Source organism: Flavobacterium sinopsychrotolerans (assembly GCF_900110375.1).
Lineage (GTDB): Bacteria > Bacteroidota > Bacteroidia > Flavobacteriales > Flavobacteriaceae > Flavobacterium > Flavobacterium sinopsychrotolerans.
This window is the reverse complement of record NZ_FODN01000002.1, coordinates 385,086-500,428: the sequence shown is the minus strand read 5'-3', so window position 1 is coordinate 500,428 and position 115,343 is coordinate 385,086. Positions and strand designations below refer to the sequence as shown.

95 protein-coding genes, 2 other RNA genes and 1 pseudogene (1 of these 98 only partly in view) are annotated in these 115,343 nt (G+C 33.3%); 48 read left to right on the top strand and 50 right to left on the bottom strand.

The features are described from left to right. Both BMX64_RS06395 and BMX64_RS06390 read left to right on the top strand, forming a co-directional pair. A protein-coding gene (locus tag BMX64_RS06395) for a serine hydrolase domain-containing protein (protein ID WP_091168650.1) crosses the window boundary here: on the top strand, positions 1-981 show its final stretch. It extends 2,019 nt beyond the left edge of the window; 981 of the gene's 3,000 nt are visible here — the last part of the coding sequence; its start codon lies off the left edge, out of view; its stop codon occupies positions 979-981. Between the two features lie 80 nt (positions 982-1,061). Next, complete coding sequence (locus BMX64_RS06390) at positions 1,062-2,333, top strand: acyltransferase family protein (RefSeq protein WP_091168646.1); 1,272 nt, start codon at positions 1,062-1,064, stop codon at positions 2,331-2,333. A gap of 277 nt (positions 2,334-2,610) precedes the next feature. Here BMX64_RS06390 and BMX64_RS06385 read toward each other — a convergent pair whose 3' ends face one another. The 16 genes from BMX64_RS06385 to BMX64_RS06310 all read right to left on the bottom strand — a co-directional run bounded on the left by BMX64_RS06385 (position 2,611) and on the right by BMX64_RS06310 (position 18,890). Next, positions 2,611-3,150: a TetR/AcrR family transcriptional regulator gene (locus BMX64_RS06385; protein WP_091168642.1), complete on the bottom strand. Its 540-nt coding sequence runs from the start codon at positions 3,148-3,150 to the stop codon at positions 2,611-2,613. Between the two features lie 36 nt (positions 3,151-3,186). After that, a complete protein-coding gene (gene pcaF, locus BMX64_RS06380) occupies positions 3,187-4,395 on the bottom strand; it encodes a 3-oxoadipyl-CoA thiolase (protein ID WP_091168637.1) in 1,209 nt (402 codons plus the stop codon). Between the two features lie 16 nt (positions 4,396-4,411). Further along, entirely contained in the window at positions 4,412-4,930 is a 519-nt protein-coding gene (locus BMX64_RS06375) for an FUSC family protein (protein WP_091168633.1), read from the bottom strand. A gap of 61 nt (positions 4,931-4,991) precedes the next feature. Further along, entirely contained in the window at positions 4,992-6,338 is a 1,347-nt protein-coding gene (locus BMX64_RS06370) for a 3-oxoacid CoA-transferase (RefSeq protein WP_091168629.1), read from the bottom strand. Positions 6,339-6,341: 3 nt separating this feature from the next. Next, positions 6,342-7,121, bottom strand: a complete 780-nt coding sequence (pcaD, locus tag BMX64_RS06365; protein ID WP_091168626.1) for a 3-oxoadipate enol-lactonase — start codon at positions 7,119-7,121, stop codon at positions 6,342-6,344. A gap of 15 nt (positions 7,122-7,136) precedes the next feature. Further along, positions 7,137-7,925, bottom strand: a complete 789-nt coding sequence (gene benD / locus BMX64_RS06360) for a benzoate diol dehydrogenase BenD (RefSeq protein WP_091168623.1) — start codon at positions 7,923-7,925, stop codon at positions 7,137-7,139. 16 nt (positions 7,926-7,941) lie between these two features. After that, a complete protein-coding gene (gene benC / locus BMX64_RS06355) occupies positions 7,942-8,961 on the bottom strand; it encodes a benzoate 1,2-dioxygenase electron transfer component BenC (protein ID WP_091168619.1) in 1,020 nt (339 codons plus the stop codon). A 10-nt stretch (positions 8,962-8,971) separates the two neighbouring features. After that, a complete protein-coding gene (gene benB / locus BMX64_RS06350; protein WP_091168616.1) occupies positions 8,972-9,457 on the bottom strand; it encodes a benzoate 1,2-dioxygenase small subunit in 486 nt (161 codons plus the stop codon). 1 nt (position 9,458) lies between these two features. Beyond that, positions 9,459-10,808: a Rieske 2Fe-2S domain-containing protein gene (locus BMX64_RS06345; RefSeq protein ID WP_091168612.1), complete on the bottom strand. Its 1,350-nt coding sequence runs from the start codon at positions 10,806-10,808 to the stop codon at positions 9,459-9,461. A gap of 154 nt (positions 10,809-10,962) precedes the next feature. Further along, on the bottom strand, positions 10,963-11,889 hold the full coding sequence (catA, locus tag BMX64_RS06340) for a catechol 1,2-dioxygenase (protein ID WP_091168608.1): 927 nt from the start codon (positions 11,887-11,889) through the stop codon (positions 10,963-10,965). Between the two features lie 49 nt (positions 11,890-11,938). Beyond that, positions 11,939-12,229, bottom strand: coding sequence for a muconolactone Delta-isomerase (catC, locus tag BMX64_RS06335; RefSeq protein ID WP_091168603.1), 291 nt, complete (start codon positions 12,227-12,229; stop codon positions 11,939-11,941). Between the two features lie 11 nt (positions 12,230-12,240). Beyond that, positions 12,241-13,362: a muconate/chloromuconate family cycloisomerase gene (locus tag BMX64_RS06330; RefSeq protein WP_091168599.1), complete on the bottom strand. Its 1,122-nt coding sequence runs from the start codon at positions 13,360-13,362 to the stop codon at positions 12,241-12,243. Positions 13,363-13,724: 362 nt separating this feature from the next. After that, positions 13,725-14,594 (bottom strand): AraC family transcriptional regulator, encoded by an 870-nt coding sequence (locus BMX64_RS06325; RefSeq protein ID WP_091168594.1) that lies wholly within the window; start codon positions 14,592-14,594, stop codon positions 13,725-13,727. 116 nt (positions 14,595-14,710) lie between these two features. Then, entirely contained in the window at positions 14,711-16,096 is a 1,386-nt protein-coding gene (locus BMX64_RS06320; protein WP_091168590.1) for an MFS transporter, read from the bottom strand. 58 nt (positions 16,097-16,154) lie between these two features. Further along, positions 16,155-17,465: a hypothetical protein gene (locus BMX64_RS06315; RefSeq protein WP_091168587.1), complete on the bottom strand. Its 1,311-nt coding sequence runs from the start codon at positions 17,463-17,465 to the stop codon at positions 16,155-16,157. Between the two features lie 60 nt (positions 17,466-17,525). Beyond that, positions 17,526-18,890 carry an MFS transporter gene (locus tag BMX64_RS06310; RefSeq protein WP_091168584.1) on the bottom strand — a complete coding sequence of 455 codons (1,365 nt, stop codon included), beginning with the start codon at positions 18,888-18,890 and terminating at the stop codon, positions 17,526-17,528. Between the two features lie 772 nt (positions 18,891-19,662). Here BMX64_RS06310 and BMX64_RS06305 point away from each other — a divergent pair. Together BMX64_RS06305 and BMX64_RS06300 are read left to right on the top strand one after the other, a co-directional pair. Next, positions 19,663-20,814 (top strand): saccharopine dehydrogenase family protein, encoded by a 1,152-nt coding sequence (locus tag BMX64_RS06305; protein WP_091168579.1) that lies wholly within the window; start codon positions 19,663-19,665, stop codon positions 20,812-20,814. An 83-nt stretch (positions 20,815-20,897) separates the two neighbouring features. Next, complete coding sequence (locus BMX64_RS06300) at positions 20,898-21,458, top strand: 2'-5' RNA ligase family protein (protein ID WP_091168574.1); 561 nt, start codon at positions 20,898-20,900, stop codon at positions 21,456-21,458. A gap of 35 nt (positions 21,459-21,493) precedes the next feature. Here BMX64_RS06300 and BMX64_RS06295 read toward each other — a convergent pair whose 3' ends face one another. Beyond that, positions 21,494-22,348 carry a DMT family transporter gene (locus tag BMX64_RS06295; protein WP_091168570.1) on the bottom strand — a complete coding sequence of 285 codons (855 nt, stop codon included), beginning with the start codon at positions 22,346-22,348 and terminating at the stop codon, positions 21,494-21,496. Positions 22,349-22,469: 121 nt separating this feature from the next. On the opposite strand from BMX64_RS06295, the gene BMX64_RS06290 reads away from it, so the two are divergent. Next, positions 22,470-24,500 carry a beta-N-acetylhexosaminidase gene (locus BMX64_RS06290; protein WP_091168567.1) on the top strand — a complete coding sequence of 677 codons (2,031 nt, stop codon included), beginning with the start codon at positions 22,470-22,472 and terminating at the stop codon, positions 24,498-24,500. Between the two features lie 20 nt (positions 24,501-24,520). Here the strand turns inward: BMX64_RS06290 and BMX64_RS06285 are convergent, their stop codons facing one another. Beyond that, positions 24,521-25,453 (bottom strand): WG repeat-containing protein, encoded by a 933-nt coding sequence (locus BMX64_RS06285; protein ID WP_091168565.1) that lies wholly within the window; start codon positions 25,451-25,453, stop codon positions 24,521-24,523. Positions 25,454-25,712: 259 nt separating this feature from the next. On the opposite strand from BMX64_RS06285, the gene BMX64_RS06280 reads away from it, so the two are divergent. The 7 genes from BMX64_RS06280 to BMX64_RS06250 all read left to right on the top strand — a co-directional run bounded on the left by BMX64_RS06280 (position 25,713) and on the right by BMX64_RS06250 (position 33,506). After that, the gene (locus BMX64_RS06280; protein WP_091168562.1) at positions 25,713-27,332 is read left to right on the top strand and encodes an ABC-F family ATP-binding cassette domain-containing protein; all 1,620 of its coding nucleotides are present in this window, start codon (positions 25,713-25,715) and stop codon (positions 27,330-27,332) included. 477 nt (positions 27,333-27,809) lie between these two features. After that, entirely contained in the window at positions 27,810-28,349 is a 540-nt protein-coding gene (gene pyrR / locus BMX64_RS06275; protein ID WP_091168558.1) for a bifunctional pyr operon transcriptional regulator/uracil phosphoribosyltransferase PyrR, read from the top strand. Between the two features lie 46 nt (positions 28,350-28,395). Then, positions 28,396-29,322, top strand: a complete 927-nt coding sequence (locus BMX64_RS06270; RefSeq protein ID WP_091168554.1) for an aspartate carbamoyltransferase catalytic subunit — start codon at positions 28,396-28,398, stop codon at positions 29,320-29,322. A 73-nt stretch (positions 29,323-29,395) separates the two neighbouring features. Next, the gene (locus BMX64_RS06265) at positions 29,396-29,728 is read left to right on the top strand and encodes a ribonuclease Z (protein ID WP_091168551.1); all 333 of its coding nucleotides are present in this window, start codon (positions 29,396-29,398) and stop codon (positions 29,726-29,728) included. Positions 29,729-29,800: 72 nt separating this feature from the next. Further along, positions 29,801-30,706, top strand: coding sequence for a ribonuclease Z (locus BMX64_RS06260; protein WP_091168547.1), 906 nt, complete (start codon positions 29,801-29,803; stop codon positions 30,704-30,706). A gap of 95 nt (positions 30,707-30,801) precedes the next feature. Continuing rightward, complete coding sequence (gene pdxH, locus BMX64_RS06255; protein WP_091168544.1) at positions 30,802-31,446, top strand: pyridoxamine 5'-phosphate oxidase; 645 nt, start codon at positions 30,802-30,804, stop codon at positions 31,444-31,446. 398 nt (positions 31,447-31,844) lie between these two features. Continuing rightward, positions 31,845-33,506 carry an MFS transporter gene (locus BMX64_RS06250; protein ID WP_091168539.1) on the top strand — a complete coding sequence of 554 codons (1,662 nt, stop codon included), beginning with the start codon at positions 31,845-31,847 and terminating at the stop codon, positions 33,504-33,506. A gap of 107 nt (positions 33,507-33,613) precedes the next feature. Here the strand turns inward: BMX64_RS06250 and fsa are convergent, their stop codons facing one another. The 3 genes from fsa to ffs all read right to left on the bottom strand — a co-directional run bounded on the left by fsa (position 33,614) and on the right by ffs (position 35,452). Then, entirely contained in the window at positions 33,614-34,270 is a 657-nt protein-coding gene (gene fsa, locus BMX64_RS06245) for a fructose-6-phosphate aldolase (RefSeq protein ID WP_073353076.1), read from the bottom strand. Between the two features lie 166 nt (positions 34,271-34,436). Further along, a complete protein-coding gene (locus tag BMX64_RS06240; RefSeq protein ID WP_091168535.1) occupies positions 34,437-35,240 on the bottom strand; it encodes an SDR family oxidoreductase in 804 nt (267 codons plus the stop codon). 114 nt (positions 35,241-35,354) lie between these two features. Continuing rightward, an RNA gene (gene ffs / locus BMX64_RS06235) (signal recognition particle sRNA small type) lies at positions 35,355-35,452 on the bottom strand. 87 nt (positions 35,453-35,539) lie between these two features. Here ffs and BMX64_RS06230 point away from each other — a divergent pair. Continuing rightward, complete coding sequence (locus BMX64_RS06230) at positions 35,540-36,616, top strand: glutaminyl-peptide cyclotransferase (protein ID WP_091168532.1); 1,077 nt, start codon at positions 35,540-35,542, stop codon at positions 36,614-36,616. A 12-nt stretch (positions 36,617-36,628) separates the two neighbouring features. Further along, the gene (gene hutI / locus BMX64_RS06225) at positions 36,629-37,867 is read left to right on the top strand and encodes an imidazolonepropionase (protein ID WP_091168528.1); all 1,239 of its coding nucleotides are present in this window, start codon (positions 36,629-36,631) and stop codon (positions 37,865-37,867) included. A gap of 49 nt (positions 37,868-37,916) precedes the next feature. On the opposite strand, the gene BMX64_RS06220 is transcribed toward hutI, so the two are convergent. Then, entirely contained in the window at positions 37,917-38,801 is an 885-nt protein-coding gene (locus tag BMX64_RS06220; protein ID WP_091168522.1) for a hypothetical protein, read from the bottom strand. Positions 38,802-38,900: 99 nt separating this feature from the next. Between BMX64_RS06220 and BMX64_RS06215 the strand changes: the two genes are divergently transcribed. From BMX64_RS06215 to BMX64_RS06205, 3 genes are all read left to right on the top strand, one after another. Next, positions 38,901-39,932, top strand: a complete 1,032-nt coding sequence (locus BMX64_RS06215; protein ID WP_091168519.1) for a formimidoylglutamase — start codon at positions 38,901-38,903, stop codon at positions 39,930-39,932. Between the two features lie 140 nt (positions 39,933-40,072). Continuing rightward, positions 40,073-41,326: a DEAD/DEAH box helicase gene (locus BMX64_RS06210; protein WP_091168517.1), complete on the top strand. Its 1,254-nt coding sequence runs from the start codon at positions 40,073-40,075 to the stop codon at positions 41,324-41,326. A gap of 175 nt (positions 41,327-41,501) precedes the next feature. Beyond that, positions 41,502-41,960, top strand: a complete 459-nt coding sequence (locus tag BMX64_RS06205; RefSeq protein ID WP_091168514.1) for an Hsp20/alpha crystallin family protein — start codon at positions 41,502-41,504, stop codon at positions 41,958-41,960. 135 nt (positions 41,961-42,095) lie between these two features. Here BMX64_RS06205 and BMX64_RS06200 read toward each other — a convergent pair whose 3' ends face one another. The 3 genes from BMX64_RS06200 to aroC all read right to left on the bottom strand — a co-directional run bounded on the left by BMX64_RS06200 (position 42,096) and on the right by aroC (position 46,882). After that, positions 42,096-44,291: a response regulator gene (locus BMX64_RS06200; RefSeq protein WP_091168511.1), complete on the bottom strand. Its 2,196-nt coding sequence runs from the start codon at positions 44,289-44,291 to the stop codon at positions 42,096-42,098. 154 nt (positions 44,292-44,445) lie between these two features. Beyond that, a complete protein-coding gene (locus tag BMX64_RS06195) occupies positions 44,446-45,726 on the bottom strand; it encodes a dicarboxylate/amino acid:cation symporter (RefSeq protein WP_167543029.1) in 1,281 nt (426 codons plus the stop codon). Positions 45,727-45,823: 97 nt separating this feature from the next. Then, a complete protein-coding gene (gene aroC, locus BMX64_RS06190) occupies positions 45,824-46,882 on the bottom strand; it encodes a chorismate synthase (RefSeq protein ID WP_091168504.1) in 1,059 nt (352 codons plus the stop codon). A gap of 194 nt (positions 46,883-47,076) precedes the next feature. Here aroC and BMX64_RS06185 point away from each other — a divergent pair, with 194 nt between their 5' ends. Together BMX64_RS06185 and BMX64_RS06180 are read left to right on the top strand one after the other, a co-directional pair. Further along, positions 47,077-47,895 carry a UDP-2,3-diacylglucosamine diphosphatase gene (locus tag BMX64_RS06185; RefSeq protein WP_091168500.1) on the top strand — a complete coding sequence of 273 codons (819 nt, stop codon included), beginning with the start codon at positions 47,077-47,079 and terminating at the stop codon, positions 47,893-47,895. A 137-nt stretch (positions 47,896-48,032) separates the two neighbouring features. Continuing rightward, complete coding sequence (locus tag BMX64_RS06180) at positions 48,033-48,536, top strand: hypothetical protein (protein WP_091168496.1); 504 nt, start codon at positions 48,033-48,035, stop codon at positions 48,534-48,536. A 57-nt stretch (positions 48,537-48,593) separates the two neighbouring features. On the opposite strand, the gene BMX64_RS06175 is transcribed toward BMX64_RS06180, so the two are convergent. The 10 genes from BMX64_RS06175 to BMX64_RS06130 form a co-directional block, all read right to left on the bottom strand. Continuing rightward, the gene (locus BMX64_RS06175) at positions 48,594-49,022 is read right to left on the bottom strand and encodes a protease complex subunit PrcB family protein (RefSeq protein WP_091168493.1); all 429 of its coding nucleotides are present in this window, start codon (positions 49,020-49,022) and stop codon (positions 48,594-48,596) included. 73 nt (positions 49,023-49,095) lie between these two features. Beyond that, positions 49,096-50,229 carry an N-acetyl-alpha-D-glucosaminyl L-malate synthase BshA gene (gene bshA, locus BMX64_RS06170; protein ID WP_091168489.1) on the bottom strand — a complete coding sequence of 378 codons (1,134 nt, stop codon included), beginning with the start codon at positions 50,227-50,229 and terminating at the stop codon, positions 49,096-49,098. 76 nt (positions 50,230-50,305) lie between these two features. Then, positions 50,306-52,330 (bottom strand): heavy metal translocating P-type ATPase, encoded by a 2,025-nt coding sequence (locus tag BMX64_RS06165; protein WP_091168484.1) that lies wholly within the window; start codon positions 52,328-52,330, stop codon positions 50,306-50,308. Between the two features lie 102 nt (positions 52,331-52,432). Beyond that, complete coding sequence (locus BMX64_RS06160) at positions 52,433-55,426, bottom strand: serine hydrolase domain-containing protein (protein WP_091168480.1); 2,994 nt, start codon at positions 55,424-55,426, stop codon at positions 52,433-52,435. Positions 55,427-55,439: 13 nt separating this feature from the next. Then, positions 55,440-55,922, bottom strand: a complete 483-nt coding sequence (locus BMX64_RS06155; RefSeq protein WP_091168477.1) for an ABC transporter ATPase — start codon at positions 55,920-55,922, stop codon at positions 55,440-55,442. 59 nt (positions 55,923-55,981) lie between these two features. After that, positions 55,982-56,773 (bottom strand): (Fe-S)-binding protein, encoded by a 792-nt coding sequence (locus tag BMX64_RS06150; protein WP_091168474.1) that lies wholly within the window; start codon positions 56,771-56,773, stop codon positions 55,982-55,984. 110 nt (positions 56,774-56,883) lie between these two features. Next, complete coding sequence (locus BMX64_RS06145) at positions 56,884-58,215, bottom strand: 4Fe-4S dicluster domain-containing protein (RefSeq protein WP_091168470.1); 1,332 nt, start codon at positions 58,213-58,215, stop codon at positions 56,884-56,886. 5 nt (positions 58,216-58,220) lie between these two features. Continuing rightward, a complete protein-coding gene (locus BMX64_RS06140) occupies positions 58,221-59,186 on the bottom strand; it encodes an MlaD family protein (protein ID WP_091168467.1) in 966 nt (321 codons plus the stop codon). Between the two features lie 51 nt (positions 59,187-59,237). After that, complete coding sequence (locus BMX64_RS06135) at positions 59,238-60,392, bottom strand: N-acetylmuramoyl-L-alanine amidase family protein (RefSeq protein ID WP_091168463.1); 1,155 nt, start codon at positions 60,390-60,392, stop codon at positions 59,238-59,240. A 43-nt stretch (positions 60,393-60,435) separates the two neighbouring features. Further along, complete coding sequence (locus BMX64_RS06130) at positions 60,436-61,602, bottom strand: N-acetylmuramoyl-L-alanine amidase family protein (RefSeq protein WP_091168460.1); 1,167 nt, start codon at positions 61,600-61,602, stop codon at positions 60,436-60,438. Positions 61,603-61,685: 83 nt separating this feature from the next. Between BMX64_RS06130 and BMX64_RS06125 the strand changes: the two genes are divergently transcribed. Together BMX64_RS06125 and BMX64_RS06120 are read left to right on the top strand one after the other, a co-directional pair. Next, entirely contained in the window at positions 61,686-64,436 is a 2,751-nt protein-coding gene (locus tag BMX64_RS06125; protein ID WP_091168458.1) for a putative LPS assembly protein LptD, read from the top strand. Positions 64,437-64,541: 105 nt separating this feature from the next. Further along, positions 64,542-64,922 carry a RidA family protein gene (locus BMX64_RS06120; RefSeq protein WP_091169047.1) on the top strand — a complete coding sequence of 127 codons (381 nt, stop codon included), beginning with the start codon at positions 64,542-64,544 and terminating at the stop codon, positions 64,920-64,922. A 128-nt stretch (positions 64,923-65,050) separates the two neighbouring features. On the opposite strand, the gene BMX64_RS06115 is transcribed toward BMX64_RS06120, so the two are convergent. The 4 genes from BMX64_RS06115 to BMX64_RS06100 all read right to left on the bottom strand — a co-directional run bounded on the left by BMX64_RS06115 (position 65,051) and on the right by BMX64_RS06100 (position 72,897). Further along, complete coding sequence (locus BMX64_RS06115; protein WP_091168454.1) at positions 65,051-65,902, bottom strand: N-acetylglucosamine kinase; 852 nt, start codon at positions 65,900-65,902, stop codon at positions 65,051-65,053. A gap of 130 nt (positions 65,903-66,032) precedes the next feature. Next, a complete protein-coding gene (gap, locus tag BMX64_RS06110) occupies positions 66,033-67,037 on the bottom strand; it encodes a type I glyceraldehyde-3-phosphate dehydrogenase (RefSeq protein ID WP_091168451.1) in 1,005 nt (334 codons plus the stop codon). 79 nt (positions 67,038-67,116) lie between these two features. After that, on the bottom strand, positions 67,117-68,103 hold the full coding sequence (pfkA, locus tag BMX64_RS06105; RefSeq protein WP_091168449.1) for a 6-phosphofructokinase: 987 nt from the start codon (positions 68,101-68,103) through the stop codon (positions 67,117-67,119). A 387-nt stretch (positions 68,104-68,490) separates the two neighbouring features. Continuing rightward, positions 68,491-72,897 carry a translocation/assembly module TamB domain-containing protein gene (locus tag BMX64_RS06100; protein ID WP_091168445.1) on the bottom strand — a complete coding sequence of 1,469 codons (4,407 nt, stop codon included), beginning with the start codon at positions 72,895-72,897 and terminating at the stop codon, positions 68,491-68,493. Positions 72,898-73,121: 224 nt separating this feature from the next. Here BMX64_RS06100 and tsaD point away from each other — a divergent pair, with 224 nt between their 5' ends. From tsaD to BMX64_RS06060, 8 genes are all read left to right on the top strand, one after another. Continuing rightward, positions 73,122-74,144 (top strand): tRNA (adenosine(37)-N6)-threonylcarbamoyltransferase complex transferase subunit TsaD, encoded by a 1,023-nt coding sequence (gene tsaD / locus BMX64_RS06095; RefSeq protein WP_091168441.1) that lies wholly within the window; start codon positions 73,122-73,124, stop codon positions 74,142-74,144. A gap of 3 nt (positions 74,145-74,147) precedes the next feature. Next, positions 74,148-74,855 (top strand): 16S rRNA (uracil(1498)-N(3))-methyltransferase, encoded by a 708-nt coding sequence (locus BMX64_RS06090; protein ID WP_091168438.1) that lies wholly within the window; start codon positions 74,148-74,150, stop codon positions 74,853-74,855. 17 nt (positions 74,856-74,872) lie between these two features. Then, complete coding sequence (locus tag BMX64_RS06085) at positions 74,873-75,511, top strand: DUF4159 domain-containing protein (RefSeq protein ID WP_091168435.1); 639 nt, start codon at positions 74,873-74,875, stop codon at positions 75,509-75,511. Positions 75,512-76,078: 567 nt separating this feature from the next. Next, the gene (locus BMX64_RS06080) at positions 76,079-77,026 is read left to right on the top strand and encodes a zinc metalloprotease (protein WP_091168432.1); all 948 of its coding nucleotides are present in this window, start codon (positions 76,079-76,081) and stop codon (positions 77,024-77,026) included. Between the two features lie 352 nt (positions 77,027-77,378). After that, positions 77,379-78,326, top strand: a complete 948-nt coding sequence (locus BMX64_RS06075; protein ID WP_091168429.1) for a zinc metalloprotease — start codon at positions 77,379-77,381, stop codon at positions 78,324-78,326. Positions 78,327-78,405: 79 nt separating this feature from the next. Further along, on the top strand, positions 78,406-79,497 hold the full coding sequence (locus BMX64_RS06070) for an AI-2E family transporter (protein ID WP_091168426.1): 1,092 nt from the start codon (positions 78,406-78,408) through the stop codon (positions 79,495-79,497). A 2-nt stretch (positions 79,498-79,499) separates the two neighbouring features. Beyond that, on the top strand, positions 79,500-80,681 hold the full coding sequence (locus BMX64_RS06065) for a THUMP-like domain-containing protein (protein WP_091168422.1): 1,182 nt from the start codon (positions 79,500-79,502) through the stop codon (positions 80,679-80,681). Between the two features lies 1 nt (position 80,682). After that, complete coding sequence (locus BMX64_RS06060) at positions 80,683-81,249, top strand: hypothetical protein (RefSeq protein ID WP_091168418.1); 567 nt, start codon at positions 80,683-80,685, stop codon at positions 81,247-81,249. A 3-nt stretch (positions 81,250-81,252) separates the two neighbouring features. On the opposite strand, the gene BMX64_RS06055 is transcribed toward BMX64_RS06060, so the two are convergent. Together BMX64_RS06055 and ccsA are read right to left on the bottom strand one after the other, a co-directional pair. Further along, entirely contained in the window at positions 81,253-81,912 is a 660-nt protein-coding gene (locus tag BMX64_RS06055) for a M15 family metallopeptidase (RefSeq protein WP_091168415.1), read from the bottom strand. 103 nt (positions 81,913-82,015) lie between these two features. Then, positions 82,016-85,222, bottom strand: coding sequence for a cytochrome c biogenesis protein CcsA (gene ccsA / locus BMX64_RS06050; protein ID WP_091169044.1), 3,207 nt, complete (start codon positions 85,220-85,222; stop codon positions 82,016-82,018). 199 nt (positions 85,223-85,421) lie between these two features. Between ccsA and BMX64_RS06045 the strand changes: the two genes are divergently transcribed. From BMX64_RS06045 to BMX64_RS05990, 12 genes are all read left to right on the top strand, one after another. Next, on the top strand, positions 85,422-86,195 hold the full coding sequence (locus BMX64_RS06045; RefSeq protein WP_091168412.1) for a Rossmann-like and DUF2520 domain-containing protein: 774 nt from the start codon (positions 85,422-85,424) through the stop codon (positions 86,193-86,195). After that, on the top strand, positions 86,179-86,706 hold the full coding sequence (locus BMX64_RS06040; protein WP_091168409.1) for a KdsC family phosphatase: 528 nt from the start codon (positions 86,179-86,181) through the stop codon (positions 86,704-86,706). Before BMX64_RS06045 ends, BMX64_RS06040 begins: the two co-directional genes overlap by 17 nt. A gap of 81 nt (positions 86,707-86,787) precedes the next feature. Further along, positions 86,788-87,657, top strand: a complete 870-nt coding sequence (locus BMX64_RS06035) for a geranylgeranylglycerol-phosphate geranylgeranyltransferase (protein WP_244273238.1) — start codon at positions 86,788-86,790, stop codon at positions 87,655-87,657. Then, on the top strand, positions 87,650-88,234 hold the full coding sequence (locus tag BMX64_RS06030) for a Maf-like protein (protein ID WP_091168401.1): 585 nt from the start codon (positions 87,650-87,652) through the stop codon (positions 88,232-88,234). Before BMX64_RS06035 ends, BMX64_RS06030 begins: the two co-directional genes overlap by 8 nt. A gap of 13 nt (positions 88,235-88,247) precedes the next feature. Then, complete coding sequence (locus BMX64_RS06025) at positions 88,248-88,778, top strand: mechanosensitive ion channel domain-containing protein (RefSeq protein WP_091169041.1); 531 nt, start codon at positions 88,248-88,250, stop codon at positions 88,776-88,778. A 175-nt stretch (positions 88,779-88,953) separates the two neighbouring features. Next, positions 88,954-90,153: an AI-2E family transporter gene (locus BMX64_RS06020; RefSeq protein WP_091168397.1), complete on the top strand. Its 1,200-nt coding sequence runs from the start codon at positions 88,954-88,956 to the stop codon at positions 90,151-90,153. A 114-nt stretch (positions 90,154-90,267) separates the two neighbouring features. Beyond that, a complete protein-coding gene (locus tag BMX64_RS06015; RefSeq protein ID WP_091168395.1) occupies positions 90,268-92,088 on the top strand; it encodes a BamA/TamA family outer membrane protein in 1,821 nt (606 codons plus the stop codon). A 181-nt stretch (positions 92,089-92,269) separates the two neighbouring features. Beyond that, a complete protein-coding gene (locus BMX64_RS06010; protein WP_091168392.1) occupies positions 92,270-92,587 on the top strand; it encodes a hypothetical protein in 318 nt (105 codons plus the stop codon). 173 nt (positions 92,588-92,760) lie between these two features. Then, on the top strand, positions 92,761-93,237 hold the full coding sequence (locus BMX64_RS06005) for a hypothetical protein (protein WP_091168389.1): 477 nt from the start codon (positions 92,761-92,763) through the stop codon (positions 93,235-93,237). Between the two features lie 179 nt (positions 93,238-93,416). After that, positions 93,417-93,959: a hypothetical protein gene (locus BMX64_RS06000; RefSeq protein ID WP_091168386.1), complete on the top strand. Its 543-nt coding sequence runs from the start codon at positions 93,417-93,419 to the stop codon at positions 93,957-93,959. A 137-nt stretch (positions 93,960-94,096) separates the two neighbouring features. Continuing rightward, a complete protein-coding gene (locus BMX64_RS05995) occupies positions 94,097-96,628 on the top strand; it encodes a PIG-L family deacetylase (RefSeq protein WP_091168382.1) in 2,532 nt (843 codons plus the stop codon). A 122-nt stretch (positions 96,629-96,750) separates the two neighbouring features. Next, on the top strand, positions 96,751-98,475 hold the full coding sequence (locus tag BMX64_RS05990) for a sodium:solute symporter family protein (RefSeq protein WP_091168377.1): 1,725 nt from the start codon (positions 96,751-96,753) through the stop codon (positions 98,473-98,475). Between the two features lie 156 nt (positions 98,476-98,631). Here the strand turns inward: BMX64_RS05990 and BMX64_RS05985 are convergent, their stop codons facing one another. Beyond that, on the bottom strand, positions 98,632-99,834 hold the full coding sequence (locus BMX64_RS05985; RefSeq protein ID WP_091168373.1) for an NAD(P)-dependent oxidoreductase: 1,203 nt from the start codon (positions 99,832-99,834) through the stop codon (positions 98,632-98,634). A gap of 249 nt (positions 99,835-100,083) precedes the next feature. Here BMX64_RS05985 and BMX64_RS05980 point away from each other — a divergent pair, with 249 nt between their 5' ends. Beyond that, entirely contained in the window at positions 100,084-101,283 is a 1,200-nt protein-coding gene (locus BMX64_RS05980; RefSeq protein ID WP_091168369.1) for a serine hydrolase domain-containing protein, read from the top strand. A gap of 106 nt (positions 101,284-101,389) precedes the next feature. After that, positions 101,390-101,786: a transfer-messenger RNA gene (ssrA, locus tag BMX64_RS05975) on the top strand. A gap of 114 nt (positions 101,787-101,900) precedes the next feature. Here the strand turns inward: ssrA and BMX64_RS15670 are convergent. The 8 genes and pseudogenes from BMX64_RS15670 to BMX64_RS05940 form a co-directional block, all read right to left on the bottom strand. Further along, on the bottom strand, positions 101,901-102,047 hold the full coding sequence (locus BMX64_RS15670; RefSeq protein ID WP_167543028.1) for a hypothetical protein: 147 nt from the start codon (positions 102,045-102,047) through the stop codon (positions 101,901-101,903). 9 nt (positions 102,048-102,056) lie between these two features. Then, on the bottom strand, positions 102,057-103,697 hold the full coding sequence (locus tag BMX64_RS05970; protein WP_244273236.1) for a tetratricopeptide repeat protein: 1,641 nt from the start codon (positions 103,695-103,697) through the stop codon (positions 102,057-102,059). Between the two features lie 554 nt (positions 103,698-104,251). Then, positions 104,252-105,667, bottom strand: a pseudogene (locus BMX64_RS05965) (MBL fold metallo-hydrolase). Between the two features lie 401 nt (positions 105,668-106,068). Further along, on the bottom strand, positions 106,069-107,106 hold the full coding sequence (gene cydB, locus BMX64_RS05960; RefSeq protein WP_091168361.1) for a cytochrome d ubiquinol oxidase subunit II: 1,038 nt from the start codon (positions 107,104-107,106) through the stop codon (positions 106,069-106,071). Between the two features lie 21 nt (positions 107,107-107,127). Next, positions 107,128-108,480: a cytochrome ubiquinol oxidase subunit I gene (locus BMX64_RS05955; RefSeq protein ID WP_091168358.1), complete on the bottom strand. Its 1,353-nt coding sequence runs from the start codon at positions 108,478-108,480 to the stop codon at positions 107,128-107,130. A gap of 389 nt (positions 108,481-108,869) precedes the next feature. Further along, on the bottom strand, positions 108,870-109,754 hold the full coding sequence (locus BMX64_RS05950; RefSeq protein WP_091168355.1) for a helix-turn-helix domain-containing protein: 885 nt from the start codon (positions 109,752-109,754) through the stop codon (positions 108,870-108,872). A 562-nt stretch (positions 109,755-110,316) separates the two neighbouring features. Further along, positions 110,317-111,591, bottom strand: a complete 1,275-nt coding sequence (locus BMX64_RS05945; RefSeq protein WP_091168351.1) for an NAD(P)/FAD-dependent oxidoreductase — start codon at positions 111,589-111,591, stop codon at positions 110,317-110,319. Between the two features lie 65 nt (positions 111,592-111,656). Then, positions 111,657-112,454 carry a sulfite exporter TauE/SafE family protein gene (locus BMX64_RS05940; RefSeq protein WP_091168348.1) on the bottom strand — a complete coding sequence of 266 codons (798 nt, stop codon included), beginning with the start codon at positions 112,452-112,454 and terminating at the stop codon, positions 111,657-111,659. A 358-nt stretch (positions 112,455-112,812) separates the two neighbouring features. On the opposite strand from BMX64_RS05940, the gene BMX64_RS05935 reads away from it, so the two are divergent. The 5 genes from BMX64_RS05935 to BMX64_RS05915 form a co-directional block, all read left to right on the top strand. Beyond that, complete coding sequence (locus tag BMX64_RS05935) at positions 112,813-113,421, top strand: carbonic anhydrase (RefSeq protein WP_091168345.1); 609 nt, start codon at positions 112,813-112,815, stop codon at positions 113,419-113,421. Between the two features lie 342 nt (positions 113,422-113,763). After that, positions 113,764-113,979, top strand: coding sequence for a hypothetical protein (locus BMX64_RS05930; RefSeq protein ID WP_143056057.1), 216 nt, complete (start codon positions 113,764-113,766; stop codon positions 113,977-113,979). After that, positions 113,966-114,271, top strand: coding sequence for a thioredoxin (gene trxA, locus BMX64_RS05925; RefSeq protein ID WP_091168338.1), 306 nt, complete (start codon positions 113,966-113,968; stop codon positions 114,269-114,271). Before BMX64_RS05930 ends, trxA begins: the two co-directional genes overlap by 14 nt. 2 nt (positions 114,272-114,273) lie before the next feature. After that, the gene (locus BMX64_RS05920) at positions 114,274-114,468 is read left to right on the top strand and encodes a DUF6132 family protein (protein ID WP_091168334.1); all 195 of its coding nucleotides are present in this window, start codon (positions 114,274-114,276) and stop codon (positions 114,466-114,468) included. 426 nt (positions 114,469-114,894) lie between these two features. Continuing rightward, a partial coding sequence (locus BMX64_RS05915) for a YeeE/YedE family protein (protein ID WP_091168330.1) occupies positions 114,895-115,343 on the top strand: 449 nt, incomplete at its 3' end.

The following is a 115,343-nucleotide window of genomic DNA, read 5'->3' as shown; positions in this document are numbered from 1 at the left end:
ATGATTTCGACTCTGCCTAACGTGATGCAATTATACGATCAAAATAAAGTGAATCTGAATACCAAATTAAAAAAAATGGTTCCCCTTTTTTCAAAAACAAATAAAGCAAACATCAACTTCAAGGATTTACTGACACACTATGCTGGGCTTCAGGCTTGGATTCCATTTTACAAAGCAACTTTGGACACGGAAAACAAACCTTTGGAAAAATACTATCATAAAATAGCTGACTCCCAATTTTCCACAAAAGTAGCCGACGGTCTTTTTATTAGAAATGATTATCACGATACCATAATGAAAATCATTGCAAATAGTCCATTGTCAATTAAAAGAGAATACAAATACAGCGATTTCACCTTCATTATCCTGAAAGAATACCTCGAAAGAAAAACTAAAAAGAAATTAGAAGTTTTAAGCCAGAAAAAATTTTACAGCTCACTTGGAATGAATAATACGCTTTACAATCCCTTAGAAAAATTTGATAAAAATGGAATTGCACCGACTGAAGTTGATAATTATTTTAGACACCAGGTTGTTCAGGGATACGTTCATGATATGGCAGCGGCAATGGAAGGCGGAATAGCCGGTCATGCCGGAATTTTTTCTAACGCTATGGATGTTGCCAAAATGATGCAGCTGTTTTTACAAAAAGGAAATTACGGCAATAAGCAATATTTTTCCGAAAAAACATTCGATGCCTTCAATACTTCCTATTACAGTTCTGAAGGAGTTCATAGAGGTTTAGGTTTTGATAAAAGAATAGGGAAAGACGGATCTACCTGCGCATGCGTTTCTGAATCCAGTTTTGGTCATACCGGCTTCACGGGAAACATAGCTTGGGTCGATCCAGAAACAGAGATTGTTTATGTATTTTTATCCAATAGAACCTATCCGGAAGTTTCCGGTGACGGAAATAAATTGTCTAAAGAAAAAATTCGAGAAGACATTCAGCAAATAATTCAGGAAGCTATCGTCAAATAAAATTGTTAACACCATTTTAGTAAACCTGAATGAAGTAGGTTTCCAATAATTAAATTAACCAAATAATCTAAATTAAAAAAATGACAAAAGAGCGTTTAATTTCACTAGATGTATTTCGAGGATTTACCATTTTATTAATGACTATTGTCAACAACCCGGGAAGTTGGGCCGCTATTTATCCGCCTTTGGCTCACGCAGAATGGCATGGCTGTACTCCGACCGATTTAGTTTTTCCCTTTTTTATTTTTATAATGGGTAGCGCAATCCCTTTTGCAATGCCAACGAAACAATTTGATTATTTAGTTTTTAATAAAATTATAGTTCGATCCTTACGAATTTTCTGTTTAGGATTATTTTTAAATTATTTCAGTAGAATTGAATTATTGGGCTTAGAGGGGATTTCCTTGTTACTGCTCAGGTTGATGATAACTTTTGCAGTCGCTTATGCACTTTTAGGAAACTTTAGTTTAAAAATTAAAACCTATCTCGTTTTTGGAATTTTCGCAATATTACTAATCTTAGCATTCAGTAAAATTGAAGCATTTCGGGATGTACGAATCCCAGGAGTTTTACAGCGAATTGGAATTGTATACTTCTTTGCGGCTCTTTTATATTTAAAAACAAATCTAAAAACACAACTTCTGGTTGCCGCTTCCATTTTACTAGGTTATTGGCTTGCAATGGGTTTCATGCCAGTTCCGGGATTTGGTGTCGCAAATTTTGAAAAAGGGACCAACTTAGCTGCGTGGCTAGATAATTTAGTATTAGAAGGACATCTATGGAGTTACTCCAAAACTTGGGATCCAGAAGGAATTTTGAGTACTTTACCTGCTTTAGCAACTGGAATTTTTGGAATGTTTATAGGACAGGTATTAAACTTACAAATTCCAAAAGTTGAAATTATCAAAAAAACAGCTATCATAGGAATTGCGCTATTGATTACAGGTTTGCTTTGGAGTATCGTATTTCCAATAAACAAATCGCTTTGGACAAGTTCTTATGTATTATATACTGCTGGTATTGCTACAATATGCTTAACTCTATTGTACTGGATAATTGATGTTCTAAATTATAATAAATGGATTAAACTGTTTTTAATTTGGGGCGTAAATCCCATGATTGTGTTTTTCTTTTCGGGAATAATTCCAAGAGTTTTGAGCTCAATTAAGATTCAAAATCCAGAAATAGCAACTGAAGAAATTAATCTTCAGAGTTATATTTACAATTATAATATTGTCCCTCTTTTTAGCAATCCATTAGATGCTTCCTTAACTTACGCATTAGTTTATGCTGTTTTTTGGTCTATAATTTTATGGGTGTTTTATAAAAATAAATTAATTTTTAAAGTATAACTCTTAAAATTATCGTACTAAGTTTTTTTACCTTTGGTGGTTAAAAAACAAGAGTATCCTAAACGTTTTAAAAAAGTATAAAAAAGAGGGTTGCATTTTATGAATCAAATTATTTTTGAATTATAAAATGCAACCCTTAGCAGTTCAAAGAAATTCTTTACTATCGCATATATCTTATTTTTTTTTCAAAAAAAATCTAAAACATCAAGTATTTTAGATTTTTTTCTATTTAAAGCCATAATCCATTTTCCATTCTCAAAAGGAAACTTCCCTTTACTTAACTCAAAACTCTATATTTCTGTTGTACTAGTTTTGTCAAGGCACTTTCGGTTTTAGAATCCAATTGTTGCGAGGCAAAATGTTTCCACATTCCATCGATATAAATCAGTAGCAATTCCGCTTCCAAAGTTGGATTTTCATAATTCAATTTCAAAAAAGCTACTGTTAGTTTTTCATAACAGGGCTTCATGAAAATGTCGTGGTATTTTTGAGAAAGAGAATTTAAAGCAATGATTTTATGTTGCATTTTCCAAAAATCGGGATGAGAATCCACCAAAATTCTGGGAACCTCAACAATTTTTAAAATATATTCCAATCCGTTTTCGTTATTTAAATAATTGGAAATTATTTTTGTAGCTTCTTGATAGCCGTGTTTAATAATTTCCTCCAATAATTTTTCTTTCGTACCAAAATGTCTAAAAATCAAAGCCTCTGAAGTTTCCGCCTCAGAAGCAATCGATTTTGTAGATGTGGCTCGTGCTCCATTTTCTGTAAACAGTTTGAGAGCTGCGTCGAGTATATCTTTCTTTTTGCTCATCTGTAAATTATTTAGATTGAGAGCGTTTTTATAATTTTAAACCCTTTCAATAATTACAGCATATCCTTGTCCAACACCAATACACATGGTTGCTAAAGCATATCGTTTTTCTAAACGTTGCAAGGATAAAGCAGCGCTGTATACAATTCTGGTTCCCGACATTCCCAGTGGATGCCCCAAAGCAATTGCACCTCCATTCACATTAACTCTAGAATCATTGTCCTGAAGTCCCAAAGCTCGTGTACAGGCCAAACTCTGAGCTGCAAAGGCTTCATTCAATTCAATAATGTCGATATCATTCAATGTTAATCCGGCTTTCGCCAAAGCTTTTTGCGTTGCCGTAACGGGGCCAATTCCCATAATTCGAGGCTCAACCCCAACAACCGCCGAACTTACGATTCGGGCTAACGGTTTTAAATTGTACTTTTTTACCGCAGCTTCAGAAGCAATAAAAGTAGCCGCTGCACCGTCATTCAATCCCGAAGCATTTCCTGCAGTAACCGTTCCATCTACTTTGAAAGCCGATTTTAATTTAGCCAAAGTTTCCAATGTTGTACTGGCTCTTACAAATTCATCTTCAGAAAAAACAATCGGTTCGCCTTTTCGCTGCGAAATGCTAACCGGAATAATTTCTTGCGCCAAAACACCATTTTCTTGCGCTTTTGACGCTTTCATTTGTGAATTATAAGAAAAAACATCTTGGTCTTCCCGACTGATCTCGTACAAATCCACTAAATTTTCAGCTGTGATTCCCATAGGATCCACGCCGTACATTTGTTTCATTTTTGGGTTTACAAAACGCCATCCAAAACTCGAATCTTCCATTTTAGAATCGGATCCATAGGCTTTTGATGCTTTTGAAATCACCAATGGACCATGCGTCATGTGCTCTACTCCACCGGCAATAAAAATATCGCCATCTCCAGATTTTATTGCTCTTGATGCTCCAATGATTGCAGACATTCCTGAAGCACATAATCTATTAACCGTTTCTCCCGGAACTGTAACCGGAAGTCCCGCCAGCAATGACGCCATTCGAGCCACATTCCGATTGTCTTCTCCGGCTTGATTGTGACATCCCAAAATAACATCATCAATCGCATCGGGTGGAATATTTGGATTTCGGTCAACCAGTTCTTTAATGACAATTGCCGCCAAATCATCTGCTCTGACAGCAGAAAGTGTTCCGCCAAAACTTCCTATTGGCGTTCTGATTCCATCTATTATATATGCTTCTGTATTCATTTTTATTACTTTTAAATTATAATTCTTCTTGCGGAAGGTTTGCTTTTTTTCTCCAATAATTAATTACTGCCGATGTGATAATGGTAATCGACAATCCAATAAAACATCCGGTGGTCACCGATATAAAGCGTTCCACTGCTCCTGTCCATGACATTTGTTCTTGTTCATGAATTAACACAATGATGAGTGCTACGATTGCGGTTCGCGCCACATTCATCAGATTAAAAAAATAACAAGTGGCTATGGAAAGAACAATACCCAACACTAACATATAGACATTTGGGGCGTGAATAAAATAACAAAACAATCCAATTCCGGAGCCAATTAGGTTCGATTTAAACCGTTCAATCGATAAACGACGCGCATCTTTTGCCTCGGGCGAAATCACCAAAATAATAGAAAGCATCGTCCAATACAGCTCATATTCAGGGAAACCCAAATACAATTGATAGCCAATTAGAAAACCAATGATGCATTTAAACCCGTAAATAATTAAATCAGATCCGACACTGTATCGTATTAATTTGTTTACCATTCGATTAGTATTAGATTCATTAGAATTGAAAAACTAAAGGCAATTCTATTCTATCCTTTTTTTATGCTAATTGTTCCACGAATTTTGCTTCCGTTTTTTCTCGAACTTCTTCTAAAGTTGCTTCCGGCATTAATTCTATTAAAGTCAATTTGCCATCAATATATTTGAAAACGGCCAACTCTGTAATTACCATATCAACAGACCCTAAAGTCGTCAAAGGCAAGGTGCAAGTAGGCACAATTTTAGAACTTCCGTCTCTGTTGTTGTGATTCATCGTGATAATCAACGTTTTTGCTCCTGACGCCAAATCCATTGCGCCGCCAACTCCTAATAAAGGTTGTCCCGGAACAGCCCAATTCGCCAGATTCGCGTGCTCATCTACTTCTAAACCTCCCATTACAGCAATATCAACATGTTTTCCACGAATCATGGCAAAAGAATCTGCACTGTCAAAATAACTGCTTCCCGGTACTGCCGTAACTGGAATTTTCCCAGCGTTAACTGGATAATTCATTGCTCCTCCTCCATCTACAGGCTCCGGACCAACGCCCAACATTCCGTTTTCTGTGTGTAAAATAACACCGTGTTCGGGTGTAATTAAATCGGCAACTAAGGTTGGAATTCCGATTCCCAAATTGACTACATCTCCTTTTTTCAATTCCTGTAACGCGCGTTTGGCCATATTCATACGGTCTTCACTCACTTTTTTTCCTTTGCTCACCGATGCCGATGAACCTAAGTCTTCCAAAGTAAGTGTTGCCTGAACCAAGTAATCGACGTAGCATCCCGGTGTGTGAATGTAATTGGGATCTAAAGTTCCTTCCGGTACAATTTCTTCTACCTCTGCCACAACCAAATCAGCGGCTGTTGCCATAGCACGATTGAAATTTTGTTCGGTCATACGATAGATTAAATTCCCTGCTGTATCCGCTTTCCACGCTCTGATAAAAGCAATGTTTCCCCGAATTCCTTTCACAAAGACCTGTTCTACCCCATCAATTATTTTAGTCTCTTTCCCTTCTGCAATAGGCGTTCCGGCGGCAGTTGGCGTATAAAAACCTCCTATTCCCGCACCTCCGGCTCTTAAGGCTTCCGCCAAAGTTCCTTGCGGTATCAATTCATATTCTACAATTCCATCCTGAGCAGCTTTCACCGCTTCGGGGTTACTGGTAAAAAAAGAACCAATCATTTTTTTCAATTGTCCGTTTCGCAACAAACGCCCGCCCCCAATTCCCGCTTCGCCTACATTGTTTCCAATAAAAGTGATGTTTTTAGTTTCCGTTTTCGATAAAGCATCCATTAAATGGACTGGATTACCCGTCATCCCAAAACCACCTTGTAATAAGGTATCACCATCTTTGACCATGGCTGCGGCTTGTTCGGTTGTTATTTGTGGAACTGTTTTCATAATTTAATTTTTAATAAATTCTATAAGTAGTTTTGTAAAATCATCGGCTTTTTCAATATTTGAAATATGAGCCGTTTTTAAGGCAGCCAATAACGAGTTTGGGATTTTTTCCATTAGAAAATCACCATCGTTTACGGTTGTCACCAAATCCTCTGTGCCGGAAATAATTAAGGTTGGCGCTAAAATTTTGGAAACTTCATCTGTAAAATCAGCATCCCGAACGGCAGCACAACAAGAACTATATCCTGCTACCGGCGTTTGCACAAACTTTGCTAAAACCGAATCAACCTCCGTTTTATTTTCGGTAAGGTATTCAGATGTAAACCAGCGTTCCTGCGTTCCTGAAACGATACTGTCCAAACCATTTTTTTGAACCGTTTCAATTCGGGTATTCCAGCCTTCTTTGTTTCCAATTTTTACGGCAGTATTACAAAGTATCAGTTTGTTCAACCGTTCCGGCGCATGAATTCCCAACCATTGTCCGGTCAATCCGCCAATAGACAATCCGCAGAAATTTACTTTTTCGATTTTTAAATGATCCAATAAATCCAAAACATCATTCCCTAGCATTTCAATAGAATATTCTCCTTCGGTAGCTTCGCTTTTTCCATGACCGCGAGTATCGTACCGCAGAATATTAAATTCTGTACCAAGCAACTCTATTTGTTTATCCCACATCGTCAAATCAGTTCCTAATGAATTAGAAAAAACAATAGTTTGCTCCTTCTTGAAATCATCAAATACATAATTCAATGTTGTATGCTGTATTTTTATTTTTGACATTATTTCGTTTTTATATTAACCTAAATCACCACCGGCAACCGGAATTGTAATTCCTGTGATATACGAAGCTTCATCGGATGCCAGAAAAAGTATCGCCGAGGTTTGTTCTTCAATGGTTCCGTAGCGTTTCATTAAACTCGATTCCGTGGTTTGATTCGCCACTTCTTGTCTCCATATTTTTTCCTGTTCCGAATCAGGCGTTTCATTACGAGGAATTAAGCGTTCCGGAGCTTCGGTTCCTCCTGGTGCAACCGCATTTACCCGAATATTTTGTTCTGCATATTCAAAAGCCATAGCAGCCGTAAGAGCATTTACTCCTCCTTTTGCAGCAGCATAAGGAACACGATTAATTCCTCTGGTGGCAACCGAAGAAACATTCACGATTACCCCTCCTTTTTGATCCAACATCATCGGAAGAACGGCACGACAGCCCCAAAGCGTTGGGAAAAGCGAACGACGGATTTCTTTTTCTATTTGATCTTCTTCATAAGTTGCAAAAGGTTTCATCCAGATGGTTCCGCCTACATTGTTAATCAAAATGTCTATTCTTCCAAACTTTGCAACAGCTTGTTCCACTACCGCCTGAAAGCCTGAAAATTGCTCCAAATCAGCAACAACTGCAAGTGCTTTATTTTTTTGTTCTTCACTCAATTGTGAAACTATTTCATTTACTATTGGAGAACGATCAACTAATATTACCGAACCACCTTCGGCTAAAAGTTGCAATGCAACCGTTTTTCCTATTCCTTGCGCGGCACCGGTAACAACGGCCACTTTTCCTGAAAATCTATTGGGGTGAAGCATTTTTACTGTTTAAAAATTATAATTGTAGATTTTCCTGACCCGTTGGAAGAAATTTTTCCATGTAAAAATTAACATGTTGAATCGCCTCTTTATCAAGCGTAGTTTTTACCGCTTCCACCATCGCATTTGGTCCACAGATATAAATATCGTAGGCTTTATCGCCAAGAAGTTCTTTGTTAATCCATTGGGTAACGTATCCTTTATCATGACCTTCTGCTTGTTCATCAGAAGTACAAGTGTGTATTTTTAATGGCATAATTTCACTAAACGCTTTCAAACGTTCCAATTCCACCACATTCTCGCCTGTAGTAGCTCCGTAAAACAAATGAATTGGTGTCGTATTCTTTTCTGCTTTTAGCTTTTCAAGCATGGCCATAAAAGGGGCAATCCCAGTACCGCCAGCAATAAAGATTAAATCACGTTGTACCTCTCTTAAATAAAAGCTACCCAAAGGAGTTACAATGTTTAATTCCCCACCTACAGTTGCCTCATTTTTTAAATAACTGCTCATCAATCCTCCAGGAACTAATTTGATTAAAAACTCCCCTTCAGTTGTATCAGGTTGTGAACTGTACGAATATGATCTGGTTTGTGAAGTTCCTGGAACCTCAATATTTACATATTGTCCCGGAAGAAATTGAAAAGAACTCCCGTCAGCAGCACGCAATTTTAATTGGTAGATTTCGGAAGACAATCGATTTAACTCCTTGATTTCAGTAGCGACAGCCGTAGATTTAACTTTGCAGGCAGCAGAACTCGCCAAAATATCAACCACAAGGTCTGATTTTGGTCTCACTTGACAGGCAAGCGCAAAACCTGCCGCTGCTTCTTCATCTGATAAGGCTTCTTCAATGTAGTCTCCTGCATCAAAATTTCCTGATCTCATTTTACATTTACAAGTCCCACAAGCGCCATCAGCGCAATCTAACGGAATGTTTATCCCAACACGATACGCAGTTTCTGCCACCGTTTCATTGGGTAAACTATCTATAAATCGGGTAACTCCGTCCTCAAAGTTTAATGCTATTTTTGCCATTACTTTTGTATTAAATATGATATATGTCAAGCACTTGTCGAATATAATCGTTCTTAAGGATGACTTTTTTATTAGTGATTAAAAATGAATCTCCCACTTTTTTCAAAGTGTAAAAGGAAACACCAAAAAACTGATCCAATTTATTGTATCGAAAGCTTAGTGTATTCCAGTTAAAACGTATTTTAACTTCATCGTTGTTTTCTTCCAGAATTTCAAGATTGGTGCAATTATGACTTGTTCTGGTGTCCGGTAAAGTAGCGCTCGAACGTTCGGTTCTGATTCTAAAAACACGGTCTTCCAAACCATTTCTGTTTGGATAATAAATCAACGAAATCTCGGTTTCGTGATTTGTTGTTAAATTATCCTCGTCATCCCAAGATGGCATCCAAAACGTTACTTTTTCATCGTATAACTGAAGCCATTCATCCCATTGTTTGTCATCTAAATGTCTTGCTTCCTGATAAACAAATGCCTGTATTTTATCGTAATTCGTCATCTTACAAATTATTTTCTAGATTAATCAATTCCTCTTTTGCCAAAGCCTCCTTCAAAGTTTCTGCCCAATACTGGTGCTGCATAAGGAACAATCCTTCGTCTTCGGTTCGGATTCCGCTTAATTTTGGATTGATTCCCATGGCGGTAGCATGTTCGTCCGGACCATAAACCCAATGTTCTGCCCCACGGCTCACATCGTTCCACGGCATGGCTTTTGCCAAATAACTTTCCTGACACGATCTGAATTCTTCCAAATCATCAGGAGTTCCCATTCCGGTTACATTGAAGAAATCTTCGTATTGGCGAATACGCAACGCACGGTCGGCCGCAGGTTCATTTTTGGGTGCCATACAGTAAATAGTCACTTCCGATTTATCGACAGAAATCGGTCGAACCACACGAATTTGAGTCGAAAACTGATCCATCAAATACACATTTGGATAAAGAGCCAAATTGCGTGTTTCATTAACAATAAAATTGGTTCTTTCTTTACCAAGTTCCGCATTCAATCGATCCAACTGACTGTAAAGCGGACGCACTTCAGGATTCAGCATTTTTGTCCAAAGTAGCATGTGACCATTTTCAAAACCATACACACCACCAATACTTTTCGACCATCCGTTAGGATCTACCGCTTGTACACCGTCTTCTTTACGGTTTCCCATGGTGGCCACATAGTTCCAGTGCACCGAGCTTACGTGGTAGCCATCAGCACCATTTTCCATTTGCATTTTCCAGTTTGCATCATAAGTATACGTAGAAGCTCCTCGTACTACTTCCAATCCAAATTCTGCCTGATCCACCATTTGATCTATAATCTTTTTGGTATCACCGAGATAGTCTTCCAATGAGGAAGAATCTGGATTTAAGCTGCCAAATAAAAATCCTTTGTACGATTCAAATCGCGCCACTTTTTTCAAATCATGAGAACCTTCTGTGTTGAACTGTTCCGGATATCCTGCGCCTTTTACATCTTTTACTTTTAGTAATTTTCCCGAATTATTAAAAGTCCAACCGTGAAAAGGACATGTATAGGTAGATTTATTCCCTTTTTTATAGCGACAAAGCTGTGCTCCTCTGTGGCTGCAGGCATTAATAAAAGCATTCAATTCGCCTTCTTTGTTACGAGCTATAAAGATGGGTTGTCTGCCAATATGAGTCGTGAAATAATCATTGGCTTCCGTTATTTGGCTTTCATGAGCCAAATACACCCAATTGTTTTCAAAAATATATTTCATTTCCAATTCGAACAACTCCGGATTGGTAAAAGACTCTCTGTTATGACGATACAAACCTTTTGCAACATCGTGTTGAAGCAGGCTTTCTACATATTCTTTATTTAATTTTTCCATTTGTGTTGTTGTTTAGTAGTCATAACCTATCCGCTCCGGAGTTATTTTGGTGTAAAACCACCATGAGAAAAGTTAAAAATTTATTTATTCTCACGGGGATTCTACAAGTCCAAAAAAGATTCGGAAAATGGCAATAGACCGTTTCTTTTTTTAATTATGCTACAGCTTCAGCTCTTAATCGCTCTACTTCTGCATCGTGAATTCCTTCAATTTCTTTGTGCAAAGTGAAGTCGAAATCGATTGAGGAAAAAGGGGTGTCTAATCCTTTTTCTTTGATTTTTTCTGCATCAGTAATTACGGTAAGATCTGGAACCAAACCTTCACGAGTTGCGAAAGCGAAATCATCCCATAAGTAAGGATCTCCTTCGAAGTTAATTTGTGTTGTTAGTTTTCTGCAGCCTGGCGCTGAAACAAAGAAATGAACGTGAGATGGACGATTTCCATGACGACCGATGGCACTTAAAAGTAATTCTGTTGATCCGCCAGGAGGAACTGCATATCCAGAAGGAAGGATACTGCGGAATTGATAGTTTCCGTTTTCATCCGTTTCTATCGTTCTGCGCAAATTAAAATCGCTTTGTGATTGGTCAAAATAAGAATAATTCCCTTTCAAGTTGGCATGCCAAACCTCTACAATTGCATTTGGAATTGGATTGTTATTTTCATCCAAAACTTTTCCTTGCATGAAGAAAACTTCCCCTTGCTCTACTTCAGTTCCGTCATCCAAACGCGCAAATCCTTTTGATTTTGGTGCACCTGCAACATAAAGTGGACCTTCAATAGTTCTTGGTGTTCCACCCGTCATTCCTGCTTTTTCTTCTTCTTCATCCATACGTAAGTCTAAGAAATGTTCTATTCCTAAACCTGCAGCTATTAAACCGTATTCTCCATTTTGACCTGCTTGTGTCAAGTAATTTACTGCCGTCCAAACTTCATCCGGTTGGATATCTAAATCTTCGATAGTATAAAACAAATCACGAAGGATTCTGTTTACAATTGCTTTTGCTCTTTCGCTTCCAGCTTCTATTTTTTCAGTACTTTCAATTTTTTGAAGTAATCCGTCTATTTGTGCTCTAGTCATGATATTGATTTTATAAATTTATTATAGTTTTTTTGATTGTTAAAAAGGGTTACAATTGTCCTTCTTTTATCGAAGAATAGTGTTTGCATAATGATTTTACTTCGATTTCCATAAAAGGAAAAAGGGGTAAATTGCTCAAGATGTCATGAAGTTCAGCCGGACTTTCTACATTGAAAATACTGATGTTCGAATACTTCCCGACTATTCTCCAAATGTCAACCCATTTTCCACTGCGTTGCAAATCTTGGGACATTGCTTTTTCTTTTGCTTTTAATTCGTTTACAAAATTCACATCGGAATCATGTGGAATTTTTACGGTCATTTCTACGTGGAATAACATAATGCTGATTTTTATTTACGTTTATATTGGTTGAGTTTTTCTAAATCTAATTCCAAGCCTAAACCTGGACCTTGTGGGATTTTCATCGAAGCATTCGAAAATGCTACTTTGGTTTTAACAATATCATCCGTTAACAATAATGGACCGAAAAGTTCCGTTCCCCACGACATTGTTTTCAACGTGCTAAAAGCATGCGCCGAAGCCACTGAACCAATTGTTCCTTCCAATAAGGTTCCTCCGTACAAACTGATATCAGCAGCTTCTGCAATTGCAGCCACTTTTAAAACATTATGCAATCCACCTGATTTTCCGATTTTTAAAGCGAAGACATCGCCTCCTCTTATTTTGGCCAATTTATAAGCATCGGCACTATCGTTTAATGCTTCATCTGCCATAATGGGCACGGTAAACATTTTGGTCAAACGAGCCAAACCTTCAAAATTTTCTTTAACTATAGGTTGTTCAATCAAATCAATTCCTGCTTCCTGAAGTTTAGCAATGCTTATTTTTGCGGTACTTTCGTCCCAAGCCTGATTCACATCTACTGTTACTTTTGCTCGGTCTCCCAACGCTTTTTTGATTGCGGCAACGTGAGCAATTGAAATTTCCGGTGCTTGCCAACCAATTTTTAATTTGAAAGTATTGTGTCTTCCGATGGTCAAAAGATGTTCGGCTTCTTCAATATCCTGTTGTGTATTTCCACTGGCCAAAGTCCATAAAACAGGTAAAGTTTCGGTAATTGCACCTCCTAATAAAGTTCCAATAGAAACCCCCAATCGTTTTCCATGAGCATCCAAAAGCGCCGTTTCAATTCCTGATTTTGCTATTCGGTTGCCTTTAATGTTTTTTTCAATCCAAAACATTGCTTTGTGAATATTGGTAGCATCCTGACCCACTAATAAAGGAGCAAAATAGGTATCAATATTGAGCTTCATACTCTCCGGAGATTCCTCTCCGTAACTCAATCCACCAATTGTTGTCGCTTCTCCAATTCCTTCAATTCCATCACTGCAAAACAAACGAATGATAACCATACTTTGTTTTTTCATTACAGTCATCGAAAGATGATGCGGGCGAATTGTTGGTAAATCAACCAGAATGGCTTCAATTTTTTCAATAATAGGATTATTCATTTCTCAGTATCTAAATTTATTTGATTTCGACAGAAGTGAGTACTTACTCATAAATAATTTAGCGCTTACTTACTGTTTGATTATCACAAATTTAGAACTAAAAGCAGGGTGTAAAATTGGATTAATTTGCTATTAATGAGACAAATCAAACAAATAGACAAAAAACATAACTATTTGTTTATAATATCTTTAAATAGAAAAAAGAGAAGAAAAAGATTTGATTTCCTTTAAAAAACAGGACAAAACGATTTTATGCAGAAAGATTGGAAACGAGATTATTATAAACGCCAAATTCATAAGATAATCAACTATCTCATTTTAAAAATTGAATAGGTAATAGAAAAATGGAGTGATTACTTACGTCATAATTGACTTCTGAATTCTTTGGGAGTGAGTTCGGTTTTTTTCTTAAACAAACGCGTAAAATAAGCGGGATCTTCGATATCTAATTCATACGAGATTTCGGCAATTGACATATCAAAATTACGCAGGTAAATTTTAGCTTCGTCAATAAAAAAATTAATGATAACATCTTTTGGCGACAAGCCGGAAACATCTTTACAAATTCGGTTGAGATGTCCGCTTGAAATTGCTAAACGGGAAGCATAATCTTCAACGCTTATTTTAAAAGATTTCATTTCCTTTATTAATTGAACAAAGCGTCGGTAATATATTTTATTCTTGTTGTCTGACAAATGAACAGCGGATGAAGTGACAAATATCCGATACAAACGCAACAGCATCATTCCAACCAAATATTGCAAAGCGTGTTGCTTGCCCGGTAATTCAGAATAATATTCCTCGATACATTTACGAATCGTTGTCAAAGCATCATTGATTAATTTATCGTCTTCGTCCAGTTTTGAAATATGAATTTCGTCTATCGTATTGATGATATCCGTATCAAGTTTTAACATATTCTCCAATGACTTATCATAAAGAGAAATAACCCATCCTTTAGTATCGGCATTCATGCGTAAACCATGGCTGATATTTTTTGGAATAGAAAAAAAAGAAACACTTTCTACAAGTTGACTTTCGCCATTAATTATTAATTCCAAAGAGCCGCTTTCTACCACAAAAATTTGAAAAAGGTCACTGTGTACATGAGGTTTTATAAACCATTCGTGGCGTTTACCGGTTATTTCCATAGGTGTAATATGAATAATATCCCTAACCATATCGATAGAGTTATCACCATAAATTCCTTTAAAGAATAATTTATTTCCCATGCATTATTTTAACTCAAAAGCTATTTTGAAACCTATCAAAGATACTACAAATACAACTATATCGTTTGAGTACTATTTAACATTTTTTAGATAAAAGAAAAATACTTTGTGATATTCTAAGATGGATTGGCAGTATTCAATTTTGAAAGTCGGTATAAAAACAGTGTCACAAAAACCAAATAAACAATCGCCATACTTATCGCAATGCTATAGCCATCTAAACCTTGTTTCAAACTATAAAAAAACACGCTGCCAATAATACTGATTCCAAAAGCAGATGAAAATTGTTGCACGGTTGAATATACACCTCCAGCTAATGCGGCATAATCGGTTGGAATTTTTTTAAGCGCATAATTTAAAATGGACGGTAAAAGTGTTCCCTGTCCCAATCCATACAATAAAAGAAACCAAGGAATATACTTCACATTCGCCGGATCTCCAAGAGTAAAAACCTGTAAAATCAAAGAAATAATCATTAGAAAACAACCTATAATCAATAATTTGATTCCATATTTATGCAATAATTTTAAAGCGATAAATGAAGACATCAAAAAACCAATACCATTAAAAGTAAAATACTGGCTGGCAACATAAGGATCCAGATACAATGTTTTTTGGAACTGAACTGCACAAATTAATAAATAAGAATTGTGTGCTCCGAAAAAAAACAACGCTACCAGTAAAACCAAATTGAAACTTTTTATTTTAAAAAGATTCGTGTTCATTAAAGGACTGCTTTGCTGTTGGGTTTTTCGTTTTTGGTTCTTCCAGAATACATATAATAGAATCCCGGATAAAAATAGTAAAAGCAGTACTAAAATTGAAAATCCCTGCTCTGGAATTAAAGTGAGTCCATAAATTAAACTTCCCAAAGCAATGGTTAATAATAGTACGCCAAGCAGGTCAAATTTACCTCCTCTATGCAAACTCGTTTCTTGCAAAAAGAAGAATGAAAGAACAACGGTTACTAAACCAAACGGAACATTTATCAAGAATATCAACCGCCAACTTTCTTCAATATAATGGTGTGCCACAAAATAGCCTCCTAAAAATTGGCCTAAAATAGAAGCAATACCTAATGTAATTCCGAAATAGCCAAAGGCCAAGTTTCGTTCTTTGGCTTCTCGAAAAGTAACTTGTATTATCGTCAAGGTTTGAGGAATCATAAAGGCAGCGGCCACACCCTGAAAAAATCTAAAAAGTATCAATTGGAAAATAGTGTCCGCATATCCACATAAAGCAGAAGTAATAGTAAAAGACAGCATCCCAATTATGAATATTTTCTTTCGTCCAAAAAAATCTCCGGCTCTTCCTCCGGTGACTAAAAAGACACAATATCCCAACAGATAAGAACTGATGACTAATTCTGTATTACTGTCTGATGTCAAATACTGCTGTTTGATTTCCGGCAAAGCCATATTCACGATATACACATCGATTACCGAAAGTAATGGGGCTACAAGTACAATAATTAATGCTAGCCATTTATTAGTTTCTTTCATATTCACAAAAAAACGTTGGATGCAATTCTTTTGAATTACACCCAACGCATTAAAAAAATTAAAATTTTAGCACTGTGGCAAATACAACTCGCCAAGTTCCTATCAAATTCAGATTGCTTACTGCTCTTCCGCTGTTATCCGCATTCCCCCATTCGGCAGCTGAATATTCTGCTTCTAAACCAAATTTCAGATTTTTAATCGGCACTTCAATTCGTGGCGCCAATCGATAAATATAATTAATGGTTCTGTTCGTTGTATTTCCTGATGCAGCAATACCTCCAACAACATTTGAAAATCCATAAGCCACTGCTTTTCCTGAAATCGGATTATTGGCACCGTCATTTTGGCTAAAGCCAGCAAAGAATCCAGGAATTATTTTTTTAGTTTTTCCGGTTAAATCAATCCAAAAAGACTGTGTCGCCATAGTCGAATAGGTTTCTAAACCGGGACCCGAAGTGGGTGTATATCCTACATAGCCTCCAAGCATAATGAATGAAGTGGCGTTTTCGCCATACATCGCTTCTGCTTTTATAGTCATTGGCTTCGTTTCAAAACGGCCATACGCCATAACGGAAACACTGTTGACTCTTTCATTTGAAAAATCATTGGTCAATCCAGAACCTGTTTTGGGACGAATTTGCTCAAAATGCCCTGCTAAACCTAAGAGCGCATTTTTACTTTTATAATTTACCTGAACATGTCCCGAAGGAAGTGAACTGTTTCTGTATGGAGCGGTATTCGAAGTAAAATCTCTTTGTGAAACGGCTGCTATCATCAGATTAAAATTCGCATCTAACTTTTGGGTAAACCGAATTTGAGGATTTCTGTTGTACGGCATATAAGGCGCGCCTCCACTGAAATTAACTACTCCGGGAAACATTTCCGGAATGGTTAGCGGATGCCAAAATTGACCTATTCCCAACTGGCTTTTTTTCCAGTCTAATGTAATATAGGCGTGTCTCAAACGAAATTCATTGATTCCTCCTTCGGCATTACCAAAAAAATCACCTTCAAGGAATCCGGCAGTTTTTGCACCTAAAACATCATGAACATTTACTCTAACTCCGGCTCTGGACAATACATTCAGCATTTGAAACTTGGAAGCAGAGTTCCTGTCTTTCCCATTGGCATCAAAATCAACATCTTTTCCCCAAAGTACCACTGCCGCTTCTCTTACATCAACAGTCTGACGGGAATCAAACACCGCATCATGCCGAATAAAACCTGAGAACTTCACATCAAAAAGCGGTTCTTTTTTCTCTGGTTTGATAGCAATAATACTATCCTTTTTTTTAATGATTTCCTGAGCATTAAGCAGCACTGTTGTCAATAACAAACCAGTGACTGCAGCTATTTTTTTTAACTTCATTTCGTTATATTTTATTTTCAAAATCCTAAATTACGGATGATAAATATTTCTATCTTAAGGCTATTCGTCGGCTACAATAGGATCTAGTTGAATCGATTCTTCTTTTTGAAATACCACTTTACTGTCATGACTGTGTTTCACATTGATAAAGCAAACGGCCAAAGCACCTATGGCTCCGGGAACAGCGAATGCAACAAAATTCAATTCAAAAGGCAATCCTAAACCTAATAAAGCGCCTCCTAAAATTGGTCCTAAAATAGCGCCAGTTCTACCTACTCCAGATGCCCAGCCAATACCGGAAGATCTAATATTTATTGGATAAAATTGTGCTACATAAGCATAACAAAGTATTTGGGTTCCAATAGTTGTTGCTCCTGCAATTGCGATTAAAATATATAATACCAGCGTAGAATTCTTGAAACCAAGTAAGCTTAATGAGATTGCAGCAACGGCAAAAAAGGAAATCAAAACAGTTTTTAAATTAAATTTATCACCAAGCCATCCGCCACCTATTGCTCCTATCATCGCTCCAAAATTCAGTACTAATAAAAAAGTAAGACTAGATCCTAACTCATATCCTGCTTTGTTCATTAATTTTGGCAACCAGGAATTCAGTCCGTAAACCATCAAAAGACAGGTGAAAAAAGCAATCCAAAACATGATCGTACTTGTTGTTCTGTTTTGTTTAAAAAGTTGGGAAACACTGGCTCCGGCTGCTTTTGCTTCTCCAGAATCCAAAACATCACCTGCGGAAGGAAGATACGTTGGCTCAATAAGCGAAAGTATTTTTTTTGCCTCATCTGTTCTTTTTTGTTTTGCCAAAAAGCCTACAGAATCCGGTAAAAATTTAATAATCAAGGGCAATAAAAGTATTGGCAATAATCCAACATAAAAAACCGATTGCCATCCGAAATTTGGAATCAAAAAGATTCCCAATCCAGCCGAAAGCATTCCTCCTACTGAATAGCCGCTAAACATCAGTGTTACCAGCGTACTTCTGATTTTCTTAGGTGAATATTCGGTCATTAAAGCCACAACATTGGGCATCACTCCGCCAATTCCTAATCCGGCAATGAAACGACAAATCCCAAACTGCAAAGGAGTTTCTACAAATCCATTTATAAAAGTGAATCCACTGAAAATGGACACACACATGATAATTGCTTTTTTTCGTCCAATTCGATCCGAAAGTGTTCCAAATATCAAAGCGCCAAACATCATCCCAAAGAGCGCATAACTCCCCAAAGTTCCTGCTTCAAGCGGCGATAAATTCCACTTTTCCATAAGCAATGGCAACACTACGCCATAAATAACCAGGTCATACCCATCAAAAATGATGATTAAGGAACACCAGAACAATACAGTCCAGTGAAATCGATTAAACTTGGCGTTATCGATTAAATTATGAATATCTATTTTTCGCATTTTTTTTTAGTTATTGGTTATTGGTTAATTAGGTATTATAAACACTAGGCTGTTATTATGGTTAAGCCTGTTTTAACAAATTTCTCCATATAAAAATTTGTATGATTTAATTGGATTTATTCCAAAATTGATTTCGGATTCGTCCCTTATATTTGATGCATGTAGTTTCTATGAGGCTGTTTAATTCTTGGTTTTGAGAACATTTTAATTACCATAACAATAATTAAACAACAGATTCACGATTTAAATGTTTTTTCGATAATAATAATTAATTATAATTATTCAAAACACAATTATTTATCGTTTTTAATACACATCTGCAAATATTAAAATTATTCAAGATGAAAAATTGTTCTTTTACATGAATAACAGGACAAATCAAATTTTTTGTAGAAAGTGATGATAAAAAAGAGAGAATTTAAAATGAAATAGAAGTTTGTAAATCAGACTTATAAGTATAGTCTTATATAGTATGTACTAAATTTATTTTGGACATATCAACAAAAAATTTAAGTACCCCAACAGATATATTTATTATTTTTCATAAATGCTGTCCGGGCAGGCTATTCACTGCAAGTCCGCAGGAATCAGTCCATAAAACAAACCCTAAAATGAGCTTCCTACGGTCGCTGTTTTAGGATTTGTTTTATAAAAGGACTTCCTCCTTTGCAGGCTTTCCGTTGCTATCCTTGACAGAGAACCTACATTCCATAACAATCAAATTACTGCACAACCCAAATGCACAACCAATAAAAAATGGTATCTTTAAGATATGAAAAAGCATCACACTATTATTATTGCAGGAGCCGGTGGAATCGCAGAAGCAGTTGGTTTATTACTGATGGAATGGAGCGAAGTAACTCCTACTCTTTTTATTGGCGACAGAACCCATTCAAAAGCAAAAAAAGTAGCTCATTGGATTCAAGAAGGAACTACGAAATCAGGATTTATTCAAGATTTTCATCTTGCTGAAAATGGCTTAACAGATGAAATGAAAGCAATCTTGCGTCAAGGAGATATTATTCTGGACTGTTTACCAGGTAGCCAAGCACCCAGAATAGCCCAGTTTGCTAAAGATTTCAATCTCCATTATGCAAACCTTACGGAGTACGTTGCAGAAACCGAAGAAATAATAGCATTGGCAAAAGACGCCAAAACAGGTTTTATACTTCAAACCGGTTTAGCTCCGGGATATATCGATTTGCTTGCCAATGGACTTTTCCAACAGTTTTGTAAGGACTTTGAAGTTGATAAAGTAGACAAGCTGGAATTCAAAGTTGGAGCGCTGACCAATCATGCAGTTGCTCCACATTATTATGGGTTTACCTGGAGTCCTGTGGGTGTAGCTACAGAATATTTGGAAAAAACTATAGTATTAAGGGATTTTAAAAAAACTACCCTACCATCACTGTCAGAAAGAACTACTATTATTATCGATGGCATTGCTTATGAAGAGGATCTTACTTCAGGTGGTGCAGCAGATTTACCTGATGCATTATTAGGAAAGGTTCGCTCCCTTGACTATAAAACCTTACGCCATCCTGGACATTATGCTTGGATACAAGAGCAAGTTGCTAATTTAGAACCTACAACTGACGCAATTAAAAGCTTACAAGAAAAAATGGAAGCCATTATCCCTCACATTGAAGAGGATAAAATTATTTTATATGCAGCTGTAGAAGGCAAAGATACAACAGGTATTTTGCGCAGACGTGAGATTGCAAAATGTATACGTCCTCAAAAAGTGGGAAAACATCAATTGAGAGCAATCCAAACAACTACCGCAGCACCATTGGCACAAGCAGCGCAACTATTACTCGAAACACCACTAAGCGGAGTCGTATTACAAAGCCAAATTGATCCAATTCCGTTTTTAAATGGGAACTACATCGTACCTGTTTACGGTAAAGTATTAATAAAATGAAAAACCAAGAAATCTAAATATTGAAAAATGAATTGACGTTTTACTAGCTTTCCTTTTTCACGTTAAAATGTTATCATTACACTATGGAAAAACAATATTCTATAGCCATATATCCTTCGGAAACCATAATCCTATTGGTTAAGGCTATGAAAGAAAAATTATTCGAGGAAGTGAATTGGTTTCATAGTAAAAATTCTATCGCTCATATTACGATTTGTGAATTTAAAGCAACTGAAGCTGCAATCGAAATTATCAAAAACAAACTAGACCTGTTATGTGATACTTTCGAACCTTTTGAAGTTCATCTTAATGGTTTTGGTTCCTATTCTAATGGTGCTTTTTTTATTACTCCCAATGAAGATTCTAAAATCAAGCTAAAAGTGATAATGAAAAAAGTTCACGAATTGCTTCGTACCTTAAAAATGCAAAAAAGCAGTGACCCACATGTATCTATTGGCCGAAGACTTACTACAGAAAATATTGAAAAAGCGAACCGCTTATTTACAACAATAAACACTTCTTTTTTATGCAATACTATTATTCTGCGAAAGTTTGATCCTACTATACAACAGTTTTTTATAACCGATACCTTTACATTCAACGGCAATCAAAAACCGGAACTTATACAAGGAAGACTTTTTTAGCTGGAAATTTTTCAATCCAAATGGTTTAATTCCCTTTAAATGATCTGCGACATTACAATCAAAATAATGGCTATCAAAGCTAGAAAAAGGCCTGCATAATTCATTTTGGTTAGTTTTTCTTTAAAAACAAAAATCCCTACAAGGCTTCCTATGACAATCACACCCATGTTCATGCCTGCAAAAACTGTTGAAGGATTTTCAGCGAAAGCTTTATGCGCTTTTAGATAAAAAAGAATATTTCCAAAGTTGAAAATACCTACCAAACCTCCAAAAATAATATTTTTAAAATTCAATGGCACTTTAGTAACGATGACATCATACACCACTGCTACAATCATAATGAGTAGCGCAATTCCAAAAACTACAAATAATGAAGTGGTATAAGGCAGGCTTGTATAAAGAGCGATTTGTTTAAAAAGAATGTCTATAATTCCAAAGCCCAGCAAAACTACTGCAGGATATATCCATTTATTTTCTGTGTTTGGGGAGGGTTTAGTAAGAATAAGCAGTAGCGCCGGAAATCCTACCAAAAGCGCTGTGATTTTTAGGATATTAAAATCTTCTTTGAAGAGCAGCCACGCAGCCAAAATAGGAATAAACAACGAAAGCCTTTGGGCTGCATCAGTTTTTACAATACCTACCTGTTTTATGGAGGCTGCCAAAAAAAGAAAAATTGCTGGCAATAAAATACCAATAGGAACATAAATACCCCAAGGTGCCAAAGTTCTTAGCTCGCTAAGATCTGGACTGAATGACAAATAACAAAAAATAAGAGCAAAAACATAATTCCAAGCAACAATTTGAACCTGACTTACATTATAACTGCGTGCAACTTTAAACAACACTCCAACAGTTACACTGCATATAATACTCAAAATTAGAAATAGCATAATTCAATATTTACCTTGCAAAATTACTATTTATATGTTTACTTTATAGTTCTTTCAGTAAATTATAGAAAAGCTTTTTATCAAATTAATTATACCCAATGGGGCAATAATAATATAAAGTATGAAATATATCCTAATGCTTTTGTTCGGAAGTTTTATCTCGAATGCTCAAATCACCACCGAGCAATTAAACCTGATGCCTTGGCCACAAAATATAAAGTTGACCGCTGGCACTTTTGCTTTAAGCAAAAATTTTAAAGTGAATATTACGGGGAATCCTAATCCTAGAATTTTCATAGGCGCAACCAACTTTGTAAGACGATTGGACGGCAGAACAGGATTGTTTCTCGAACAAAGTTTTTTGACGAAAGTCAACGAAAGTCCGGAAGCCGAATTACAAATAAATTGTGTTAGCAATGGAAAAATAGAAATTAATGAGGACGAAAGTTACCAATTAACAATTACCTCGAATAAAATTATTATTAATGCAACCAATGATTTAGGAGCGTTGCATGGTTTAGAGACTTTATTGCAATTGCTGCAAAACAATAGTACTTCGTATTACTTTCCGGTTGTTGAAATCAATGATTCGCCACGTTTTACTTGGAGAGGCTTGATGATTGATGCAGCCCGACATTTTCAGCCGGTAGATGTTATCAAAAGGAATCTGGACGCTATGGCTTCAATGAAAATGAATGTTTTCCATTGGCATTTAGCCGATGATCAAGGTTGGAGAATTCAATTAAAAAACCATCCAAAATTGACAGAATTAGCCTCAGATGGAAATTTTTACAGTCAGGAAGAAATGAAAAATATTGTAAAGTATGCCGATGAAAGAGGGATTCTGGTAGTACCTGAAATAGATGTTCCGGGACATGCTTCGGCATTGCTGACTGCTTATCCGGAAATAGGAAGTAAAGTTGGCGAAGGAAAAATAACGTATGAAGTGCAAAGAAATTCAGGGGTTTTCAATGCAACTCTAGATCCTACAAATCCAAAAACCTATGAAATATTAAGCTCAATTTTTGATGAAGTGTGTCCGTTATTTCCAGGCAGTTATTTTCATATTGGAGGTGATGAGAATAATGGAAAAGAATGGAATGCAAATCCTGAAATTCAGCAATTTAAGAAGGATAATAATCTGGCTAACAATCATGATTTGCAAACTTACTTTAACATGAAGTTAATTCCAATACTGAAAAAACATAACAAAAAATTGATGGGTTGGGAAGAAATAATGACTGAAAACATGTCTAAAGATGCTATAATTCATGCATGGAGAGGAACGAACGAAGGGAAAGAAGCCGGTGGAGCATTGATAAAAGCTGCAAAAAGCGGTTACAATACTGTTTTGTCTAATGGATATTATATCGATTTGATGCTGGGTTTAGAAAGTCATTATTTGAATGATCCGATACCCAAAAAGATTATTCTTAGTCCGGAAGAAAAAGCAAGAGTTTTAGGAGGAGAAGCTGCGATGTGGAGCGAACTCGTAACACCATTAAATATAGATTCGAGAATTTGGCCACGAACCGCCGCAATAGCCGAGCGATTATGGTCAAATGCGGAAGTGAATGACATGAACAGCTTACGTAAAAGATTGAAAATGATTTCTTTTCGATTAGAAGAACTTGGAATTACGCACATTAGAAACAAAGAAGTGATTCTTAGAAACATCAGCAACAATCAAGATACACGGGCATTGAATGATTTTTCGAATCTTTGTGAACCATTAAAAAATTACAAACGCAACGGTGGCGGAAAGAAATACCGCATGCATTCTCCACTAACCTTATTTGCGGATGCTTGTAATGCGGATGCTTCTGAAGCGATAGATTTTAATGTGGCAGTTAATGCGTATTTAGCGGATAAAAGCAAGGACAATAAAGTTGTGGTGACTGATTTTTTCAAGAAGTGGATTTCTATGAATTCCGATTTAATTGCTTTAAGTGCCAATGCGCCGCTTGTACAACCTCTTTTGCCTTTATCTAAAAGTTTGAGTGATGTATCGGAGCAGCTATTGCTTTTAATGGACAAAAAACAAAAAGTTAATCAAGCGTTATTAGAGGATTTATTAGAAAAATGCAATACCAGAAGTCCTGCTGATGTAGAATTAGCAGTTTATGGGAGTTTGAAAAATTTAAGTCAATGATATGGAGCTTGTAGGTAGTACTATTTATTAAGGTTTTCTTTAATCCATTTATCAACTGGAATTTTTCTTTCAACATATTCTGAATACTCTTTGTAATTAACTAAATCAATGTATAAAACATAATAATTTTTTCCGTCTGCAGATACTTTAAAATTTTTATAATCATCATAGTTTTCATCAGCTCCATTTGGATATTTACTGCATAATTCAAAAGATTTTACTTTATAGAAAGAATTAAATTCTGAGGGTTTTTCCACAATTTCAAAAAACAACTTTTTATCAGAGCAATTAAAGCCATTAATCTTGATGATTTGATTTTTTCTTTTTTCAAAAAAAGCTAAAATTTCTTGTTCTGTTTTATTGTATTTGAATTGATAGGGAATGAATTGATGGTCTTTTGTTTCTATATCTTTCGGATGATTTCGTTTTGAAGTTGTAGTAATTTCTTTTCCATTCCTATCAACAAAACCCCAAACACCTCCAACTAAAGGTGGATGTTCTTCATCTTTGGCGGTGTCCCAATAACAGCCATTGCAATATTGTGCAAACCCAAAACCCAAAGGTGAGATATAATCATATTGGGCTGAAATGATTTTATTTCCAAGTCTGTTAGCTAATCCAGATTTTCCATTTTCTTCGTAAAGAATATATCCTTCATGAAAATCACTATTTCCCAATGCAGCTAGTGCAGTTTTGAATAAGTAATTTCCTTTTCTGTCAAAATATAAATCTCCTCTATTCTTAAAACTCAATAAGAAAATACTAGATTTGATTTCAATACTATCATTATAAGCAACTGTTTCCCAAGTCACATCAGCAGGAACAATTATTTTTCCATCTTGATTTTTGACACCTAGAAGACTATCTTTTTCAATATAATAGAATAACTTTTCAGTTTGTGAAAAGGTTAAATGAGAAATCAAAAGCAATAAGAAAGTGCAATTTTTTTTCATAATAAATCAATTGAGGTAATGGGTTCGATCTGTTGATGTTTTTTTTATTTGTTAGCGCTAAAAAATATTTTTACGTAAGACATAATTTAATTTAAAGGTATTAAAATTGAGGTAATTATTCTCAAACTAAAAAACCGAAATCAACTTTTTAAAATTTTAGTTTGATATCAAAAATAGCTATTGCTAACTACATTTTTATTTAGTTCATATCTGTGTATTTTTTTCGTATTTTTGCAAAAATTTTATAAAATAAACATTCATGTTAACAGTAAATAATTTATCAGTTCAGTTTGGCAAACGAATTTTGTTTGACGAAGTAAATACTACCTTCACTCACGGTAATATCTACGGAGTTATCGGAGCCAATGGCGCTGGAAAATCTACTTTTCTTAAAATAATTGCAGGTGAAATGGACCCAACTTCGGGAAATATTCATTTGGAACCAGGAAAACGTATGTCGGTTTTAAACCAAAACCACAATATGTTTGACGAAAGCACCGTATTGGAGACCGTTATGATGGGAAATAAAACCTTGTATGCGATCAAAAAAGAAATGGATGCTTTGTACTTAGATTACAATGATTCAAATGCAGACAGAATAGGCGAATTGCAAGTGCAATTTGAAGAAATGAATGGCTGGAATGCTGATTCTGATGCAGCATCAATGTTGTCAAATCTTGGAATTACGGAGGAACATCATTACACTTTAATGGGAGATTTGGAAGGAAAAATAAAAGTTCGTGTCCTTTTGGCACAGGCGCTTTTTGGAAATCCGGATTTACTTATTATGGATGAGCCTACCAATGATTTGGATTTTGAAACCATTGCTTGGTTAGAAAATTTCTTAGCTAACTATGAAAATACCGTAATTGTAGTTTCTCACGACAGACACTTTTTAGATTCCGTTTGTACACATATTTCGGATATTGATTTCAGTAAAATAAATCATTATTCAGGAAATTATACTTTTTGGTATGAGTCAAGCCAATTAGCCGCAAAACAACGCGCGCAACAAAATAAGAAAGCCGAAGAAAAGAAACAGGAATTAGAAGAGTTTATTCGTCGTTTTAGTGCGAATGTAGCCAAATCAAAACAAGCTACTTCACGTAAAAAAATGATTAGCAAGTTGAATATTTCCGAGATAAAACCATCAAGTCGTCGTTACCCGGCAATTATTTTTGACCAAGAGCGCGAAGCAGGAGATCAAATTTTGAATGTGCAAAATTTAAGCGCTTCCATAGATGGAGAAATTTTGTTTAAAGGAGTAGATTTGAATATGGCCAAAGGCGATAAAATTGTTCTTTTCTCGAAAGATTCGCGAGCAACAACTGCATTTTATGAAATATTAAACGCAAATCAAACCGCAGATTCAGGAACTTTTGATTGGGGAGTTACAACTAACCAAGCCTATTTACCAGGTGATAATCATTCATTTTTTGAAAGTGATTATTCTCTTGTGGACTGGTTGCGTCAATGGGTAAAAACCGAAGAGGAGCGTGATGAAGTAAACATTCGTAGTTTTCTTGGGAAAATGATATTTTCTGGTGAGGAAGCGTTGAAAACCTGTAGAGTATTATCCGGAGGAGAAAAAGTGCGTTGCATGTTGTCACGAATGATGATGGAAAGAGCTAATGTTTTAATGCTTGACGAACCTACCAATCACTTGGATTTGGAATCGATTACTGCTTTCAATAACTCATTAAAAAACTATAAAGGTTCTGTGATTTTCACCACACACGATCATGAATTTGCTCAAACTGTTGGAAATAGAGTTGTCGAATTGACACCAAACGGCGCTATTGATAGATATATGACGTTCGATGAATACTTAGATAACGAAGGTGTTCAGGAATTAAGAGCTAAAATGTACACCATATAAAAAGTGATTTATATAAAATAGAAAATCTCCCGCAATAGTGGGAGATTTTTTTTTTGAATAGGTTTTAAATACTAATTCGAAAGTAATGTTGTTTATTTTCTACTGAAAATTTTGCTGATAATAAAGATTATAATGGCTATCACTGCAACAACTATAAAGATACCAACACCTACACCGGCTTTAAATATCCCTTCTATTATTGAACAACTTGAAAATGAAATTAATACTATAAAGAGCATCAATAATCGGGTGAGTCTTTTTTGCATGATTTTATGTTTTTTTATGTTAAACGTTAAAATGTAAAATTACTGTATCACTGCGGGTCCTTGTTACATAATTTTCATTCTTTGTTGTAAAATTAAGTAGTATAAATATACTATTTTTTTTGAATTATTGGAATTAGCATTTTCTCTCTTTTTAATTATAAAATCATAAATTGGAATTTGTATATTTGCCAAACCAAACCACACAATTACTATGAGTCAAAAAGTATTACTTACTGCAAAAGAAGTTACTATCATATTACATCGTTTGGCCTGTCAATTAATCGAAAAACACTTAGATTTTTCAGATACAATATTAGTTGGAATCCAACCAAGAGGTGTTTTTTTGGCAGAGCGTTTAAAAGAAATTTTAGAAAAAGAATATCAAACTCCTGAAATTCAGCTAGGTTATCTAGATATCACCTTTTTTAGGGATGATTTTAGAAGAACCGATAAGCCACTAGAAGCGAATAAAACCAAGATTAATTTTATCGTAGAAAATAAAAAAGTCATTTTCATAGATGATGTTTTGTTCACCGGACGAAGCATTCGTTCTGCGTTGACTGCTATACAATCTTTTGGACGCCCTTCTGAAATTGAACTTCTGGTTCTGATAGACCGACGTTTCAGTCGCAACTTACCCATTCAACCGGATTATAGAGGAAGGCAAGTAGACGCAATCAATAATGAAAAAGTAAAAGTGAGCTGGAAAGAAAATGAGGGTGAAGATGGCGTGTATTTAATTACAAGTTAGATAGAAAAAAAACGCTCCCTATTAAAAACTATAATCGTAAACAAAAATGAAAGAATTAAGCGTAAATCATTTATTAGGAATAAAATACATCAACAAGAATGATATTGACCTGATTTTTGAAACTGCCGATCATTTTAAAGAAGTCATCAATCGACCAATTAAGAAAGTGCCTTCTTTACGAGATATTACCATTGCCAATATTTTCTTCGAAAATAGTACCAGAACAAAACTCTCTTTTGAATTAGCACAAAAACGTTTATCTGCGGATGTCATTAGTTTTTCGGCAGCACAATCTTCAGTCAAAAAAGGAGAAACATTGATTGATACTGTAAATAATATCCTTTCGATGAAAGTGGATATGGTGGTAATGCGACATTCAAATCCCGGTGCTGCTTATTTCCTATCCAAAAACGTAAAAGCCAGTATCGTCAACGCGGGAGATGGAGCACATGAACATCCTACTCAGGCTTTATTAGACAGTTATTCCATTCGGGAAAAACTAGGTGAAGTAGCCGGAAAGAAAGTAGTCATAGTAGGCGACGTTTTGCATTCCAGAGTCGCTTTGTCCAATATTTATGCTTTGCAAATGCAGGGCGCTGAGGTCAAAGTTTGCGGGCCAAAAACGCTTATTCCAAGATATATTGAATCATTGGGTGTTACCGTAGAACCTGATTTACGAAAAGCATTAGAATGGTGTGATGTTGCGAACATGTTGCGCGTGCAAAATGAGCGTATGGATGTCAATTATTTCCCGTCCACACGGGAATATGCGCAGCAATATGGAGTTGACAAACCGCTTTTGGATTCTCTTAGCAAAGAAATTATAATTATGCATCCCGGACCTATTAATCGCGGTGTCGAAATTACAAGTGAAGTAGCTGATTCCAATCAATCCGTGATTTTGAACCAAGTTGAAAACGGTGTAGCAATCAGAATGGCAGTTATTTATCTTCTGGCTTCAAAAATTCAATAAACTAATTTAAAACTTTGTAAATTAGCTACTTATAAACCACACTGCCATAAAGCAGTCTTTGAAATTTAATACAATGAAAGTAGATCAAAAAGGACATACGGTAACAATTAGGGATACTCAGGGTGATTTTACTTCTTTTTTAATGAAGGTTACCCATCAATATAAAACATTCGAAAAACACAACATAATAATTGATCTTTTGATGCATAACGATTTGTCTACGAATGATATTAAGTTGTTTATGCCATTATCAAAACAACATAAAAAAGCTAAAAAGTCGTTTGTTATCGTAACTTCTGATTTTGATTATAATGCTGTTCCTGCTAAATTAACAGTAGTTCCTTCATTGTTAGAAGCGCATGATATTATAGAAATGGAAGAGATTGAAAGAGATTTAGGGTTTTAAATTAGTTGATTCGGTTATGTTTAACCGTTTATTGATTTAAGCAAAATACGAAATAACTGAACACGAAAAAACTTGAAACTAACAATCCTTGGTTGCTATGCAGCAACACCCCGAACTTTTACCAATCCTACTTCACAGATTTTAGACATAAAAAACAGACTTTTTCTGATTGATTGCGGCGAAGGAACGCAAGTACAATTGCGGAAGAATAAAATCCGATTTTCTAAAATTAACCATATTTTCATTTCCCATTTGCACGGAGACCACTTTTTTGGATTAGTGGGTTTAGTGTCCACATTTACTTTGCTCAACCGAACTACGGATTTGCATATTTATGGTCCAAAGGGTATCAAAGAAATTATCAAGTTGCAACTGCGATTGTCGAATTCCTGGACGAATTATGGTTTGTTTTTCCATGAATTGGAATCTTTGGAAAGCGAAATTATTTTTGAAGACGAAAAGGTTTTGGTCAAAACCATTCCTTTAAAACATCGTGTCTATACAAACGGTTTTTTGTTCCAAGAAAAAATTGGAGACCGAAAACTGAATTTGGATGCCGTTCAGAATTATGAAATAGAGAGTTGTTATTACCAAAAAATAAAAAACGGAAAAGACATCACGCTGGAAGACGGAAGAGTAATAGAAAACGAAAAATTGACATTTGATCCTATTCCGGCAAAGAATTACGCTTTTTGTTCGGACACCGTTTACAATGAAGCCATGCTTCCAATTATAGAAAATATAGATGTGTTGTACCATGAATCTACTTTCCTTCAATCTGAGGAAAATCTAGCCAAAAAAACATTACATTCTACAGCAAAAGAAGCGGCAACGATTGCTTTGAAAGCCAATGCTAAACAATTAATTTTAGGACATTATTCCACGCGATATGAAAGTATCGAATTGTTTAAGGAAGAAGCCGAAACTATTTTTCCCGAAGTGCTCTTGGCTGATGACGGAAAAAGCTTTGAATTTTAAATAAAAGAAAACAATTTTAAGCATCAAATAACTGCTGAATTTTTCGATGATTTTAAATCGAATGGTTCAGCAATCACATTTTTAAAATATAAATTATGAGTGACTTAAGTGATTATAGAAAATCTTACGAAAAGAGTGAATTATTAGAATCGAATATTCCAGAAGATCCAATAAACTTGTTTAACAGATGGTTTCATGAGGCAGAAGATTTTGGAGCTAATGAAGAAGTAAATGCAATGACCGTTTCTACAATTGGTCTAGATGGTTTTCCTAAATCCAGAGTTGTTTTATTGAAAAAATTTAACGAAGATGGGTTTATTTTTTATACCAATTACAATTCAGAAAAAGGTAAAGCTATTGCCGAAAATCCTAAAATATGTCTTTCCTTTTTTTGGCATACTATGGAACGTCAGGTAATCATCAAGGGAATTGCAAAAAGAACTTCGGAAATAACCTCTGATAGTTATTTTGAATCCAGACCCGATGGCAGCAAATTGGGAGCAATTGTGTCCAACCAAAGTGAAGTGGTACCTTCCAGAGACTATTTAGAGGAAAACTTGAAGCAGTTAGAAAAAGATTTTGAGAGCATGGTAATTCCAAGACCGAAGCATTGGGGAGGATTTTTAGTAACTCCTTTAGAGGTAGAATTTTGGCAAGGAAGGCCGAATCGATTACATGATAGAATACGTTATACAAGTCAAGAAGATTATTCTTGGAAAATAGAACGTTTGTCTCCATAATTAAATACATAAAACAAATTTTAATTAATTTACAAATATGTTTTGCAAAAATTATAATTACCTCCCATGATTAAAAGACAAGGTTTTCCTTATTCATAAAACCCAATTATTATTCCGGTTTTCATATAAAACGCTGTTTATCTAGCAAATGAAACAATAACAATACGTACCTATATTAAAATTTAAAAATCAGGATTTCTGAATAAAATCAGATTAAAAAAAATTTAAATAGAAAAAAAATATTAAAGAAAAAGCAGGTTTTTTCAACAAACATTGGTTATTCTATAATTCTAACAATATTTATTCTAAATTATTTTTTTTTAATTTACTTAACAAATATATTTACGGTCTTACAGCTACAAAACTATGTAGCCATAATCATTAACCAATTTATTCTTATGAATTCAGAACAAACCAAGTCTAACAATTCCGCGCTTTATACACTCATAACCGTATTTTTCTTTTGGGGTTTTATTGGAGCATCAAACGGAATTTTTATTCCATTTTGCAAAGCTAAATTTGGCTTAGACCAATTTCAAAGTCAACTTATTGATTTTGCTTTTTATGGTGCTTATTATATTGGTGCTTTATTGCTTTTCATTTTTAGCAGCATCGCCAAAAAAGATATTCTAAACGGTTGGGGATTCAAAAAGGGAATTATTTACGGATTATTGATCAGTACATTTGGAGCCGTATTAATGATAGTAGCGGTAACACAAGGAAGTTATTTGTTTATTCTTGGTGCGTTATTTATTGTAGCACTTGGTTTTTCATTACAACAAACATCGGCACAGCCGTTTGCAGCGTCTCTTGGTGAACCTCATTCAGCTTCCAGCAGATTGAATCTTGCAGGAGGAATCAATTCATTGGGAACCACGATAGGACCAATAGTTGTTTCAATCGCCTTATTTGGCGTTATCGCAGGTGTAAATATTGAAGAATATGCTCAAAAACCAGATTCATTAGATTCAATGAGAATCTTGTATGTATTTGTTGGAGGACTGTTTTTATTGGCAGCAGCTCTATTCCATTTTTCTAAAAAGTTACCGGCTGGAAAAAGTGATTCTACTTTTGAAACGGCGAATAAAGCAATGAAAACCTTAATTGCCATCACTGTAATTTTGGTCGCTATTTTTGCTTACATCTTTTCTCGTTACGAAGAGCCTGAATTTATCACTCGTTTTATAGAGAATAAAGAAAAAGATTACTTAGGATTAGCCTTAACAGTTTCCACCCTTTTAGTGGTCGTTATCGGATTATTATTTGCTAACACGACTGCTCAAAAAAATCCTGAAGGATGGGGAGCCATGAAATACCCTCAATTAGTTTTAGGAATGTTAGCCCTTTTCGCTTATGTAGGTGTCGAAGTAACTATAGGAAGTAACCTTGGTGAATTATTGGTAACGGCTGATTTTGGTTCTATTTCAGGTCCAGCTTTAGCGCCTTACATGTCTATGTACTGGGGAAGTTTAATGATTGGACGTTGGGCGGGAGCCATTACGGTTTTCAACCCATCATCTCAACTAAAGAAAATTTTACTTATCGTTGTTCCTTATATAGCGTTTGGAGTAGTATTAGCTGCTAACGCCATTTCCGGACAAGATGTAACGCCTTTATATGCGTACGCATTTGTAATTTTGTTCCAAATCGCTGGTTTCTTTTTAGGAAAAGACCAACCTTCAAGAACACTTATGATTTTTGGTATAATGGGAATGACAGCCATGCTTATTGGTTTATTCACTACGGGAACGATTGCTATTTTTGCTTTTATGAGCGGTGGATTATTTTTAAGTATCATGTGGCCATCTATTTTCTCATTAGCAATTGCAGGTTTAGGAAAATACACGTCTCAAGGTTCAGCCTTCTTGGTAATGATGATTTTGGGTGGTGGAATTATTCCGCCGTTACAAGGAAAACTAGCGGATATCATCGGAATTCATACGTCTTACTTCATTCCTGTTTTATGTTTCGCTTTCATCGCTTTCTACGGATGGAAAGTAATTGGAATTCTAGAAAAACAAGGAATTGGAAAAGAAATAGAAGTTGGTGGAGCACACTAATTTCAAAACAAACTAACCAAAACCAAACCAACAAAAAATCCCATTTCAAATTTGAAATGGGATTTTTTTATTTAACTGAGACAGAAAACTGCTCACTGAAAACTTTTTTATTTATTTCCTTTCTCAAAATCAGCCACAAACTGTGCCAATCCAATATCAGTCAATGGGTGTTTCAACAAACCATAAATAGCAGATAATGGTCCGGTCATCACATCAGCTCCAATTTTTGCACAGTTTACAATGTGCATAGTGTGACGAACTGAAGCAGCCAGAATTTGAGTTTCATAACCGTAGTTATCATAAATCAATCTGATTTCTTCAATCAAAGCCAAACCGTCTGTAGATACATCATCTAAACGACCAATGAATGGAGAAACATAAGTAGCTCCCGCTTTTGCAGCCAATAAAGCCTGTCCTGCTGAGAATACTAAAGTCACATTCGTTTTTATTCCTTTATCCGAAAAGTATTTAGCAGCCATCACTCCTTCTTTAGTCATAGGCAATTTTACTACGATTTGCTCGTGTAAATCTGCTAATTCTTCTCCTTCTTTAATCATTCCGTCGTAATCCAAAGCATTAACTTCGGCACTTACATCACCATCAACTAGGTTACAAATGTCAACATAATGCTTCAAAATGCTGTTTTTTCCTGTAATTCCCTCTTTGGCCATCAACGAAGGATTGGTTGTAACGCCATCCAAAACGCCTAATGCCTGTGCTTCCTTAATCTGAGCTAAATTAGCCGTGTCAATAAAAAATTTCATATTATATAATTTAATTGTGTGTTTCTAATTCTTTGGGCGTGACCCAAGGGTCGGGCTTTCCGCTGCAATCTTTCTAGTCCTGAACTTGTTTCAGGATCCTGAAACAAGTTCAGGACTAGAAAGGATTTTCACTGCAATCCCTCACGCTCACAAATTTCGTGCAAAATTACAATTTATAATGGTTCATCAGCATTTTTTCATATACTTTATCGGGTAAAATTCTCTTCAAAACAATAGAGATTTTTTGCATAAAAACGCCCACTTTATAATGAATTTTAGGTTCCGGAGTTTGGATAATCTGATAGACCGCTTCGGCCATTTCATTCGGATTACTGCCGCTGTCCACATGCTCATCTATTGTTTTGAGGGTATTGCCATACGGAATTTCATAAGCAGAACCTTTAATTAAAGGAGCGTGAAAACGTCCCGAAGCAATATTAGTAGCGAAATCTCCCGGAGCCACATTGGTAATATGAACACCAAACGACTTCACTTCCATACGCATCGCTTCTGTTATGAGTTCTAACGCCCCTTTTGAAGCAGAATAAACACTTCGATACGGCAAGCCCATATAACCCGCAATCGAAGTAACATTAATAATCAAACCCGAGCTTTGCGCACGCATTTGGGGCAAAACCGCTTTCATCACTTCAATTGGACCAAAAAGATTAGTCTCAAAATTATTCTTGATTTCATGCATTGGAATTTCCTCCAGTGGTCCCGTAATCCCAACACCAGCGTTGTTAATGACAACATCCAATCTTCCGGAAGTCGCAATCACTTTGACAACAGCCGCATGAATCGAATCCGCATCCCGAACGTCCAAAGCCACTAAAGGAAAAACCGAATTCAAAATTCGATCCGGATTCCTACTGGTTCCATACACAACAAAACCTTTATGATGCAAAAACTCTCCAATAGATTTTCCTATTCCTGAAGAACCTCCTGTAATTAGAACTACTTTATTCATTATTGTTGCTGTTTATGATACGAAAGGTTCAAAAATAAAAAAATCCTCCCGAAGGAAGACTACTTTTGTACGAAATAATTCAAAAAAAAATCTTCCAAAATGGAAGATTAAAAAAAATGGCAAGCGACCTACATCGCACCGCTCAACCACGTACCCTTGCTATGTTCCCATCCTGGGGGAGTCTGCAGGAGCTGGTCGTGTAGGACTTGCCGGTGCAAATATACAATCTTTTTATATTTTTACAAGAGCTTTAATCATTAAAAATAACATTGTATATTGGTACAACAAAAAAAGAAATCATGAAAAACTATAACTTCCTATCTGTCATTTTATTAGGAATCACCTTAGCAAGTTGCAATGAAACAAAAAAAGGTGAAAATACTTTATTTGCCTTTGATAATTCTAAATTTAAAGAACAATATCAACCACAGGAAGTGCTTTCTTTGGAAATTTTGAACTCCAATTCCAAAACTATTGACAGCGTTATCTACTATGTAAATGACAAAAAAATTGGTTCAAAAAAAGGAGTTGACAAACTAACTTTTGAATTGAAAGATCAAAAATTGGGTTATCAAAACCTAAAAGCTTTGGTCTATTACGAAGGTCAAAACTCAGAAGCTACCACTAGAGTAGAATTAGTTTCTGATATTCAACCAAAATTATTAAAATACACCATCGTAAATACCTATCCGCACGATATTCAAGCATACACGCAAGGGCTAGAATTTTACCGAGACACACTCTATGAAGGAACTGGAAACGGCTCAGGAAATAGTACCGGAATAAAAGGAATTTCCAGCTTAAGAAAAACAAATTATAAAACTGGAGAAGTTTATAAAAAAGTGGAATTGGCCGACAACTATTTTGGTGAAGGAATTACGATTTTAAAAAATAAAGTGTACCAATTGACTTGGCAAAATAATGAAGGATACGTTTATGACGCAGACACTTTCAAAAAAGAAAAAACGTTTACGTATTTTAAACCTATTGAAGGTTGGGGATTGACTAATGATGGTAAATATTTATACCAATCCGACGGAACCGAAAAAATTTGGATTATTGACCCAACCACATTTAAAGAAGTAGATTACTTGAACGTGTATTCCTTTGAAACAAAAATAAAAGCAGTTAACGAACTCGAATGGATTGACGGGAAAATTTATGGAAATGTGTATCAAAAAGATGCTATTGCTGTCATCAATCCAAAAAATGGAGCCGTTGAAGCAATTATCAATCTTGCCGATTTGAAGAAAAAAATAACTCAATTACCGGATACGGATGTCCTAAACGGAATTGCCTACAACCCAAAAACAAAAACCATTTTTGTAACAGGAAAAAACTGGAACAAAATGTTTGAAATCAAAGTTTCTGAATAATTATCATATAAAATGACAACATTAATCATCAATATCAAAGAGTTGCTTCAGGTTAGGGATTCTTCAATTTTGAAAGTATCGGGTGCTGAAATGGCGGTTCTACCCACTATCAAAAATGCCTATTTAGTACTTAAAAATGGACTTATTTCTGATTTTGGCTCTATGGAGGATTTGCCTAACATAAATCCAGAAAAGTGCATTGATGCAGACGGAAAAATAGTTTTACCTTCTTGGTGTGACAGCCATACCCATATTGTGTATGCGGGAAATCGGGAACAGGAATTTGTAGATCGAATCAATGGTTTGACTTATGAAGAAATCGCTAATCGTGGCGGTGGAATCCTAAATTCAGCTAAAAAACTGAACGAAACTTCTGAAGAAGAAATCTACCAACAATCCAAAACACGACTGGAAGAAGTCATGCATTTGGGAACCGGAGCAGTAGAAATCAAATCGGGATATGGATTAACCGTTGATGGAGAATTGAAAATGCTTCGCGTTATTCAAAGATTAGCTCAAAATTATCCCGTTACCATTAAAGCAACTTTTCTGGGTGCTCACGCTTTCCCATCTGAATACGCAACAAACCATAAAGGTTATATCGATTTAATCATCAATGAAATGCTCCCTGAAATTGCTGAAAATAAACTGGCAGATTTCATCGATGTATTTTGTGAAACGGGTTATTTTACTGTTGAAGAAACCCAAAAAATCATCGAAGCGGGAATTAAATTTGGCTTAAAGCCAAAGATCCATGTCAATCAGTTCAACTCCATTGGAGGAATTCAGACGGGAATAAAACACAATGCACTTTCCGTAGATCATCTAGAAGTAATGAAACCGGAAGATATTGAAGCGTTGAAAAATACTGAAACAATGCCTGTTGCATTACCATCTTGCTCTTATTTTTTGAGTATTCCTTACACTCCAGCACGAGTAATGATCGCGGCAGGACTTCCTCTCGCTCTCGCAACGGATTACAATCCGGGTTCTACTCCATCCGGAAATATGAATTTTGTTGTAGCAACTGCTTGCATCAAAATGAAAATGACTCCCGAAGAAGCCATAAATGCCGCCACAATAAATGGAGCTTATGCCATGGGAATTTCTGAAACTCACGGAAGCATCACCATTGGCAAAAAAGCAAATCTAATTATCACAAAACCCATTCCCTCCTACTATCAAATTCCTTATGCTTTTGGCAGCAATCTGATTGAAACTGTACTTTTAGAAGGTAAAATTTTTGCATAAAAAAAGAGGAACATTACGTTCCTCTTTTTTATTTTATTACAGTAATTGATTATCTCAATACAAAACTAGTTTTTGAAACTAAAACATCTTTATCGAAAATATTGATAAAATACGTTCCTTTAGCAAAATCTTTCCCTCTTAAATCTTCAGTTACTTGAATTGTTTTATTTTCATATTTAACATTCGTTAAAAAACTATATATTAAAGTATTATCTCCAAAAGCCTCTGTTTTTTTATCACCCAAAACATTATTTTTACTGTCAATAACTTGAACATAATATGTTTTATCGCCAGATTTAGCAATTTGGTTTTCAGCAATTGTAAAACTAACTCTAAGAACATCAGCTCTACTTGCCTTGTCTGTTTCAATTTGTTTACCAGAGCTTCTTAATTTAAAAGCTGATCCTCTTGTGTTTAAAACTGTTAATTTTGAACCAATTTCAACCGCTTTTGCTAATTCTTCATTTTGCCCAACTAATGCTTCATTGTATTTTTTAGATTCTCCTAATACTACTACTGTACTATCACGTTGTGTAGTTAAAGTTGTATTTTGTTTTTTCAATCCTTCATTTTCTGCCATTAAAACTTTCATATTCCCTTGTAAAGAAATGAATTGTGATCTATACTTAGACATTGAAGCAACATCGCCTTTAGATTTGTTTAAATCAGACATTAAGTTCACCACTTTATCTCTTTCTTGAATTAACTCATCAGACATAGATGTATTTTCTGCAATGGCAGCATCATAAGTTGATTTTAATTCTTGCAAATCTTTCATAACTGATTCTTTTTCAGTTAATGTCGTTTTCAATTCTGTTTTTACTACATCAGCATCGGAGGTCATTTTAAAAATATAAACTAAACTTCCCACTAATAAAATAGCTAATATCGCTACGACTGCTTTAAGACTTGAACTGCTTTTTTGATTTTCCATCTTGTATTTAATTTATTTTTTACAAATTTAACAATATATAACCACGTTATAACGTCAGTTGATGCAATTATATTATTTTTGGGAAAAATATTTTTTTTAATGGAAAAAATTATCCCGTTTACAATCAATGATCTTGCAAAAATTACGAACCACAGAAGTGGTGAAATAAAATTTGGAGAAAAAATGATAACCGTTCCAAAAGAGACTGATACTATTGAGTTTTTAAAAACTTGCGAAGCAAAATATGTCCTATTTGGAATACCGGAAGATATTGGCGTAAGAGCAAATTTTGGAAGACCTGGAGCGGCTTCTGCATGGGATAGTTCCATAAAAAGTATTGCTAACATTCAGCACAATCGTTTTTGCAAAGGAAGTCAGCTAATTATCTTAGGGCAGTTAGATGTGAGTGAAGCAATGGAAGAGGTTCAAAATTTAGATTTTAATGATAGTAATGATCGTTCTAAATTAAGCCAATTAGTCGATAAAATAGATAAGGATGTTTCTCATATCATTTTTAATCTTGTAAAACTAGGAAAAACTCCTATTGTTATCGGTGGCGGACACAACAACTCCTACGGCAATATAAAAGGATCAGCTCTAGCCAAAGGCAAACCCATAAATGCCATCAATTTTGACGCTCATTCTGATTTTAGAATTCTTGAAGGAAGGCACAGCGGTAATGGTTTTTCATATGCTTATGAAGAAGGTTTTTTGAAAAAATATTTTATTTTTGGTTTACACGAAAATTACACTTCTAAAAGTGTTTTAGATATCATTAAAAAAATAGAAGATCGTGTACGTTTTAATACCTATGATAGCGTAAACATTCGAAAAGAAAAAGAATTTGATTTAGAAATGGCTAATGCTTTAGAATTTATAAATGATGACTTTTTCGGAATTGAAATTGACTTGGATGCCATTCCAAATATTGCATGCAGTGCCATGACAATGAGCGGTTTTTCAGTCGAGCAACTTCGCCAGTTTATTTCGTTTTTTGCAAAAAACAAAAATGCTACCTACTTGCACATTTGTGAAGGCGCCCCCGATTTAGGAGAAGAAAAAAACAACCATTTAATAGGTAAACTTATTGGCTATCTTATTACTGATTTCATTAAATCAAATAATCCATAAATCTATTGTATTGATTCCTTTTTCAGTTTACGATCTATAAATTTGAATCCTGAATATCATATAAACAGTCATCAAAAATATTAATACTATCTTTGCAGTACTATCTATGTACTTAATACAAGATTTTTAATATCAAAAATATGTTATTCGAAGATTTACCACTTTCAAAAAGTATACAAAAAGCCGTATTTGAACAAGGCTATTTAGAAGCAACTCCAATACAAGAACAAGCTATTCCAATCGTTTTATCAGGAAGAGATATGATTGGTTGCGCTCAAACCGGTACCGGAAAAACTGCTGCTTTTGCCATCCCTATTATTCATCAATTGCATAGAATTGTGGGTTCATCAAAAAAAGCAAGTCCAATCCGTGCCCTGATTATTACACCTACAAGAGAATTAGCCGTCCAAATTGGCCAGAATTTTGACCAATATGGAAAATATACAAATTTAGTTCAACTGACTATTTTTGGAGGAGTTTCACAAGTGCCACAAGTAGAGATGCTAAAAAAAGGAATTGATATCCTGATTGCAACTCCGGGACGTTTGCTAGACTTAGTAAAACAAGGTTTTATCGATTTAGACCATTTACACACTTTGGTGCTAGATGAGGCCGATCAAATGCTTGATATGGGATTTGTTAATGACGTCAAAAAAATTGTGAAATTGACCCCTAATAACAGACAAACACTTTTTTTCTCAGCAACAATGCCAATGGCCATAAGAGAATTGGCCGAAATGTTTCTAAAAGATCCTGCAACAGTTACCGTTTCTCCAGTTTCATCAACTGCTGAAAATGTAGAACAACGTGTTTATTTTGTTGAAAAGGCAGAAAAGAGAAATCTACTATATCATTTAATTAAAAACGAAAATCTGTCTAATGTTTTGGTTTTTTCAAGAACGAAACATGGAGCTGACAATGTTGTAAAAGCGTTGCGAAAACACGATATTGCAGCCGAAGCTATTCATGGAGATAAGTCTCAAAATGCAAGACAACGCGTTTTAGAAGGATTCAAAAACAAAGAAGTCAATGTTTTAGTAGCTACTGATATTGCAGCTAGAGGAATTGATATTGACCAATTGCCATTTGTCATTAATTTTGATTTACCAAATATTCCAGAAACTTATGTTCATAGAATAGGTAGAACCGGTCGTGCAGGAAATGAAGGTATTTCAATTTCTTTTTGCAGCAAAGATGAGCATCAGTATTGGAAAGACATTCAAAAATTAATAAAAGTGGATGTAAAAATAGTAAGTGATCATCCGTACGGTTGGCATTCAGGAAGTCCGGAAACTGCTCCTGGTGCAACTCAAAAAAACTCAAACAGAAGCGGTGGAGCACATAAATCCAGAAAATCAGAAGTTTCTAAACAGAATAAAAAACGCTGGTACTAATTCTATTTAATACAAATAAAGCTTCTGTAAGAAAGCTCTTTTTAACTTTTGTAAAAACACACCGTTCGACGTCAATATACTAGTTATCAATGTTTTAATTACTAAATATGATTTTAAAATAAATAATATCATTAAATTTGATTTTAATTATTTAAAACCTTTAAAATTAAAACTTATGGAAACTTTAGTTAAAAGAAACGGTGGTTTATTCCCGTCAGTGAATACCTTTTTTGATGATTTTTTATCGACCAAAGATATTTTTGATTGGTCAGATAAAAATTTTACGGCGATTGGCAGTAATTTACCTTCTGTAAACTTAAAAGAAACAGATGATAAATTAGAAGTTGATATGGCTGTTCTTGGTATGAAAAAAGAAGATTTCAAAGTTGAAATTGACAATAATATGCTTACAATTTCTTCAGAGAAAGAAGAACAAAAAGAAGAAACACGAAAAAAAGACAATTATGTTAGAAAAGAATTTAACTATCAATCTTTTTTCAGATCTTTCACGTTGCCAGAATACATAGATGAAAATAAAATAGAAGCAAGTTATAAAGATGGAATTCTCCATGTTACAATTGCAAAAAAAGAAGGCGTTAAGAAAAGAGCCAATAAAACTATTGCCATAAAATAAAAACAGCTAAGCCTTTAAAACTGATCTTTTGGTTTTAAAGGCTTAACTGTTTTTAAGATTGATTCCTAAATTAAGAAATACTTATTAAAAAATTAATCATCAAATCACAACTAAAAAGTGCAAACAAATAGCTCTTTAATTTTTTGACACTAAAATATTGATGATTTTAAATAATTTTACCGAATCAAAAGGTTTTATGATAATATCATTGATTCCAGCTGAAATTGACTCTTCAGTTATTTCTGACTTATCAAACGCAGTTAAAGCCACAATTGGAATATCAATTCCTTTAAGCCGAATTTTTCTGGTAGTTTCAAAACCATTTATTAGAGGCATATTGATATCCATCAAGATTAAATCAAAACTTTCTTTATCTAATATCTCCAAGGCAGCGTATCCATTATCAACAACGCTGCATTTATAGTTATTCTTTTCGATGGTCTTTTTAGTCACTAACTGATTTATATGATTATCCTCAACTACTAAAACATTGATCATTTGAGTAGCGTTCATGTTGACTTGTATGTTATTGATAATCTCATAGGTTTTATCAGGATTAAATTCAAATGCAATTACAAATTTGAATTCTGTTCCCTTTCCAATGGCGCTTTGAAGAGCAATAGAACTATTAAATAATCCTAACAATTGTTTTACAATAGAAAGTCCAAGACCGGTTCCTTGATAGTCAGTTTCTTTTCTACCAACCTGCACAAATTTATCAAAAATCTTATCTTGGTCAGCTGATGCAATCCCTATACCGTTATCCTTAATTTGAAATTCAATAAAATGAGATTTATTCTCTATTTTTTCTAAATTCACATTTATAATTACTTCTCCATTATTAGTAAATTTCAATGCATTACTGACAAGATTCATGATGATTTGAGAGAGTCTTAACTTATCTCCTATTAAATATTCCGGAACTGCCGGATCGATATTTACTAAAATAAAATTATTATTATTTTTAGCTAAGAATGAAAGCGAATTTTTGATCATATTAATTTCATCTGAAATATTAAAAGTCAAATTTTCAAGAATAATTCTGTTGTCTTCAATTTTATTAATTTGAAGAATATCATTCACAAGTGACAATAAATATCTGGCAGAAAATTTAAGCGAACTTAAATGCGGACTATCCGCTAATTCTTTATGTTCATCAAGAAGCATATTTGTAATTCCTACAACACCATATAGAGGTGTCCGTAATTCATGACTTATAGTAGAGACAAATTGTGATTTTAACACAGAGACTTCTTCAGCTTTTTCTTTAGCAATTATGAGCTCTTTATTCGTCTTAGAAAGCTCTGCATTCGTTTTTTTCTTGAAATTATTATTTCTGAATAACGTATAAATCAACAACAACAACACTATAAAAATTACTGTGAACAACAAAACTATCATTTTAGATTTTTCTAAACTTTGAAGTTGTATGTCCTTTTCATTTTCAATTTTATCAATCTCTCTTTTGTATTCGTCTAATTCAACATTTATTCCGGCAACATTTGCTTTCTCTAGTTTTTCTTTATTATAAAGTTCTTCTGTAATTTTATTATAGTTCGAGAGGTTTTCGTAAGCTTTTTTATAATCTCCTTTAATTAATAAATATCTGGAATATTCGAGGTGTGCAAAGGATAAATCTGATTTCTGGTTTGCTTCCTTTCCAAATTTTATAGCATTCAAAAAATAGGTAGTCGCTTTTTCATGATTCCCTTTATAACCATAGTACATTCCGTTCAGCATATTTATAGCTCCTGCAGTGGTTTGATCACCATATTTAGTATCATATTTATTGACGAACTCTAAACTTGGGTATCCTTTTTGAAAATCACCAATATCAAAATATGCCCAAGCAATATTAAGTTTGGTTAAAAAAATTTGACTTGTATCAGCATTTTTTTGGCTATACGTAAGGGAATTTTTATAATAATTTATTCCTTTTTCATATTGTTTTTTTTCAAAGCAATAGATATTGCCTAAATTATTATTTATATGATTTTTTAAAGTATCATTATTAGTTCTATTAGCGTAGAATAACCCTTTGTTATAAAAAAAAATAGCTTTATCAAATTCGGCCAGTTCAGCATAATTAGCTGCAATTGTATTATAGGATATGGTTGTGTAATAACTATTATTGGTAGAAATAGAGTGATGCAATGCGAGTTTGGAACTCTCCAAGGATTTTTCAAAATTAGCATCCTTTAAATATTGGGAAGCTTGATCCGTTAATTTTCTAATTTCTTTTTTAGAAAATAATTTTGTCTGAGCAAATAAATTATCGCTTAAAGAATTTAACAGTAATAACACAAACAAAACAATACGTATCTGATACATAACCAATTAAAGTTTATCAAATATACATTTTATTAATAAAAAAAATAGGATAAATATTAAAATTAAATAGAATTCAGAAACCATTTAAAACACAAAAAAACCTGTTCAAATAATTGAACAGGTTTACTATACTATTTACTACCGATTTCTTTAACTATTCAGCAATTGTATCTTCATTTTTATCATCACCTTCCCATTGTCCTACTACTGATGTTGCTAAGGCATTTCCTAAAACATTAGTTGCGCTACGAAACATATCACAAAAATGATCTATTGGTAAAATTAAAGCGATTCCTTCAATTGGAATATCAAACATGCCACAGGTTGCAGCAACAACTACTAAACTTGCTCTTGGTACACCTGCAATTCCTTTGCTGGTAAGCATCAGAACTAAAAGCATTGTCATTTGTGTACCTAAATCTAAATCAATGCCGTATGCTTGTGCAATAAAAATACTTGCAAAAGTCATATACATCATGCTTCCATCCAAATTAAAAGAATATCCTAATGGCAACATAAAAGAAACAATTCTGTCTTTTACACCAAAACGCTCTAGTTCTTCCGTGAGTTTTGGAAAAACGGCTTCACTACTTGTTGTTCCAAAAGCAATAATTATTGGCCCTACGATTCTTTTAAGAAGAACAGTCATTCTGCTTTTAAGAAAAATATACCCTATCAATATCAATACTAGCCAAATTGACGAAATTCCAATTAAAAAAGAACCAAAAAATTTAAAATAGGTAATCGCTAATTCCTGAAAATCTCTTACTGCAAAAACTCCTGCAATAGCTCCGAAAACTCCTATTGGAGCAAACTTCATTACATAATTTACCATTTTAAGTACAATATGCGATGTTTTATCCAATGCATTGATCACTGGTTTTACATAATCTCCTAAAGATGCTGCCGCCAGACCAAAGAAAATGGAGAAAATCACAATTTGTAAAATTTCATTAGTTGCCATTGCTTCAAAAATACTTTTTGGGACAATATGCTCAATAAAGTTTTCAAATGAAATATTTTGTGTTTTTGCCGTCACCTCTGAAACAGATTCTAAATCAACATTTGATAAATTAAGACCAACTCCAGGCTCTAATACATTTACAAAAAACATCCCTAATAATAAAGAGATAAATGAAGCTGTAAAGAACCAGCCCATTGCTTTCCCCCCTATTCTTCCTACTGCTTTGATGTCACCCAGTTTAGCAATTCCCACAACAAGAGTGGTAAAAACTAATGGTGAAATAATCATCTGAACTAATCTAATAAATACGGTAGCGAGTATTTTAATTTTGGCACTAAATGATTGTGCTGCTTCTACAGTAATTGAATTATGAATTATGATGCCTAAAATGGCACCTAAAACCATAGCTATTAATATTTGACCGGTTAATCCTGAAAAAAAAGATGGTTTTTTAGTTGTATTGGTATTCATTAAATTGGTTATTAGGTTATCGGACTGGTCCTGATTGAACTATATCTTTTTTTGCGAAACGATAATGTAAAAACACGAAAAGCACCAAAAATTAGTATTAATATGTTTTGTTTATCAAATAAAAATCAGCTAATACAATGGCTGCCATTGCTTCAACAATAGGTACAGCACGTGGAACAACACAAGGGTCATGACGTCCTTTTCCAGTCATTTCAGTAATATTGCCTTTATTGTCTAACGACTCTTGTTTTTGCATGATTGTTGCCACAGGTTTGAAAGCAACACGGAAATAAATATCCATTCCGTTGCTGATACCACCTTGAATTCCGCCTGAAAGATTAGTTTTAGTAGTTCCATCAGTGTTGTATAAATCATTATGCTCACTACCTTTCATCTTAGCTCCATCAAAACCACTTCCAAATTCAAATCCTTTTACGGCGTTTATGGAGAGCATTGCTTTGCCAAGTTCCGCATGAAGTTTGTCAAAAACTGGTTCTCCCAGACCAATAGGTACATTTTGAATCACACATGTTACGGTTCCTCCTACTGTATCACCTTGTTTGCGAATATCACGTATGTATTCCTCCATGATTACTGCTGATTCTTCATCAGGACAGCGAACCGGATTATTTTCAGTTTTAGAAAAATCCAATTCCTGATACGATTTATTTAAATAAATTGGTCCTACAGATGATACGTAAGCATTGATTTTGATTTCTGGCAACATTTGTTTAGCAACGGCTCCTGCAACTACTCTACTTGCCGTTTCACGGGCAGAGCTGCGACCTCCGCCACGATAATCACGAACTCCGTATTTTTTTTCATATACGTAATCGGCATGACTGGGTCTGTAATTATCTTTTATATGGGAGTAATCGTCTGATTTTTGATTGGTGTTAGGAATAATAAAACCAATTGGAGTTCCTGTAGTTTTTCCTTCAAAAATTCCAGAGAGAAATTGTACATCATCCGGTTCTTTGCGTTGGGTAACTATAGCAGATTGACCCGGCTTTCTTCGTGACATTTCGAATTGAATCGCTTCTAAATCTATTGTGATTCCAGGAGGACAACCGTCTATTATTCCGCCTAAAGCGTCCCCATGAGATTCTCCAAAAGTTGTTATCCTAAATAATGTTCCGTAGCTATTTCCTGCCATTATAATTCGTTTTGAACAAAAGTACCATTTTAGTTTAAAGTTCAAAAGTTTATCCCGACATTTCAAGGTAAAGTTTTAAGAAACATTTCACATTTATTGTTATTAAATTAATCTTGTATTAGATTTCTTAACCTTTAATTCCATTTCTATTGCTAATAATTCTATTAATTTGGTAAACTTCAAATTTAAATACCTTGAAAAAACGAAAAGTAGAGTTAGTGGTGATTTCAGATGTACATCTGGGAACTTTTGGAAGCCATGCTAAAGAACTTTATAATTATTTATCTTCCATAAAACCTAAAACGTTAGTATTAAATGGTGATATTATAGATGTATGGCAGTTCCGAAAATCCTATTTTCCAAAAGCACATTTAAAAGTTATACAAAAAATTATAAGTTTAGCATCCAAAGGAACAAAGGTGTACTACATCACAGGTAATCATGATGAAATGCTCCGGAAGTTTAGCGACATGAACATGGGCAATTTTGCACTGGTTGACAAATTAGTATTGAATCTCGATGATCAAAAAGCATGGATATTTCATGGTGATGTTTTTGATGCATCCGTACAACATTCAAAATGGATTGCAAAATTAGGCGGTTTAGGATATGATTATCTGATACTTTCAAATCGTTTTGTAAACTGGTGTTTATTAAAAATAGGAAAAGAACCCTACTCGTTTTCTAAAAAAATAAAAGCAAGTGTAAAAAAGGCCGTGAAACACATTTCTGATTTTGAAGAAACGGCAACTGAATTGGCTATCGAAAAAAAATATGATTATGTAATTTGTGGCCACATTCATGAACCTAAAATGATTCGGAAAGAAAATAAAAATGGTGCTACTATGTATTTGAATTCTGGAGACTGGGTTGAAAATTTGACCGCATTAGAATACAATAGAAAACGATGGAAATTATTTCGTTACTCAGAATCCAATTATACTGAAGAGGAAAATCTTTTTGAAATGGAAGATATTTTGAGTAATCAGCTTATTGCGTCAATAATTTTTTAAATAGCATACTTTATATTAATTTTAGTTATTAAAAACTTAAAGATTATACAAAAGTGTAAATTATATAACTTTTCATTAAAATTTTATAAGCTTCATGTTGAACTTAACCATACCTTTGTTCCTATAAAAATTTACTTATGAAAAAAATTATTTTATCAGCAATAATGCTAATTGGATTAGCATTTACAGCACAAGCACAGGATATTTCAAAAAATGCATTAGGTTTACGTCTAGGTGGAAATAATGGTTTTGGTGGAGAACTTTCTTACCAAAGAGCATTAGGAAGCAACAATAGACTTGAGCTTGATTTAGGTTGGAGAAATAGAAGTAATTACAACAATAATGGTTATGATGACAACGCTATCAAACTAGCTGCTTTATACCAATGGGTTTGGAACATCGATGGTGGTTTCAACTGGTATGCAGGTGTTGGTGGTGGTGTAGGTAGCTACAGTTATGACAACAATAACGAATCATTTAATGATACTTTTGTATTTGCTGCTGGAGATATCGGTATTGAATATAATTTTGACATTCCATTGTTAATATCTTTAGATTTCAGACCTGAGTTTGGAGGAAATGGATATTACGAAAATAATTATGGTTCTGATATCGCATTAGGTCTTAGATACCAATTCTAATATTTATTAGAAAATTTACATAAAATAGGCTGTTCATAACGAACAGCCTATTTTTTTTTATTTAATAATAATCTCTTTTTTAGAATTAATTTTGACTACACAAAAAGGAGCGGTAAAAGCTTGTGTTACCATACTTCCGGGTTCCGGATTAATTTCTTTAACCGTAACTATTATATTTTTATCGGTCTCAACTACATTCTGAATTCCAATAGCGTAACCTCCCGTTGTTTTCTCTCCCATATTCAAAACAATAAAATTAGCATTCTTAACATCATCAGAACTAATCTTATTTTTCAAATTTTCATCATTCTGCAGCATTTTAATTTCGTTTGGTTCAGAAAGAATCTCAAAAAAACGAATACTTGCGCCACCATTCGTTTGTTGGGTTAGCACTTCGTACAATTTATTTGCATCCGAACTTTTCGATGATGTAGCTCCACAAGAAGCTAAAGCTAGCGTTAATACTGACAGAATAACTTTTTTCATTGTTCTTTTTTTAAATTAATTGGATAGCTTGAAAAGCTCATTTCGCTTTTTAATATTAATAAAACTGATAATTCTATTGGTATTTATTAATAGCTTTTTTGTACAATTCTTCATAGAGCGGTAAAATCTTTTTAATATCAAATTTTTCAGCAACAGACAAAGCATTTTCTTTGAACTTAGAAAGAGTTGCATCGTCTTTTAGAATTTTAAGTGCATTTTGAGCCATTTCATCCGTATTACCCACATCACTCAAATAACCTGAAAAACCATCAAAATTTACTTCTGGAAGTCCTCCTGAATTGCTTGAAATTACGGGTACTTTCCAAGCCATGGCTTCTAAAGCGGCAAGCCCAAAACTTTCGGTTTCAGATGGCAACAAGAATAAATCAGTATAACTCAATATTTTGTCAATTTCATTGCTATTCCCAAAAAAGATTACTTTGTCTAGAATACCTAATTCCTGACACAAGTATTCTGCTTTTTCTTTTTCTGGTCCATCACCAACCATCATTAATTTAGCCGGAATCTCTTTTTGAATATTATAGAATATTTTAATCACATCCGGAATTCGTTTTACTTTTCTAAAATTACTAATATGTGTAATAATTCTTTCGTTTCCCTTAGCCATAACCGAACGATGACAAGCAATGCTAGGATCGTTAACGTTTTTGTCCAATTCTATAAAATTAGGGATAACCTCAATCTCCTTTTTTATATTAAATAATTTTAGCGTATCATCTTTCAAACTTTGGGAAACTGAAGTAACAAAATCAGATTTATTTATACTGAAAGTTACTGCAGGTTTATAAAATGGATGATTTCCTACTAAAGTAATGTCCGTTCCGTGCAAAGTGGTAATCATTGGGATATCAATCCCTTCATCTTTCAGCATTTGCTTGGCCATGTAACCTGCATAAGCATGAGGGATGGCGTAATGAACATGCAGCAATTCAATTTTATATAGTTTCACCATATCCACGAGTTTGCTTGATAAAGCCAATTCATAAGGCTGATAATGGAACAATGGATATTCAGGCACATTTACTTCGTGATAATGCACATTAGCATTTAAAAGTGCCAAACGCACTGGTTGACTATAGGTTATAAAATGTATTTCGTGACCACGCCTTGCTAATTCAAGACCTAATTCTGTAGCGACAACACCACTACCTCCAAAGGTAGGATAACAAACTATTGCAATTTTCATGTATGTATTTTAATAAAACGAAATTAATAAAAATAGGAATGGGTTTTATGGAAATTTAAGTTAAATAGTTTCAAAATTAAAATTTCATTCGTTGAATTCTTACAGCATTCAAAATTGCTAATAAAGCTACACCAACATCTGCAAAAACAGCCTCCCACATTGTAGCCAATCCTCCTGCACCCATTACTAAAACGATTGCTTTAACCGAAAATGCTAAACCAATATTTTGCCAAACAATTTGTTTTGTCTTTTTACCAATATTTATTGCTGTGAAAATCTTAGTAGGCTGATCGTTTTGAATCACTACATCGGCAGTTTCAATAGTTGCATCACTTCCTAAAGCACCCATCGCGATTCCTACATCAGCCAAAGCAATTACAGGAGCATCATTTACACCATCGCCTGCAAATATTAACTTTAAATTCTGTTGCTTGAGTTCTGAAACTTTTTGAACTTTACCTTCCGGTAATAAATCACCATATGCATGATCAATGTTCAACTCTTTGGCGACAAGCGAAACTATTGCCTGATTGTCTCCAGAAAGCATTATCGTTTTGATGTTTAATTTATGTAAACTCTGGATTGCTTCTTTTGCATCCTCTTTAATCTCATCGGCAATAAGGAAATAACCTGCATATTTTTGATTGATGGCCACTACAATAATTGTAAATGGAATCGTATCAATTTCAGAATCATAACTAATATTAAATTTTTTCATTAATTTAGCACTTCCAACCAAAATTTCTTTCCCGTCTACCAGACCTTTCATACCATGTCCCGCAATTTCTTTCACCTCGGTAATAGCAGTGTCTTTAATACTATCTTTTGCATATTCAATTATTGCAGAACCTACTGGATGCGTTGATTTTGTTTCAATCGCTGCCGTATATTTTACTAAATCAGCTTCCGAAATCCCAACAGCTACCACTTTTTGGACTTTAAAAACGCCCTTTGTCAATGTTCCTGTTTTATCCATAATCACAACTTGAATAGTTGCTAAAACATCTAGAAACGTAGAACCTTTTATCAGAATCCCATTTTTACTTGCTGCGCCAATTCCGCCAAAATAACCTAACGGTATAGAAATGACCAATGCACAAGGACAAGAAATCACCAAGAAAATTAAGGCCCTGTACAGCCATTCTTTGAAAACATAATCAGCGACAAATAACAATGGAATCAAACAAATTCCGATAGCCAGAAAAACAACTATTGGAGTATATATTTTGGCGAATTTCCTAATAAACAATTCGGTTGTAGCTTTTTTAGCTGTGGCTTCCTGAACCATTTCAAGAATTCTGGACAATTTACTGTCACTAAAAACAGCTGTGACTTCAACCTGGGCAACAGTATTAAGATTTATCATTCCAGCAAGAACAGCTTCACCCACTTGCTTCGTGTCCGGTTTGCTTTCTCCGGTTAAAGCCGCCGTATTAAAAGTAGCACGTTCTGACAGCAGTTTTCCATCCAAAGCTAATTTTTCACCTTGTTTTAGCTGAATGATTTCTCCAATAACAATATCCGAAGCTTTTTTTGAAATGGTTTCATATCCTTTAATAACATTTGCAGAATCTGGTCTTTGGTCTAATAAAGATTTGATACTCGATTTGGCTCTTTTCACGGCTAACATTTGGAATAATTCCCCAATGGCATAAAATAACATTACGGTAACACCTTCAGCATACTGTCCGATACCAAAAGCACCAACTGTAGCAAGACCCATTAAAAAAAATTCAGAAAAAATATCGCCCTTGCATATGCTTTGAAAAGCTTCTTGCAATACTGGGAAACCTACAGGAATATAGGCAACGACATACCATACAATTCGAATCCAGCCACTAAACCAGGATTGTGGAAAATAATTATCAAACAATAAAGCAATTACTAGTATTATTGAACTTATTATGGAAGGTAAAAACATTTTGAAGGTTCCTTCACTGCCATTTGAATGATTGTGGTCATGATCGTGCACAACGTGATTTTCAGGATCATTATCTAATGAACAGCATCCCGTTTCTTTACTAATTGGTGTACTTGCATTTTCTTCCACTGAGCAACAAACTATTTGATGACTAGCGCTATTTTTATGTTTGAGCTCCATAATTACAATACGTTATAGCTTCTAAAAGTACAAAATTAACTTTTGAAAAGTTATCCATTCTCATTTATTTCTAAACCAAGACTGATCTCGAAATAGTTAATCTTAATCTGTAATTGCTTCATAAATCACTTTCTGGATATCTTCCCGAATATTTTCTTTCGATAATCTATTTTCGCCTGCAATTGGAAAAGTTCTATTCGATAAAAACACATAGACAATTTGCGTTTCGGGATCAGCCCAAGCCATCGTTCCTGTATAACCGGTATGACCAAAACTGGTCATCGATGCACAACCGCACGTAGGTCCTTCTGCACCCAATTGTGGTTTATCAAAGCCAACACCTCTCCTATTTCCTGCCGCACAAAAATAACAGGTGTTAAAATCTTCAAATGTCTTTTCAGAAAAATACTGCTGATTGCCATACTTCCCTTTTTGCAAGTATAGCTGCATTATTTTAGCCACATCCATTGCATTCGAAAAAACACCTGCGTGACCCGAAACTCCGCCTTCTAAAGCTGCTGATAAATCGTTGACATATCCTTGCAAAAGCTGATGACGGAAATACGTATCAGTTTCTGTTGGTGGAATTCTGTTTTTATCAAACTTAGACAATGGATTGAAACTTGAATTATTCATTCCTAATGAACGGTAGAAATTCTCTTGAATCAAAACATCGAGTTTTTGACCCGTTGTTTTTTCTAAATAATCTTTCAAAATCATAAAAGTAAGATCGCTATACTTGTATTCTTTTTTCAATGAAAGCTTACTCTTAACAATCATTTTCATAATGGTGTCGCTAAAATCATTTCTTATAAAAAGACTGTCTGTCATTCGTTTAGAAAACTGATCTTCTGATGTTTTTCTAAAATAAACTTCCGAAGGAAATTTAGATTTGTCCATTGTCGCTTTATAAAATGGAATTCCAGCAGCAAGTCCCGCGTAATGAGACAATAAATCCTTAAAATTAATATTCGCCTTATTCGAATCTTTAAAAATGGAAGACATTGTTCCTAATGTAGTTTCCAAATTTATTTTTTTCTGATCGTATTGCAACATGACATTGGGCAACGTAGCCAGAATTTTTGTCAACGAGGCAACATCATAAATATCTGAATCTTGAACTTTAATCATTTTATCATAGGTATGGTGCCCGAATGATTTTTGATAAATAACTTTTCCTTTTCTGGCTACCAAAACCTGAATTCCGGGTGTCATTTTACCATTAATCGCTTTATTGGCGATACCATCAATTTTTGATAAAATTTCAGCATTCATTCCCACATTTTCAGGAGTTGTAAATCCTAAGCGATTTAACTTTTCAGTTGCTAAACCATCATTTACTTTAAAGCTTGTATTAATAGAAACCGGTAATTTTCCTTTGGCTTCAATAGCACCAAAAATTAGTTCTGCAGAAACTATTTGTGCAATAGTACTATTTTGATAAGAAACGACCAATCCTTCGAAATCATCAAAATTTGTAATGGGTAATAACGAATATGGTTTTGCAAAAACATCTAGAATTACATTATTATTTTTGGCTAAAAAATTGATTTTAAATAATTCATCTGATTTTAAATCATCGTTTCTAAAAGCAATATCTGATTTGTGATATCCAATAATTACAGTTGTAAAAGGTAGTAATTTAACTTGTAAACTGTCCAGATTAGTATCTTCAATTACAGTTATTTCAGCGTATTTTTTCAAAGTCGCAACAAAAGCATCATTGTTGTCATCTCCTATTTTTACGTAGGCTATTTTTTGTTTGTCCAAATTTTTAATTGGCAAAACTGCTGCTGTATTTTTTAGAACCGTAATTGCATTTTCATACAACTCATAGTGTAAAGCATCATTTTCGGATGAATTTAAATCGTTGTATAAATTTTCCGTTATAATTGGTTTGAAACTATTCAAGCCGGCTTTGTACTTGAACTTTAGAATTTTCTTTACCGAAAAAGCCAATCGTTCATCAGTAAATAAATTTAGGGAATACGCAAGTTGAAATTTCTCAATTGCAGCGGGAACATCTTCAGGAAATAACAGCACATCATTTCCAGCCATAAAAGCTTCAAAATTAATTTCGCTTGGTAATTTAAAGGTGCTTACACTTTTCATATTCAAAGCATCAGTAAAAATAAGTCCTTTAAATCCCAATTCTTTTTGAAGAATATTAGTTACCACATTGTAAGAAATCGAAGAAGGATAATTAGGTCTTGGCTCTAAACTAGGAACGTTTAAATGCGCGACCATAACAGACGAAAGTCCTTCATGAAACATTTTTTTATACGGATAAAACTCAACGTCCGATAATCTCTCTTTAGAAAAATTAATGGTTGGTAAGCCTTTATGAGAATCCGTTTCAGTATCGCCATGACCTGGAAAATGTTTTCCGGTAGAAAAAATTCCTTCACTTTGAACGCCTTTCATTAAAGCAATGGCACGTTCAGTAACTTTAAATTTATCTTCGCCAAAAGAGCGAAAACCTATAATGGGATTTCTGGGATTTGTATTGATATCGAGAACTGGTGCAAAGTTAAATTGCAATCCCAATCGTTTGCTTTGTTCCCCCATTTGAACACCAACTTTCTCCAATAGTTTCATGTCTTGGATGGCTCCAAGTGTCATATTCCAAGGATAACGATAGGTAGAATCCAATCGCATACCCAAACCCCATTCAGCATCACTACCAATAAACAAGGGGATTTTTGACTTCGATTGAAAACGGTTGGTTAATTTCACTTGACGAACAGGAACACCTTGAAAGAAAATTAATCCTCCAATTTTATTTTCCTGAATCAGTTTATCAATAGCGTTGAAGTGTACGGTATCTTTATTAGAATAAGCGGCAACCATAAATAATTGCCCAAATTTTTCCTCTAAAGTCATAGCATTGTAAACACTATCAACCCATTTATTTCCTTGAGGAGATAATTCAAAAAGTGTGGGAATATTGCTAGATTTTATACTGTCCAAATTTGTTTTGGACGGCACGTTGGAAACAATTACTTTATTCTTATTAATTTTTGTCCCAACACAACTTGAAGCCACAAAGAAAATTAAGACATAAAATGAAACAATTTTGATGCCTATTTTTCTCATTGAACTGTTTTGTTTAAAAAAAGCGACTATGCCAGCTATCGATGGCTGGAACTTCCCAGGATTCATTATATTCTTCTATATTATTAACCAGATTATTGAAAACGATTGTGTTTTCAGTAACGGCTTTGTCTTTTACCATTTTCTTAAAATCAATCAAAGGCTTATGCGCAATATGCTCACCAAGTTTGAAAGTAACATTCATTTTATCCAATAAATCAACAGTATATTTTTGTTCCAAACTTTGAATAAATTCTACAGAAGAGTCAATGGAACATCCTGTAGCAGCTTGTACATCCTGATTTACGGCAATAATTATAAATCGGTTGTATTTTAATTGGTACGATGATTCTAAACTGGTACCATGCGCAGCCCAACCTTCCAGAAAGGATTGCAAGGCAATTTCTATTTCAGAAAACTCGGCGTCCGAAAATTTTCTGTTTGATTGATAAATCCAGATTTTAGATTCTTCGGGTAAATTTTCAAATGGAACAAACATCTTAATTATGAGTTATGAATTTTGAATTACAAAATCAAAATTCGTGATTTTTAATTGATTTATAAATCCTGTGCATTAGCAATCAATTCCGCTATATCCATAACTTTTACATCGCCTTCCTTTTCTTTATTTTTAATACCATCAGTCATCATGGTATTGCAAAAAGGACAACCCGCAGCAATTATTTCTGGTTTTGTTTCTAAAGCATCTTCGGTTCTTTCAACATTGATTTCCTTGTTTCCAGGTTCAGCATCTTTAAACATTTGGGCACCACCAGCACCACAACACAAACCGTTAGCTTTGGAACGTTTCATCTCCACTAATTCAGCATCCAATTTAAGAATCAAATCTCTAGGTGCTTCATATACATTATTAGCTCTTCCTAAATAGCAAGGATCATGAAAAGTAATTCGTTTTCCTTTGAATTGTCCTCCTTCAATGGTCAATCTTCCGTCGTCTAATAACGATTTCAGAAATTCAGTATGGTGAACCACTTCATATTTTCCGCCTAATTCCGGATATTCATTTTTTAGTGTATTGAAACAATGCGGACAAGCAGTAACAATTTTTTTTGCTTCGTATGCATTCAAAACCTCAATATTCATCATGGCTTGCATTTGAAACAAAAACTCATTCCCTGCTCTTTTTGCTGGATCTCCAGTACAACTTTCTTCAGTGCCTAACACAGCAAAAGAGACATTTGAACGATTTAAAATTTGTACAAATGCTTTTGTTATTTTTTTTGCTCTATCGTCAAAACTTCCTACACAACCCACCCAAAATAAAACTTCTGGTTGTTTCCCTTGAGCTAACATTTCGGCCATAGTTGGCACTATTAAATTCTCTGACATAATATTTTGTTGATTCGGTTATTTGCTTATTTGGTCAATCACAAATTCTTACTTTTTAATTGATTATTGAACATACAAATAATCAATTAAACAGTCAAACAATTTAATGACTATTCATTTTTCCAATTCAATCGATCTTGTTGATTGTATTGCCACGGTGCACCATTATTTTCAATATTGGTCATCATTGCATTTATTGGCATAGGTGCAGCACTTTGTTCCATTACCAAATAGCGTCTCATATCCATAATGATTGAAAGCGGACTAATATTCACTGGGCATTCTTCTACACATGCATTACATGATGTACATGCCCAAAGCTCTTCAGCAGTAATATAATCGTTTAATAAAGATTTGTTATCCGGAATAAAAATACCTTTATTAGCATCTATATTTCTTCCCACTTCTTCCATCCTATCTCTTGTATCCATCATGATCTTGCGAGGAGACAATTTTTTACCTGTTATATTAGCTGGACAAGATGATGTACAACGCCCGCATTCCGTACACGTGTAGGCATTCAATAATTGAACCCAATTTAAATCCTGAATATCACTAGCTCCAAATTTACTTGGCACTGCATTCTCATCCACTGGTGCAGCTGCAAATGGATCAGCATTAGGATCCATCATTAATTTTACTTCATTTGTAACTGATTCTAAATTATCAAATTGACCTTGAGGATTTAGATTTGCAAAATACGTATTTGGAAATGCTAACAGAATATGTAAGTGCTTTGAAAAATAAAGGTAGTTCATGAAAATTAAAATACCCACAATGTGCAACCACCAAAATATTTCAGAAAGAAGCATCACTAACTCATTAGACATTCCATTAAATAATGGCTCTATAAATTGACTTATAGGAAATGACCCCGCTTTAATAAAGTGAGAAAAACCTCCAGGTACATTTTGCAAATGCAAATCGGAAGCATTCATTAATAAAAACAATGTCATTAAGACTACTTCAAAATACAAGATATAGTTCGCGTCACTTTTAGGCCAGTCTTTTAGGTCAGAACTTACAAATCTCTTTAGTTTGATAACATTTCTTCTGCTCCAGAAAACAACTACAGCTACTAAAACTAAAAACGCTAAAATTTCGAAAGAAGCAATTAGCACGTCATACGTAGTTCCTAAAAAAGCAAAAATACGATGCGTACCAAAAAGTCCGTCGATTATAATTTCTAATAACTCTATGTTTATAATTACAAATCCTACATAAACTATAATATGAAGCACACCTGCAACGGGTCTTTTTACCATTTTAGATTGTCCTAGAGCAATCATAGCCATATTAGTCCAACGTGCTTTAGGATTATCAGAACGATTCACATCGTTTCCAAGATTAATATTTCTTATTATTTTTTTAACGCTTTTAAAAAAATAACCAAAACCAATTACCAATAATATGGCAAATAAAACATTATCCAAATAGCTCATAGTTGCTAATTTTTTTCAATAGTTATAGAATCATTTACGGGAGCAATATAAGGTTTATTTTTCTTTCCAAACAAAGAAACATTAACATATCTTGTAGGATAAAGTCTTATATCTTGCAATAATAATTCTAATTCTTTTGTAGTAGTTCTAACATTTTCATAGAAGGCATCATCGTTCAATAATTTACCCATAGAACCTTTTCCAGATTGTAAACCAGTCATTATAACATCGACTTTCGCCAAAGTTGAATTTAGGTTTTTAACAGTTTTACCAAGATCTGCTTTATTTAATGAATCCGATATTTTAGAAAAATTCCCAGATATTTTATTAAAGTTGGCAACAACACCGTTTATTTGAGTTTTATTATTATCCAATAATGTATTAACACTCAAAGAAGCTTTGTGGAATTGTTCGATTGTTTTACTCAAATCTGCCAGACTGCGCTTCAAATCTTCCTGCCCTTTTTTATCCAAAACATTGTTAAATCCTGATATTAAAGTATCAGTATTACCTAATAATTTTTCAAGTTTTTCTTGTAAAGGGACTAATTTTTCCCCTACTTTATCAGTAAGTCCTGATTTTATATTTCCTGATAATCTTTGACCATCAACTGCTAATTCAGTGTCATTAAAGTTTGGATAAATTGCAATTTGCTTTCCACCAATAAATCCAGGTTCGTAAATAGAAGCTATACTGGTTTTAGAGATAGGAAAATCAGTTTTTAATTGTAACTCAACCATTAACTTTCCTGTTTTTTCATCTATAGTAATTGAATTTACTTTACCAATTACTAATCCATTTAGTGTAACAGGTGCAGATGTAGTTAAACCCTCTACATTTTCATATTCTACATAAAATGTTTTATAATTAGAAAAAAGGTCTCTCCCTTTCAAAAAACTATAGCCCCAAATAAATAATAAAATAGATGCTATTACTAAAATAGCTGTTTTAATTTCTCTTGATATTTTCAAAATTTGTGTATTTTTTACAAATTTAATATAAATTATTTTAACTTGTTATTATTATTTAAGCGCTTCTTGAATAGTAATTTTCTTTCCGTCCTTAAATGCAATAAGGTAAGCAGTATTATACCCTTTAGATTTTGCAACTTTCAGATTCTCTTTTGCCTCATTATAGTCTGAAGTCGAACCATATAGATATTTATAGAAAACACCTTTAGTAGACACTACCGAGACCTCTTTTAGACCTTTAAAGTTATTTGGATTTAATTTGATATTTTTATTTCCGGCAGCAATTTGAACTTTGAAAACAACTTTAGAGGATTCTATTTTAGATGCTTTTTTTTGTACAAATGACTCTGATTCAGTATTATTAGAATTATTTTTTATTCCCCTAATAGCTACTACTTTTGATGAATCTTCTTGATCATTTTTACCTGCTTTATTTCCAAAATATTCTTTTTTATAATTAATAATTGCCACTGCTATGGCTTCTGCCATTTCATTTTGACCTTGATCTGAATTCAAATAAAGCCCTTCTTTGTTATTGGATAAAAAGCCTAGCTCAATCAAAACACTAGGCATGTACGCAGCGTCTAAAACCCATAGAGGAGTTTGCTTAATCCCTCTTGATTTCCTTTTTAATTTATTTTTAAAATTGTTTTCGATTTTTGAAGCCAGATTAATACTTCTATCTAAGTAATCTTCTTGTAAAATTTTCAGTCCTATTAAAGTTTCAGGATTCTTAGGATTGAAACCTTTATAGGTCTCTTTGTAATCTTTCTCTAATAGTATTACAGAATTCTCTTGCTTAGCAATCTCTAAATTACTGCTGCTTCTCGCTAAACCCATTACAAAGGTTTCTGAACCATAGGGAACTGGATTTTTAACCGAATTACAATGTATTGAAATAAATAAATGAGCATCCAGTTTATTAGCAATTTTGGGTCTGTCTACTAATTCTATAAAAACATCCGTTTTTCTGGTGTGAATAATTTGAATATCTTTATCCTTCTTAAGGTATTTATCTAATTTTAAAGACGTTTTAAGTGCGATTTCTTTTTCAACGAAACCGTGGTATGAATTGCCAGGGTCTTTACCACCATGGCCAGCATCTAAAATAACGATAAACTTAGTATTCGACTGAGAAAAAATATTTACGGTGAAGAATGTAAATATGCATAAAATTAATGTTTTGATTTCTCTTTTTATTTTCAAAATTAAGTATTTATCAATTTAAAATCAAGCATTTGGCCTGTTGTTATTTTAGAGCATCTTGAATACTAATTTTTTCTCCATTTTTAAAAGCTATTAAAAATGCAGAATTGTATCCTTTGCTTTTTGCCTCTTTCAATTGTTTGTTTGCTTCATCATAATCAGGCGTTTCTCCGTACATGTATTTGTACACTTTATTCTCGTATGCTACTGAAATATCTTTTAATCCGTTAAAATTTCTAGGTAGTAATTCCAATTTTTTAATGCTAGCCGAAAGTTGTACTTTGAATATAGTTTTTGAATTATCAATTGCTTTTTTTGATTTTATTAATTCCGAAGATTCTAAAATCACCTTACCTTTTACTGGCGAAGTAGTATCTTTTATTACCTTTTCAATAATTTTTTGAGAGGGTTTTTCATCTAAAATTTCAGCTTCTCCACTTCCAAAATATTCATTTTTATAGCTAACTATTGCATCTGCTATAGCTTTAGCGATTTCATTTTGACCTTCTTCTGAATTCAACCTATTGCCTTCTGCTGTATTAGAAATAAAACCCATTTCAATCAAAACTCTTGGCATATATGCTTTGTGAAGTACCATAAAAGGGGCTTGTTTAACTCCTTCTCCTCTTATTTTTTTACCTAAATCGGCAAAAGCATCTTCCACTTTACTTGCCAGCGAAATACTATTGTCCAGATATTCTTCTTGCATCAGAGTCATTCCAATCATCGTTTCCGGAGAGTTTGGATCAAATCCCTCATATTTTTGTTTATAATCTTTTTCTAAAGTAATTACCGAATTCTCTTTTTTAGCCGCATCAAGATTTGATGCAATTTTACTTAAACCCATTACATAGGTTTCAGTACCATCAGCAGCAGTATTTCTATTGGCATTACAATGGATGGATACAAAAATATTAGCGTTAAATCTATTGGCAATATTAGCTCTTTCTATTAAATCGATGAAAACATCCGTTTTTCGGGTATAAATAACATCCATTTTTGGCATCGATTCTAACAACTTCCCAACTTTTAAAACTACAGCCAAAGCAATGTTTTTTTCTACACGGCCTTCATAAACAGCACCAAAATCATGTGCTCCATGACCAGCATCTAAAGTTACCTTGAAACTATTGGATTGACTATACCCCGTTAATGAAATTATTATTAAAATAAAAGTTAATATTATTTTAATTCTATATGTTTTGTGCATAAAGCTATAAGTTAATTTAATTAAAACACTACCGTTATAAATTTATTTATTTGACTATTTTTGACAAAAAATAATATGTAAGTTTGACATGTCAAAAAACAGGCCATAATTTTACAAAAATAGCATTTAAACCTTTGTATACAAACTTATTTAATATCGTTTTATTATCAATTTTCCTATCGTTAGGTTCTGGTAAATTATATTCTCAAGATATAACAAAAAAAAAGACGGTTATATCCTCTAATAGACAAATAGATAGCACCAAAAAAAGTGTTAATCAGAATAAAACGCCTGTTTTAATTGTTGAAAAAGAAACTGACACGATCAAAATAGACAGTATCAAACCTAAAAAAGCATTTCTGGACGGCAAAGTAAGATACAAAGCGGAGCAGTATGCTAAAATTGATCAGAAGAAAAAAATTATTACCCTTTACGACAAAGCGGAATTGTACTATCAGGACGTTGAACTAAAGTCAGGGATAATCGTCATGGATTATGAAAAAAACGAAGTATATGCCGGACGAATCAAGGATTCAACGGGTGCTTTCACTCAATATCCAAATTTCAAACAAGGTGCAAATGTAATTGAACCCGATTCGATCCGTTTTAATTTTAAATCAAAAAAAGCTTTAATCTGGAATTCAAGATCGGAACAAGGTGAATTTAAAATAAAGGCTGCTTTAACTAAAAAAGAAAATGACTCGGTTTATTTTTTAAAAGGAGCTCGTTTTACCACTTCAAAAGACGTAGACAATCCAGAATATTATTTTCAGACGAATAAAGTAAAATTTATTCCCGGCAAAAAAGTAGTGACGGGTTTAACCAACATGGTGATTGCAAATGTACCTACTCCAATAGCTTTACCGTTTGCTTTTTTTCCAATGAGCAAAGAAACCAGTATTTCAGGATTAATTTTACCAAGCTATAATGACTCCAACAATAGAGGGTTTTCTCTTCAAAATTTAGGATACTATTTTGCGCTTAGTGATAATTATGATTTAACCGTTTTAGGTGATTATTACACCAATGGAAGTTATGGATTGCGTTTTGAATCCAGTTATGCCAAAAGATATAATTACCGAGGAAACTTAAATATTCGTTTTGAAAATTTAATAACCAGCGAAAGAGGCTATCCGGATTATTTGAAACAAAACATTTATAACATCCAATGGTCACATTCCAAAGACTCTAAAGCGAGTCCAAATTCAAGTTTTTCAGCTTCTGTGAATCTTGGAAGCAGTAAATATTTTAAACAATCTATCAATCAGGTAAATATTGGTTCTAATCTTAATAATACATTAAGCTCTTCAGTATCCTATTCTAAAACGTTCACTTCAGTACCGCAAGTCAGAATGTCGCTAACTGCAACTCATTCGCAAAATACGCAAACAGAAGAGATTAACATGACTTTGCCAACATTACAATTGAGTGTTGACAGAATTTATCCTTTTGTGGGGAAAGACGGCGTAAAAAAGGGATTTTTTAAAAACATAAACTTGCAGTATAATTTAAACGGACGAAACAGCATCGTTACTACTGATTCTTTATTCTTCAAACCTCAAATGTTTAGAGATGCTAAAGTTGGTTTTCAACACAGCATTCCTTTAAGCACCAATTTTAAATTATTTAAATACTTCAGCGCCTCAACTTCTATGAATTATGAGGAAATTTGGTATACCAAAACAATTGAAAGAAGTTATGATGTTGACCAAAGCAAAGTGGTTGACAAAACCATCAATGGATTTGATGCTTTTAGAACCTATTCATTCTCCTCCAGCGTAGGAACAACTATTTATGGAACTTTTAATTTTGGTAATGATAAAAAGATCAAATCCATAAGGCACGTCATGAGGCCATCAGTTTCTTATGGCTACACTCCTAGTTTTGAAAAATACTATGACACTTACTCCGCTGATGCCACTGGAACAATGATAAAACAATATTCTCGATTCGAAAGTGGTATTTATGGTGCTCCAGGATTAAATAATTCCAATACCTTAGGTTTTGATTTGAGCAATACTTTTGAGGCTAAAGTTACCGACAAAGACAGTACTAAAGTGGAGCCTAAAAAAATAATGTTGCTTAACAATTTAAACCTATCCACTTCCTATAATCTAGATGCAGATGGAGTAACTTCACTTGCCTTTTCTCCAATAAGAGTTAGCGGTGGTACTACATTATTAGACAATAAAATGAATGTCAATTTTGGAGCAACACTAGACCCTTATGCAATTGACAATTCCGGAAACCGAATTAATGTTTTTAATATAGATAATGGCGGAAGTCTTTTTAGAATGACCAGTTCAAATATGACTCTGAATTATTCAATTTCAAGCAAAGGAAAAGACGATACGAAAAAAGACAAAAATGTTCAAAGCCAACGAAATGGTGGTCGTGAGGATGATTTATTTGGTACAAATACAGATTTAGGTGACAGCAGAAGAAGTCAGTTTGAGGATGAAGAAGAGGAAGAAGGAGAAGATAAAATTTCAGAATTTTTCAACTCTAAATTACCGTGGGACATGACATTTGCCTATTCATTAACATACGGGAATAACAACCGAGAGAATCAAATAATTGGGAACTCAATAATGATTTCTGCTAATGCTGACATAACTCCAAAATGGAAAGCGGGCGTTTCTACCGGTTACGATTTTGTTCAAAAAGGGGTTACTTTCACACAACTTCGTTTCGAGAGAGACTTGTTAAGCTGGAGAATGGATTTTAACTGGTCTCCAATGGGCGAAAATGCAAACTGGGGTTTCTTTATTGGAATAAAATCCGGTGTATTGAGCGATATCAAATGGGATAAAAGAAGTACCATCAACAGATAAATTTTCTAATCAAAATCTTTAAAGATGCTGTTTAGAAAACTTTATTTAAGAATTAAAATAGAATTGAGTTACTATTTCTACGTTATACAAAAACATATTATTCCTATGAAAAAAATAATCTTTACCGAAAATGCTCCGGCACCAATTGGTCCTTACAGTCAAGCAGTACTTAAAGGAAATACCCTTTATACTTCTGGTCAAATAGCAATCAATCCGGCAACTGGAGAATTAGTTACAGCTACTATAGAAACCGAAACAGAGCAAGTCATGCAAAACATGAAAGCTGTTTTAGAGGCCTCAGGAATGACGTTTGAAAATGTTGTAAAAACAACTATTTTCATTATGGACATGAATGATTTTGGAAAAATAAATATTGTTTACGGTTCTTACTTTGACGAAAAAACTGCTCCAGCACGTGAAACAGTTCAAGTGGCTTGTTTGCCAAAAAACGTAAATGTTGAAATTTCTATGATTGCTATTCTGTAGCAAACACTATTGGCATTACTATCTAAAAGTATAAAGGTACTTTTAATTCCATAAAAAAATCACTACTGATTTACTTTAAGCAAGTAAATCAATAGTGATTTTTTAGTTTAAAGTAAACTTTAAAAAACCTATTTATTTGCAATATGAAATGCAATCAATCCGTCAATCGGTCTTCTTAAAACATTGCCTAATTGAAGTTCATATTTATCAAAAGTTTCTTGTAATTCTTCTTTCAAATAAAATGCAATTGAACCCACAAAATGTACAGGTACTTCTTTACAATTATCATATTGTTTGATGTAATTTTTTACAAAAGATTTCATTCCTTTGAAAATAATTTTTCTGCAAAACTCTGTTTCTTTGTGTTGAATCAAAAACTTTGCAAATGTTGCTAAATACGCATTTGGATTGGGTTCTTTGTACAACTTGTTTTTAATTGCATCAGGATCTAAATCATATTCTTTTTCAAATTCAACTGCCAGTTCTTTTGGCATTTTATTAAAATAATATTTTCTGATTAATTCTTTTCCAAAAACATTTCCGCTACAATCATCCATGGCGATGTAACCCAACGATTGCACTTTTTGGTGCAACTCTTTACCATCAAAATAGCTACAGTTTGATCCTGTTCCTAAGATTGAAACAATTGCCTTTTCTCCTTTTGGAGTTGTTGCATAAACTGCCGCATAAGTATCTTCTTTGACGTCAATAATAGCGTTAGGAAAATACGTTTGAAAAACCTGTGAAAGTACAATTTTCATTCTATCGGTACCACAACCTGCTCCATAAAAAAACAAATGGGTTGCATTTTTCTTATTATGCAAAATATCGAAACGATCATTTAACCGCTCTATAATTTCATCCGCTTCAAGCACTTCGGGATTTAGTCCTAATGTTTGAGTTGTAAACAATACTTTTCCATGGTCATCTATCGCTATCCAATCCGCTTTGGTAGAACCACTATCAACTATTAATCTCATTTTATTTTGGTTTTTTGGTTTTGGAGTTGCTTGATTTTAAACGGACTATTCCTTAAAAAATCCATTAAAGGAAGCAACAAAAAATAAAATCCCGTTAAAAAAATATAACGGGATTTGTAAATATAAAGAATTATTTTAAACCTGCAATATGTACAGATAAATCAATCAATTTGCTAGAATAACCATATTCATTGTCATACCAAGAAATGATTTTGAAGAAAGTAGAGTTCAATCCAATTCCTGCATGAGCATCAATGATAGATGTTCTTGGATCAGAAACGAAATCTTGAGAAACAACTAAATCTTCAGTATATCCTAAGATACCTTTCATTGTAGTTTCAGATGCGTTTTTCAACACAGCCATAATTTCTTCGTAAGTAGTTTCTTTTTCAACTTTTACAGTTAAATCAACCACAGAAACATCTGTTGTAGGAACACGCATTGACATACCTGTTAATTTTCCGTTCAATGAAGGAATAACTTTTCCTACTGCTTTAGCAGCACCTGTAGAAGATGGAATAATGTTGCATGAAGCCGCACGTCCACCTCTCCAATCCTTTTTAGAAGGACCATCAGTAGTCATTTGTGTTGAAGTTGTTGCGTGAACAGTAGTCATCAAAGCTTCTACAATTCCAAAGTTATCATTAATAACTTTAGCTAATGGAGCTAAACAGTTAGTAGTACAAGATGCATTAGAAACAACTGTATCTGTTGCTAAAGCTTTATCATGGTTTACTCCCATTACAAACATTGGAGCATCAGCTGAAGGCGCAGAAATAATTACTTTTTTGGCACCACCTTTAATATGCTCGTTTGCAGTTTCAAGTGTAGTAAAGAAACCGGTACACTCAGCAACTACATCAACATCAACTTCATTCCATTTCAAATTTGCAGGTTCTCTTTCTGCTGTAATTCTGATATTTTTATCGTTTACAAAAAGTTTTCCGTCTATAACTTCAACTTTACCTGCAAAACGTCCGTGAACTGAATCATATTTTAATAAGTAAGCTAAATGATCTACATCTAATAAATCATTGATTGCTACTACTTCTACATTATCTCTGTTGAAAGATTCTCTGAAAACGATTCTTCCAATTCTTCCAAACCCGTTTATTCCTAATTTTACTTTTGACATTTTACTTTAATTTTTTTGTTTATTTTCCTTAACATTCTTTTAAAGTCTAATTTCCTCACAATAAACTTCATTTTTTTATCTAAGTAGACATTATATCTGAAACTCTCAATAATTCTCTATCAATCTCCGTTTTCCCCTTAATTGCTTGTTCTAAAGGTGTCAATGAAACTTTATCATTTTGCAATCCAACCATATAATTTGACTTTCCTTCCAGTAATGATTCAACAGCTTTCACACCTAATCTACTGGCAAGAACTCTATCAAAACAAGAAGGCGAACCGCCACGTTGCATATGACCTAAAACTGACACTCTAACATCATATTCTGGCAAATTGGCTTCAACATAATCTTTTAGTTCGAAAACATTTTTACCTATTTTGTCTCCTTCAGCTATCACAACAATACTGGATGATTTTCCTGAAGCTTTACTTTTTTGTAATGATTCTAATAATCGATCCAATCCTAAATTTTCTTCAGGAATCAATATTTCTTCTGCACCAGCACCAATACCTGCATTCAAAGCAATATGTCCTGCATCTCTTCCCATTACTTCTACAAAAAACAAACGATTGTGTGAACTTGCAGTATCTCTAATTTTATCAATCACATCGACTACGGTATTCAAAGCAGTATCATATCCAAGGGTATGACTTGTTCCAAAAATATCGTTATCAATAGTACCCGGAATTCCCATTACCGGAAAATTAAATTCATTGTTAAACAATAAACCTCCTGTAAAAGTACCATCACCACCTATTACCACTAAGGCATCAATTCCTGCTTTAGTAAGATTCTCATGTGCCTTTTTTCTTCCTTCAGAAGTTTTGAACTCTAAAGATCGGGCCGATTTCAAAATTGTCCCTCCTTTATTTACAATGTTGTTTACGCTTCGAGGTCCCATTTCCTTGAAGTCTCCTTCAATCATTCCCTGATAACCTCTATAAATTCCTATGCATTCTATATTATGATAAGCACATGTACGAACAACTGATCGAATTGCTGCATTCATACCAGGTGAGTCTCCTCCTGAGGTAAGAACACCAACTTTTTTTATTGTTTTTGGCATTATTTAAAGTATTAAAGTGTAAAACTAGCAAACATTCAGCACTTATAGAGCTGTGTTTTTAATAAATTGGTAAAGCGTCTTAAATTCAAACGTTTTCGTTAATAAGTTTTTAAAAAACTAAAATAAAATAGATTTAATTTAACAAAATGAGAAAAAAAATCAATATTTATTTTATAATTAACAAATAACTGACATTAATATTTAAAATAGTATAACAATATGCTAATTACTTCTAAATAAGGATTTAAAATAGAATTATCTTTTGTGTGTTTTTAAATAAATGTAGATTTTTCATGAGGTTTTAGTACGCAAATCATCAATCTACATTGATAACTAGCTCCATGCCACTTTTTGAATATTTAATATTTTTGTTTAAAGTACAATCAATTAGTTTTCCTCGGGAATCAAACCTTCTTGATTTATTTTAATTTTTTCTGTACTCGTTTTCTTAGATTTAGAAAAGTTAATATAGTCTGGAGATAAATTAGAATCTTGATCTTCGGAGATAGGAGTTATTTCTTTCTCTATTTTGATATTTTTGAAAATTCTATTTACTAATTCTTTAAAAGTATCAAAATCAACTTCATAGGTAACCCCCATTCCTTGAGTATATCCAATCCCTTGACCAATATAATTAATATCATTTTCTCTGTTAAAAAGTCTCAAATTTAATGTTCCATCTTCATTAACTCTGTAAAGAACTTCAACATCTCCTACAATGGCAGACTCGTTTATTCCTCCAAAAGGCACACCTAACTTTCCATTGATAGTAATTCTTTCATTAATTTTAGAAGAAATCGTGGCAACAAACCTTCCATCCGATTCTTTTCCTATTCTTCTGTCTGCTCCAATAAAATTAAACCCAACATTAAATTTTTCATCATCTGTTTTAATGATACTCCCTAATAAACTGGTAGCCGTTTCAAATAAACTTCCTGAAAAATCAGATTGACTTACACCTTCAGGACTTAAAAAACTTCCGGACGAGAGTAAATACAAGGCTTGTGTTTGTCGGACGTCCTTATCATTTAATTTATACTGAATCTCCGATTTTAATACATTACTAACCGTTGGAAATTCAATGTTAAAATCAGGTTCAGGGCTCGTCAAATCTCCTCTAATACCAATGATAACTTCTACAGGAACTTTACTGTTAAAAGATGAATTCTCTAGCAAAACTGCTGGATTAGCAGATGTTTTGTATACCGCTTCAAGATTTAGTTGTGCCCGCATCGGGTTTCCTTCCCATGAAATTGAGCCTCCTTTTTTTAGTGCAAACTTTTTATCAATAAAACCACCATATTTAAAATTATAGGTTCCTTCATACGCCTGGAAATCGCCCCACATATTGAACTTACCCAAGGTATTTATTTTAAACAACAAAGATCCAAAACCTTTTCCTTTCATTCCATGACCGGTACTTCTATCAAGGATGACTTCAACTTCTGCATCGGGTGTAATATCAAAATCAAATTCTAACTCTAACCCTTTGTAAATTCTTGTGTCTTCAACAATTCCTTTTTTGATATTATACTTTTCTTTAAGAGTAACAAAATGAACAAATGAGTTATCGCTTATGCTTTCGGAATTATTAATCGGGATTTTTATAGAAGTCCCTTTTTCTGATTTAGCATCAACTTTAATAAATAATCCATTTGTTGGACCTTTTATGGTTGCGAGTCCATCAATAAATGCGGTACCAAAATAAGCTGCATCTTCACTATCTTTCGTATCAAGAGCCAATAATCTTTTGGAATTAATTGCTAAATCCAATTTCCAATCAGAAAAATTCTTATGCTCAATACTTCCGTTTAATGTTCCTGTTGTACCAAATTTTGTATCCTTCAGCGTATTATTTCTGAAAATAAATTTCTCATCAGTTAAATCAATAATAGTTTTATCTTTTAATGCATAATCTACATTCAGATAAGGTATTGTAACCCCAGCATCATCAACATACAAGCGCCCATTTATCTCCGGTTTTTTTAAGTTTCCTTCAATTCTTGAATTACCAGACACAAAGCCCCTTATGTTTGATAATACGTCACCTCCGAGTGAGCTTAAAGTAGCTAGATTAAACTTATCGAATTTTAAATTTAAATTAAGAAATGTTTCTTTATTTAGGATTTCAAAACTTCCGTTAGCGTTAAACGATTCAATATTTTTATTTTCCAGATTTGAATTAATAGTAAACTTCTTAAAACTCTCGTTTCCTTCAATATCAAAATTCAAAATCCCTAAATCGGTTTTATTTACATTTAAGCTATCGATAATTATTGAAGCGGTAGGCTGATAAACATCTTTATCTTGCTTAAAATTAACCGCACCATTTATATTTCCGTGAACAATGAATTTATCATTTGCCGGTGTAATTTTATTTAAATCTACATCTTTAAAACTCAATTTCAGATCTTTATAGCTTGTATCTTTTAATTCTCCGTCTAAAGAGATTGCTTGATCTTCATGTGATAATATTAGATTATCAATATCAAAATTCTTAAATGATTTATCAAAAACAATCTGGTTATCCGGCGTTTCATTTTCATTTAAAAACCAAAGGTAATCCTTGAATTTCACCTCAGATTTACTAATTCCTACAACATTATTATTGTCTTTGTTAATGGTGTGGTATAAATTCAGATTGTAATAATCCTCAGCATTTGCACCTCCTTTGAATTCCGATCGAAAGAACAGCGTATCTTTCATGGTAACATTTATCAGACTAAAATCACGTATTTTATAATATTTTGTCTTGATGCTGTCTAATTCTATATAAGCATTGTAAAGTGGATTTTTATTATCTACTGAAACTCTAATATTATCAAATGTATTGCTGGAAGCCACAATTTGAGGTGAATTGAAGTTGAGTTTGAATTCCTGATTATCGGAACTAATATTCCCTTTTACAATTGTATTGGCGCCAATTGAAATTTCAGGATAAAAAATTTCGATAATTTTATTATAGATTGAAAAGTTAAATTTAAGAAACTGTCCTTTTTTTACTTTACTCGGTTTGAAATTCGTATAAAGACTTCCCAGAGAATTCTTAACCAGATTTTCCAATTGATTGAATTCATATTTACCCACAATTTCACCCTCAACAATATCCGGAGAATTTACCGTAATGGTTCTAACTCTATTTTGGTCGAAACTGGAAATTATGGTAAAATCATCAAAATTATAAGTATCTTTTGCATTTTGATAAGAGGTTTCATTGATGTAAACATTCCCCTGAAAATTCTCAATATTATTTCCTGAAGCCTGAACAACAACATCTCCTCTGAATACGGAGACTGAATCTTTCATCAGCTTTAATTTATTCAAATCTGCATTTTCAACGTTAATATGAAAATCATAACGATTGTCTTTTTTACTTAAATCCAATAAACCGTCAAAAGTCATACTCAAATTAGGGTCATTTATAGAAATTTGACCTTTATAATTTGGACTTTTTAAAGTACCGTTGACAACAATATTGGTATAATTATAATTCTTATAATCAATTTGAGTAATATCTCCTTTGATGGCCGTATCCAAGTATTTTTGTTTAAAACCTTTACCATCCACATCAATATTCAAACTGACTCTTCCCAGTTCTTTTTGATCCAATAAAGTTCCAATGTCAAAATTCTCTAGAATCACATTCCCTATATATGATGCTTTATCTATTACATCTATGTTTTGTATTTCTAAATTAGAAGTTACATTACCCAAGGCGGTAATCATAGAAAAATCAGCTTCAACCGCTGTAGTGGAAACACTTGATGTTCCTGAAGCCGAAAATCTCCCTAACTTTTTCAAGGAAGTTGGTAATTTATTTCCTAAAATATTAGGTAGTATGACAATCAAATTCTCATAACTAGAGGTCAACTTATCGAATTTAGCAAACATGGAAAATTTTTGCCCTTTTTTAGCAAATAAATTTTTAAAATTAATATCCCCATTTATTTGAGTCTTTAGGTCATCAACTAATTCCAGGTTTTTAAATTTCAAATCATTCAGCGTACCTTTAATGCTGGTTTTAGTGTAAAAATGTTGATTTTTTCCTAATTCTTTATAAAAATAGCGAATATCATTTGAGGCTATGGAAGCCGAATTTAATTTGATATCAAACTGTACTTTATCAGTGAATTCAGAGAAATCTTCAATTTTATAATTTAAAACAACACTTCCGTTCAATGTTGATTCTTTTGTCAATAAATCAAGATTTTCCAGTTTTATATTCTTTTTAGAATAACTAAATTTGGAGCTTAAATTTTTAACATACAAACCACGAAAGTCTAAAAAAGACATTTTGTTTATTTTGGTAGTCACATCCGGACCGAATATTAAAAAATCCGTTACAGAAGCGTTAAGTTTTGTAAAATCAAGATCTTTTGGATTGTCTCGATTATCATCCGTTAAAATAAAACGTCCGTCAAAAATTTGAAGTTTATTTGCTTTAAGTAAAAACTTTCGGCTTGAAGGCTTTCCGGTTTCAAAGGCTTTGATAAATTTATCAAGATTTGATTCTTTTTCGTTTTTATAGGTTTTCAAGTTGAAAAGTAATCCATGTAAATCCAAACCATCAAAAATCAAATCACCATTGAGCAGTTTCTTACTTTCTAGAATAGTGGTAGAAATCCTGTTAGAATAAATCAAGGTATCTTTATGATGATCAAGAATCAAGACTTTTTTAAATTTCACACCTCCAAAAACTGAAATCGCAACTTCATCAATCGTTATATTGGTACCAAAATCTTTATTAAGACTATCTGTAAAATAGTGTGCAATTTTTGTCTGAACAGCTGGCATGGTGAGAGCAATACCGACAACCAACAAAAGCAGGATTAGTCCAAGCAGTAAACGAAACGCTATTTTTATAACTTTTTTGATACCTATATATTATTTAATGTTCTAAAATTTCATTTTGCCATTGGAAACACAAGCACCTTTAATAAAAATTCTCTAATTTTGGCTTTTACAAAAAGATTTTTAAAATCGACTTGTCAAATGTAATTCAAAATTTATGCCTTTTTATGCAAAATCCCGAGGTTTTTATTCTTGCCATCGAAAGTTCCTGCGATGATACTGCTGCTGCCATTTTACAAAACGATAAAGTATTGTCAAATGTTGTGGCAAATCAGCTGATTCACAATCAATATGGTGGTGTAGTTCCTGAGCTAGCCTCTCGTGCGCACCAACAAAATATAGTTCCTGTCGTTGATGCTGCGCTTCGCAAGGCAAATATACAAAAAGAACAGTTATCAGCAATCGCTTTCACACAAGGCCCAGGACTTATGGGTTCCCTTTTGGTAGGAAGTTCTTTTGCTAAATCAATGGCCGTTGCTTTGCAAATTCCATTGATCGCGGTAAATCACATGCAAGCACATGTTTTAGCCCATTTTATTGAGGAAGATGGTTTTGATAAACCTAGCTTTCCCTTTTTGGCTTTGACCATAAGTGGCGGACATACTCAAATCATTAAAGTTGCTAACTTTTTTGACATGACTGTGATTGGCGAAACCACTGATGATGCTGTTGGAGAAGCTTTTGATAAAAGCGCAAAAATTTTAGGCCTTCCCTATCCAGGCGGTCCTTTGATTGATAAATATGCGCAACTGGGAAATCCAAAAGCATTTGCATTTACCAAACCAAAAGTTCCCGGTTTAGATTTTAGTTTTTCGGGATTAAAAACGGCAATTTTATATTTTATCCAAAAGAAAAAATTAGAAAATCCAAATTTCGTTGACGAAAACCTAAATGACATTTGCGCTTCCATTCAACACACGATTATTGAAATTTTGATGGACAAATTAAAATTAGCCGTAAAAGAAACCGGAATAAAACAAATTGCCATTGGTGGAGGCGTTTCCGCCAATTCTGGAATTAGAAATACATTGAAAGAAGCTGAGAATAAATACGGTTGGAAAACCTTTGTTCCTAAATTTGAATATACTACTGATAATGCTGCAATGATTGGAATTGTGGGTTACCAAAAATTTTTAACGCAAACATTTGAAACTTCATCTGTAGTTTCTAAAGCAAGAATACAACTATAAATTATGCAATTATTTTACAATCCGACTATTACGGAATCCACTGAAGTTTTTTCTTTTGACAAAGAAGAAAGCAAACACATCATTAAAGTATTACGCAAAAAAGATACCGACATATTATTCGTGACCAATGGTTTAGGCTTATTATTTAAAACTGAAATCACACTGGCTTCAGACAGTAAATGCACGGTTAAAATTATTTCGTTTGAAAAAGCACCTCCTTCAAAATTTAGATTGCATCTGGCTGTAGCGCCAACTAAAATGAATGATCGCTACGAATGGTTTCTGGAGAAAGCAACCGAAATTGGCATACATGAAATCACGCCCATTATTTGCGATCATTCGGAACGGAAAGTCATCAATAACGAACGATTTGATAAAATTTTATTGACCGCAATGAAGCAATCCAATGAATTATATCTTCCTAAATTGAATCCGGCCATCACCTTTAAGGAATTTGTCAAACTTAAAAATGAAGGTTTAAAACTGATTGCACATTGCGAAGAAACGGATAAAAGAACACTGAAATCCGTTTTGAAACCAAATGAAAATATTACAATACTGATAGGTCCTGAAGGCGATTTTTCGGAAAAAGAAATTGCATTAGCTCTAGAAAATGACTTTGCAGCTGTTTCATTGGGAAATACTAGATTACGAACAGAAACCGCTGCAATTGTTGCCTGTCACAGTGTTGTATTTGTTAATGAGGACTAAAAATAACTAATTTAATTATGAGGCAACTATTTTATCTACTTTTAATACTTTCAACACCTTTGTTTTCACAAGAAATTGCATTGGTAAAATACAGTGGCGGTGGCGATTGGTATGCTAATCCAACTTCACTGCCAAACTTGATAAAATATTGTAATGCCAATATCAATACCAAAATAAAAACCAAGCCAGCAACTGTTGAACCAGGGAGTCCGGATTTATTTTCATATCCTTATGTACACCTGACTGGTCATGGCAATGTTGTTTTTAATGATGCTGAAGTAAGTAATCTTAAAAACTATTTACTGGCCGGAGGATTTCTCCATATTGACGATAATTACGGTATGGACCAATATATCAAAAAAGAAATTAAAAAAATATTCCCCAATAATGACTTAGTTGAAATTCCAGCGAATCATGCTATTTTCCAAAAACCCTATTCATTTCCTGCTGGTTTACCAAAAATACACGAACACGATGGGAAACGACCTCAGGCCTTTGGTCTTTTTATAGAAAATAAACTCGTTCTACTGTACACCTACGAATGCGATTTAGGAGATGGTTGGGAAGATCCGGAAGTTAATAACGATCCAACAGCAATTCGTGAAAAAGCATTAAAAATGGGAGCGAATATCATTAGCTATATTTTTAACAATTAGTATCTTTCAGGCTATTATAAAATATAATTTTTTAAAATTTAAAAGGGTTATTTTGTAATTTTTTTTCTCCTATTTCTACTAACTTTTCCTTTCTATACCATCAAATTTCATGAGCAAATCATAAGTCATTTTACAATCTACTTTTTAACATAAAATTAAGAATGAATCAGTTGTGAAATGAATAATTATTGAAAATCAACGGATGTATAAGCGTAATTTTTCAGCACTATTAAATTATCCTAAGCTTGATTAGTCTGATTTATTACTAATTTACTAAATTTTAAAAATCACTATTTCTCATTAAAATTAGTGTTTTTAAACATAATTTGATAAAATCTATCATAAATTCCTTAATTAAAATTAAAAAAAAAGCTTTTTAGAATTTTAATAAAATTCTATTATCAGAAAACACTTAAAATTATAATTATTGAATTTTACGGAAACCCGTAAAACGTAAGGGTTAGGAATTATTTTAAAAAAAAATTAAATATTAATTTTTTTTATGAAAAATTTGTTATAAAATTGTTAAATAATTAACCAAATCTATTAATTTATAACAAATTTATTATGAAAAAAATCCTTTTATCTGCAGTAGCATTATTGATGCTTTTCTCCTGTCAAAATGAAACAACAGAAGTAGCACCAGAAGCCAGTGCCATAACTCAACGCGGTTGTGCTTCTCAAGAAGTTCTTGAAGCACAAATGAAAGATGACCCAACTTTAGCTTTAAGAATGAACGAAATTGAAGCATTTACTCAAAAAGCAATGCTAACTGGTCGTTTAGTAAACGGTAAAGTTGAAATTCCTGTTGTAGTAAACGTATTGTACAAAACTGCTGCAGAAAACATTACTGATGCTCAAATTCAATCTCAAATTGATGTATTAAATGCTGATTTTAATGCTACTAATTCAGATTTCAGCAGTACTCCTGCTTTATTCTCTGGAGTTGCTGCAAATGTTGGTATCACTTTCGTTTTAGAAACAGTAAATAGAAAATCTACTACTAAAACATCTTGGGGAACTAGAGATGCTATGAAAAAAACAAAACAAGGAGGTTTAGATCCTACTTCACCAACAACAAAACTTAATATGTGGGCTTGTACTATTGGTGGAGGAATCTTAGGTTATGCTCAATTTCCTGGAGGATCAACAACTACTGATGGTGTTGTAATCGATTCAAAATATTTTGGATTATCCGGATCAGGTGCTTATCCTTATAACTTAGGAAGAACGGCTACTCACGAGGTAGGTCACTGGATGAACTTACGTCACATTTGGGGAGATGCTACTTGTGGAAGTGATTTAGTTTCTGATACACCTACACACAACACTGCTAACTATGGTGTTCCAGCGTACCCACATTACAGCACTTGTACTGGAACTCCAGTAGAAATGACTATGAACTACATGGATTACACAGATGATAGAGGAATGTATATGTTCTCTAACGGACAAAAATCAAGAATGGCTGCAATTTTTGTTTCAGGTGGAGCAAGAGCAGGTTTCGGAATATAATTTTCTTTCAAACGATAAAAAGAGGCGACCTAAAATGAACTGCCCCAAAAAGTTAAACACTATTTGGGGAGTCTAAAAGTCGTCTCTTTTTTATTTAAAAACACTATGACTATATTTTTCGACATAATCATACGGAAGATATTAACTCCATAAATTTTATTTTATAGCAGCATATTGCTTTAGTTTAAAATAGTAAAGCTGAAGCCTTCATTATTCTTATACTAAAGAAATAATTTTAACTTTTTTTTTAAATTATTTTTCAAATAAATGTTTTAAAAATTTGTTATTATCAAAAATTGTTATAAAATTGCTACTTAATTAACCAAAACTATTAATTTATAACAAATTTATTATGAAAAAAATTCTTTTATCTGCTGTAGCATTATTGATGCTTTTTTCTTGTCAAAATGACACAACAGAAATTGTTCCATCAGCTGATTCAGTTACAAAACGTGGTTGCGCATCTCAAGAGGTGTTAGCTGCCCAAATGAAGGCTGATCCAACTTTAGCCTTAAGAATGAACGAAATTGAAGCATTCACACAAAAAGCAATGTCGTCAGCTCGTTTAGTAAACGGAAAAGTTCAAATTCCTGTAGTTGTAAATGTTCTTTACAGAACTACTGCCGAAAACATTTCATTAGCGCAGATTCAGTCCCAAATTGATGTATTAAACAAAGACTTTAACGCCGCTAACTCCGATTTCACTAGTGTTCCTTCATTATTTTCTGGAGTTAAGGCCAACGTAGGTATCTCTTTTGTTTTAGATCAAGTAATTAGAAAATCAACTACTAAAACATCTTGGGGAACAACAGATGCAATGAAAAAAACTACTTCAGGCGGTTTAGCTCCAACATCTCCAACTACAAAATTAAATCTTTGGGTTTGTACTATTGGTGGTGGAATTTTAGGATATGCTCAGTTTCCTGGAGGATCATCTTCAACAGATGGTGTAGCTATTGACTCTAAATATATAGGAACTACTGGAACAACTACATATCCATATAATTTAGGAAGAACAGCTACTCACGAAGTAGGTCACTGGATGAACTTACGTCACATTTGGGGTGATGCAACTTGTGGAAGTGATTTAGTTTCTGATACACCTACACACAACACTGCTAACTACGGTGTTCCAGCGTATCCACATTACAGTACTTGTACTGGAACTCCAGTAGAAATGACAATGAACTATATGGATTATACAGATGACAGAGGAATGTACATGTTCTCTAATGGTCAAAAATCAAGAATGTCTGCTTTATTTGTTTCTGGCGGATCAAGAGCAAGTTTCGGAATATAATTTTTTTTTAGTTTTTTAGAATTTAAAACTCGCTACTTGTTAGCGAGTTTTTTTTATATTTACATTCTAAAATAGAAACATGATTACATCAAAAACCATTTCAAATGGGATTCTTAGAGCATTATTGACACTAACTTTATGTGGTTTAGTCTTGTTCTTTTTTTATCAAATCCAATCCGTATTGATTTACCTTGTTGTATCATTCATACTTACATTAATAGGAAATCCTATTTTAGACTTTTTTAAAAAGCGATTAAAGTTTAAGCATATTTTTGCAACTATAGCAACTTTGTTTATTTTTATACTAATCATATTCGGGTTTATAATGATGTTTGTTCCTTTGATTTTATCGCAAGGGCAAAACCTGTCACTTCTTAACACTGCTGAAATTGAAAAAAACATAGTCCAGTTAATCAATCAAATCACTGTGTTTTTAGACAATCACCAAATTGATTCTGCACAAGTTTTAAAAGAAGCAAACATTACCTCTAAAATAAATTTTAATTTCATACCTAACTTCTTAAATACAATTCTAGGCACAATTAGTAGTTTGGGCGTAGGATTAGGTTCCGTACTATTCATTACTTTCTTCTTTCTAAAAGACCGATTAATGTTCATTTTAGGAATAAAAAAACTAATCCCAAATAGCCATGAAGATCAAATTTTAAATTCCTTAGAAAAAATAAATCACTTGTTATCACGTTATTTCATTGGATTATTACTTCAATTATTCATTGTATTCCTTTTATACCTAATTGTATTATTCATTTTTGGGGTTCCAAATGCTCTTGTTATAGCCTTCTTATGTGCGGTTCTAAACATCATTCCATATATTGGTCCACTTATAGCGTCCTTTTTAGCGGCAATTCTAACCATGTTAAGCAATCTGGGAAGTGATTTCCAATCTGAAATTTTACCAACCACCATTTATGTTTTAATTGGTTTTTGGATTGTTCAAATTATCGATAACAATTTATCACAGCCCATCATTTTTTCAAAAAGTGTAAGCTCACATCCGTTGGAAATATTTCTTGTTATCCTGATTGCAGGTTTCCTTTTTGGAATATTAGGAATGATAGTAGCAGTGCCTCTTTACACAATAATAAAGGTTATGGGTAAAGAATTCTTCCCAGAAAACAAAATTATCATGCTATTAACTAAAGATATTTAATTTTGGATTTAATCATTCTAAATCCCGAAATACAAACATTTATCAACTCTAATATTAGTAAAAGCATTTCGAAATTGGCGCTACAAAAAAATCCATTCCCAGATGTGGATTGGATTCGTATTTTGAATCAAATTGAAGCCAAATCAAAAGCAAAAGATAAATTACCGAATTGGTTTGTTGCCAAAAATATTATTTATCCAAGTAAAATCTCAATAGAACAAACATCTTCAGAAAAAACAGCGCAATATAAAGCTTCAATAGTTTCAGGACATAGTTTAATTGATTTGACGGGAGGTTTTGGTGTAGACGATTACTATTTTGCAAAAAAAATAAAAAATGTTGTCCATTGCGAAATCAATTTAGAACTATCAGCGGTTGTAAAACACAATTTTGAACAATTAAATGCTCCAAATATCAATTGCTATCCAGGAGATAGTTTAATCACTTTAAACACTTTAAATACAAAATGGGACTGGATATATATTGATCCTTCCAGACGGAATGATGCCAAAGGAAAAGTGTTCTTGCTTAAAGATTGTTTACCAAATGTTCCTGAAAATCTTGATTTATATTTTAATAATTCGGACGCTGTTCTTATAAAAACTGCGCCGCTTCTTGATATTACTGCGGGTTTATCCGAATTGAAACACGTGAAAACCATTCACATCGTAGCTTTAGAAAACGAAGTAAAAGAATTACTATGGGAATTGCACAAAGATTATTTTGGAAATGTACATATCAAAACCGTTAATATCGTAAAAGAAAAATTGGAAACATTTGATTTTATTTTGAACGATAATTCTACATTGCCAAACTTCAGTTTGCCTCAAAAGTATTTATACGAACCCAATAGCGCTATCATGAAATCAGGCGGATTCGATGAAGTGAGTTCCTTATACAATTTAAATAAACTACACAAACATTCCCATTTATACACTTCGACTGATCTTATACCCTTCCCGGGACGTATTTTTCATATTCAAAATTCATTCCCTTATAACAAACCCGAAATGAAATCCTATTTAGAAAATACTCAAGCAAATATTACAACACGTAATTTTCCTGACAGTGTAGAAAGTATTCGAAAAAAATGGAAAATAAAAGATGGTGGAAATGTATATTGTTTTTTTACAACTGATGAAAATAATCATAAAATTGTTTTAATTTGCACCAAAATATCATAAAATGAAATACATTATTACAATAACTTTATTATTCTTCAGTCTGAGCATATTTTCTCAAAAACCATGCGATTATAGCGCTAATGTGAATGATTCCATTGGAACCTACAAATCAACCAAAGAGTATATAGTTAATGAGAAAGTTTTCGGTGGAAATTCTAGTTATATTTTTTATTCTTTAGCATTAACAGATGGATTACCAACTTTAACAGTTCAATTAATTCAAAAAAGTAAAGATTTTATAAAAGCGAATTGTTTCGACAAAAATTCAAAATTATTTTTACAGTTAAATAATGGAAAAATAATCACCTTGATACATATCAATCAAGAAAATTGTGGTACCATGATACGTGATGATAAAGGATTTGACAATAGAGTTAATACTGGTATTTTTATGTTTATGAAAGATAGTTTTCAGGATTTAAAAAGCTCACCAGTATCGATGATGCGAATTAAATATTTAACAGATACAGAAGATTATGTCTTTAAAAAAGAGTTTAAATCTGAATTAACTAATGAAATTTACAACCCGGAAAATTACTTCATTGATAACTTAAAATGTATTGAATAGTTCCTATTTACAATCCCATTTAGCATTAGAAACTTTATCATTCAAACCTGATTTCAAATTGTAATGCCACCATTCTGAATCAAAAGAATTGAAACCGTTACTTGTCATAATAGTTTTCAATACTATTCTGTTTTGCTTCACTTCTTCTGAAACATTTTGATAATTGTGACTTGCTTCTATTCCAAAAAAATCGAAAGAAGTACCCATGTCTAATTCTTTTCCAAAACTGTCTACTAAAGTAATATCTACTGCTCCTCCTCTATTATGGATAGAACCTTTGGTAGGGTTAGCAACATATTTTGGATTAGAAACAATTTTCCACATTTTTTTCTGAATGTCTAAAGGACGATAACAATCAAAAATTTTGATTTTATAGCCTTTTTTTATAAACTTTTTGTTTGCTTCAATAAGTGCATTAACCGTTTTTAGCCGTAAAAAACATTCTGCACAGTCATAAACTTTTGCCTTCAAAAAATTATTTTCTGTAGCATACTTCATATCATATTCAAAATCTTGACTGTACTGTTTTAAATTTACAAACGTACTGTCATTAATACACTGATTATTGACTTCTGCCTTATCATAAATCACATTTTGCGATTGACAACTAACAATCCAAAAAAAAGAGCATAGTAATACGGATGATTTACAGTTGAAATTCATAGCATATATTTTTTATAAAAATAACACAATTAAAGAAGTTTTTTAGTACTTCTAAAAACAAAAAAAGCTGCTCAGAAGAACAGCTTTAAGAATCAAAAAAATCTTATTTTTTATAATACTTCTTATATTTTGGATAGGAAATTGCACCAAACAACGTAATTCCTCCAAGAGAATACCAAATCCAACTTAAAGAATGTGCTTCACCACTTGCGTAAGAATGCAATCCTACCAAGTGAAAATTCACTCCATAATATGTAAACAAAATAGATATAAAAGCAAACATGCTCATCAAATTGAAAATCCATTTCCCTCGTAAAGAAGGAACAAATCGGGCATGAATTACAAAAGCATACACCATAATACTGATCAATGCCCAAGTTTCTTTTGGATCCCATCCCCAGTAACGCCCCCAACTTTCATTGGCCCATTGTCCGCCAAGGAAGTTTCCAATAGTTAACATTATTAAACCTATCGTTAGTGCTAATTCGTTGATATAAGTGATTTCCTGAATATTCAAATCCATTTTGGCTTTGTTTTTTTCATTGGTAAATAAAATCAGCAACAATGAAACTGCTCCTAAAATCATTCCTAATGCAAACGGTCCATAACTTGCCACAATAACCGCCACGTGAATCATTAACCAATAGGAATTCAGAACTGGTTGCAGATTTGCAATTTCCGGGTCAATCCAGTTCATGTAGGCTGCTGCCAAAATCATTGCTGTTACAAACGCTGATGAAGCCACCGTAAGTTTCGATTTTCTGTCGAAAGCCAAACCAAAAAACATCGTAGCCCAAGCCACATAAATAATCGATTCATACGCATTACTCCATGGCGCGTGACCGGAAATATACCATCTTGCAATTAATCCAAAAGTGTGTAATGCAAACAATGCAATCACGACAATGTGCATGAAATTAACTAAATGATTCAATGCTTTTCTTTCCTTAAAGATTTGTAAAATCGTGAAAAACAACATCAAAATCGACGCAAAAATATACCAATACGGTAATTTCTTGAAAACATCATATTTATTATACAACACTTCCGAAGTAATTTTTTCTTCGCTTGGTCTTACTTTGCTACCAAAACGTTTTTGGAAACCATTGATGCTTTCCAGTAATTCGTCGGCTGTTTTGTAATCATTAGAAGTTGAAGCGTTCGCCAAAGAACCAAAATACAAAGGCAATACATTTTTAGTATACGTCGCTTCCATTCCTTTGAATCCCGCTTCGTTAAGTTCTAAATATGAAACCCATTTGTTATTTTTATCATCCGGAATAGGGAAAATCTTTAATATTCGTCCGCTCAAAGCGGATTCCATCAGATTTACTTTTTTATCTGTTTCGATAAAATCTTTTTCGAACTGGTTTGGGTTTGCTGATTTGAATGCTTGTTCTAAATATTTAGAAAGCTTGTAATTCCCTTTTGCATCAAAAAAGGATACGAAAGGAGCAAATTCTGCCGCTTTATCAATTCCTATAATTTTACGAATACTGTCATTCCCACTTTTGATGTAAATAATTGGAATTTCAATCCAATAACTTGCGTATTGTGTCATGGACAAAAATACCTGATCAGAATTCATTCCGTTATACGAATCATCATGACTTACTTTACGCAACAATTCCGAAGAAAACGTATTAATCGGTTTCATTCTTCCGCCACCGTCTTGAATTACAAGTCTACCAAATTTTGCCGCATGTTCTTCAGGCACTTTATACTTAGTGATCAAAGCATTCAGTTCATCTTGACTTAGTACTTTTTTGGTATGATTCTCATGTGTTGCAGGTGCTGCTTGGGCTTCCGTATGTGCATGTCCTTCATGATCTGCGTGGTCATGTTCTTGCTCTTGTGCGAAACTGCTGAAACTAAGAAACAACACAAAAATAGTCAACAATTTAGCTTTTTTAGTTTTAACCACTTCCAGTTTGCGCTTGATATCTGCAAAACGAGAATATTTGGTAAACATAATTGCCATCATTGCAAAATACAACATAAAGTAACCAATGTAAGTCAGCGTGGTTCCCCAAAAATCATGATTTACAGATAAAATAGTCCCTTTTTCGTCTGGATCAAATCCTGATTGAAAAAAGCGATATCCATCATAATCTAAAACATTATTCATATAAATTCTGGCATCAAATGGTTCTTTGTCCTCAACAGTCACCTTACTCTCAAAGGAAGAATAACTTTTCTCGGTTCCTGGATATTTCTGAGCAATAAAATCATTCAGTTTTATCTTAAAAGGCAAAATATAGACTTTACTTCCGTAGAAAAAAGTATAATCGATTTTTCCAATTTTCACAGTTTTGGATTCTCCCATTTTACCTTTGGATCCTAAAACGGTAACTGTTTTCTCTTGACCTTCGGCAGTAATTTTAACTACTAAGGCATCATCTTGATTTTTAGCTTTGAAATCATTTTCCGATTCGTAATCAACAATTCCTTTTACCGCTGAATCGGGAAATACAAATCGCATTTCACCTATGCTGTATAACGAACGCATCATCAAAGGTTGTGCAGCATCCTTAGTTACTTTTCCTTCTAATTTATCCGCCATTCGCATAAAGTTTCCTTCAAAAGGCGTTTGAATGGTATAGGCACTTCCTGTAGTATTGATATTTATGGCACCGTCCGTATATTTATTTAAAGAAAATAAAACATTATGAATATTTTGCACTTCGCCTTCTTGCAAAAAATGTTCGTGACGACCACCATCTCCTGCTTCTACAATTTTTAAATATAAAATTCCCTTTGGGTCAGGTTTAATATATTCTTTGGCTCCCATAATGAAATTTTCATATTCAACTTCAAATGGCGTATCAGCAAACTTTTCGGAGATACTGAAATTATTATTAGTAGCGGGAGAAAGCAATACTTGTTTTTCAAAAACCCTGCGTTTCATTTCACCTTTATATTCACCATCTGCAAAAACAGTCAAAAACGTTTTATCTGAAAAAATTTGATTTTCCGAAGCGCCTTCTCTGATGGGCATCATTCCTTCATAACTAATATAACGTGTTACAAAAGCACCCGCAATAATAAAGATAAAAGACAAATGGAGCAGTAAAGTAGCCCATTTTTCTTTCTTTAAGAGTTGGTAACGTTTAATATTTCCAATGAAATTGATTAAGAAAAATACGTGAATGGCTTCAAACCACCAGGCATTATAAATTAAAATTTTTGCGGTATCGGTGTTGTATTTACTTTCGATAAAAGTTCCGGTGGCCATGGCAATGGCATAAGAAATAAATAAAAAGGCCATTAATCGTGTAGAAAACAAAAAAGAGAATATTTTTTTATCCATTTTTATGGGAGTTTGTTTTGTAAAAGTGCCACAAAAGTACTCAAAAATGTTGACTTTTATATTCGGACATTTGTTAATTAAATCCAAAATTAAGAATGAATATCAAAGCCTGCAAAGGCTCTTTTTAAGACTAAATTCAATTTTAAATGAGTAAAAATTTCGAATAAAACTCTTAATATTTTTTTGCTAATTTTGTCCCATGGTCAAAGTAGTAATTATTGGTTCCGGTAACGTAGCGCAACATCTGATTGCCGCTTTTCAAAATGCTCAAATTCTGGGGTCGGAAATCCAGTTAATTCAGGTCTATTCCAGACAAACAGCAAATGTTTCCCATCTGGTCGATTTAGAACAGATTACAAATGATTTAGATACTTTGGCGGAAGCTGACTTGTATATCATTGCGGTTTCTGATGATGCAATTGGAGTAATTTCTTCACAACTTCCGTTTAAAAACCGGTTGGTCGTGCATACTTCAGGAAGTGTTCCACTGCATGCTTTGGATGAAGATAATCGAAAAGGAGTTTTTTACCCTTTGCAAACTTTTACTAAAAATAAAGCCGTTGATTTTAAAATCATTCCAATTTGCTTGGAAAGTGAAAATGCAACTGATTATCAATTATTGGATAAAGTAGCCAAATCAATTTCTGAAAAAGTTTTCGCAATCAATTCAGAACAACGAAAAGCCTTGCATGTGGCAGCCGTATTTGTCAATAATTTCACAAATCATTTGTACCAAATAGGTCAGGAAATTTGCCAGGAACATCAGGTTCCTTTCGAAATTTTGAAACCTTTAATAGCTGAAACCGCCAATAAAATAATGGTGCTTTCTCCAGAAGAAGCGCAAACTGGTCCTGCAAAACGAAATGACACAGCAACTATTGAAGCGCATGAAGCTTTTTTATCACAGGCGAATCATTTAAATATTTATAAAACACTAACACAATCAATACTAGAGAATGGCAAAAAGTTATAAAGAAATAATGAACGATATCACTACTTTTATTTTTGATGTCGATGGCGTATTAACCGACAGCTCTGTTTTTGTAACCAATGAAGGAGAGATTCTGCGTACGATGAACATTCGCGATGGTTATGCTATGAAAGCCGCGGTTGAAAGCGGTTATAATGTATGTATTATTTCAGGCGGAAGCAATGAAGGTGTTCGGGTTAGACTGCGAAATCTTGGTATTACTGATATTTATTTGGGCACACCAGATAAAGTGGAAACCTTTGATGAATATACAGATGTTTACCAAATAAAACCGGAACACGTTTTATACATGGGCGATGATATTCCTGATTATCATGTCATGAAATTAGTAGGATTACCAACTTGTCCTCAAGATGCAAGCCCTGAAATCAAAGCAATTTGCAAGTATATTTCGCACAAAAATGGAGGAAAAGGTGCTGCTAGAGACGTCATTGAACAAGTGATGAAAGCACAAGGAAAATGGATGGCGCATTTTGACGGGAAACACGATTAGTAGTATTATAAATTTTAAATGACATCTGTGGTTCCATTCCTAAAACTCATCCGATACCAAAACCTTCTAATGCTTACTTTTATGCAGCTTATTTTTAGGTACGGATTTTTTAAAATTCAAAATATTCCGCTGGCATTAGCAGATTGGCAATATTTATTTTTGGTTTTATCAACAGTTTTGATTGCTGGTGGTGGATATATCATTAATAATATTTTTGATCAAAACACGGATGCTATCAACAAACCCAAAACCGTTGTTATAGGCAAAAGCATTTCAGAAACACAAGCTTATAATTTATACATTGGACTTACTGTAACGGGCGTGGCAATTGGTTTCTATTTATCAAATGTTATAGCCAAACCAGGTTTTGCATCTATATTTATTCTGATTGCAGCTACACTTTATTTATATGCCACAAGCCTGAAACAAATGATGCTCATTGGCAATATTATTGTAGCATTGTTACTTTCGTTTAGTATAATTATAATTGGGATTTTTGATTTATATCCTGCCACAGGAATAGACAATCAACAACAAATGGGATTGTTTTTTTCGATCTTATTAGATTATGCTATTTTTGCTTTTATGATTAATCTGTTGCGGGAAATCGTTAAAGACATTGAGGATACCGATGGCGATTACAACCAAGGAATGAACACCTTACCTATTGCAATAGGAAAATCCAGAACTGGAAAAATAGTTTTTGGACTGAGTTTTATTCCACTTTTTTTTATTTTATTTTACATCAATAAATACTTGTTTGAATTACTATTCGTTACACTATATCTATTGCTTTTTGTTGTAGGTCCGCTGATTTTTTTCATTATAAAAATGTGGACGGCTACAACCAAAAAAGAATTCCATTTTTTGAGTATACTTTTAAAATGGATTTTGCTTTTTGGAATCCTTTCCGTTGTTGTTATCAGTTTAAATATGAAATATAATGCTTAGAAATAAATTAAAAAAATACACTTTAATTCTGGCTTCGGGTTCACCGAGACGCCAGCAATTTTTTAAAGATTTAGACTTGGATTTTGAAATTCGGTTGAAAGAAATTGAAGAAATCTATCCTCCAGAATTAAAAGCGCACGAAATCACTAATTATTTGGCTGAACTGAAAGCCAGCGCTTTCGAAGGAGAATTAAACCCAAATGAAATTTTGATTACCAGCGACACCATTGTTTGGCACAACAATACCGCTTTGGGTAAACCAAAAGACGAACAAGATGCTTTTGAAATCCTTAAATCATTATCGAATGCTACTCATGAAGTCATTACTTCCGTTTGCTTTAAAACCAATAAAAAAGTTGAGATTTTATACGAAATAACAAAAGTCACATTTAATGAATTAAGTGAGGAATCGATTCGTTATTATTTAGAAAACTACAAGCCTTATGACAAGGCAGGTTCTTACGGAATACAGGAATGGATTGGTTTTATTGGCGTTTCAAAAATTGAAGGTTCTTATGCTAATGTGATGGGAATGCCCACGGATAAAGTGTATGAATATTTGAATAATTTAGCCTAGTCGTTTTATGGAAATGTCATTAATACACGAATACACCAGGGAATTAATTGCTACCGGAATCTTAGGGATTCTGCTGATTTTATTGCGGATAATCTCAACCAAATTGGTAAGGCGCTACGCCAAATCAAACCAAACGCTGGAGCACAGAACTAATTTAGTCATTAAATACATTCATTTATTTATCAATATTTTGGTTATTATTGCTTTAATAGTGATTTGGGGCGTTCAGACTAAAGATATTACTATTGCACTTTCTTCTATCACAACCGTTGTAGGTGTAGCTATGTTTGCTCAATGGTCTATTTTGAGTAACATTACTTCCGGTATTATTTTGTTTTTTTCTTTTCCGTTTAAAATTGGGGACGTCATCAAAATCCATGATAAGGATTTCCCAATTGAAGCCGAAATTGAAGATATTGGTGCCTTTCATGTTTTCTTAAAAACAATTGAAGGGGAAAAGATTATTTACCCCAACAATTTGCTTTTGCAAAAAGGAATCTCCATTCTAAAAAATCATTTTGAAAATAAAGAATTCGTAGATTAATTCATAACTTTATGAATGCTAACGCTATTTTCGTTAATAAATCTATCGATTCGAAAGTGATAATTATGTAACTATTGATAAAAAATATGTAATACTTTAATTTTTATATTGCCACATATTTGTCAGTTGAAAATAGTTGAATATTAGTTAGTTTATAATACCAAACAAAAAAGATATGAATGATATCCTAAAATTTCCATTTTACGCTAAATTAACCCTGACTTTGTTGGGTTTAATTGCTATTATCTTTATTTTTTACATTGGTCAAGACATATTGATCCCTGTAATGATGTCGTTTTTGTTTGCGATATTATTGTATCCCATTGTTCAATTTTTGAAATCAAAACTCTATTTTCCGCATGTTCTGGCTGTAATGATAGCAGTGATTTTATTTGTATTAATTTTTATTGGTCTTTTTGTTTTTCTATCCTTTCAGATCAGTGATTTTGCTGATGATTTTGATAAAATTGAAAGAAATATTAACATTCATCTTAGTAATATTCAAGGTTTTATTAGAGATAATTTTCATTTAAGTTCCAGAGAACAAAAACAGTATATCGATACTGCAGCTGAAGATTCGATGGAAAAAGGAAAAGAAATCATTGGAACTACCCTAATGTCATTTACGGATACTTTGGTAAACTTAACTTTGATACCGATTTACACTTTTTTAATTCTTTTGTACAGAACGCATTTTTTACTATTTTTATCTAAATTATTCAAAAAAGAAAACCATGAACAGTTAAAAAACATTTTAACAAATGTTAGAGTAGCCATCAACAGTTACATTGTAGGTTTGATTATTGAAATGATTTTAATTTCAGTAATGACAACCCTTGGATTTATGCTAATAGGTGTGAAATATGCCATTTTATTGGGAATAATAACAGGAATTCTAAATCTGATTCCTTACATAGGAATTCTATTTGCCGGTGTTTTAAGTATTGTTGCTTCACTTACAGGTTCACCTGATTTATCAATAATTGTTGGTGTTATAGTAATAACTGTTGTGGTTCAGCTCATTGATAATAATATCATTGTTCCGCTGATTGTAAGTTCTAAAGTAGAGATAAACGCATTCATATCGATTGTTGGAATCATTATCGGAGGAGCAATTGCCGGAGTTTCAGGAATGTTTTTAGCACTTCCGATACTTGCCGTTTTAAAAGTCATTTTTGACAGAATTGAATCTCTAGAACCTTGGGGATACCTGATGGGAGACCATTTACCAAAAACCTATACTTGGCGAAATATTAAATTACCACTCTTTGATTCAGAATCAACACCAAAGAAAACCATCATTAAAACTGATATTGTAGTTCCGATTTTTACTGAAACCACAACTGAAAATGACAGCAATAAAACGGATGATTAGATTATAAAAATCATAGAATTCATTATCTAAAGTGTGACTTTGTTTATCAAAACTAGCAATTAAAAAGATTCCTCTTTTTGTTTCGTTAATACTGTTTTAAAATTATTTTTTATCATGTTTAAAAAACAAAAATTGATTCTCTTTCTTTTGATATGCTGCTGCTGGCAGGTTTCCTTTTCACAGATAAAAAAAACAAAAAAGGATTCTTCAGAAGTTTATAAACAAATTCAAACCTATTCCAAAAAAAATAAATTCACTAAATTAGTCCATAAATTAGTTTTTAGACCCGTTAATGTAAAAACAAAAAAAACAAAAGTAATCCCAAAAAGATACGCAAAATTTGAAGGCAAGATTATTAGAAACATAAATATCATCACTTTAGATCCTTTTGGTTATTCGGAAATTGATACCACAAGAAAACCTAAAAATTGGGCTGAACGAACCGGAAACAGAGTCCATATTAAAACGAACAGGCTTGCTATTAGGAATTTATTACTGATTAAGAAAAACAAACCTCTAGATTCCTTGTTAGTAAAAGAATCTGAACGTTTAATAAGAACGCAACGCTACATCAGTCGGGTTGATATTACTCCGCAATTGATCAATAAAAACACTGATTCCGTAGATGTATTTATTCGGGTTTTAGATTCGTGGAGTATTATTCCAAAGGGCTCTATTTCAAGTTCAAGAACTAATTTCGAACTGAATGACCGTAATATTTTGGGCTCTGGTCATGAATTTAATAATAAATTCAGAAATAGATTCAGCGATGGAAAAAGTGCCTACAGTTTAGCGTATAGTATTCCTAATATCAAAAATACTTTTATCAAAACTACTGTCAGCTATAGTATTGATTTAGAAGACTATTACAGTAAAAGTATCAATTTCGACCGTCCTTTTTACTCTGCATTTACAAAATGGGCTGGGGGTGTTTATTTTGATCAACAATTTAGAAAAGATACTCTTCCGGATTCAAACTCGATATTTGCCTATCAGAATTTCAAATACAATTCACAAGACTTATGGCTTGGACATGCTTTCAATATTTTAAAAGGAAATACTGAAAGTGACAGAACTACAAATTTAGTAGTAGCAGGTCGTTTTTTGAATGTAAAATACCTCGAAAGTCCAATAATCAATTATGATCCTAATGATTATTATTCAAATGAAAAATTTTCACTGTTAGGAATTGGTATCACGTCTCGAAAATTCGTTCAAGACAGTTATATTTTCAACAATGGTATTATTGAGGATGTGCCTATTGGAAAAATATTTGGGATCACTGCGGGATACCAATATAAAAACAAACTCAATCGTTATTATATAGGTACACGAGCAGCATTTGGTAATTTTTATAAATGGGGATTTTTAAGTGCTAATTTTGAATTAGGAACTTTTATTGAAAAATCAAATACCAAACAAACGGCTTTTTCCTTTCAGGCAAATTATTTCACAAATTTATTTAGTATCGGTAAATGGAAGTTACGACAGTTTGTTAAACCACAATTAATTCTTGGCTCAAAGCGGGAAGATATAATTGCCGATCAGCTTAGTATTAATGATAATTATGGACTTCAAGGATTTAATACTGCGCAGTATGGAACTAAAAAAGCAATTTTAACATTACAAACTCAGGCATACGCCCCATGGAATCTTTGGGGATTTAGATTAAACCCCTATTTTAACTATTCAATTGCCATGCTTGGAAATGCTAAAAAGGGATTGCTAGAAAATAAAGCATATTCAAAAATTGGTGTTGGATTTATTATAAACAATGATTTTTTGATTTTTAGTTCTTTTCAACTTTCCCTTTCTTATTATCCATCTATACCCGGTAATGGACAAAATATTTTCAAAACAAACTCTTTTGAGACTACTGATTTTGGATTTCAGGATTTTGAATTGGCAAAACCTCGCACCGTAATTTTCAAATAACAAATGGTCAATTTTATAATCCTATTTTTATTTTAAAAAACTATATTTTAAATAGTTAAACACACATTCTTGTTTTAATTAATGTAAATTATACAATTAAATACTATAATTATATAAGATATTATTACGAATTAATGTTTACTTTTATTGTGTTAAAATTAATAACTAAAACCCAAAAGAAATGAAAAAAGTTACCTTTTATTTAATGATGATGGTATTGTCATTAAGTGTTGTTCCAACTCAAATGTTAGCTGCTGAAAAAAACCCAACTTCGGTTTCAAACAACCCAAAAGAAGTTCCTGCAGAAGTTAAAGTATTGCTTAATCGTCTTGACGAAATAAAAGCAATGGATAAATCTTCTTTGAATTCTTCAGAAAAAAAAGAACTACGTAAAGAAGTACGTGCGATTAAAGCTGAATTAAAATCAACTGGAAATGGTATTTATTTATCTGTTGGTGCAATTATTATAGTTATCCTTTTATTGATTCTTTTATTGTAACTGAATCAACAAGAATGAAAATAAAAGAAGGAAACGAAAAATAATCGTTTCCTTTTTTTATGAAGTAAAATAACACAATTAAATGTTAATTTTTTGATATTGGCACAATTGTTGGCTTTACCACAAAACGAGATAAAATAATAATTGAAAATTACTAATTAAAATTTTTAAAAATGAAAACATTAAAATTAATCATCGCAGGAATTATACTTTTTGCATCTGCAAATACAATGCAAGCACAAGTTTCAGTAAATGTAAATATAGGAAGTCCTCCAGCTTGGGGTCCGGCTGGTTACTCATCTGTAGATTATTATTATTTACCGGATATTCAAGCTTATTATGATATCAGAGCTACGCAGTTTATTTATTTTGGTGGAGGAAAATGGATTCGTTCAAGAAACCTGCCTAATCAATATAGAAACTATAACTTATACAATGGTTACAAAGTAGTCTTGAACGATTACCATGGTTCAAGACCATACAGTAACTTTAAAACACACAAAGCAAAATATTACAAAGGATACAAAGGTAAACCTCAAAAATCAATAGGTTCTAACCGCAGTAATGCTAACAAAGTTTACAAAAGTAACGGTAACAATGGAAATAAGGGTGGAAAAGGAAATAATGGTCATGGAAATGGAAAACATTAATACTGATTTCACATAATTTATAAAGAGAGTCTCAGCAATGAGGCTCTTTTTTTTTTAGCGCATTAATTATTAATTAAATGTTAATTTTTTTGTTTTGGCACAGTTGTTGAAATTACTCAAAAAGTATCGTGTTAACGAGCTAATATAAAAAAATTATTACTAATTAAATATTTGAAAAAATGAGAACATTAAAATTAATTGCGGTAGGAATTATACTTTTTGCATCAAGTACAATACATGCACAAGTCTCAGTAAATTTAAACATAGGTACTGCCCCATCTTGGGGACCTTCAGGATATGCAGAAGCTGAATATTATTATTTACCGGATGTTGAAGCTTATTATGATGTAAGAGCCACACAGTTTATTTATTTTGGTGGAGGAAGATGGATACGTTCCAGACATTTACCAAATCAATATAGAAACTATGATTTATATGGTGGATACAAAGTAGTATTAAACGATTATCATGGTTCAAGACCTTACAACAACTTTAACAACCATAAAGTAAAATATTATAGAGGATATCATGGAAGAGAACAAAGAAATATTGGCTATAACAACAACCGTAGAGTATATGTAAAGCAAAGAGGAAATGACAATCATAGAAGATATGATAATGATAACCACAGAGAATATAAAAAACATGATAACCGAAATAATGGAAACGGACATGGAAACGGAAGAGGAAATGGGCGTGGAAATGGACATGATAGAGATTAATCACACATTTGTTTAAAAAAGAGAGAGGATACCAAAATTGGTGTTCTCTCTCTTTTTTATTAAAGAAAACCCAAAATATTTCAGAAGAAATTATTTAATTCCTACTTTTGAAGCTATTGCAAATTAAATTAAAAAAAATGCAAAAAAAATACGTATCCGCTATTTTAATGTTTCTTTTATGTTGCCAAATAACAAATGCGCAACAACCACAAAAACCAAATTCTGTTGAAATTTACAATCAAATTCAAAAGCTTAATTTTCTAGGTTCTGTATTGTATATTGCCGCACATCCAGATGATGAAAACACCCGATTAATTTCTTATTTGTCCAATGATCAAAAAGCCAGAACAGGCTATTTATCGTTGACACGTGGAGATGGTGGCCAAAACTTAATAGGAACACAGTTACGCGAATTATTAGGAGTGATACGAACACAAGAACTTATTGAAGCTCGAAAAATTGATGGTGGAGAACAATTTTTTTCCCGTGCCAATGATTTTGGGTTTTCCAAAAATCCAACAGAAACCTTAGAAATTTGGGATAAAGAGAAAGTATTGGCAGACGTTATTTGGGCCATCCGAAAATTTCAACCTGATGTAATTGTCAACCGATTTGACCATCGCTCTCCAGGAACTACACACGGTCATCACACTTCATCGGCAATGTTGAGTGTCGAAAGTTTTCAATTGGCTAACAATCCAACTATTTTTCCGGAACAATTGCAATTTGTAAAACCTTGGCAAACCAAACGCCAGTTTTTCAATACTTCTTGGTGGTTTTATGGAACTGTCGAAAAATTTAATGCCGCTGACAAAAAAAATCTAATTGCACTAGAAACTGGTGTTTATTATGCCGGATTAGGAAAATCAAATCAAGAAATAGCAGCATTAAGTCGCAGTCGTCATCAATCGCAAGGTTTTGGTAGCACTGGTGCGCGTGGCGAAGAAACGGAATATTTAGAGTTTATAAATGGAGATGTTTTAAAAGAAAAAAAATCACTTTTTGAAGGAATTGACACCTCTTGGAACCGAGTAAAAGGAGGAAAAGCTATTGGAGAGTTATTGACAACTATTGCAGCTGAATTCGACCATAATAATCCTTCGGCAAGTATTCCAAATTTGGCGAAAGCCTACGCAATGATGGAAGCTTTGGACGAAAATCACTGGGCACCACTGAAATCCGCAGCCATAAAAGAAATTATAGCAACCTGTTCCGGGTTGTATCTTGAAGCCGTTGCCCAAAATCAGGAAACGACTCCCGGAAGCACTATTAAACTGAAACTTGAAGCCATCAACAGAAGCTCAGCGCCATTACAATTAATGAGCGTGACCAGTTTACCAAATCAAATTACGACACCTCAAAATAGGGATTTAAAAAACAATATTCTGAATAACATCAATTTAGATTTAAAGTTACCCGAATCAATTAACTACACACAACCGTATTGGTTAAGAGAAAATGGAACCGTTGGGATGTATGCCGTAAATGAGCAGCAAAACATAGGAATTCCGGATATTATTCGGGAAGCTAAAGTAGTCTTTAACGTTCAAATCAACGGAATCGAAATCCCATTTGAGCGAACAGTAGTTTATAAATACAATGACGATGTAAAAGGTGAAGTGTATAATTATCTCGACATAGTTCCTGATGTTACGACTTCAATTGTAGACAAAGTATTGCTTTTTAAAGATACCAAAATAAAATATGTAGGCGTAAAAATCAAAGCGGGTAAAGATGCCGTTAAAGGAAATCTGCAACTGGAACTGCCTAAAAACTGGAGTGTTTCTCCAAAATCAATTCCTTTTAACATCCCAAAAAAGGGAACGGAACAAATTGTTTATTTTGAAGTAACTGCGCCTAACAAATCGGATGAAGCGGTTGCCAAAAGTGTGGCGATAATTGACAATAAACGATTTGACAAAGAACAAATCATCATTAATTATGACCACATCACGAAACAACAAGTTTTAAAATCAGCTGAAGCCAAATGCATCAAAACGGATTTAAAAACAAATGGTGAAAAAATCGCATACATTATGGGAGCAGGAGATGAAGTTCCTAGCAGCCTGACTCAATTGGGTTACACGGTTACACTGCTGAAACCTGAAGAAATAACACCCGAGAAATTAGAAAATTTTGATGTAGTCATGACAGGTGTTCGTGCTTATAATACCGTTGCAGCATTAGCAAATAAGCAAAACATTCTTTTTGATTTTGTAAAAGGAGGAAAAACAATGCTCGTACAGTATAATACTGCGGGTGATCTTATAACCGAAAACATAGCTCCTTATCCATTAAAACTGTCCCGCGACCGTGTAACCGAAGAAGATGCTGAAGTTCGATTTTTAGCACCAAACCATCCCGTTTTGAATTTCCCAAACAAAATTACAGCTAAAGATTTTCAAGGTTGGAAACAAGAACAAGGATTGTATTACCCAAGTGAGTACGACAAAGCCTTCACTGCTATTCTATCTTCTAATGATAAAGGAGAAACACCAAAAAATGGTGCATTGCTGATTGCTCCTTACGGAAAAGGACACTACATTTATACGGGTTTAAGCTTTTTTAGAGAATTACCTGAAGGCGTTACCGGTGCGTATAAATTAATTTCAAATATTATCTCATTGAAATCATCCGAAAAAATTCCTGTTCAAAAAATCAAGCCCTAACCCAATCTAAAATGGAAACAAAAAAAATAAAAACCTGGAAGAAGAACTATACTTGGGTGCTTGTAGCCAATGCTATATACATCCTGATCTTTTGTCTCATCATGAAATTATACTCTTAAATTATGCAATTATTTGATTGGGTTATACTTATAGTTACATTACTGTTCATCGTAATTTACGGTGCATGGAAAACCAAAGGAAGTAAAAATGTTGAAGACTTTATTCTGGGTAGTAATGAAACGCCTTGGCACATTGTTGGGCTTTCTGTTATGGCGACGCAAGCCAGTGCAATTACATTTCTTTCCACTCCAGGACAAGCCTATCATGACGGAATGGGATTTGTACAATTCTACTTTGGATTGCCAATTGCCATGGTAGTAATATGTGTCACCTTTATCCCTTTATACCACAAATACAAAGTATACACGGCTTATGAATACCTCGAAAAAAGATTTGATTTAAAAACTCGTTCCCTTGCAGCTATTCTTTTCTTGTTTCAAAGAGGTCTTGGAACTGGACTGACCATTTATGCGCCAGCGATTATTTTGTCGGCAATATTGGGTTGGAATCTTACTTACATGAATATCATTATTGGTGTATTGGTTATCATTTATACCTTTTCCGGTGGAACCAAAGCAGTGAATGTAACTCAAAAACAGCAAATGTTTGTGATTATGTCGGGAATGCTGATTACCTTTTTTCTGATATTACATTATCTACCTAATGACATGACATTTACCAGTGCGCTTCACATAGCTGGAGCAAATGACAAAATGAATATTGTCAATTTCTCTTTTGACCCAGAAGAAAAATATACATTTTGGAGCGGAATCACAGGAGGTTTTTTCCTTGCATTGGCTTATTTTGGAACTGACCAATCTCAGGTAGGGCGTTATTTATCAGGAAGATCCGTTAGGGAAAGCCAAATGGGATTGATTATGAATGGGCTGCTAAAAGTACCAATGCAGTTCTTCATTTTACTTACCGGAGTTATGGTTTTTGTTTTTTTCCAATTCAATCCTGTTCCATTAAATTTTAATCCAAACAACAAAGCCATGATTGAAAAATCGGCTTATAAAGGCGAATACAATGCTTTGGAGCAAAAATTAGACGATCTATCCGAAGATAAAAAAGTAATTAATCTATTGTATATCGATCAGCTCAATCAAGATTATGACAATCCAATCCTTCGAAAAGAATTGGTAGCTTTGTCCAATAAAGAAAAAGATTTGAGAGATCGAGCCAAAGAAATAATCCTCAAAGCCGACAGCAACAGTGAAACTAATGACAAAGATTATGTGTTTTTTCACTTTATCCTTAATTATTTACCCAAAGGACTTATCGGTTTATTGCTAGCCGTTATCATTTCAGCTGCTATGTCATCGACTGCTTCCGGATTGAATGCATTGGCATCAACTACCGCAATTGATATTTACAAACGCAATCTGAAAGAAGAAAAATCAGAAAAACATTATCTATATGCTACAAAATTTTTCACATTGCTGTGGGGAATTATCGCTATTCTTTTTGCCTGTATCGGGACGTTGTTCGAGAATTTAATCCAATTGGTAAATATCATTGGATCCATATTTTACGGAACTGTATTGGGAATTTTCCTGGTTGGTTTTTATATACACAAGGTGCAGTCCAAAGCTATTTTTTACAGCGCCGTAGTAAGTCAGATTACTATTTTTATCATTTACTATTACGCCATTTATATTTTCCCGAGCGGTGAAGAAAAACTGGGGTATTTATGGCTCAATTTCATTGGAGCGATGTTAACGATTGTGATTTCATTGTTATTGCAATGGACCATTTTCAGGAAACAGAAAGCAATCATGGAGTAATTAAAATTGGCATTCATCATCATTGTAATGACAAAATGATGCATCAATTTGAAAACAATCCTATTCTTAAAATAAAAAAATATTGACTTAATTACAAATCCCCAAAATTTAGAAATTATCTGGGGGATTTTTTTTATAATAAAAACAACATTCTATTTATTTTCCATCAACATAATCTTGTAAATAACTAAATTTCGGAGTCAGTTTTCCTTTTTCAGTAATTTTAGCTCTTTGTAAAATTCCATCTTTATCTTCATTAAAAAAAGCGGGAATAACATGTTCCATAAACATTTCGCCAAATCCTTCGCTTGCGTCTTTTGGGAGTTCACAGGGTAAATTATCCACTGCCATAACTACAATTGCTGCGGGATGAAAAACATCTACTTCTTTGTTTTCATTTGGTAAATATCCATATAAGGGCTCGGCAATTGTAGATGATCTCAGCGTACAGGCTATTGGACCATTAACATCGCAGGAAACATCAGCAACAACTTTAATTTTACAATCTTTCGATTGCAACATTTCTCGTGTAAGAATGACCGGGGCTTCATTCGCATGAAAATGTCCGGTAATATAGATATCTGATACTTTTGTAAATCTTTCGAAATCAGAAACATATTCCTTTTGATTATGATAAAAATCCGTATAATCCAATACCTTACCATCTTTACGCTTATTGTATTCTAAAACATCTATTTGCGTATATACGGGTTGCGAATAACTTTTTGTCAAATAATTTTCAACTGAAACTTCCTTTATTTTTATAGCATCTAGAACTTCTTTAGCTCCGCTTCCTACTTTTCCAGTACCTGTAATAACAAATTTTAATGGCGGCAAAATCAACCGTTTCAAATGAGCAATTAGTGCTTCTTTACCAGAAAGTGTTTCTGCTTTTGGCAATTTGAACAATTCGAATTTTATTCCAAAAGCGCGAATACTATTGTAAGCGCCTACAATTCCTGCGTAACGACCAAAACCAATTAGCCTGCGATTATTAGAATCTACAATTGTTTCATAATCGTATAAATCAATATTTTTTTCTAAAATTGCTTGTAATAATTTTCTGTTGTAAGGTTGCTTTTTTATGGTATGAGAAAAAAAGAAATATGTTTTGTTCGGAATTAAATTTTCCACCGGTACTTCTTTTACGCCAAACAAAATATCACAATCACTGATGTCATCAGTCACTTCAATCCCTAGTTTTTCATATTCTGAATCGGTAAAAATACGAATATCAGAACGTTCAACTTTTACAGCAACATTTTGATACAGCTGTTTTAGTTTAGTTAATTCATCAGGTGAGAAAATAACTCTTCTGTCAGGCGGGTTTTTTCTTTCTTTTAAAATTCCGAATTTCATATTTTTTTATACTTTTGATTTACTTTTATTATAACTTTATTTAGTTTATTTGTTACAAATATAACATTTTAAACTAAAATCGATTTATTTTTTAATTAAAATACATACGCCAAAAACTATTATTGGTTGAGGTCCATAATAATAGAAAAACACATTTTAAGTTTACTTATAAAATAGTGTTAAGGTTTCGAAAAAACAAGGTGTGAAAAGACATTGATTCTATATATTTGCCTTTCTAGTACCACGGAAATGAATTTTATAAAAAAAACAAATATACTACATATTCTTCTCGTCTTTGTAGTTTTGAGTTCTTGTAACAAAGAGAAAAAGAAGATTGAATTGAGTGATGCACAACTCCCACAGAGTACATTACCCAAGATGAAGCCATTAAGTAAACCGGAGACAAAATTAACTGCCGAATACATTAATTCAAAAAAGACATCCATTGATTCTTTTTATAAAAAAAACTGGCCCAATAATAGTGCAAATGGAAGTTTTCTAGTGGCTAAAAATGGTCAAATTATTTATGAAAAATACGAAGGCTATTCCAATTTTAGAGATAAAACATTAATCACTAAATCTACTCCTTTACATATTGCCTCTGTAAGTAAAGTAATCACGGCAACCGCTATTTTAAAATTAATAAATGCTAAAAGGATTGACTTAGATCAAAAGGTAAATACCATCTTGAAAGAGTTTCCTTATCCTGAAGTATCTATAAAAACATTGTTGAATCACAGAAGCGGAATGCGTAATTATGCCTATTTTACAGATCGTGACAAAACTATTTGGGATAGACACAACATACTTACCAATCAAGACATTCTGACCATCATGGCTACAAAAGAGATTGGTTTAGAATTTAAAACCGATACGCGCTTCAGTTATTGTAATACTAATTATGCCATGTTGGCATTAATAATTGAAAAAATCACAAAACTTCCATATAAAGAAGCCATGAAACAAATCATTTTTGATCCACTTGGCATGAAGAACACCTATGTTTTTGACTATGATAGAGATAAAGACACAGCAGTTACCTCTTATAAAGGAAACAAAGTAGAAATTGGCAAAGATTATTTAGATGCTGTTTATGGGGACAAAAATATATACTCCACACCGCGAGATTTATTGAAATTTGACAGAGCGCGAAATAGTTCTACTTTTTTAACACCATCGTTACAAAGTCAAGTGTATAAAGGATATAGTAATGAACGAAAAGGAACTAAAAATTATGGACTTGGCATTCGAATGATCAATTGGGACACGGGACAAAATTTTTATTTTCATAACGGCTGGTGGCATGGCAATACCTCATCTTATATCACCTTGAGAAAAGAGGGCGTGACCATCATAGCGCTTTCGAATAAATTTACTCGAAAAACCTATGACGTACGCAAATTGGCTGTCTTATTTGGGGATTATCCGTTCAAACAAAGAGACGAATAAAAAGGAATGGTTTTTGTAATATAGTTTAAAGTTTAGCAATACAAATTCAAGTATAAAAGTGTATATTTGCAAACTCAAAATTCATTTTGAATGTTGAAATAAAAAAGGGGTCGACTGGTTTTGACAGCAAGTCGAATTGATAAGTAAGCACGTCGAGCATTGAGACCTTGCTCGTAAATATAAGATCTTACAATTTTACACGGCGAAAATAACTACGCTTTAGCTGCATAATCCGAATTATAGTACGATTAAGCCACGTTCCTATCAGATAGGAAAGCTGGATTCTCCTTGAAAGCCTTGGTTTGTGGCGTTCAGTTCAGGGGAACCGTAAAAATAAACCTAGATTTCCATGAGCTTCGGGTGGATTTCAAAATTAAGAAGATAAGTATCGTGTGGCTGTTTCTGGCCTAGCACAGTATCGAAAACTCAATCAGAAAATAAACGCGTAGAAAGCTTTTTAGTTGCTTGTTTGGACCCGAGTTCGATTCTCGGCGACTCCACAAAAAACCCGAAAATCAACAATTTTCGGGTTTTTTTATGCCTAAATCTCAGTAAAATCAATATCCAACAAGGGGTTCGATCAATAAAATTTATTTTAAAAATTAAAAATAAATAACTTAGAAAATAATAGTTAAATACTTTAACAATGCTTCATCACAATATTTTGCATATTGAATTTCGAGAACATCAAGTTCATTTAGTATCTGGGAAGCACCCAAATCATTAAAATCAATATCATCCGCAATTAAAACTTTTGTAAACATATTGGTATATTATTTTGGAACTAAAATCTTAGCCTTGAAGCCTTTATTGGTTTGAGAATCAAAAGTAAGTATTCCTTTTACAGTCTCAATACGGTTTTCCGCATTCTGAAGACCATTTTTTAAAATAAGTTGCTGTGAAAAACCAACTCCATTATCTGAATAGTCAATTCTGAGAGTATTTTGTTCCATATCAAAACCAATGATAACAAAACTGGCTTGACTGTGTTTTTTCATATTAACCATAAGTTCTTGTAATACTCTTTGTATGGCTATCTTTTTTTCTGTTTGAATTTTTGACCAATCTATTGGTTCTCCATTTTTAATAATAACTACGGTACTAATACTTTTGTAGCTATTGAGCATTTCTTTTAAATTTTGTTCATAATGTTCTCCAGTTTCTACAGGACTATTCTCTTTAGAAAAATTTCGTGTTCTAACATATATTTTATCAATATGATCTAAAAGAGTTTCTTTTTTTATTGGATTCTGCAAATCTTGAGTTTCAGCAAAAGTCATCGCATAAAAAACATCATTGGCCAATTCATCATGGAGTTCTTTAGAAATTCGGGTTTCAGTAGTATAATTGGCCTCTAAGCGTTCTCGTTTGGTTTTACTTTTGTAATAATTGACTATAAATCCAATCCCGCCAAGTAACGCAACAAATCCAAAAAAGAACAAGTACTTTTGGCTCTTTTGTGTTTCAAGCTGCAAAAGGATTTCAGCCCTTTGCCCCTTATATTTGATACTTTCTAGTATGGCTTTTCTAGAATCATATCTAATTTTTGCAAATTGATTTTTAGCATTATTTCGTACTTTCTTAATACTGTCATTTAGATTTACAAACAATATGGCGTAACTATTTACTCCTTTTTCTTGATTATATGACATTAAAAATGCCAAGGCTTCCAGTCGTTCGTCAATACTTTGATGTTTTGTTGCTTCATCATAAGCATGTAGTGCATTCTCTTTTGATTTTTGGTAATCTTTATTTTGATAGTAATCGGCTAAATGCAAATAGCTTTCAATACTTCCGTAAGAATCGTTAATGCTAGTTCTGATTGCTAAAGCCTGATTCATTAATTGTAGTCCCTTTGAAATCTTATTGTCTTTATAATAAGCAAATCCCAGGTTATCAATAATTCTAGCTTTGTTATTCTGCAGTGTGTCTAAAATATCAGACTTTAAAACCGGCTCTAAAAGTACTATTGCTTTTCTGTACTTTTTTTGTTCCATATATACTGTAGCGATATTATTAAGAGCAGCCACTCTAGTGACAGAATCTTTAACAGTTTTTAAAATTGTAGTATAATAACGAACGGCGTCATCATAATTTTTTAGTTCTTTTGCTGCGATTCCAAATAAATTATTTGCCGCCACTTGAAATTGTAAATCATTGTTTAAATATGGCAAAGCTTCGATTAAAGTTTCTTCACTGCTGTAATAATCACCAAAGGTCTGTTGGATATACGCCATTCCAACTAGATTATATGCGATGTATGTGCTGATGTCTTCCTCTTTAAATAATTCTGTAGATTTTAAATAATAATAGAAAGCACTATCCAGTTTATTATCCCTGCTAAAAGAATCACCTAATTCTGAATATTTCTGAGCAAGGACACTTTTAGTCGTTTCTCTATTTTTAACATTCACAGAAGTTGTTTCTGACCCTTTTTGGCAGGATACAATTGCAAATAACAACAATAAAACTAAAACCGGGGAACGCAGCATATAAAATTTCTTTCCCCGAAATTAGTATTTAATTACAAAGCAGTGCAGGTTATTTAGCTTTTTTTGATGGTTTTTATAATAATTATTTCATCGTCAGGACCGTCGTTAGCCTTAGCAGAACTTGTATTGGATAAAGGTATAATATAAATTTTGTTGAACTTCAGACCTTTTTTTGTATTCCAAAATATTTTGTTTGAAGATTGGTGCTATCAATCAAAGCTTTACACATGATACCGTAACTACTTTGAATATATTAAAATTTGGTACAAGTGAAAATGAGAAATTAAGCTATGATTTATGCAACAATTGAAGAATTTAACCATTAAATTAATTACAAAAATGTAGTAAAACTAAAGGTACCGTTTTATGTAGGATATCCAATTTACATAAAATATAAAAAGAGATAACCTAAAAAAGGCAATCTCTTTTATCTATCCTGAATCCGTTTTTCAGGACAATACAAAACAATGAATTATTTACAATAGTGTTGTTGGACAAACATAATCGGATGTTAAAAGATTAGTATTTTTGATTTCGGCAAAGCCACCAATAACATCAACAAAATTATCCCAACCTCGTTGTTTTAAAATTGAAGCAGCAATCATACTACGATAACCTCCGGCACAATGCAAAATAAATTTTTTCTCTTTTGGAAATTCCGCCAAGTGATTGTTGATTTCGTTTAAGGGTACATTTATTGCCCCAATAAGATGTTCCGATAAAAACTCGCTTTTCTTTCTGACATCAAAAATAAGTGTTTCATCAAAATCAATAATATCTTCTAATTGTTTTGCTGTAATTCTGTTTACGGTATCCAATTCAAAACCTTCCTTTTTCCATGCATTAATTCCTCCATTTAAATAGCCAATAGTATAATCATATCCAATACGGGAAAGACGCACCATGCTTTCTTCTTCCTTACCAATTTCAGTGACTAATAAGATTTCTTGTTTGATATCTGCAATCATTTCGCCCACCCACATCGCAAAACTGCCGTCTAAACCAATGTTAATACTGTTTGGAATAAAGCCTCTTGCAAATTCGGATGCGTCACGAGTATCCAGTACTAAAGCTCTAGTTTCGTTTGCCACTACTTCAAATTCGGTTGGATTTAAAGGTGTTTTCGCTTTTTTTAATATCGCATCTAAACTGTCATAGCCATTAATATTCAGTAACACATTGGCTGGAAAATAGCCTGGAGGATTCGTTAGTCCAGTTAAAACAGCAGTAACAAATTCATCTTCGGTCATTTTTGGATTTAATGCATAATTGGTTTTCTTTTGGTTCCCCAAAGTATCGGTAGTTTCTTTACTCATCATTTTCCCGCAAGCCGAACCCGCACCGTGATTTGGATATACGATTAAATTATCTGACAAAGGCATAATTTTAGTTCGCAAAGAATGATATAAATAACGTGCTAATTTGTCTTGTGTTAAATCAGCAACAACATGTTGTGCTAAATCTGGACGACCAACATCGCCAATAAACAATGTGTCACCAGTTATGATTCCGTGTTCTTTTCCGTTTTCATCAATCAATAGAAAAGTAGTACTTTCCATGGTGTGTCCCGGAGTATGAATCACTTTTACTTTATAATTTCAAATTTCAAAAATCTGTCCGTCTTCAGCAGAAATAATTTCATAAGCAGGTTTTGCCGTTGGTCCATACACAATTTTTGCATTAGTTTTATTTGCTAAATCCAAATGCCCTGAAACGAAATCAGCGTGAAAATGAGTAAGAAACACATATTTAATTTTGGCATTATCATTAAATGCTCTATCAATATAGGGTTGTACTTCTCGTAAAGGGTCAAAAATGGCGGCTTCACCATTATTTTCAATATAATAAGCTGCGTGAGCAATACATCCTGTGTAAATTTGTTCGATTTTCATAATCAAGTTTTTTGAATTAATAATACTTTTATATCAATAATATTGAGGCAAATTTATAAGACCCTTTTAGTATCCAAAGTGACAATTATCATGATAAAATAACTATTTTATGAGTAAATATAGTATGTGACAAAAGTCACAGAGAGAAATTAAATTCTATTTTATTTTTTAATACGCAAAAAAAAGACCATCACAAGGACGGTCTTAATGGAACATTTACAAAAATTCTTTATAGCAATTTTTTGGTAAAATACTAGCCCACAATTCTAAATCACTTTCCTTTCTTTCAGTTAAAGCTTTTACTGTTTTTAGAGCCGGAATAATTACTTTATCTCCCAGTTGCCAATCCAGAGACATTACTGCTTTGGATTTGAACTATAAAAATTGAGTGTTCTTTTTAATTAATAACTGGTATCATCCAGTTTTACTTTTCCATTGAATGTTCGGTATAAAAAGATAAAATAGGCCGCAAGTAAAGGTGTGCCAATCACCACAATGGTCAACATGATTCCTAATGATTTTTGTGACGATGCGGCATTGTAAATGGTTACACTATACTTTGGATCGATTGTAGAAATTAATAACGTTGGATACAATTGTAAAGCAACAAGAATAAGCAAAAACGCCATTGTTAAGGAGGAGAAAACCAATGCCAGCATATAGCGCTTTTTTGAAGCTAAACGCGGAACATTGGCCACAGCCAAAAAAGAGATTATCGGAACAACAAAATAAAGCGGATTTTCTCTGAAATTTTCGGTAACTTCAGGGATAAAAACTAAAGTGTAAAGTGTGGTAATCCCGAAGCTTATAATAAAAAACAGCATTCCTTTCTTTAGTAAAAAAGTCAGTCTTACATGTAATTTCCCTTCGGTTTTTAATAACAGATAAATAGCGCCTTGCGTCATAAATAAGGATAAAGTAGTCAAGCCTACCATAATTGCGTATGGATTAAGGAAAGAGAAAAACATGCCTCCTTGGTAAGCATAATTTGGTCCCAACGCAAAACCTTGCAAAATATTACCTAGAACAACACCCAGTAAAAATGAAATCATAATACTGGAAATACTGTAAACATAATCCCATGTTTTTCTCCACCAAAGCATCTCTTCGGCACTTCTAAATTTGATAGCCGCGGCACGGAGTACATTAAACATCAAAAAGAGCATAAAAGGAACATACATTGCGGATAACATGGTAGCGTACATTACCGGAAATCCTGCAAATAAAGCGCCACCACCTATGACAAGCCATACTTGATTAGCATCCCAAACCGGAGCAATGGCATTGATAGCAATTCTGCGACTTAAATCTTTTCTTAAAAATAAATGCCAGGCACCGGCTCCAAAATCAAACCCTTCTAAAATGGCATAACCTGAAAATAAAAGTCCGATCACTAAATACCATAAAGTAGGATAATCAACTCCTAAAAAATATTCCATAATTAATAATTTTTAAGTTTTTTAAACGGTTGTAAAATTTACAGTTTTCTCGGCTTCTTCATAAGGACCGTGTTTAATTTTTTTGTTGACCATGTAGATAAACAAAACAAATAGGATACTATAAACCACTAAAAATAAGATCAAAGAAAAAAGGATGTGACTGGAAGTAACTTCTTGTGAAAAAGCTTTATTAGTTCTTAGAAGTCCATACACCACCCAAGGTTGTCTGCCCATCTCGGCGGCAAACCATCCTACTTGGTTGGCTATTTGTGGTAAAATAACAGCAAATGAAAAAATCCACAGCAACCATTTAGTTTCAAATAATTTTCCACGCCACCACATAAAACAAGCAAACAATGATAATCCAATTAAAGCCATTCCAATAGCAACCATAATATGATAAAACTGAAAAACAGCATTTACTTGGCTTGGTCGGTCTTCCACCGGAAAACTATTTAAACCTGTAATTGGCGCTTTAAAATCTTGGTGCACCAAAAACGACAGCCCGCCAGGAATACCAATCCCAGTAACTTTTTGTTTGTCTTTATCAACCCATCCCAAAAGATACAAATCGGCAGGTGCTGATTTTTCGAAATGCCCTTCCATTGCCGCTAATTTTGCGGGTTGGTTTACCGCCACGCCATCTGCTGAACTGTGCCCTGACACTAACTGACCTAAAGAAAAAATAGTGGCAACAACAAGTGCTATTTTAAATGCTTTTTTAGAAATTTGGATATAGCGCCCTTTCCTGATATAATAAGCATGAACACTTAACACCAAAAATGCTCCCGCCAAAATCGCTCCTTGCCAAGTATGAATGATTCGGTCTACACTGGAAGGATTGAACACCATGGCCCAAAAATCAGTTACTTCGGCACGCGCCATTAATCCTTCACCTACAATGTGAAATCCTGCTGGAGTTTGTTGCCAGGAATTAGCGACTACAATCCAAACTGCCGAAAACATGGAACCTAAAAAAACACCTACTGTAGAAACAAAATGGACCCAAGGCTTCACTCTATTCCATCCAAAAAGCAAAACCCCCAAAAAAGTACTTTCTAAACCAAAAGCAAATAAACCTTCGGCAGCTAAAGCACTACCAAAAATATCGCCTACATATCTTGAATATACGGCCCAATTGGTACCAAATTCAAATTCCATGATAATGCCGGTAGCCACACCAATACCAAATGTTAAAGCAAATATTTTGATCCAAAAGCGCGTTAAAATTTCATATTCTTTATTTCCGGTTTTAAGGTAAAGTCCTTCAGTAAGAACCATAATCAAACCGATCCCAATGCTTAAAGGAGGATAGATATAATGAAAAGCAATGGTGAAAGCAAACTGAATTCGAGCAAGAATCTCTACGTCCATAAGTAATTATTTTTAGTATTATTTGTGTTAAATTTATCATTACCATGAAAAAATAGGGTCAACTACAAAACTTCTCTATTTTTAAAACCATAACCTGTTGCAGAAATCCAAACTACAAAAGTTATAATTGATTTCCAAACGCTTAACCCATAAGTTAGATAACCACTCCCTTCACAAAAACCTGGTTCTAATTCAGTACGCTGACTACAAATAAAACATTTTTCAAGCATTTTATTACCATTGGCAATAGTATTCCATTTGTTTATAAATAGGGGCTTTTGTATGACAATACGTTTTTTAGAAAAAAAGCATATTTTAAATTTTATTAAAAATAGATTTTAAAGGTAAAAAGTATATTGTAATAGTTACTTAACAATAAATAGTTGCTTTTAAATTGGAGAGGATTTACTCGCATTAATAAACGTACGCTTAAATGCATCAGGAGTTATGTTTTCATATTTTTTGAAGAAACGTCCAAAATAGGAATTGTCTTCAAAGCCTAATTCATAAGCAATTTCAGCGACTGTTTTTTGTTCGTGAATGAGTAATCGCTTGGATTCTAACAAGATTCTATTTCTAATTAAATCTCCAGCAGCAATCTTTACCACATCGTTGCAAACAGAATTGAGATAATTGGGACGAATATTCAGCATGGCAGCATACTCTTTTACAAAGTGTTTTTGTTTGTAATGTTGATTTATTAGTTCTTCAAAATGATGAACGAGTTGCAACGATTGACTGAATTCAGTATTTTTAGGTATAGGTTCAAACAATCGATTTAAATCAATTAATAATAAATTAAGCAAGGAGCGCAAGCTTTTCTCATAATCGGTTTCATTGGTTTTATATTCATGAAGCATCCATACTGCAATGGATTTTAAGCGTTCGAATTTTTCGACAGCAATTTTTAAATAGGGCTGCTTATACCGATAGGTAAGAAACGAAAATTCGCTTAACTGATAATTTTGATACCGGAGTGCAAAAAAATCACTTTCGAATACTAATATATAACCCTCAATTTTATCATAATCCACCCATTGGTGAATTTGTCCATAATGCATACAAGTTACTGAAAGTGGTTCAATAGAAGATTCTTTAAAATCAATCAATTGTGATCCAATGCCCTTTTCATTAATCAAAATCATGTAATAATTATGGCGGTGCGGAATATTTAATTTTTGCATAAAAGGTAAAAAATCCGAAGTATGGTAAACGGCAAACTTTAACTCATTTTGTGTTACTTCACTACATTTAATATTTTTAATTTCATTCATATTTAATTATCGTAAAGACGTTATTGCAAAATAAATGGATCCAGCAACAAAAACAATTAACAAAATGGTTGCCCCGATAGTCCAAAGAAGATTATTTTCAATTTAAAATACCATTAGTATTTATATTAAAATGATAGTGTAGAATTCTGTTAAAGATAATTATTAAAAAGAGACAATAATGGTACTTTTTATTTAAAAAACACAACTTTTAAGCTGTTCATTTCCATATTTTATTCCAATATAATTAGGTTAAAATTTTCACTTTTTGTATCCACATCAACCATGCTAGTTTCACTTGATCAATAGGGAAAGACACGTTTGGAGTATTCTCACCACATTAATTTTCCGTATGGAGTAGGAATTGGATACGCAGCTAAACATACTAATGATATAGTCCGACTCATGAGGATTTTTTATAATAAACTCTGTTACTGATTGGGGCGCTACATCAGGACATAAATTATCGCTATTAAGAGTTGATTGAGGCATCAATGACGTTGAAAAAAATCCCTTTCAATTTGACTCGAAAGGGATAACAAACTAAAATAAAGTGCACTAATTATTATGCCGTTCCTTTTAGGATTTTATTCCAATACAACCAAGGCAATATCTTAGTTTTTAGGATCCACATCGCCCAATTTGGTTTTGCCTGATTTATTGGAAAAGTCATTTTGGGTGTATTTGTATAATCGAATTCAGCTAGCATTAATTTTCCGTATTGAGTAGGAATTGGACATGCACTATACCCGTCGTATTGAGCCGTTCCAACTTTATTATCTATAATTGCCAAAAGATTTTCGACCACAACCGGGGCTTGCTTTCTAATTGCCGCACCTGTTTTACTACAGGGAGCATTGGTACAATCTCCAAGAGCAAATACATTTCTAAAATGAGTATGCTGCATTGTATTTTTATTAATATCTACATATCCCAATAGATTTTCCGGATCTCTTAAAGGACTATTTTTTATAAAATCAGGTGCGGATTGCGGGGGAACTGCGTGGCAGAGATCAAAATTTAGTATGACCTTTTTAAGATCATCAGTAGTTTTGTTTTCTATGATTCCGTAACAAGCGGCATTTTTATCGGACAGTTTTTGATTTAGATTTTCATCAATTTCTTGGGTTTCAAATTCTACCGTTTTGTTTTCACCATGTATCGCTGTCACATTAGCGCCATAATGCACGTGAATATTATATTTGGCTATTACTTTTTTTAGTGTCTCCGCGTATTCTTTAACACCAAATATTGCATTTGCTCCAGAAATATAATGGATATCACATTTGTCCAAAATTCCTTTTTTGCGCCAATAATCGCAAGCTAAATACATGATTTTATGAGGTGCTCCTCCACATTTAATGGGTGTTGTAGGGTTTGTGAAAACAGCTGTGCCGCCTTTGAAATTTTCAATCATTTCCCAGGTATATGGTGCGTGTTGAAAAGAGTAGTTACTACTCACGTTATTTTTTCCTAATGTTTCCTTTAAACCTTTTATCTTATTCCAATCCAATTGAATTCCAGGACAAACCACCAAATAATCATACGTAAATTCATCCCCCGAAAGGCATTTTACTTTATTTTCAGTAGGCATAAATTCAGCCACGGCTTCTTTGATCCAAGTAGTGTTTTTTGGAATCACATCTTTTTCATTTCGAACCGTCTTATTGATCTCAAAAATGCCAGCACCAACAAGAGTCCATGCAGGTTGGTAATAATGTTTTTCAGATGGATCAATGATTCCAATGTTTAGATTATTTTTTTTGATAAGTAATTGTGAAGCGACTGAAAGTCCCGCATTTCCTCCTCCAACAATTAATATTTGATAATGATTAGCCATTTTTTAGATTTTTTTTAAAATAAGAAGATAAACGTATTGAATTTGTATCTGTATCAATGTGAATTTTATTTTAGAAATAACTCTTTGGTAATAATGTAAATACCCATTACCAAAACGAACCAGCCAAATGCAGGTTTTAGTTTATTACCATCTATTTTTTTAGACAATGCCGTTCCAATGAAAATTCCAACAATTGCAAAACCTGAAATGGTAAATAGAAATTGCCAGTCAATAGCACTTTCTCCACCTTCGCCAAAAAAGCCTATTAATGATTTGGCGGCAATAATTACAAGAGACGTTCCTACAGCTTCTTTCATGGGTAATTTACTAAGAATAACTAATGCAGGAATGATTAAAAATCCACCACCCGCACCAACTAAACCTGTAATAACACCTACAATTGCACCTTCAATAAGTATTAATGGATAATTAAATTTTTGCTCTCCAGCTTCTTCTATGGTAGTTTTTTTATCTTTTTTAATCATTGTATAAGATGCAATAACCATGATTACAGCAAAAAGTAACATTAAAAAAAGATCTTTAGTGAGTATGAAGTTTTCTATTGAAAAGATCTCTTTAGGTATAGCAGGAACAATAAAAGCTCTTGTTGTAAAAACGGCGATAATTGATGGGATACCAAAAACAATAGCTGTTTTTATGTTAACCAAACCTTTTTTGAAATAGCCTACAGTTCCTACAGCACTTGTTAAACCAACAATAAACAACGAATAAGCTGTTGCTAATACTGGTTCAACTGCAAATAAATAGACTAAAACAGGTACAGTAAGAATGGAACCACCTCCCCCTATCAGTCCCAAAGCTACGCCAATAAGGATTGACGCAAAATAACCTACATATTCCATAATTATAATTTTATATTGCAAATATTGCTACTTAAAATTTTACAGTCTGTAACATTTATCACATAGGAACATTTAATCTAAAAGTTCAATATGATAACGATTCATTTTTAGTTTAACTACTTGCCGCAAAGCCGTGCACATGGATATTACTTTAGAATTCATGCGGACTGATTTTAATTATGATGACAAAGAAATAATTCAGGCAGTAACAAGTGGACAACATAAACAAATTAGGACAAGAATTAAGTACATTTCAAAAGTGAAAGAAAAAAAGGCAATCTCTTTTTTTGCTATGTGATATAAGTTACAATAAACCTCAAATTCACCAGCTACTTTTGAAAAAATAATTGAAAGTAAAATGAGAAAAACAATCCTGGCAATTGCAATTTTAAGTATCACAATAGGTTGTAAGAAAGAAGAAACAGCAAACCCGATTGTAGAAAATCAAAAACCAATAGAACAACTAATTTTTGGAAATCAACGTTTTCTAAACGAAAAATCCATTCATCCGCATCAAGACAAAAAAACAGTGCTAAAAAACCAAAATGAACAACATCCTTTTGCTATAGTGCTTACTTGCTCTGACAGCAGGGTTTCTCCTGAAGTATTATTTGACCAAGGATTAGGCGACTTGTTTGTCATTAGAAATGCAGGCAACCTAATTTCAGATATTGACATGGGAAGTATTGAATATGCAGTAGAACATCTTGACGTACAATTAATTGTTGTTTTAGGTCATACAGAATGTGGTGCAGTCAAAGCCTATATTGCTGATAAAGATAATTTATACAAAAAACATTTAAGCCACATTGATGATATTGTGGCCACTCTTGCTCAGGAAAAAGAAGAAAAGGCTGAAGAAAAAAAAATGCCGAAGGGAAAAAATTTATTGGGTTCCATAAATGCTAACATTGCGCATTCAACAACCTTAATCAAACAAAATCCTATTGTAAAAAGAAGCATATAAAAATTGTATCAATGCGCTACGATGTTCATTCTGGCAAAATAGTGCAATTATAGTTTCAAAAGCTTGTGTAACATTTGTAACCATTTTAATAAATGCAACACGTAAATTTGGTCTCTATTTTGTTTTTAATCATAAAAATAATTTTGAAATAACATTCTCCACAGAATTATTAACACACAAAGGGAAATTATGACAGTGGAAATTTCAGAAATTTAGGGGTATTTGACAACAATAGATTTTCATCTGGCTTTAATAGAAGATTTGATTAATTTCAAAAAAATATCATAAAGTAATCCAAGTTTGCTTTATGACAAAATTCAAAAATGTATTTAATTTATAAGTATGCTGAACACAATGTTAACCAATTGGAGTTTCATCAGAGCCATTCGATTCGTTCTGGGGATAATAGTGATTCTACAAGCCTTTTTTACTGAAAATTATTTATTCCTAATCCCAGGAGTTTTATTTACAGGAATGGCGCTTTTCAATACAGGATGTTGTGGTAGTAATGGTTGTGCTATTCCAAAATCAAAAAAAAAGGACGATGGAAAAGAGTAATTTTAAAGATACTATTAATTCCGAAAATCCAGTTCTAGTTGATTTTTCTGCCACTTGGTGTGGTCCTTGCCAAATGCTAACTCCTGTTTTAAAATTAGTAAAAGAGCGTCTGGGAAATCGCGTTACTATACTCAAAATTGATATCGATGAAAATATAAAAATGGCAGCAAAATATGATGTTCGTGGCGTTCGTACATTATTATTGTTTCAAAACGGAAAACAATTGTGGAGACAATCCGGCGTTTTATCAACCGAAGAACTAATAAATATTATTCTAGAAAAAAGTAATTGAATATGAACAAAAAAGTTATTCTCACCCTTATTGGAATTATAATCGGAGCTGTTGCAGGTTATTTATATTATCTCAACATCGGGTGTGAGTCAGGAACATGCGCCATTACTTCTAAACCTGTAAACAGTACTTTGTATGGAGGTTTAATGGGCGGTCTAATTTTTAATATGTTTGTAAAAACTCCCAAAAAGGAATAAAAGTTCAAATTAATTTTTAATAAATAGTCAAGAAAGAAGTAATAAACATAGACCTAATTTTAATAGAAAAACTAGTATTATATTATACTGTACTCACTAATAAATTTACTTTAAGAAGTCTTGTGGTAGTGCCACAATAGTAAAAAAAGCAGATGTTACTCTTCTAAAAAAAGCCAAAAAAATCATAGATTCTAGTTTTAATTTGTTAAAAGTGTTTGAGAAATCAAGCACTTTTTTTGTTTGATACCCTTTTAATGAACTCTGAATTTTAATAATACATCCAGACTAATAGCTAATTAAATAAAAATGAGACAGGATAACTTATCTTATATATGTCATTTTTTACATGTTTTTTTTTGTTGTGTGACATAAGTTACACTAGTTATCTTTTTTAAAAGTGAATTTTACAACAATAAAAATATAAATATGGAAATTCTAGAATTAATCAGAGAACCTTGGCCTTGGTATATTGCAGGCCCATTAGTTGGACTTACGGTTCCGGCTTTGTTAATCATTGGAAACAAATCATTTGGTATTAGCGCCTCATTACGTCACACTTGCGCCATGTGCTTACCAGCAAACATAAAGTTTTTCAAATATTATTGGAAGAAAGAAATCTGGAATATGTTTTTCGTTTTCGGTATTTTATTGGGTGGTGTGATTGCTTTTAATTTTTTGTCAAATCCAAATCCAATCCTTATTAATGGAAATCTAAAAACCGAATTGGCAAGCTATGGAATGACAGAAATTTACGGAATGCTACCCGAACAATTATTCTCGTGGGAAAGTTTATTTACACTCAAAGGCTTTTTTATGATGGTTGTTGGTGGCTTTTTTATTGGTTTTGGTTCTCGTTATGCGGGAGGTTGCACCAG

Excerpts from the sequence above, each read along its gene's own strand:
- BMX64_RS06390 (WP_091168646.1), top strand. The coding sequence starts at position 1,062 with ATGACAAAAGAGCGTTTAATTTCACTAGATGTATTTCGAGGATTTACC.
- BMX64_RS06385 (WP_091168642.1), bottom strand. The coding sequence starts at position 3,150 with ATGAGCAAAAAGAAAGATATACTCGACGCAGCTCTCAAACTGTTTACA.
- pcaF (WP_091168637.1), bottom strand. The coding sequence starts at position 4,395 with ATGAATACAGAAGCATATATAATAGATGGAATCAGAACGCCAATAGGA.
- BMX64_RS06375 (WP_091168633.1), bottom strand. The coding sequence starts at position 4,930 with ATGGTAAACAAATTAATACGATACAGTGTCGGATCTGATTTAATTATT.
- BMX64_RS06370 (WP_091168629.1), bottom strand. The coding sequence starts at position 6,338 with ATGAAAACAGTTCCACAAATAACAACCGAACAAGCCGCAGCCATGGTC.
- pcaD (WP_091168626.1), bottom strand. The coding sequence starts at position 7,121 with ATGTCAAAAATAAAAATACAGCATACAACATTGAATTATGTATTTGAT.
- benD (WP_091168623.1), bottom strand. The coding sequence starts at position 7,925 with ATGCTTCACCCCAATAGATTTTCAGGAAAAGTGGCCGTTGTTACCGGT.
- benC (WP_091168619.1), bottom strand. The coding sequence starts at position 8,961 with ATGGCAAAAATAGCATTAAACTTTGAGGACGGAGTTACCCGATTTATA.
- benB (WP_091168616.1), bottom strand. The coding sequence starts at position 9,457 with ATGACGAATTACGATAAAATACAGGCATTTGTTTATCAGGAAGCAAGA.
- BMX64_RS06345 (WP_091168612.1), bottom strand. The coding sequence starts at position 10,808 with ATGGAAAAATTAAATAAAGAATATGTAGAAAGCCTGCTTCAACACGAT.
- catA (WP_091168608.1), bottom strand. The coding sequence starts at position 11,889 with ATGACTAGAGCACAAATAGACGGATTACTTCAAAAAATTGAAAGTACT.
- catC (WP_091168603.1), bottom strand. The coding sequence starts at position 12,229 with ATGTTATTCCACGTAGAAATGACCGTAAAAATTCCACATGATTCCGAT.
- BMX64_RS06330 (WP_091168599.1), bottom strand. The coding sequence starts at position 13,362 with ATGAATAATCCTATTATTGAAAAAATTGAAGCCATTCTGGTTGATTTA.
- BMX64_RS06325 (WP_091168594.1), bottom strand. The coding sequence starts at position 14,594 with ATGGGAAATAAATTATTCTTTAAAGGAATTTATGGTGATAACTCTATC.
- BMX64_RS06320 (WP_091168590.1), bottom strand. The coding sequence starts at position 16,096 with ATGAAAGAAACTAATAAATGGCTAGCATTAATTATTGTACTTGTAGCC.
- BMX64_RS06315 (WP_091168587.1), bottom strand. The coding sequence starts at position 17,465 with ATGAAGTTAAAAAAAATAGCTGCAGTCACTGGTTTGTTATTGACAACA.
- BMX64_RS06310 (WP_091168584.1), bottom strand. The coding sequence starts at position 18,890 with ATGCGAAAAATAGATATTCATAATTTAATCGATAACGCCAAGTTTAAT.
- BMX64_RS06305 (WP_091168579.1), top strand. The coding sequence starts at position 19,663 with ATGAAAAAGCATCACACTATTATTATTGCAGGAGCCGGTGGAATCGCA.
- BMX64_RS06300 (WP_091168574.1), top strand. The coding sequence starts at position 20,898 with ATGGAAAAACAATATTCTATAGCCATATATCCTTCGGAAACCATAATC.
- BMX64_RS06295 (WP_091168570.1), bottom strand. The coding sequence starts at position 22,348 with ATGCTATTTCTAATTTTGAGTATTATATGCAGTGTAACTGTTGGAGTG.
- BMX64_RS06290 (WP_091168567.1), top strand. The coding sequence starts at position 22,470 with ATGAAATATATCCTAATGCTTTTGTTCGGAAGTTTTATCTCGAATGCT.
- BMX64_RS06285 (WP_091168565.1), bottom strand. The coding sequence starts at position 25,453 with ATGAAAAAAAATTGCACTTTCTTATTGCTTTTGATTTCTCATTTAACC.
- BMX64_RS06280 (WP_091168562.1), top strand. The coding sequence starts at position 25,713 with ATGTTAACAGTAAATAATTTATCAGTTCAGTTTGGCAAACGAATTTTG.
- pyrR (WP_091168558.1), top strand. The coding sequence starts at position 27,810 with ATGAGTCAAAAAGTATTACTTACTGCAAAAGAAGTTACTATCATATTA.
- BMX64_RS06270 (WP_091168554.1), top strand. The coding sequence starts at position 28,396 with ATGAAAGAATTAAGCGTAAATCATTTATTAGGAATAAAATACATCAAC.
- BMX64_RS06265 (WP_091168551.1), top strand. The coding sequence starts at position 29,396 with ATGAAAGTAGATCAAAAAGGACATACGGTAACAATTAGGGATACTCAG.
- pdxH (WP_091168544.1), top strand. The coding sequence starts at position 30,802 with ATGAGTGACTTAAGTGATTATAGAAAATCTTACGAAAAGAGTGAATTA.
- BMX64_RS06250 (WP_091168539.1), top strand. The coding sequence starts at position 31,845 with ATGAATTCAGAACAAACCAAGTCTAACAATTCCGCGCTTTATACACTC.
- fsa (WP_073353076.1), bottom strand. The coding sequence starts at position 34,270 with ATGAAATTTTTTATTGACACGGCTAATTTAGCTCAGATTAAGGAAGCA.
- BMX64_RS06240 (WP_091168535.1), bottom strand. The coding sequence starts at position 35,240 with ATGAATAAAGTAGTTCTAATTACAGGAGGTTCTTCAGGAATAGGAAAA.
- BMX64_RS06230 (WP_091168532.1), top strand. The coding sequence starts at position 35,540 with ATGAAAAACTATAACTTCCTATCTGTCATTTTATTAGGAATCACCTTA.
- hutI (WP_091168528.1), top strand. The coding sequence starts at position 36,629 with ATGACAACATTAATCATCAATATCAAAGAGTTGCTTCAGGTTAGGGAT.
- BMX64_RS06220 (WP_091168522.1), bottom strand. The coding sequence starts at position 38,801 with ATGGAAAATCAAAAAAGCAGTTCAAGTCTTAAAGCAGTCGTAGCGATA.
- BMX64_RS06215 (WP_091168519.1), top strand. The coding sequence starts at position 38,901 with ATGGAAAAAATTATCCCGTTTACAATCAATGATCTTGCAAAAATTACG.
- BMX64_RS06210 (WP_091168517.1), top strand. The coding sequence starts at position 40,073 with ATGTTATTCGAAGATTTACCACTTTCAAAAAGTATACAAAAAGCCGTA.
- BMX64_RS06205 (WP_091168514.1), top strand. The coding sequence starts at position 41,502 with ATGGAAACTTTAGTTAAAAGAAACGGTGGTTTATTCCCGTCAGTGAAT.
- BMX64_RS06200 (WP_091168511.1), bottom strand. The coding sequence starts at position 44,291 with ATGTATCAGATACGTATTGTTTTGTTTGTGTTATTACTGTTAAATTCT.
- BMX64_RS06195 (WP_167543029.1), bottom strand. The coding sequence starts at position 45,726 with ATGAATACCAATACAACTAAAAAACCATCTTTTTTTTCAGGATTAACC.
- aroC (WP_091168504.1), bottom strand. The coding sequence starts at position 46,882 with ATGGCAGGAAATAGCTACGGAACATTATTTAGGATAACAACTTTTGGA.
- BMX64_RS06180 (WP_091168496.1), top strand. The coding sequence starts at position 48,033 with ATGAAAAAAATTATTTTATCAGCAATAATGCTAATTGGATTAGCATTT.
- BMX64_RS06175 (WP_091168493.1), bottom strand. The coding sequence starts at position 49,022 with ATGAAAAAAGTTATTCTGTCAGTATTAACGCTAGCTTTAGCTTCTTGT.
- bshA (WP_091168489.1), bottom strand. The coding sequence starts at position 50,229 with ATGAAAATTGCAATAGTTTGTTATCCTACCTTTGGAGGTAGTGGTGTT.
- BMX64_RS06165 (WP_091168484.1), bottom strand. The coding sequence starts at position 52,330 with ATGGAGCTCAAACATAAAAATAGCGCTAGTCATCAAATAGTTTGTTGC.
- BMX64_RS06160 (WP_091168480.1), bottom strand. The coding sequence starts at position 55,426 with ATGAGAAAAATAGGCATCAAAATTGTTTCATTTTATGTCTTAATTTTC.
- BMX64_RS06155 (WP_091168477.1), bottom strand. The coding sequence starts at position 55,922 with ATGTTTGTTCCATTTGAAAATTTACCCGAAGAATCTAAAATCTGGATT.
- BMX64_RS06150 (WP_091168474.1), bottom strand. The coding sequence starts at position 56,773 with ATGTCAGAGAATTTAATAGTGCCAACTATGGCCGAAATGTTAGCTCAA.
- BMX64_RS06145 (WP_091168470.1), bottom strand. The coding sequence starts at position 58,215 with ATGAGCTATTTGGATAATGTTTTATTTGCCATATTATTGGTAATTGGT.
- BMX64_RS06130 (WP_091168460.1), bottom strand. The coding sequence starts at position 61,602 with ATGCACAAAACATATAGAATTAAAATAATATTAACTTTTATTTTAATA.
- BMX64_RS06120 (WP_091169047.1), top strand. The coding sequence starts at position 64,542 with ATGAAAAAAATAATCTTTACCGAAAATGCTCCGGCACCAATTGGTCCT.
- BMX64_RS06115 (WP_091168454.1), bottom strand. The coding sequence starts at position 65,902 with ATGAGATTAATAGTTGATAGTGGTTCTACCAAAGCGGATTGGATAGCG.
- gap (WP_091168451.1), bottom strand. The coding sequence starts at position 67,037 with ATGTCAAAAGTAAAATTAGGAATAAACGGGTTTGGAAGAATTGGAAGA.
- pfkA (WP_091168449.1), bottom strand. The coding sequence starts at position 68,103 with ATGCCAAAAACAATAAAAAAAGTTGGTGTTCTTACCTCAGGAGGAGAC.
- BMX64_RS06100 (WP_091168445.1), bottom strand. The coding sequence starts at position 72,897 with ATGCCAGCTGTTCAGACAAAAATTGCACACTATTTTACAGATAGTCTT.
- tsaD (WP_091168441.1), top strand. The coding sequence starts at position 73,122 with ATGCAAAATCCCGAGGTTTTTATTCTTGCCATCGAAAGTTCCTGCGAT.
- BMX64_RS06090 (WP_091168438.1), top strand. The coding sequence starts at position 74,148 with ATGCAATTATTTTACAATCCGACTATTACGGAATCCACTGAAGTTTTT.
- BMX64_RS06085 (WP_091168435.1), top strand. The coding sequence starts at position 74,873 with ATGAGGCAACTATTTTATCTACTTTTAATACTTTCAACACCTTTGTTT.
- BMX64_RS06080 (WP_091168432.1), top strand. The coding sequence starts at position 76,079 with ATGAAAAAAATCCTTTTATCTGCAGTAGCATTATTGATGCTTTTCTCC.
- BMX64_RS06075 (WP_091168429.1), top strand. The coding sequence starts at position 77,379 with ATGAAAAAAATTCTTTTATCTGCTGTAGCATTATTGATGCTTTTTTCT.
- BMX64_RS06070 (WP_091168426.1), top strand. The coding sequence starts at position 78,406 with ATGATTACATCAAAAACCATTTCAAATGGGATTCTTAGAGCATTATTG.
- BMX64_RS06060 (WP_091168418.1), top strand. The coding sequence starts at position 80,683 with ATGAAATACATTATTACAATAACTTTATTATTCTTCAGTCTGAGCATA.
- BMX64_RS06055 (WP_091168415.1), bottom strand. The coding sequence starts at position 81,912 with ATGAATTTCAACTGTAAATCATCCGTATTACTATGCTCTTTTTTTTGG.
- ccsA (WP_091169044.1), bottom strand. The coding sequence starts at position 85,222 with ATGGATAAAAAAATATTCTCTTTTTTGTTTTCTACACGATTAATGGCC.
- BMX64_RS06045 (WP_091168412.1), top strand. The coding sequence starts at position 85,422 with ATGGTCAAAGTAGTAATTATTGGTTCCGGTAACGTAGCGCAACATCTG.
- BMX64_RS06040 (WP_091168409.1), top strand. The coding sequence starts at position 86,179 with ATGGCAAAAAGTTATAAAGAAATAATGAACGATATCACTACTTTTATT.
- BMX64_RS06035 (WP_244273238.1), top strand. The coding sequence starts at position 86,788 with ATGCAGCTTATTTTTAGGTACGGATTTTTTAAAATTCAAAATATTCCG.
- BMX64_RS06030 (WP_091168401.1), top strand. The coding sequence starts at position 87,650 with ATGCTTAGAAATAAATTAAAAAAATACACTTTAATTCTGGCTTCGGGT.
- BMX64_RS06025 (WP_091169041.1), top strand. The coding sequence starts at position 88,248 with ATGTCATTAATACACGAATACACCAGGGAATTAATTGCTACCGGAATC.
- BMX64_RS06020 (WP_091168397.1), top strand. The coding sequence starts at position 88,954 with ATGAATGATATCCTAAAATTTCCATTTTACGCTAAATTAACCCTGACT.
- BMX64_RS06015 (WP_091168395.1), top strand. The coding sequence starts at position 90,268 with ATGTTTAAAAAACAAAAATTGATTCTCTTTCTTTTGATATGCTGCTGC.
- BMX64_RS06010 (WP_091168392.1), top strand. The coding sequence starts at position 92,270 with ATGAAAAAAGTTACCTTTTATTTAATGATGATGGTATTGTCATTAAGT.
- BMX64_RS06005 (WP_091168389.1), top strand. The coding sequence starts at position 92,761 with ATGAAAACATTAAAATTAATCATCGCAGGAATTATACTTTTTGCATCT.
- BMX64_RS06000 (WP_091168386.1), top strand. The coding sequence starts at position 93,417 with ATGAGAACATTAAAATTAATTGCGGTAGGAATTATACTTTTTGCATCA.
- BMX64_RS05995 (WP_091168382.1), top strand. The coding sequence starts at position 94,097 with ATGCAAAAAAAATACGTATCCGCTATTTTAATGTTTCTTTTATGTTGC.
- BMX64_RS05990 (WP_091168377.1), top strand. The coding sequence starts at position 96,751 with ATGCAATTATTTGATTGGGTTATACTTATAGTTACATTACTGTTCATC.
- BMX64_RS05985 (WP_091168373.1), bottom strand. The coding sequence starts at position 99,834 with ATGAAATTCGGAATTTTAAAAGAAAGAAAAAACCCGCCTGACAGAAGA.
- BMX64_RS05980 (WP_091168369.1), top strand. The coding sequence starts at position 100,084 with ATGAATTTTATAAAAAAAACAAATATACTACATATTCTTCTCGTCTTT.
- BMX64_RS15670 (WP_167543028.1), bottom strand. The coding sequence starts at position 102,047 with ATGTTTACAAAAGTTTTAATTGCGGATGATATTGATTTTAATGATTTG.
- cydB (WP_091168361.1), bottom strand. The coding sequence starts at position 107,106 with ATGGAATATTTTTTAGGAGTTGATTATCCTACTTTATGGTATTTAGTG.
- BMX64_RS05955 (WP_091168358.1), bottom strand. The coding sequence starts at position 108,480 with ATGGACGTAGAGATTCTTGCTCGAATTCAGTTTGCTTTCACCATTGCT.
- BMX64_RS05950 (WP_091168355.1), bottom strand. The coding sequence starts at position 109,754 with ATGAATGAAATTAAAAATATTAAATGTAGTGAAGTAACACAAAATGAG.
- BMX64_RS05945 (WP_091168351.1), bottom strand. The coding sequence starts at position 111,591 with ATGGCTAATCATTATCAAATATTAATTGTTGGAGGAGGAAATGCGGGA.
- BMX64_RS05940 (WP_091168348.1), bottom strand. The coding sequence starts at position 112,454 with ATGGAATATGTAGGTTATTTTGCGTCAATCCTTATTGGCGTAGCTTTG.
- BMX64_RS05935 (WP_091168345.1), top strand. The coding sequence starts at position 112,813 with ATGAGAAAAACAATCCTGGCAATTGCAATTTTAAGTATCACAATAGGT.
- BMX64_RS05930 (WP_143056057.1), top strand. The coding sequence starts at position 113,764 with ATGCTGAACACAATGTTAACCAATTGGAGTTTCATCAGAGCCATTCGA.
- trxA (WP_091168338.1), top strand. The coding sequence starts at position 113,966 with ATGGAAAAGAGTAATTTTAAAGATACTATTAATTCCGAAAATCCAGTT.
- BMX64_RS05920 (WP_091168334.1), top strand. The coding sequence starts at position 114,274 with ATGAACAAAAAAGTTATTCTCACCCTTATTGGAATTATAATCGGAGCT.